117 protein-coding genes and 1 other RNA gene (2 of these 118 cut by a window edge) are annotated in these 111,138 nt (G+C 63.8%); 57 read left to right on the forward strand and 61 right to left on the reverse strand.

Annotation, left to right across the window (positions count from 1 at the left end):
- Nucleotides 1-235, reverse strand: partial view of a PAS domain-containing protein gene (locus EA462_RS17505; RefSeq protein WP_243641338.1) — the 5' portion only. Its footprint begins 203 nt before the window's first position; the window shows 235 of its 438 coding nt (coding positions 1-235); its start codon is at nt 233-235; its stop codon lies off the left edge, out of view.
- Between the two features lie 313 nt (nt 236-548).
- On the opposite strand from EA462_RS17505, the gene EA462_RS17135 reads away from it, so the two are divergent.
- Entirely contained in the window at nt 549-710 is a 162-nt protein-coding gene (locus EA462_RS17135) for a hypothetical protein (protein WP_165872002.1), read from the forward strand.
- 86 nt (nt 711-796) lie between these two features.
- Nucleotides 797-1,201 carry a peptide-methionine (R)-S-oxide reductase MsrB gene (gene msrB / locus EA462_RS01405; protein WP_124176786.1) on the forward strand — a complete coding sequence of 135 codons (405 nt, stop codon included), beginning with the start codon at nt 797-799 and terminating at the stop codon, nt 1,199-1,201.
- 35 nt (nt 1,202-1,236) lie between these two features.
- On the opposite strand, the gene pyrE is transcribed toward msrB, so the two are convergent.
- Nucleotides 1,237-1,764, reverse strand: a complete 528-nt coding sequence (pyrE, locus tag EA462_RS01410) for an orotate phosphoribosyltransferase (RefSeq protein WP_124176787.1) — start codon at nt 1,762-1,764, stop codon at nt 1,237-1,239.
- Between the two features lie 104 nt (nt 1,765-1,868).
- On the opposite strand from pyrE, the gene EA462_RS01415 reads away from it, so the two are divergent.
- Nucleotides 1,869-2,831, forward strand: a complete 963-nt coding sequence (locus EA462_RS01415; protein ID WP_124176788.1) for an alpha/beta hydrolase — start codon at nt 1,869-1,871, stop codon at nt 2,829-2,831.
- 48 nt (nt 2,832-2,879) lie between these two features.
- Here EA462_RS01415 and EA462_RS01420 read toward each other — a convergent pair whose 3' ends face one another.
- Both EA462_RS01420 and EA462_RS01425 read right to left on the reverse strand, forming a co-directional pair.
- A complete protein-coding gene (locus EA462_RS01420; RefSeq protein ID WP_124176789.1) occupies nt 2,880-4,244 on the reverse strand; it encodes a metallophosphoesterase in 1,365 nt (454 codons plus the stop codon).
- 339 nt (nt 4,245-4,583) lie between these two features.
- A complete protein-coding gene (locus tag EA462_RS01425) occupies nt 4,584-5,447 on the reverse strand; it encodes a sulfurtransferase (protein ID WP_124176790.1) in 864 nt (287 codons plus the stop codon).
- A gap of 281 nt (nt 5,448-5,728) precedes the next feature.
- Between EA462_RS01425 and EA462_RS01430 the strand changes: the two genes are divergently transcribed.
- Nucleotides 5,729-6,523, forward strand: coding sequence for a sulfurtransferase (locus tag EA462_RS01430; RefSeq protein WP_124176791.1), 795 nt, complete (start codon nt 5,729-5,731; stop codon nt 6,521-6,523).
- Nucleotides 6,524-6,689: 166 nt separating this feature from the next.
- On the opposite strand, the gene EA462_RS01435 is transcribed toward EA462_RS01430, so the two are convergent.
- Both EA462_RS01435 and EA462_RS01440 read right to left on the reverse strand, forming a co-directional pair.
- Nucleotides 6,690-6,911 carry a DUF7130 family rubredoxin-like protein gene (locus EA462_RS01435; RefSeq protein WP_124176792.1) on the reverse strand — a complete coding sequence of 74 codons (222 nt, stop codon included), beginning with the start codon at nt 6,909-6,911 and terminating at the stop codon, nt 6,690-6,692.
- Between the two features lie 80 nt (nt 6,912-6,991).
- Entirely contained in the window at nt 6,992-7,846 is an 855-nt protein-coding gene (locus EA462_RS01440; RefSeq protein WP_124176793.1) for a hypothetical protein, read from the reverse strand.
- A gap of 451 nt (nt 7,847-8,297) precedes the next feature.
- Between EA462_RS01440 and EA462_RS01445 the strand changes: the two genes are divergently transcribed.
- Nucleotides 8,298-9,299, forward strand: coding sequence for a TackOD1 domain-containing metal-binding protein (locus tag EA462_RS01445; protein ID WP_124176794.1), 1,002 nt, complete (start codon nt 8,298-8,300; stop codon nt 9,297-9,299).
- Nucleotides 9,300-9,466: 167 nt separating this feature from the next.
- On the opposite strand, the gene EA462_RS01450 is transcribed toward EA462_RS01445, so the two are convergent.
- Together EA462_RS01450 and EA462_RS01455 are read right to left on the reverse strand one after the other, a co-directional pair.
- Nucleotides 9,467-10,501 (reverse strand): SDR family oxidoreductase, encoded by a 1,035-nt coding sequence (locus tag EA462_RS01450; protein WP_124176795.1) that lies wholly within the window; start codon nt 10,499-10,501, stop codon nt 9,467-9,469.
- 481 nt (nt 10,502-10,982) lie between these two features.
- On the reverse strand, nt 10,983-12,458 hold the full coding sequence (locus EA462_RS01455) for a dihydrolipoyl dehydrogenase (RefSeq protein ID WP_124176796.1): 1,476 nt from the start codon (nt 12,456-12,458) through the stop codon (nt 10,983-10,985).
- Between the two features lie 357 nt (nt 12,459-12,815).
- Between EA462_RS01455 and EA462_RS01460 the strand changes: the two genes are divergently transcribed.
- Both EA462_RS01460 and EA462_RS01465 read left to right on the forward strand, forming a co-directional pair.
- Nucleotides 12,816-13,406 (forward strand): DUF7342 family protein, encoded by a 591-nt coding sequence (locus EA462_RS01460; protein WP_124176797.1) that lies wholly within the window; start codon nt 12,816-12,818, stop codon nt 13,404-13,406.
- A 3-nt stretch (nt 13,407-13,409) separates the two neighbouring features.
- The gene (locus tag EA462_RS01465; RefSeq protein ID WP_124176798.1) at nt 13,410-13,877 is read left to right on the forward strand and encodes a hypothetical protein; all 468 of its coding nucleotides are present in this window, start codon (nt 13,410-13,412) and stop codon (nt 13,875-13,877) included.
- Between the two features lie 82 nt (nt 13,878-13,959).
- Here the strand turns inward: EA462_RS01465 and EA462_RS01470 are convergent, their stop codons facing one another.
- Nucleotides 13,960-14,181 (reverse strand): type II toxin-antitoxin system HicB family antitoxin, encoded by a 222-nt coding sequence (locus EA462_RS01470; RefSeq protein WP_124176799.1) that lies wholly within the window; start codon nt 14,179-14,181, stop codon nt 13,960-13,962.
- 134 nt (nt 14,182-14,315) lie between these two features.
- On the opposite strand from EA462_RS01470, the gene EA462_RS01475 reads away from it, so the two are divergent.
- Nucleotides 14,316-15,701: a signal recognition particle protein Srp54 gene (locus tag EA462_RS01475; RefSeq protein WP_124176800.1), complete on the forward strand. Its 1,386-nt coding sequence runs from the start codon at nt 14,316-14,318 to the stop codon at nt 15,699-15,701.
- A 129-nt stretch (nt 15,702-15,830) separates the two neighbouring features.
- Nucleotides 15,831-16,796 carry a hypothetical protein gene (locus tag EA462_RS01480; RefSeq protein WP_124176801.1) on the forward strand — a complete coding sequence of 322 codons (966 nt, stop codon included), beginning with the start codon at nt 15,831-15,833 and terminating at the stop codon, nt 16,794-16,796.
- A 107-nt stretch (nt 16,797-16,903) separates the two neighbouring features.
- On the opposite strand, the gene truA is transcribed toward EA462_RS01480, so the two are convergent.
- Nucleotides 16,904-17,749 (reverse strand): tRNA pseudouridine(38-40) synthase TruA, encoded by an 846-nt coding sequence (gene truA / locus EA462_RS01485; RefSeq protein WP_124176802.1) that lies wholly within the window; start codon nt 17,747-17,749, stop codon nt 16,904-16,906.
- A 181-nt stretch (nt 17,750-17,930) separates the two neighbouring features.
- Here truA and EA462_RS01490 point away from each other — a divergent pair, with 181 nt between their 5' ends.
- The 4 genes from EA462_RS01490 (at nt 17,931) to EA462_RS01505 (ending at nt 21,900) form a co-directional block, all read left to right on the forward strand.
- Nucleotides 17,931-19,466 (forward strand): sulfatase, encoded by a 1,536-nt coding sequence (locus EA462_RS01490; RefSeq protein ID WP_124176803.1) that lies wholly within the window; start codon nt 17,931-17,933, stop codon nt 19,464-19,466.
- Nucleotides 19,467-19,572: 106 nt separating this feature from the next.
- Nucleotides 19,573-19,875, forward strand: a complete 303-nt coding sequence (locus tag EA462_RS01495) for an Hsp20/alpha crystallin family protein (protein WP_124176804.1) — start codon at nt 19,573-19,575, stop codon at nt 19,873-19,875.
- 83 nt (nt 19,876-19,958) lie between these two features.
- Complete coding sequence (locus tag EA462_RS01500) at nt 19,959-21,236, forward strand: WD40/YVTN/BNR-like repeat-containing protein (protein WP_124176805.1); 1,278 nt, start codon at nt 19,959-19,961, stop codon at nt 21,234-21,236.
- Nucleotides 21,237-21,414: 178 nt separating this feature from the next.
- Nucleotides 21,415-21,900 (forward strand): hypothetical protein, encoded by a 486-nt coding sequence (locus tag EA462_RS01505; RefSeq protein ID WP_124176806.1) that lies wholly within the window; start codon nt 21,415-21,417, stop codon nt 21,898-21,900.
- 74 nt (nt 21,901-21,974) lie between these two features.
- Here EA462_RS01505 and EA462_RS01510 read toward each other — a convergent pair whose 3' ends face one another.
- Nucleotides 21,975-22,361: a DCC1-like thiol-disulfide oxidoreductase family protein gene (locus EA462_RS01510; protein ID WP_124176807.1), complete on the reverse strand. Its 387-nt coding sequence runs from the start codon at nt 22,359-22,361 to the stop codon at nt 21,975-21,977.
- Between the two features lie 104 nt (nt 22,362-22,465).
- On the opposite strand from EA462_RS01510, the gene EA462_RS01515 reads away from it, so the two are divergent.
- Entirely contained in the window at nt 22,466-23,722 is a 1,257-nt protein-coding gene (locus tag EA462_RS01515) for a hypothetical protein (protein WP_124176808.1), read from the forward strand.
- Nucleotides 23,723-23,748: 26 nt separating this feature from the next.
- Here the strand turns inward: EA462_RS01515 and EA462_RS01520 are convergent, their stop codons facing one another.
- The 3 genes from EA462_RS01520 to gap all read right to left on the reverse strand — a co-directional run bounded on the left by EA462_RS01520 (nt 23,749) and on the right by gap (nt 27,127).
- A complete protein-coding gene (locus tag EA462_RS01520) occupies nt 23,749-24,705 on the reverse strand; it encodes an aminopeptidase (RefSeq protein WP_124176809.1) in 957 nt (318 codons plus the stop codon).
- Between the two features lie 60 nt (nt 24,706-24,765).
- The gene (locus EA462_RS01525; protein WP_124176810.1) at nt 24,766-25,974 is read right to left on the reverse strand and encodes a phosphoglycerate kinase; all 1,209 of its coding nucleotides are present in this window, start codon (nt 25,972-25,974) and stop codon (nt 24,766-24,768) included.
- 79 nt (nt 25,975-26,053) lie between these two features.
- On the reverse strand, nt 26,054-27,127 hold the full coding sequence (gene gap / locus EA462_RS01530) for a type I glyceraldehyde-3-phosphate dehydrogenase (protein WP_124176811.1): 1,074 nt from the start codon (nt 27,125-27,127) through the stop codon (nt 26,054-26,056).
- Between the two features lie 261 nt (nt 27,128-27,388).
- Between gap and EA462_RS01535 the strand changes: the two genes are divergently transcribed.
- On the forward strand, nt 27,389-28,456 hold the full coding sequence (locus EA462_RS01535) for a type II glyceraldehyde-3-phosphate dehydrogenase (protein WP_124176812.1): 1,068 nt from the start codon (nt 27,389-27,391) through the stop codon (nt 28,454-28,456).
- Nucleotides 28,457-28,539: 83 nt separating this feature from the next.
- On the forward strand, nt 28,540-28,941 hold the full coding sequence (locus EA462_RS01540; protein ID WP_124176813.1) for an Hsp20/alpha crystallin family protein: 402 nt from the start codon (nt 28,540-28,542) through the stop codon (nt 28,939-28,941).
- Here the strand turns inward: EA462_RS01540 and EA462_RS01545 are convergent.
- The 3 genes from EA462_RS01545 to EA462_RS01555 all read right to left on the reverse strand — a co-directional run bounded on the left by EA462_RS01545 (nt 28,928) and on the right by EA462_RS01555 (nt 30,943).
- Nucleotides 28,928-29,851 (reverse strand): ATP-grasp domain-containing protein, encoded by a 924-nt coding sequence (locus tag EA462_RS01545; RefSeq protein ID WP_124176814.1) that lies wholly within the window; start codon nt 29,849-29,851, stop codon nt 28,928-28,930. The genes EA462_RS01540 and EA462_RS01545 overlap by 14 nt on opposite strands.
- Before the next feature lie 91 nt (nt 29,852-29,942).
- Nucleotides 29,943-30,473 carry a 50S ribosomal protein L16 gene (locus EA462_RS01550; protein ID WP_124176815.1) on the reverse strand — a complete coding sequence of 177 codons (531 nt, stop codon included), beginning with the start codon at nt 30,471-30,473 and terminating at the stop codon, nt 29,943-29,945.
- A gap of 233 nt (nt 30,474-30,706) precedes the next feature.
- Entirely contained in the window at nt 30,707-30,943 is a 237-nt protein-coding gene (locus tag EA462_RS01555; RefSeq protein WP_124176816.1) for a MarR family transcriptional regulator, read from the reverse strand.
- A 250-nt stretch (nt 30,944-31,193) separates the two neighbouring features.
- Between EA462_RS01555 and EA462_RS01560 the strand changes: the two genes are divergently transcribed.
- From EA462_RS01560 to EA462_RS01575, 4 genes are all read left to right on the forward strand, one after another.
- Nucleotides 31,194-32,435, forward strand: coding sequence for a CBS domain-containing protein (locus EA462_RS01560; RefSeq protein WP_124176817.1), 1,242 nt, complete (start codon nt 31,194-31,196; stop codon nt 32,433-32,435).
- Between the two features lie 125 nt (nt 32,436-32,560).
- The gene (locus EA462_RS01565; RefSeq protein ID WP_124176818.1) at nt 32,561-33,610 is read left to right on the forward strand and encodes an ABC transporter ATP-binding protein; all 1,050 of its coding nucleotides are present in this window, start codon (nt 32,561-32,563) and stop codon (nt 33,608-33,610) included.
- Complete coding sequence (locus tag EA462_RS01570) at nt 33,610-34,407, forward strand: ABC transporter permease (protein ID WP_124176819.1); 798 nt, start codon at nt 33,610-33,612, stop codon at nt 34,405-34,407. The genes EA462_RS01565 and EA462_RS01570 overlap by 1 nt, the downstream gene beginning before the upstream one ends.
- Before the next feature lie 140 nt (nt 34,408-34,547).
- Complete coding sequence (locus EA462_RS01575) at nt 34,548-35,657, forward strand: sensor histidine kinase (protein WP_124176820.1); 1,110 nt, start codon at nt 34,548-34,550, stop codon at nt 35,655-35,657.
- Nucleotides 35,658-35,745: 88 nt separating this feature from the next.
- Here EA462_RS01575 and EA462_RS01580 read toward each other — a convergent pair whose 3' ends face one another.
- A complete protein-coding gene (locus EA462_RS01580; RefSeq protein WP_207891619.1) occupies nt 35,746-37,848 on the reverse strand; it encodes an ATP-binding protein in 2,103 nt (700 codons plus the stop codon).
- Nucleotides 37,849-38,052: 204 nt separating this feature from the next.
- On the opposite strand from EA462_RS01580, the gene EA462_RS01585 reads away from it, so the two are divergent.
- The 8 genes from EA462_RS01585 (at nt 38,053) to EA462_RS01620 (ending at nt 42,676) form a co-directional block, all read left to right on the forward strand.
- A complete protein-coding gene (locus tag EA462_RS01585; protein WP_124176821.1) occupies nt 38,053-38,799 on the forward strand; it encodes a carbonic anhydrase in 747 nt (248 codons plus the stop codon).
- A 69-nt stretch (nt 38,800-38,868) separates the two neighbouring features.
- Nucleotides 38,869-39,087, forward strand: a complete 219-nt coding sequence (locus EA462_RS01590; RefSeq protein WP_124176822.1) for a hypothetical protein — start codon at nt 38,869-38,871, stop codon at nt 39,085-39,087.
- 107 nt (nt 39,088-39,194) lie between these two features.
- Complete coding sequence (locus EA462_RS01595) at nt 39,195-39,389, forward strand: cold-shock protein (RefSeq protein ID WP_005554588.1); 195 nt, start codon at nt 39,195-39,197, stop codon at nt 39,387-39,389.
- A 141-nt stretch (nt 39,390-39,530) separates the two neighbouring features.
- Entirely contained in the window at nt 39,531-40,157 is a 627-nt protein-coding gene (locus EA462_RS01600) for an AAA family ATPase (protein ID WP_124176823.1), read from the forward strand.
- Nucleotides 40,154-40,567, forward strand: a complete 414-nt coding sequence (locus EA462_RS01605) for an RNA-binding domain-containing protein (protein ID WP_124176824.1) — start codon at nt 40,154-40,156, stop codon at nt 40,565-40,567. Before EA462_RS01600 ends, EA462_RS01605 begins: the two co-directional genes overlap by 4 nt.
- 126 nt (nt 40,568-40,693) lie before the next feature.
- Nucleotides 40,694-41,437: a DNA polymerase sliding clamp gene (locus tag EA462_RS01610; protein ID WP_124176825.1), complete on the forward strand. Its 744-nt coding sequence runs from the start codon at nt 40,694-40,696 to the stop codon at nt 41,435-41,437.
- Between the two features lie 111 nt (nt 41,438-41,548).
- Nucleotides 41,549-42,238, forward strand: coding sequence for a helix-turn-helix domain-containing protein (locus EA462_RS01615; RefSeq protein ID WP_124176826.1), 690 nt, complete (start codon nt 41,549-41,551; stop codon nt 42,236-42,238).
- 117 nt (nt 42,239-42,355) lie between these two features.
- Nucleotides 42,356-42,676: a HalOD1 output domain-containing protein gene (locus EA462_RS01620; protein ID WP_124176827.1), complete on the forward strand. Its 321-nt coding sequence runs from the start codon at nt 42,356-42,358 to the stop codon at nt 42,674-42,676.
- 61 nt (nt 42,677-42,737) lie between these two features.
- On the opposite strand, the gene EA462_RS01625 is transcribed toward EA462_RS01620, so the two are convergent.
- Nucleotides 42,738-43,676: an alpha/beta fold hydrolase gene (locus tag EA462_RS01625; protein ID WP_124176828.1), complete on the reverse strand. Its 939-nt coding sequence runs from the start codon at nt 43,674-43,676 to the stop codon at nt 42,738-42,740.
- 149 nt (nt 43,677-43,825) lie between these two features.
- Here EA462_RS01625 and hisS point away from each other — a divergent pair, with 149 nt between their 5' ends.
- From hisS to EA462_RS01640, 3 genes are all read left to right on the forward strand, one after another.
- Nucleotides 43,826-45,127, forward strand: coding sequence for a histidine--tRNA ligase (gene hisS, locus EA462_RS01630; protein ID WP_124176829.1), 1,302 nt, complete (start codon nt 43,826-43,828; stop codon nt 45,125-45,127).
- Nucleotides 45,128-45,200: 73 nt separating this feature from the next.
- The gene (locus EA462_RS01635) at nt 45,201-46,688 is read left to right on the forward strand and encodes a sulfatase-like hydrolase/transferase (RefSeq protein ID WP_124176830.1); all 1,488 of its coding nucleotides are present in this window, start codon (nt 45,201-45,203) and stop codon (nt 46,686-46,688) included.
- 110 nt (nt 46,689-46,798) lie between these two features.
- Nucleotides 46,799-47,221 carry a hypothetical protein gene (locus EA462_RS01640; RefSeq protein WP_124176831.1) on the forward strand — a complete coding sequence of 141 codons (423 nt, stop codon included), beginning with the start codon at nt 46,799-46,801 and terminating at the stop codon, nt 47,219-47,221.
- A gap of 73 nt (nt 47,222-47,294) precedes the next feature.
- Here the strand turns inward: EA462_RS01640 and upp are convergent, their stop codons facing one another.
- Nucleotides 47,295-47,969 (reverse strand): uracil phosphoribosyltransferase, encoded by a 675-nt coding sequence (gene upp, locus EA462_RS01645; protein WP_124176832.1) that lies wholly within the window; start codon nt 47,967-47,969, stop codon nt 47,295-47,297.
- A gap of 420 nt (nt 47,970-48,389) precedes the next feature.
- Between upp and EA462_RS01650 the strand changes: the two genes are divergently transcribed.
- On the forward strand, nt 48,390-48,809 hold the full coding sequence (locus EA462_RS01650; protein ID WP_124176833.1) for an HIT family protein: 420 nt from the start codon (nt 48,390-48,392) through the stop codon (nt 48,807-48,809).
- Nucleotides 48,806-49,033 (forward strand): hypothetical protein, encoded by a 228-nt coding sequence (locus EA462_RS01655; protein WP_124176834.1) that lies wholly within the window; start codon nt 48,806-48,808, stop codon nt 49,031-49,033. Before EA462_RS01650 ends, EA462_RS01655 begins: the two co-directional genes overlap by 4 nt.
- A 60-nt stretch (nt 49,034-49,093) precedes the next feature.
- On the opposite strand, the gene EA462_RS01660 is transcribed toward EA462_RS01655, so the two are convergent.
- The 3 genes from EA462_RS01660 to EA462_RS01670 form a co-directional block, all read right to left on the reverse strand.
- The gene (locus tag EA462_RS01660; protein WP_124176835.1) at nt 49,094-50,089 is read right to left on the reverse strand and encodes an A24 family peptidase; all 996 of its coding nucleotides are present in this window, start codon (nt 50,087-50,089) and stop codon (nt 49,094-49,096) included.
- A 372-nt stretch (nt 50,090-50,461) separates the two neighbouring features.
- Nucleotides 50,462-50,851 (reverse strand): ferredoxin Fer, encoded by a 390-nt coding sequence (gene fer / locus EA462_RS01665; protein WP_124176836.1) that lies wholly within the window; start codon nt 50,849-50,851, stop codon nt 50,462-50,464.
- A gap of 130 nt (nt 50,852-50,981) precedes the next feature.
- Nucleotides 50,982-52,157 (reverse strand): inorganic phosphate transporter, encoded by a 1,176-nt coding sequence (locus EA462_RS01670; RefSeq protein ID WP_124176837.1) that lies wholly within the window; start codon nt 52,155-52,157, stop codon nt 50,982-50,984.
- Between the two features lie 275 nt (nt 52,158-52,432).
- Here EA462_RS01670 and EA462_RS01675 point away from each other — a divergent pair, with 275 nt between their 5' ends.
- Nucleotides 52,433-53,188, forward strand: a complete 756-nt coding sequence (locus tag EA462_RS01675) for a hypothetical protein (RefSeq protein WP_243641339.1) — start codon at nt 52,433-52,435, stop codon at nt 53,186-53,188.
- Between the two features lie 36 nt (nt 53,189-53,224).
- On the opposite strand, the gene EA462_RS01680 is transcribed toward EA462_RS01675, so the two are convergent.
- Together EA462_RS01680 and EA462_RS01685 are read right to left on the reverse strand one after the other, a co-directional pair.
- Entirely contained in the window at nt 53,225-53,650 is a 426-nt protein-coding gene (locus EA462_RS01680; protein WP_124176838.1) for a universal stress protein, read from the reverse strand.
- 51 nt (nt 53,651-53,701) lie between these two features.
- On the reverse strand, nt 53,702-54,868 hold the full coding sequence (locus EA462_RS01685; RefSeq protein ID WP_124176839.1) for an inorganic phosphate transporter: 1,167 nt from the start codon (nt 54,866-54,868) through the stop codon (nt 53,702-53,704).
- A gap of 133 nt (nt 54,869-55,001) precedes the next feature.
- Between EA462_RS01685 and hisA the strand changes: the two genes are divergently transcribed.
- Nucleotides 55,002-55,733 (forward strand): 1-(5-phosphoribosyl)-5-[(5-phosphoribosylamino)methylideneamino]imidazole-4-carboxamide isomerase, encoded by a 732-nt coding sequence (gene hisA, locus EA462_RS01690; RefSeq protein ID WP_124176840.1) that lies wholly within the window; start codon nt 55,002-55,004, stop codon nt 55,731-55,733.
- Between the two features lie 169 nt (nt 55,734-55,902).
- Here the strand turns inward: hisA and EA462_RS01695 are convergent, their stop codons facing one another.
- On the reverse strand, nt 55,903-57,432 hold the full coding sequence (locus EA462_RS01695) for a TrkH family potassium uptake protein (protein WP_124176841.1): 1,530 nt from the start codon (nt 57,430-57,432) through the stop codon (nt 55,903-55,905).
- 82 nt (nt 57,433-57,514) lie between these two features.
- The gene (locus tag EA462_RS01700; protein ID WP_124176842.1) at nt 57,515-57,781 is read right to left on the reverse strand and encodes a hypothetical protein; all 267 of its coding nucleotides are present in this window, start codon (nt 57,779-57,781) and stop codon (nt 57,515-57,517) included.
- Nucleotides 57,782-58,121: 340 nt separating this feature from the next.
- On the opposite strand from EA462_RS01700, the gene hisB reads away from it, so the two are divergent.
- The gene (gene hisB / locus EA462_RS01705; protein WP_124176843.1) at nt 58,122-58,712 is read left to right on the forward strand and encodes an imidazoleglycerol-phosphate dehydratase HisB; all 591 of its coding nucleotides are present in this window, start codon (nt 58,122-58,124) and stop codon (nt 58,710-58,712) included.
- A 96-nt stretch (nt 58,713-58,808) separates the two neighbouring features.
- Here hisB and EA462_RS01710 read toward each other — a convergent pair whose 3' ends face one another.
- The 3 genes from EA462_RS01710 to EA462_RS01720 form a co-directional block, all read right to left on the reverse strand.
- Nucleotides 58,809-59,555, reverse strand: a complete 747-nt coding sequence (locus tag EA462_RS01710) for a hypothetical protein (protein ID WP_124176844.1) — start codon at nt 59,553-59,555, stop codon at nt 58,809-58,811.
- A 74-nt stretch (nt 59,556-59,629) separates the two neighbouring features.
- Nucleotides 59,630-61,933 (reverse strand): xanthine dehydrogenase family protein molybdopterin-binding subunit, encoded by a 2,304-nt coding sequence (locus tag EA462_RS01715; RefSeq protein WP_124176845.1) that lies wholly within the window; start codon nt 61,931-61,933, stop codon nt 59,630-59,632.
- A gap of 2 nt (nt 61,934-61,935) precedes the next feature.
- Nucleotides 61,936-62,484, reverse strand: coding sequence for a (2Fe-2S)-binding protein (locus EA462_RS01720; protein WP_124177177.1), 549 nt, complete (start codon nt 62,482-62,484; stop codon nt 61,936-61,938).
- A 198-nt stretch (nt 62,485-62,682) separates the two neighbouring features.
- On the opposite strand from EA462_RS01720, the gene EA462_RS01725 reads away from it, so the two are divergent.
- Nucleotides 62,683-63,186: an amino acid-binding protein gene (locus tag EA462_RS01725; RefSeq protein WP_124176846.1), complete on the forward strand. Its 504-nt coding sequence runs from the start codon at nt 62,683-62,685 to the stop codon at nt 63,184-63,186.
- 1 nt (nt 63,187) lies between these two features.
- On the opposite strand, the gene EA462_RS01730 is transcribed toward EA462_RS01725, so the two are convergent.
- Nucleotides 63,188-63,580: a DUF7522 family protein gene (locus EA462_RS01730; RefSeq protein WP_124176847.1), complete on the reverse strand. Its 393-nt coding sequence runs from the start codon at nt 63,578-63,580 to the stop codon at nt 63,188-63,190.
- Nucleotides 63,581-63,775: 195 nt separating this feature from the next.
- Between EA462_RS01730 and EA462_RS01735 the strand changes: the two genes are divergently transcribed.
- The 3 genes from EA462_RS01735 (at nt 63,776) to EA462_RS01740 (ending at nt 65,565) form a co-directional block, all read left to right on the forward strand.
- Nucleotides 63,776-64,384 carry an IMPACT family protein gene (locus EA462_RS01735; protein ID WP_124176848.1) on the forward strand — a complete coding sequence of 203 codons (609 nt, stop codon included), beginning with the start codon at nt 63,776-63,778 and terminating at the stop codon, nt 64,382-64,384.
- A 4-nt stretch (nt 64,385-64,388) separates the two neighbouring features.
- Nucleotides 64,389-64,517, forward strand: coding sequence for a hypothetical protein (locus tag EA462_RS17675; protein WP_279386999.1), 129 nt, complete (start codon nt 64,389-64,391; stop codon nt 64,515-64,517).
- A gap of 277 nt (nt 64,518-64,794) precedes the next feature.
- Nucleotides 64,795-65,565: a hypothetical protein gene (locus EA462_RS01740; RefSeq protein WP_124176849.1), complete on the forward strand. Its 771-nt coding sequence runs from the start codon at nt 64,795-64,797 to the stop codon at nt 65,563-65,565.
- A gap of 111 nt (nt 65,566-65,676) precedes the next feature.
- Here EA462_RS01740 and EA462_RS01745 read toward each other — a convergent pair whose 3' ends face one another.
- The 4 genes from EA462_RS01745 to EA462_RS01760 form a co-directional block, all read right to left on the reverse strand.
- Nucleotides 65,677-67,458, reverse strand: a complete 1,782-nt coding sequence (locus EA462_RS01745) for an excinuclease ABC subunit C (protein ID WP_124176850.1) — start codon at nt 67,456-67,458, stop codon at nt 65,677-65,679.
- A gap of 8 nt (nt 67,459-67,466) precedes the next feature.
- Nucleotides 67,467-68,114 carry a hypothetical protein gene (locus EA462_RS01750; RefSeq protein WP_124176851.1) on the reverse strand — a complete coding sequence of 216 codons (648 nt, stop codon included), beginning with the start codon at nt 68,112-68,114 and terminating at the stop codon, nt 67,467-67,469.
- Between the two features lie 106 nt (nt 68,115-68,220).
- Complete coding sequence (locus EA462_RS01755; RefSeq protein WP_124176852.1) at nt 68,221-69,471, reverse strand: ATP-binding protein; 1,251 nt, start codon at nt 69,469-69,471, stop codon at nt 68,221-68,223.
- The gene (locus EA462_RS01760; RefSeq protein ID WP_124176853.1) at nt 69,471-70,661 is read right to left on the reverse strand and encodes an FIST signal transduction protein; all 1,191 of its coding nucleotides are present in this window, start codon (nt 70,659-70,661) and stop codon (nt 69,471-69,473) included. Before EA462_RS01760 ends, EA462_RS01755 begins: the two co-directional genes overlap by 1 nt.
- A gap of 184 nt (nt 70,662-70,845) precedes the next feature.
- Between EA462_RS01760 and EA462_RS01765 the strand changes: the two genes are divergently transcribed.
- From EA462_RS01765 to EA462_RS01775, 3 genes are all read left to right on the forward strand, one after another.
- A complete protein-coding gene (locus EA462_RS01765) occupies nt 70,846-71,115 on the forward strand; it encodes a hypothetical protein (protein WP_124176854.1) in 270 nt (89 codons plus the stop codon).
- A gap of 89 nt (nt 71,116-71,204) precedes the next feature.
- A complete protein-coding gene (locus EA462_RS01770; protein ID WP_124176855.1) occupies nt 71,205-72,131 on the forward strand; it encodes an ABC transporter ATP-binding protein in 927 nt (308 codons plus the stop codon).
- The gene (locus EA462_RS01775) at nt 72,128-73,003 is read left to right on the forward strand and encodes an ABC transporter permease (RefSeq protein WP_124176856.1); all 876 of its coding nucleotides are present in this window, start codon (nt 72,128-72,130) and stop codon (nt 73,001-73,003) included. The genes EA462_RS01770 and EA462_RS01775 overlap by 4 nt, the downstream gene beginning before the upstream one ends.
- Here the strand turns inward: EA462_RS01775 and ligA are convergent.
- Nucleotides 73,000-75,117, reverse strand: a complete 2,118-nt coding sequence (gene ligA / locus EA462_RS01780) for an NAD-dependent DNA ligase LigA (RefSeq protein WP_124176857.1) — start codon at nt 75,115-75,117, stop codon at nt 73,000-73,002. The two genes, EA462_RS01775 and ligA, sit on opposite strands and share 4 nt — an antisense overlap.
- A 163-nt stretch (nt 75,118-75,280) precedes the next feature.
- Here ligA and EA462_RS01785 point away from each other — a divergent pair, with 163 nt between their 5' ends.
- The gene (locus tag EA462_RS01785) at nt 75,281-75,934 is read left to right on the forward strand and encodes an HVO_0476 family zinc finger protein (protein WP_124176858.1); all 654 of its coding nucleotides are present in this window, start codon (nt 75,281-75,283) and stop codon (nt 75,932-75,934) included.
- Between the two features lie 89 nt (nt 75,935-76,023).
- On the forward strand, nt 76,024-76,773 hold the full coding sequence (locus EA462_RS01790) for a protein-L-isoaspartate O-methyltransferase family protein (RefSeq protein ID WP_124176859.1): 750 nt from the start codon (nt 76,024-76,026) through the stop codon (nt 76,771-76,773).
- A 50-nt stretch (nt 76,774-76,823) separates the two neighbouring features.
- Here the strand turns inward: EA462_RS01790 and EA462_RS01795 are convergent, their stop codons facing one another.
- From EA462_RS01795 to EA462_RS01840, 11 genes are all read right to left on the reverse strand, one after another.
- Nucleotides 76,824-77,093, reverse strand: a complete 270-nt coding sequence (locus EA462_RS01795) for a DUF7322 domain-containing protein (protein WP_243641340.1) — start codon at nt 77,091-77,093, stop codon at nt 76,824-76,826.
- A gap of 104 nt (nt 77,094-77,197) precedes the next feature.
- Complete coding sequence (locus EA462_RS01800; RefSeq protein WP_124176860.1) at nt 77,198-77,734, reverse strand: hypothetical protein; 537 nt, start codon at nt 77,732-77,734, stop codon at nt 77,198-77,200.
- Nucleotides 77,735-77,858: 124 nt separating this feature from the next.
- Nucleotides 77,859-78,119 (reverse strand): hypothetical protein, encoded by a 261-nt coding sequence (locus EA462_RS17790; protein ID WP_124176861.1) that lies wholly within the window; start codon nt 78,117-78,119, stop codon nt 77,859-77,861.
- Nucleotides 78,119-78,547, reverse strand: a complete 429-nt coding sequence (locus EA462_RS17795; protein ID WP_124176862.1) for a hypothetical protein — start codon at nt 78,545-78,547, stop codon at nt 78,119-78,121. Before EA462_RS17795 ends, EA462_RS17790 begins: the two co-directional genes overlap by 1 nt.
- Before the next feature lie 135 nt (nt 78,548-78,682).
- Nucleotides 78,683-80,806 (reverse strand): bacterio-opsin activator domain-containing protein, encoded by a 2,124-nt coding sequence (locus EA462_RS01815; protein ID WP_124176863.1) that lies wholly within the window; start codon nt 80,804-80,806, stop codon nt 78,683-78,685.
- A 251-nt stretch (nt 80,807-81,057) separates the two neighbouring features.
- Nucleotides 81,058-82,212, reverse strand: coding sequence for a class I SAM-dependent methyltransferase (locus EA462_RS01820; protein WP_124176864.1), 1,155 nt, complete (start codon nt 82,210-82,212; stop codon nt 81,058-81,060).
- Nucleotides 82,205-83,350, reverse strand: coding sequence for a 60S ribosomal export protein NMD3 (locus EA462_RS01825; protein WP_124176865.1), 1,146 nt, complete (start codon nt 83,348-83,350; stop codon nt 82,205-82,207). Before EA462_RS01825 ends, EA462_RS01820 begins: the two co-directional genes overlap by 8 nt.
- A 450-nt stretch (nt 83,351-83,800) precedes the next feature.
- The gene (locus EA462_RS17140) at nt 83,801-83,965 is read right to left on the reverse strand and encodes a hypothetical protein (protein WP_165872003.1); all 165 of its coding nucleotides are present in this window, start codon (nt 83,963-83,965) and stop codon (nt 83,801-83,803) included.
- A gap of 209 nt (nt 83,966-84,174) precedes the next feature.
- Nucleotides 84,175-85,761, reverse strand: coding sequence for a phosphoglycerate dehydrogenase (serA, locus tag EA462_RS01830; RefSeq protein WP_124176866.1), 1,587 nt, complete (start codon nt 85,759-85,761; stop codon nt 84,175-84,177).
- 90 nt (nt 85,762-85,851) lie between these two features.
- Entirely contained in the window at nt 85,852-87,318 is a 1,467-nt protein-coding gene (locus EA462_RS01835) for a PAS domain-containing protein (RefSeq protein WP_124176867.1), read from the reverse strand.
- Between the two features lie 52 nt (nt 87,319-87,370).
- The gene (locus EA462_RS01840; protein ID WP_124176868.1) at nt 87,371-88,027 is read right to left on the reverse strand and encodes a cyclase family protein; all 657 of its coding nucleotides are present in this window, start codon (nt 88,025-88,027) and stop codon (nt 87,371-87,373) included.
- Nucleotides 88,028-88,245: 218 nt separating this feature from the next.
- Here EA462_RS01840 and serB point away from each other — a divergent pair, with 218 nt between their 5' ends.
- Nucleotides 88,246-88,881 (forward strand): phosphoserine phosphatase SerB, encoded by a 636-nt coding sequence (gene serB / locus EA462_RS01845; protein WP_124176869.1) that lies wholly within the window; start codon nt 88,246-88,248, stop codon nt 88,879-88,881.
- Nucleotides 88,882-88,980: 99 nt separating this feature from the next.
- On the forward strand, nt 88,981-89,424 hold the full coding sequence (locus EA462_RS01850; RefSeq protein ID WP_243641341.1) for a hypothetical protein: 444 nt from the start codon (nt 88,981-88,983) through the stop codon (nt 89,422-89,424).
- Nucleotides 89,425-89,562: 138 nt separating this feature from the next.
- Here the strand turns inward: EA462_RS01850 and metX are convergent, their stop codons facing one another.
- From metX to rnpB, 4 genes are all read right to left on the reverse strand, one after another.
- Nucleotides 89,563-90,771, reverse strand: coding sequence for a homoserine O-acetyltransferase MetX (metX, locus tag EA462_RS01855; RefSeq protein ID WP_124176870.1), 1,209 nt, complete (start codon nt 90,769-90,771; stop codon nt 89,563-89,565).
- Nucleotides 90,768-92,114: an O-acetylhomoserine aminocarboxypropyltransferase/cysteine synthase family protein gene (locus EA462_RS01860; RefSeq protein WP_124176871.1), complete on the reverse strand. Its 1,347-nt coding sequence runs from the start codon at nt 92,112-92,114 to the stop codon at nt 90,768-90,770. The genes metX and EA462_RS01860 overlap by 4 nt, the downstream gene beginning before the upstream one ends.
- Before the next feature lie 136 nt (nt 92,115-92,250).
- Nucleotides 92,251-92,541 carry a DUF5779 family protein gene (locus tag EA462_RS01865; RefSeq protein WP_124176872.1) on the reverse strand — a complete coding sequence of 97 codons (291 nt, stop codon included), beginning with the start codon at nt 92,539-92,541 and terminating at the stop codon, nt 92,251-92,253.
- Between the two features lie 84 nt (nt 92,542-92,625).
- Nucleotides 92,626-93,032, reverse strand: an RNA gene (gene rnpB, locus EA462_RS01870) — RNase P RNA component.
- A gap of 210 nt (nt 93,033-93,242) precedes the next feature.
- Here rnpB and EA462_RS01875 point away from each other — a divergent pair.
- Nucleotides 93,243-93,842 carry a TIGR00296 family protein gene (locus EA462_RS01875; RefSeq protein ID WP_124176873.1) on the forward strand — a complete coding sequence of 200 codons (600 nt, stop codon included), beginning with the start codon at nt 93,243-93,245 and terminating at the stop codon, nt 93,840-93,842.
- 329 nt (nt 93,843-94,171) lie between these two features.
- On the opposite strand, the gene EA462_RS01880 is transcribed toward EA462_RS01875, so the two are convergent.
- Together EA462_RS01880 and EA462_RS01885 are read right to left on the reverse strand one after the other, a co-directional pair.
- Nucleotides 94,172-95,323 carry a nicotinate phosphoribosyltransferase gene (locus EA462_RS01880; protein ID WP_124176874.1) on the reverse strand — a complete coding sequence of 384 codons (1,152 nt, stop codon included), beginning with the start codon at nt 95,321-95,323 and terminating at the stop codon, nt 94,172-94,174.
- A gap of 30 nt (nt 95,324-95,353) precedes the next feature.
- Nucleotides 95,354-97,147: an Hvo_1808 family surface protein gene (locus EA462_RS01885; protein ID WP_124176875.1), complete on the reverse strand. Its 1,794-nt coding sequence runs from the start codon at nt 97,145-97,147 to the stop codon at nt 95,354-95,356.
- Between the two features lie 217 nt (nt 97,148-97,364).
- Between EA462_RS01885 and EA462_RS01890 the strand changes: the two genes are divergently transcribed.
- Genes EA462_RS01890 through EA462_RS01895 form a run of 4 tightly spaced genes read left to right on the forward strand, consistent with a single transcriptional unit; the run spans nt 97,365 to nt 99,973 of the window.
- A complete protein-coding gene (locus EA462_RS01890; protein ID WP_124176876.1) occupies nt 97,365-97,943 on the forward strand; it encodes a cysteine hydrolase family protein in 579 nt (192 codons plus the stop codon).
- Nucleotides 97,944-97,986: 43 nt separating this feature from the next.
- Nucleotides 97,987-98,157 (forward strand): hypothetical protein, encoded by a 171-nt coding sequence (locus EA462_RS17145; RefSeq protein ID WP_165872004.1) that lies wholly within the window; start codon nt 97,987-97,989, stop codon nt 98,155-98,157.
- Complete coding sequence (locus EA462_RS17150; protein ID WP_165872005.1) at nt 98,154-98,315, forward strand: hypothetical protein; 162 nt, start codon at nt 98,154-98,156, stop codon at nt 98,313-98,315. The genes EA462_RS17145 and EA462_RS17150 overlap by 4 nt, the downstream gene beginning before the upstream one ends.
- A 35-nt stretch (nt 98,316-98,350) precedes the next feature.
- Nucleotides 98,351-99,973 carry an HTTM domain-containing protein gene (locus tag EA462_RS01895; protein WP_124176877.1) on the forward strand — a complete coding sequence of 541 codons (1,623 nt, stop codon included), beginning with the start codon at nt 98,351-98,353 and terminating at the stop codon, nt 99,971-99,973.
- A gap of 62 nt (nt 99,974-100,035) precedes the next feature.
- Here EA462_RS01895 and EA462_RS01900 read toward each other — a convergent pair whose 3' ends face one another.
- Nucleotides 100,036-100,833, reverse strand: coding sequence for a helix-turn-helix transcriptional regulator (locus tag EA462_RS01900; protein WP_124176878.1), 798 nt, complete (start codon nt 100,831-100,833; stop codon nt 100,036-100,038).
- Between the two features lie 221 nt (nt 100,834-101,054).
- Between EA462_RS01900 and EA462_RS01905 the strand changes: the two genes are divergently transcribed.
- Nucleotides 101,055-102,083, forward strand: a complete 1,029-nt coding sequence (locus tag EA462_RS01905; protein WP_124176879.1) for a DMT family transporter — start codon at nt 101,055-101,057, stop codon at nt 102,081-102,083.
- Here the strand turns inward: EA462_RS01905 and EA462_RS01910 are convergent.
- From EA462_RS01910 to EA462_RS01930, 5 genes are all read right to left on the reverse strand, one after another.
- Nucleotides 102,068-102,733: an HAD family hydrolase gene (locus tag EA462_RS01910; RefSeq protein WP_124177179.1), complete on the reverse strand. Its 666-nt coding sequence runs from the start codon at nt 102,731-102,733 to the stop codon at nt 102,068-102,070. The two genes, EA462_RS01905 and EA462_RS01910, sit on opposite strands and share 16 nt — an antisense overlap.
- Before the next feature lie 121 nt (nt 102,734-102,854).
- Entirely contained in the window at nt 102,855-103,238 is a 384-nt protein-coding gene (gene lwrS, locus EA462_RS01915) for an LWR-salt protein (protein WP_124176880.1), read from the reverse strand.
- 7 nt (nt 103,239-103,245) lie between these two features.
- On the reverse strand, nt 103,246-103,527 hold the full coding sequence (locus tag EA462_RS01920) for a 4a-hydroxytetrahydrobiopterin dehydratase (RefSeq protein WP_124176881.1): 282 nt from the start codon (nt 103,525-103,527) through the stop codon (nt 103,246-103,248).
- A gap of 76 nt (nt 103,528-103,603) precedes the next feature.
- Nucleotides 103,604-104,392, reverse strand: coding sequence for an HAD-IIA family hydrolase (locus EA462_RS01925; protein WP_124176882.1), 789 nt, complete (start codon nt 104,390-104,392; stop codon nt 103,604-103,606).
- Entirely contained in the window at nt 104,389-105,378 is a 990-nt protein-coding gene (locus EA462_RS01930) for a metallophosphoesterase family protein (protein ID WP_124176883.1), read from the reverse strand. Before EA462_RS01930 ends, EA462_RS01925 begins: the two co-directional genes overlap by 4 nt.
- Before the next feature lie 350 nt (nt 105,379-105,728).
- Between EA462_RS01930 and EA462_RS01935 the strand changes: the two genes are divergently transcribed.
- From EA462_RS01935 to EA462_RS01950, 4 genes are read left to right on the forward strand one after another with little or no spacing between them, the layout of a single operon-like run.
- The gene (locus EA462_RS01935; protein ID WP_124176884.1) at nt 105,729-106,784 is read left to right on the forward strand and encodes a substrate-binding domain-containing protein; all 1,056 of its coding nucleotides are present in this window, start codon (nt 105,729-105,731) and stop codon (nt 106,782-106,784) included.
- Between the two features lie 20 nt (nt 106,785-106,804).
- Nucleotides 106,805-107,677 (forward strand): ABC transporter permease, encoded by an 873-nt coding sequence (locus tag EA462_RS01940; protein WP_124176885.1) that lies wholly within the window; start codon nt 106,805-106,807, stop codon nt 107,675-107,677.
- Complete coding sequence (locus EA462_RS01945) at nt 107,670-108,503, forward strand: ABC transporter permease (RefSeq protein ID WP_124176886.1); 834 nt, start codon at nt 107,670-107,672, stop codon at nt 108,501-108,503. Before EA462_RS01940 ends, EA462_RS01945 begins: the two co-directional genes overlap by 8 nt.
- 2 nt (nt 108,504-108,505) lie before the next feature.
- Nucleotides 108,506-109,537, forward strand: coding sequence for an ABC transporter ATP-binding protein (locus EA462_RS01950; RefSeq protein ID WP_124176887.1), 1,032 nt, complete (start codon nt 108,506-108,508; stop codon nt 109,535-109,537).
- Nucleotides 109,538-109,756: 219 nt separating this feature from the next.
- On the opposite strand, the gene citZ is transcribed toward EA462_RS01950, so the two are convergent.
- Both citZ and EA462_RS01960 read right to left on the reverse strand, forming a co-directional pair.
- Nucleotides 109,757-110,905, reverse strand: a complete 1,149-nt coding sequence (citZ, locus tag EA462_RS01955; protein WP_124176888.1) for a citrate synthase — start codon at nt 110,903-110,905, stop codon at nt 109,757-109,759.
- A gap of 169 nt (nt 110,906-111,074) precedes the next feature.
- A protein-coding gene (locus EA462_RS01960) for a helix-turn-helix domain-containing protein (protein ID WP_124176889.1) crosses the window boundary here: on the reverse strand, nt 111,075-111,138 show its final stretch. It continues 578 nt past the right edge of the window; the window shows 64 of its 642 coding nt (coding positions 579-642); the start codon falls outside the window, past its right edge; the stop codon is at nt 111,075-111,077.

Below are 111,138 nucleotides of genomic sequence, written 5' to 3' on the forward strand. Positions count from 1 at the left end.
CAGCCATCACGCGCTCGCGATCCTCGGGATGAATGTAGTGGATAAGCGCGTCGCCGATCAGCGTCCGCTGTTCGTACCCGAAGACGCGTTCGATCGACGGGCTTTCGTACCGGATAGTAGCGTCTTCGTCGAGTACGGTGAGGAGGTTCGTCGAGTGTAACGGGAGTTGCTCGAGCGGAACCGTCGCTCCTGAATCCTCGGATACACGGTGTCCGTCATCCCCACTGCCAGTCACACCCACACATTAGCGGGAGCGTCTATGACTCCTTCGGCTAACGGTCTGGAATCGAAGCAGTATCGGTCCAGTACGAACTATCCGATCGAAACGAAACGCTCGCTCCCGGCTGAATTTCAACGCGTTCCCAACCCCATCTATTTTATGCTTATATCCGCCGAAATATTCGGCGCGGAGTGCCTTCTATCTATTTGTCATCTACCAAAGAAAAGGAGAAGCTCCGGCGGACTCGAGCCTTCGATCAGCCCGTGAGAACACGTCCAGTAGTCTGACTGTGCCAACCTATATGCGCCTATCTCGCATACGGTTAGTCATGCCCAGCGAGGTAGCGACAGCCGATCGATCGCGGTGTCGAAACTGCGGGTTCGAAGCACCGGGCGGCGGCGACGAGTGGATTCGAATCGAGGTTCCGAAACTGGGGCGGATGACTCAGTGTCCGAACTGTGAGAGTACGGACGTCATTACGAGCAGGTGACTCGTTTCGACGACTAGGATAGCTACCGCGGACGACCGTCGGTTCCGGCGGACAGACTCTTGGTTCGCTCGCCCGTAGACTCGAGCGTGTCGAACCCATCCGAAACGGAACTGCCCACGACCGACGAGGAATGGCGAACGCGACTCGACGACGAGGAGTATCGAATCCTTCGCGAATCCGGAACGGAACCGCCCTTCAGCGGCGAGTACGTCGACCACGAAGACGACGGCAGGTACACCTGCGCCGGCTGCGGTGCCGAACTGTTCGACTCCGAGACGAAATTCGAGTCAGGCTGTGGCTGGCCGAGTTTCTTCGACACCGACGACGACCGCATCGAGACGCGAACCGACACCAGCCACGGCATGCGTCGCACCGAAGTCCTCTGTGGGACCTGCGGCGGCCACCTCGGGCACGTCTTCGACGACGGCCCGGAGCCGACGGGCAAACGCTACTGCATCAACTCCGTCGCCCTCGAGTTCGACGACGAGTAACGCAGTAGATCCGAAGTTCTCGGTCGTCTCCCCGATCAACGATCCGCGTCGGCCAGTAACTCACTCGCCGTCACGAGCGACTCCATCTCGACGCCAGCGTCCTCGACGTTCTCGCGTCCGCCTTCCTCGCGGTCGACGACGACGAGCGCACGCTCGACGGTCGCACCCGCCTCGCGAAGCGCCTCGACCGCGTCGACCAGACTCGTTCCGGTCGTCACGATATCCTCGAGCACCACGACCTCGTCGCCGTCCTCGAGTCGTCCCTCGATCAGGTTGCCGGTCCCGTACTCTTTGCGTTGTTTTCGTGCGATGACGTAGGGAACCCCGGCCGCGACGCTCGTCGTCGCAGCCAGGGGGACGCCGCCGAGGGCGACGCCGCCGAGCGTTTCGTCGTCGACGCGCTGTGCGAAGGCGTCCGCGATCGCCTCGAGACAGCGCGCGTCGGTCTCGAAGAGGTATTTGTCGACGTAGTACTCGCTGGTGCCGCCGTGGGAGAGTTCGAACTCCCCGAACTTGACGGCCTCCGCCTCGCGGAGCGCGTCGATGAGTTCCTGGTTGGTCATCGCTCGTAGGGGCGTTCCGAACCGAAATAAGCGGTGTGGAACGCCGCCACCAGGGTTCGCCTCGAGTCCGGAGGTTTTTGTTCGGATGCGAAGAGAGCTAGGCGATGACTCAGTTGCGTGCCGACGAACCGCACCCGGACGCCCGCGCGGTTCTCGAGGCGTATCACTCGACCAGCGTCCCCCCGTTCGACGAGATTTCGCCCGCAGAGGCGCGAACGATGATGGACACGATGTACAGTTCCGAGGAGCCGTCGATCGAACTCGAGTCCGTCTCCGAGCGATCGATCGACGGGGCACGGGGCGAGGTTCCGGTTCGTATCTACGATTCCGGACAGAACACCGCAGGTTCCAGACCGATCATCCTCTACTTCCACGGCGGGGGCTGGGTGGTGGGAAGTCTCGACACCCACGACGAGACGTGTCGAAAGCTGGCCGCTGAATCGGGGTACCCCGTCGTAAGCGTCGGGTATCGCCTCGCACCCGAACACCCCTTCCCCGAGGGACTGACCGACTGCTATCGGGCACTCGAGTGGCTCGCCGGAGCCGCACCGGAACTCGGTGCGGATCCGGATCGGATCGTTCTGGCGGGCGACAGCGCCGGCGGTAATCTGGCGGCTGCGACCGCACTCCTCGCACGCGATCGCGACGGCCCATCGGTCGCCTACCAGCTGTTGCTCTATCCGGTTACGGGCGACGCCTCCGAGACCGACGCCTACGAGGAGAACGCGGATGGGTATCTGCTCACGGCAGACGAGATGGAGTGGTTTCTGAGCCACTACCTCGCTCGGGACGTAGACGAGGGTAACGTCTACGCGCTGCCACGGCGGGCCGCCGACCTCACCGGTCTTCCCCCAGCGACGGTCCTGACGGCCGGTTTCGATCCGCTCCGTGACGACGGTGTGGCGTACGCCGACCGTCTCCAGGACGCCGGCGTTCCGGTTACCCTACGAAACTACGACGATCTGATCCACGGCTTCGTCGGCATGCTCTCGGAGCCGATGGAGATCGAACGAGCCCACGACGCCGTCGACGACGTCGTCGATGACCTCCGGACGGCACTCGAGTAGCGCGATCGTGCCGCGTTCGTTCTCACAGCGTTCACACGCCGGCCGGGTTCACTGCGAGTTCGTCTGACTCTCCGGTGTCGTGACGCGCACTTTCGCGTTCTCGGGGGTCGAGTCATCCTCGATAACGTGACGATCTGGAAGTTCGGGTTCCGGCTCTCGACCGACCGTAAAGAAGCGCTCGGTCCGCGTGAGCTCCGTCGTCGCCGGACTCGGTTTCGTGATCTGTTCGAACTCGATCGCGACGCCTTCCGGCTCGTCAGCGATACGCACCGCGGCCAGTTGATATGACGGATAGAAGACCGGCGGTAGGATACCGATGATGCCGTCCCGGCGGTGGAGTCGCTTGAGCCACGTCCCGCTGTTGACCAACACGCCGCCGTCGACCGTCCGGATCGTCGGTCGGTGAGTGTGACCGTAACAGAAGATCGACGTCTCCGGCTGCTCGTCGAAGACCTCGCGAGCGGCCTCCTCGTACGGCGCTTCGGGGTCGACGGTGAGTTCGGTCTCGAAGACCCCGAAGCGGTCGATCGTCTTCCTGATATCGCGGCGGATGAAATACAGCGGAATGCCGACGAGCAACAACAGGCCGGCGACGCCGATATTGAGCGCGAGAGCGAACCATGCCGCCGTCCCGGCCCTGCCGAACTGACCGAGGAACGTCACGGCCTCGTCGATCGGTATCGACCAGACGCCCACCAGATCGAGCCCGACCACCACCGCGAGAATCGCGCTGATGTTGAACAGCAACAAAAACGGAAACAGCGAGTACCGCAAGAGCGGGTTCATCTCGCGATAGAAGTACTTCGAAAAGAGCCAGACCGGCATCCGTTCGGTCGGCGTCACCGCCTGAACGTCCTTTAACCAGTTGTACCGGCCGCGGTCGGAGAGATGTCCCGCACGGCTCGTAACGAGCGTGTTGTAGTAGTAGCCAAGCGGCGTCGAGTGGGGGTTTCCCCAGTCTTCGATTCGATTGTTGGAATCGCGCTGGTGTCCGTGCTCGAAGTGAATCGCTTGCCCCCCGACCGACCGGTTGATGGACTGCTCCGGGACGAGATCGACGTTGTACGCCCCGAACCGTTCGACGTACTCGTCGTACGCCGCGAGCTCGTGATCGTGGTTCCCCGGCAACAGCGTTATCTGTGTGTTCTCGCCGGTCGCCCGAAGTTGTTCGAACAGCTCAGGATACGTCTCCTCGAGCATCTCGAATTTCTCGATCCCGTCGACCGTCGTGAACTCCCAGAGCCCGAACGCGTCGCCGTTGATTATCAACTCGGCGTTCTCGTCCGTCGTCTCTAATCCCTCGAGAAAGGCGAGCAACTCGTCGAGAAAGTCGACTTCCTCGAGTTGTTCGTCGCCGCCGATGTGAAGGTCACTGATAACGTAGTAGACCCGATCATCGGTTTCTGTGGCCATCGCCCGCAACCTCTGGGTCCATCTAAAAAGGTGTTGTGATCAGACTCACGAGCGCTCTCGGTTTCCGGTCACGGCCTCGCGTTGCTCAACGGCTGCGCCTTTCTCGCGGCTACGCCGCTCGTATTCTCGAGGCTTCGTTCGCGTTGCTCACGGCTTCGCCGCTCGCATTTCTGCGGTTCTCACTCCCTGCGGTCGTTCCGAACCGCACTACGTTCACTCCGCCTCGCCTTTCTCCACGGGTCGGCTTCGCCTCCCCGTTTCGATACGAGGCTTCGTTTACTCAGCCTCGCCTTGCTCACGGCTGCGCCGTTCGCGTTCTCGAGGCGTCGCTCACTACGTTCACTCCGCCTCGCCTTTCTCCACCGGCGCATTAACCAGATTACCCCACTCGGTCCAGGAGCCGTCGTAGTTGACGGTGTCCTCGTAGCCGAGCAGTTCGTGGAGTGCGAACCAGGCGACCGACGACCGCTCACCGATGCGGCAGTAGGCGACGGTCGTCTCGTCGCCGGTGATCTCTTCGTCGGCGTACAGCTCCTCGAGTTCGTCGCGGTCCTTGAAAGTGCCGTCGTCGTTCGTGACTGCCGCCCACGAGATGTTCTTCGCACCGGGGATGTGGCCGCCGCGCTGGGCGGTCTCCTGCAGTCCCGGCGGGGCGAGGATCTCGCCGCTGAACTCCTCGGGCGAGCGGACGTCGACGAGCGGGACGCCACGGTCGATCGCGTTCTCGACGTCCTCGCGGTAGGCGCGGATGTTCTCGCGCGGGCCGGCGGCGTCGTACTCGACCGCAGGGAAGTCGGGGTCGTCGTCGGTCGTCGGATAGTCGTTCTCGAGCCAGTACTCGCGACCGCCGTCTAACAGGTAGACGTCCTCGTGGCCGTAGTACTTGAGCTGCCAGTACGTGTAGGCGGCGAACCAGTTCGAGTTGTCGCCGTAGAGGACGATCGTCGAGTCCTCGCTGATTCCGTGGCTGCCGAGTAGTTCCTCGAAGTCGGCCTTCTCGAGAACGTCGCGTCGCGTCTGGTCTTGCAGCTGTGTCTCCCAGTTGAACCCGATCGCGCCGGGAGCGTGGGCCTCCTCGTATGCTTCCGTGTCGACGTCGACCTCGACCAGCCGGAGGTCGGAGTCGTCGTCTCGGAAGTCCTCGAGTCGGTCTTCGACCCAGTCGGCGGTGACGAGTACGTCGTTGGCGTAGTCAGTTGCCATACTCGAGTACACGGGTGGAAGGGTCATAGAACCATCCTAACCGGACAATTCGGACACGGCTCTACCGTCACGGAGATGGTTGCCGCTACCTCGGACGCCCGATTCGAGGGAAAATTCGACCGCCGTCCACGTCCGCCGGTTTATACTCCCCCCGGACATCTGCGTTGTCAACGGATTCATAGATCGGCACCGAACGAGCAAATATTGCCACAAGCTCGGTACCACGGGGAGACGTGCCGGGAACCGTGCGTTATCACCGCCGGGATGCGTTCGGTCGGTCGATGGACGAATCCGTCGTCGTCTCACCCGACTGGCTGGCAACGCATCTCGAGGAGCCCCGGATACGCGTCGTCGACGTCAGAGACCCCTGGGAGTACGACGGCATCGGGCACGTTCCCGGGGCGGTCAGCATTCCGTTCGAGAGCTACCGCGACGAGAGCGATGTCGACCGCGGGACGCTGCCCGGCCCCGACGCGTTCGCGTCGCTGCTCTCGGAGGTCGGCGTCACCCCTGACGACACGATCGTCGCCTACGACGACACCCACGGTGTCTTCGCCGCCCGATTCGTACTCACGGCCCTCGAGTACGGCCACGACGACGTCCGCCTGCTCGACGGCGATTACAGCGCCTGGAACCGCGCTCACGAGACGACGACCGACGCCCCCGATCCCGGGTCCGCCGAGTACGGGGCCGATCCGCTTGCGCGCGAGGAGAGCCCGCTCGTTGGACTCGAGGCGGTCGAGGACGCCCTCGAGCGCGACGCCGTCTTCGTCGACACGCGCGAACGAGGGGAGTTCGAAGAGGCTCGCTTACCGGGAGCGGTGCGCTTCGACTGGCGTGAGGTGGTCGACGACGAGACGCGACGACTGAAACCCGAGGCCGAACTCGAGGAGCTACTGTCGGACCACGGAATCACCCGCGGGCGCGAGATCGTCCTCTATTGCAACACCGCTCGCCGGATCAGCCACACGTACGTCGTCCTCCGGGCGCTCGGCTACGAGGACGTCGCCTTCTACGAGGGGAGCCTGACGGAGTGGCTGGCGAACGACGGCGAGGTCGAAACTGGAGCCGTCTGATCCGACGCGAGGGGGATTCGTCGTTCGTCGTGTGCGTCGGATTCCGTCGGTCAGGGCGCGTTTCGGCTGTCGCTTCGCTCGAGGATCGCCGGGTTTCGATGGGTTCGGAACGGAGAACCGGGAAGCGACGCTCGGCCGCACCGGCACACAGTGACACCAGTCCGTATCAATCCTCTTCCCAGTAGTACAACTCCTCTCTCGGCGCAGCACACGACGGACAGGTCTCGGGCAGTCTCTCCTCGAGCCGTCCCATCTCGCCGCAGTTCCAGCACCGCCACATGCTGTACCCGCGACCGGCGGAATCGAGCGGCTCGCCGATGGGGATCTCGGTCTCCTCCTTGTTTCTGAGTTCACTGCGTCCTCGGCGGCGCTCGCGTTCGTAACGCATAGTGACCTACGTACGACTCGAGTCGTGTTAAATGGTAACGATGGACGTTCGGCGTGACTGATGCGGACTACTGTCGCTGCTCACGCCGGAGTATAGCGCACCCGCTCGTGGTCCTCGCCAACGACGACGACGAGCGTCGGCTCCGATCGGGTAACGTCGCAGTCGTCGCCGCGTTCGACGGCGAGCGCGAGTTCGTCCGCATCGACGTCGACGGTGAACTGGGCCGTGAGGTCGGCGCTGTATGCATCGTTCCCGCCGACGGCCTCCGGCTGCTGGTAGCTCCCTGGGTCGTACCCCACGTGTACGTGTTCGTCGGCGATTTCGTCCGTCCCGACGACGCAGCCGCGTACGCCGGGCATATCGAGTGGCCGAGTGAAGACGAACTCGTTCGTCGCGGTGACCGTCCCGAGGTGTCTTTCAACTCGAACCGTGTCGCCGCCGGAGGCGTCGTCCGGAACGGTCACGGTGACGCGCTCTTCGAGTTCCGCCCCGTACGAGATACCGCCGCCAGCGACGTCAGCACCGACGAAGACGAGGCTGACGGCGAGCAGCGCGACGACGATCAGGCCCGCGATCCGGAGAGGGACCGCCAACCGGTACTCGCGGACGCCGTAGCCGAGGCCGATGAACAGCGCCGCCGAGACGGCGAGCACCAGAAAGATACCCGTCTCCCAGAGTTGGTAGCGACTGACGACGTACCACAGGAAGACGGCGTAGGTGATCGCCGCGAGCGCGAACGCCACCGGGTCGAGGAGGTCGCGCTCGAGGGCGAGGCCGGCGACGAAGAAGGCGACGAACAGGACGAACAGCAAGGCAGCAGTTACCGTGATCGAGAGCCCGAACACCACGTCGCGGACGAAGTACAGTAGCGCGCCGAGCGCGAACGCGATGCCGAGCGCGTACAGTACTTTCCCGCCGTCGAGGTCGAGGTTCATGGAGGGACACCTAGTCGTATCAGCCGTCCGCAATGAATATTGCGCTGTAGGGGGCGGACAACACGTTCTCCCGGTTTCGCTCGAGCGATCGAGGCGAACCACTGTGGCGTGCGTTCGGTTCGCTCGAGCGCGGCGAGATGGGGTCGGCGTCGCCATCGTGGTCGCCAATATCCTCGAGAAGAAGGCCTCTCTAACAATACTTCGATAAGCAAAGTAGCTTTGGAAAGGAAAGTAACTTCGATAACCGGACCACGTGCTCGATAGTCGAGGGGCGAAGGCGGGACGTCTCCGATCCGACGACGGCCGGCTTGGCCGTTCTCACGCGGTCGCCGAGCGGCGTCGACCGTGAGCGAGCGGGTGGGTAGTTGGCGTAAACCGGATCATACTGAAGCCGTTCCGGGTGTTCCGAATCGACGAGCCTATCATGGTATCACCAGGCAAGCTCCGGGCAGTGAGCAGACTGCAGGACGGAACCCACGACGCGTTCGATCCTGTGATCGACGAGACCGGGGACGTTAGCTATCCTCCCGTCGAGCATCACCTCGACCAGCGGGACGGAAAGGCGATCGACTTCCTCCGGGCGATGGCCGACCGCGGGGTGCTGTCGTCCGAATTCGAGTACAAGGTGTACGTCTGTCCGGACTGTTCCGCGGAGGGAATGCAGTATACCACCGGGTGTCCACACTGCGAGTCGGTTCACGCGACGCGGGAGGCCGCGGTCGTTCATCCGGTATGCGGCGAAACGCTCGGTACCGATCCGCGTGCCGACGCGGATAACACGGTGGAGGGACAGGACGAAGAGCGAGCGGACGGACAGGAATCGCTGTACTGTCAGAACTGCGACGAGGAACTCCCCCCTGAAGATCTGAAACGCGACCACCAGTATCGGTGTCACGGATGTAATGCTGGGTTCGATTCCCCAACGCACCGACTCTGGTGTTGGGACTGTCGGCACACATGTCCTCCTACGGACGCCCGTGAGCAACCGCTCTATCGATACCGTCTGACCGCGACCGGAGATCGATGGGTCGTCGAGCAGGTGGACGGGCGTCGATCGCTCGCGGAGACCTTCGAGGCACGCGGATACGAGACGGCCGTCGATACGACCGTCCCGACGTCGTCGGGCGACGAACGGTCGGTTCACGTGTACGCGGAAGACGACCTCCTCGACGATCGAATCGTCGCCGGAGTCCACGATTCACCGACGCCTGCCGACGTGGAACACCTCGTCGAGGCGGCACGCGAAACCGACGCCCGACCGGTTATCCTCTCGACGGACGGGGCGGCGGACGAACGCGCGGCCGAACTGCTCGACGCGGAGAGCGTAACGGTCGTGCGTGCGACCGGCGGAGAACTCTCCAGAGTACACGGTATCAGCGAGCGGTCTCGGGGGGACAACCGAGTGCTCGAGTGGCTCGGCTCCTTCGTTCCGTCGTCCGCCTCGAGGCGGTGACCGGATCGAACGGTCTGCTGTCCGTTATGCCGGTGAGACCGGCTATCCCCGCCGGTCCGTCGGCACCGCGACGATGCTCCTGCTCGAGGACGACAGCGGGTAAGGTGGGGGCCGAACCCCGCGTGGAGCCGGCCGAGGGCGACGTGTTGCGGGAGGACGAGTCGTAGCTACGAGTCGGCGCTCTCGTTCCGCCTTCGAACGGCCCTGTACGCGAGTGCCGCCGAGACCGCGACCGCTCCGCCGACGACCGCCCCGGCGGGGATCGGCGAGCGCTGGACGATCCTGGTGTAGAGGCTCGTCTCAGCGACGTGGCCCTCGTAGTCGCCGCGCTCCTCGAGATCGCCGGCGGCGTCGTGGAGGCCGTGTTCGTCGCGCGGTCGCGGCGGATCGCCCGTCCGCTGTCGTCTCGAGAAGATCGTCTTCATGAGCGCGTCCATGAGCCGCGGCGCGTGCTGACCGAGGACGGTGAGCTGCTTTCCGCCGCCGCCGACGGTCACTTCCCGCCGGGGGTGTTCGGCGGCGTGCAGGATCGCCCTGGCTGCGGTTTCGGGCGCGTAGACGGGCGGCGGAAGCGTCGCCGCCTCGTCCATGTGATTTTTCGCGTGCGTCGGGTACGGTGTGTCGATCGCGCCGGGTTTGACGAGCGTCACCGAGACGGGCGCACCCTCGTCCTCGAGTTCCATCCGGAGCGCGTCGGTGAACGCCTTGACCGCGTGTTTCGACGCCGAGTAGCTCCCCTGGAGCATCATCGCGCGCTCCGAGACGACGCTGCCGACGTTGACGATCGTCCCGCCCCGCTCGCGCAGGTGGTCGGCCGCCTCGAGCGAGCCGTAAAGCAGCCCCCAGACGTTGGTGTCGAACTGGTCGCGCATCTCCTCGACCGGGACGTCCGCGAGTCTGCCGTAAATGGAGACCGCCGCGCCGTTGATCCACGTGTCGAAGCCGCCGTAGGACTGGCGAGCCGTCTCCGCGATCTCGCGGACGTCGTCTCTGTTTCGAACGTCGGCCACCACGTACTCCGCGTCGCCGCCGTCGTCCTCGATTTCCGCGGTCAGTTCCTCCAGTGCGTCCTCGCTACGGGCGGCGAGCACCAGCTTCGCGCCTCGATCCGCGGCCATGCGCGCGGTCGTCAACCCGATCCCCGACGACGCGCCGGTGACGACGATCACTTGCTCCTCGAGCGGTGTGTGTTCCGTTGTCATGAGCCGTTCTCCGTTCCGGTACCGCACCGACCGGACGCCCGACGCTCGGGGACGGACGATCTTTTCGCCGTCGCCTGTATGTGCGTGGCGGCGGTCGAAAGGCGGCGAACGGATCGAAGCCGATCGGAACGGTCTCTAGACGCCGGTCTCCGTCTCGAGGATCCCGTCGAGCCAGTCGAACGTTCGCTGGTGGAACACCGCTCGCCCCGCGCCCTCGCAGTGGCCGCCGGTCCCGTCGGCGTCTGCGAACTCGACGTACCGCGTGGTCGCCGGAATCGACGCCGCCAGATCGCGAGACTGGACCGCGAGCCGATCGGATTCGTTACCGGCGACGAGCGCGGCGAGCCGCGACCGACTCGGCCGTCCCGAACCACTCGTCGTACCAGCTGTCGTAGTCGCCGTCTTCGATCCGGTGTACGTCAGTACCGGCGCAACCGCGAACCGTCGGCGGCTGCTCGGTGAGTCGTTCCAGCAGACCGTCTCAGCCGCCGACGTCGCGCCAGTCCGGTGCCGTCGAGTACCGGTTCGAAGAAAGTTCGTCGAACGCCGCGTAGACGACCTCCGAGAGCGCCGGGTGGACGTGGACCGGTTTCGCGACGTCGTCGACGGTGCCGGACCCGCGCTCCATCGCGACCACGACCTCCTGGATCAGAATCGACGCCTGCGGGCCGACGACGTGACAGCCCAGGATCTCGCCGTTCGGCGAGGCGAGCACCTTCACGAAGCCGTCGACCTCGAGGACGACCCCGAGCGGCGCGACGTCGAACGGGACCGTCGTCGACTCGTACTCCCGGTCGGCGTTCTCGAGTTCGTCCTCCGTCTCCCCGACGCTGGCGACCTGCGGCGAGGTGAAGATCGCGCGGGGCATCGCCTCGTACTCGACCTCGTGGCCGGCGTCCTCGAGGACGTTCGCCGCGACGACGCGGGCCTCGTAATCCGCCGCGTGTTTGAACGGCTGCTCGCCCAGGACGTCCCCCAGCGCCCAGACGCCGTCACAGGCCGTCTCGAGGATCGAATCGGTCTCGACGTATCCCCGACCGTCGGTCTCCACGCCCGTCTCCTCGAGATCGAGCGTGTCCGTGTTTGGCCGACGGCCGGTCGCGAGCAGGAGGCGATCCGCCTCGAGGTCGACCGATTCGCCTCGGCCTTCTCCGTCTGGCGACTCGTCTTCGCCGTCGCCGTTTTCCCCCCGCTCGGCAGTCACGACGACTCCGCCGTCTTCCGCTTCGACCGCCGCCGCCTCGTGGCCCGCGTAGACGTCGCAGTAGCGCTCGAGTGACTCGGTGACGAATTCGCTGATCGCACCGTCCTCGCGCGGGACGAGGACGTCGCTGCGTCCGATCAGCGAGACGTCGGCACCTAACGCGCCGAAGAAGTAGCCCAGTTCGGCCCCGATGTAGCCCCCGCCGACGATCACGATCGAGTCCGGTCGCTCGTCCAGGAAGAGCGCGTCGTCGCTGGTCAGAAAATCGACGGCCCCGAGGCCGTCGATCGGCGGAATCAGCGGGCGACTTCCGACCGCGACGACGACGTGATCGCCCCGGATCGGGTCCGGGACGTCCCCATCGGTTTCGTCCCCGTTCGAATCGACCGCGAGCGTCCGTTCGTCGACGAACCGCCCCTCGCCGCGGTACAGCGCCACGCCGTCGGCTTCCTCGAGGCTCCGTTCCTGGCGGGCGGCCCTTTCGTACACCCAGTCGCGGATCGAAGACGTGATCTCGGCGTACGCGACTCCCTCCAGCGCGGCGTCGAGTCCGATCTCGGGGGCTCGCCGTAGCTCCTCGGCCACGTCCGCGCGGTGGATCAACGCTTTCGAGGGCACACAGCCCCGCGTGATGCAGGCCCCGCCGAGCGGACCGCGTTCGATCACGGCCGCCTCGAGGCCGCTGTCGGCCGCGGCGGTCGCGACCTGACTACCAGACCCGCCGCCGATCACGACGATATCGTACTCCGTCATGGATCACGTAACCACGGACGGCGTGGTAAAACGGCCGTGTGCTGTCGCCGGGCGCTCGAGTCGGTCCGACTCGAGGAGTGACACCGACCGAGTCACAACCGTACGGGTTGCCGTCCCGACCGTCCGGTGGGCTCGGAGACAGGTCGCAATCTCTGATACGATATACTGTCCGTCATTGCCTGCGCACCCACGACCCGGGCGGCGGGTGCAGCGGTGGACTCGCTGCACTCCTCCACCGAGATTCGTCTCACACGGTTCGACTCACCGCCGGTACATCGGTACAGCGATCCATACGAGCTGGAGGGAGTATAGATTCCACCCAGAGGTGTTATATTACTGCAGACCGAACGGGTGAGTATGGTTGACCCTCGGTCGCCCGATCCGTACGACGATATCAACGAGGCGGTTAGATCGGAATGGGAGGCGGAGACAACGCCGGCAGAACGGGTCAAGAACGTCATCCGTCACACGTACACCCCAGTGACTGCTGGAGCGGTTGCGGATGACGCACAAACGACTCCGAAGACCGCACGGAAGCATCTGGAAGCGCTGGCAGAAGACGGGTTCGTCACCACGACGCAGGGAAAACGCGGCGCAACGCTCTACCGGCGATCAAACGAGTCCCTGGTCACCGAACGCGCCAATAGACTCCTTTCTGAACGTTCGGTTGAAGAACTCACTACTCGCGTTGCGGAGTTGCAAGAGGAGATACAGGAGTATCGGGAGACACACGGCGTTGATTCGCCCGAGGAACTCGTTGTTCGTCTTGGGAACGAAGCACTCGACAATTCTGACTCTGATACCCGCGTGGATCGATCTGTGGTAACGGAGTGGCAGACAACTCGTCGGAATTTAGCCTTCGCTACTGCCGCCGTCTCAATTGGAAAGGCAACTGATTACATCGCTGAAAGCCGTTCAAACTCGACGCAAGCGGTCAATTCACACTAGTTAATGGCGAACAACGATGACGTTTCTCACCGGCTTCGAGGAGCAATTGACGGCGATGTCCTCTTCACGATTCGTGATGAGTTCCTCCGGCAGGCACCACTAGCGACGGCGACGGTTGACGATATGGTCAGTCCATCAGTACTGATGGTAGAGCTAACCGCCGGTCTACAGGACGAATCTACTGGTCGATTCGAAACTCAATGGACAATCGAAGGAGACTACAAATTTCACTACACAGAAGACGATCTCGATTTTCGGTGGGGTCATCACCCACACGGAGGCGACTACAACGTTCAAGGGGACGCGCATTTTCATCCGCCGCCGAACGCATCAAGCCATCCAAACGACATCGAACCATCGTGTTTCACCGTCCACCGCCCGAAGTTAGTCACCAGAGGGGTACTCAAGAACTGGCACGCAGCGTACCACGACGGTCCTGACGAACTCAACAGTCCCGAATACACCGGGTGACCGCTCGGCAATCTTGATGAGCAGTGAACCGTTCTCTCGAATAGTATCCCGGGCGGCGGGCGCACCGGTACAGCAATCCGTCTCAGAGCCAGTCGTCGCCCGTCTCGTCCGCGGTCGCTTCCCTGTACGACTCGACGGCCGCGGCAAGATTCTCGAGGGCCTTCTCCGGCGTCTGGCCCTGACTCGAGACCTCCGTCACTTCGTCGTCGGCGATGTGGAGGCCGTGATCGTTTTCGTACACCGTGACCTCGGCGTCCTCGAGGGCGGGGTAGTCGGCGGGATCGACGTCTGCGTCCGAACTCATAGGGGTTGGTTGTTCGGGTCGGCTGAAATACCCTCCGACGCCGACGACGAACCGGTCGGTCGCCCGGCTGGCACGAACGAGACCTGTCGGCAGTAGAAAAAACCTTTAACGCCGTCGTCCCGTAGATCGATCAAATGGTACTCGACGATCTCGGGAGTTCGCTGCGGGATACCCTCGACAAACTCCGCGGGAAGTCGCGACTCAGCGAGGAGGACGTCGAGGAGATCGTCAAGGAGATCCAGCGATCGCTGCTCTCCGCCGACGTCGACGTCTCGCTCGTGATGGAGTTGTCGGACAGCATCAAAGAGCGCGCGCTCGAAGAGGAGCCCCCCGCCGGCACTCCCGCGCGCGATTTCGTCCTCCGAATCGTCTACGAGGAACTGGTCGGTCTCATCGGAGAATCGACTGAGTTGCCCCTCGAAGAGCAGACCATCCTCTTGGCGGGGCTGCAGGGATCCGGTAAAACGACCTCCGCCGCCAAGATGGCCTGGTGGTTCTCGACGAAGGGGTTACGACCCGCGGTCATCCAGACCGACACCTTCCGGCCCGGCGCCTACGATCAGGCAAAGGAGATGGCGAGCCGCGCCGAGGTCGACTTCTACGGCAACCCGGACAACGACGATCCGGTCGATATCGCACGCGAGGGGCTCGAGGAGACGAGCGAGGCGGACGTCCACATCGTGGACACCGCGGGTCGCCACGCGTTAGAGGACGACCTGATCGACGAGATCGAAGAGATCGAAGCCGTCGCCGATCCGGACACCTCGTTGCTCGTCCTCGACGCGGCGATCGGCCAGGGTGCAAAGGATCAGGCGAAGCAGTTCGACGAGTCCGTCGGCATCGACGGCGTCGTCATCACGAAACTCGACGGGACCGCAAAGGGTGGCGGTGCGCTGACGGCGGTCGATCAGACCGATTCCTCGATCGCCTTCCTCGGGACCGGCGAAGAGGTCCAGGACGTCGAGCGCTTCGAGCCCGACGGCTTCATCTCGCGGCTGCTCGGGATGGGCGACCTCGGTCAACTCGCAGAGCGCGTCGAGCGCGCGATGGCCCAGACCGACATCGAGGAGGACGACTGGGACCCGGAGGACATGCTGAAGGGGAACTTCACCCTGAACGACATGCAAAAGCAGATGGAGGCGATGAACAACATGGGTCCGCTCGATCAGGTCATGGATATGATCCCCGGTTTCGGCGGCGGGATCAAAGATCAGTTGCCCGACGACGCGATGGACGTCACGCAGGATCGGATGCAGACGTTCAGCGTCGTTATGGATTCGATGACGGACGCCGAAAAGGAGTATCCCAAAGCCGTCGGTGCGAGCCAGGTCGAACGCATCGCCCGCGGCTCCGGAACGAGCGAGGACGACGTCCGCGAACTGCTCCAGCAGTACAAGATGATGGAAAAGACGATCAAGCAGTTCCAGGGAATGGGCTCCGACCAGGAGATGCAGCGGATGATGAAACAGATGCAACAGCAAGGCGGTGGCGGCGGAATGGGCGGCATGGGACCGTTCTGATCGGGTCGGTATCGATTCCGTCCCTGACCGGAAGCCGCGTTCTCCGTTCGACGACCGTCCTGGCAGGGTGATAGTCGTCGCTTCGCGACTGGATACGTTGAAGTCCCTCGAGTCGCATCCTCGAGTCGAATGAACCGACGACGGTATCTGGCCGGCTGGGCCGCCGCGCTGGCGGCGTTCGCGGGTTGTCTCGACGGCGACGGGAACGGGGAGGCGAACGTCGACGATCGAACCGGCGAACGGGCGCTCAGCCGAGGGATCGGCCAGTTGAACGACGCAGCGATCGCGTTGCAGATCGAAGACGAACTGGCGGAGCCCGAGTCCGTCGACTTCGATCCCGACACGCCGCGGACGCACCTCTCGACTGCGCGCGATCACCTCGAAACCGCCGAAGCTGAACTCGAGGACGAACGAGCCGGCGATATCGACGAGCTTCGGCGCTACGCGACGGTGCTCGAGGCGGCAATCGACGTGGCCGGGACGGTCACCGACGAGGCGCTCTTCGAGGAAATCGAGCGCATCGAAACGGCACTCGCGGACGGCGGCGACGAGCACGACCGCGAGACCACAACCGAACTCCTCGACGATCGAATCGAAGCGCTCGAGACGGCCGGCGACCGTCTCACCGACGCGAAGGCGGCGATCGAAGCCATCGACGAGGGCCGATACGAGTCCCTCGAAACCGTCGATCTCACCGACGTCGAGTCGGGCGTCTCGACGCTCGAGGCGGTCGTTATCAGCCAGTCGGCGCTCGCCTCGGGCTACGACGCGACGCTCGAGGGAGACGACGACCTGGATCGAGGACGAGCGTACGCCGACGACGGCTCACACGGCGATGCCGAAGCCGCATTTCTCGACGCGAAAGCGTCGTTCGAAACCGCGACGGAAACGTTCGAAGGCGGCTCGGACGACGCGCCCGACGGGCTCGAGGGCTACTTCGAGACGGCGCTGTGTCGGAGCAACCACCTGACGGACGCCGCGGCGAACTTCGCGAACGCGTCGGCCGCCGCGGACGACGGCGATGTCGTCGCCGCCGGTCAGTACCGGGACGACGCCGAGGACGCCCTCGACGCCGCGGCGTCCTGTGGGGAGTAAGTCGAGATCGTAGGTCGTCGTTCTGGAGACGAACGCCGATTGCCGGTCTCGAGACGAGCGATAACGAGCAGTCTCGAGACGAACGCCGATGTGCGTTCTCGAGACGGTCAGTGATGATCGCGCGGGGAAGAGTCACCGCCACGATCCTGTACACCGTCCGCGACCATCCGTGCGACTCGCGCTCTCGCTCGTCGTTCGACCGAGCGCGCATCGAACACCTCTCGGGCGGTTTCGGCCGCCGCTGGATCGACCTCGAAGGAGAGCCGAGGGTACTCGACGTCCGTCAGCACGAGCGGCTCCGGCGGGGCGGGCTGGATTCCCTCGTGGCCGGGGAGCGACTCCGGGGCGAACACGCGGTCGATCTTTTCCGGTGGGGACTCCCCGGAGCCGACCGCGCTCGCGAGCGAGACGAGCCGACGGACGAGTTCGCGGGCGAAGCCGGACGCGGTCACGGTCACGACGAGAAAGTCGCCGTCCCGCCTCGACTCGAGCGTCGGTGAGCGCTCGGTGTTCCGATCGTCGGGCGTCAGGTTGTGGACGTCGTGAGGTCCCGACAGAGCCTCGCAGGCGGCGGCGAACCGATCGTCGTCGACCGCCGGCGCGTGGAGGTGATACGTGTACTCCCGTCGGCTCGCGTGGTGGGTCGCGTGAAAGTCGTCGGGGGCGCAGGCAGACGCCCACGAGCGGATAGAACCGGGGAGTTCGCCGTTCAGCGCTCGCGGCGTGAGCCACTCGGGCGACTCGAGTCCGATCGTCTGGGCGAGCGCGGAGACGCCGGCGTCGGTCCGTCCGGCGGCCGCGTATCCGTCGGGTTTTCTCGCGTCGGATCCGAGGACGCCGAGCGATCGGAGCGCGTCGAAAATCGCGTTCTCGACGGTTGGGACGTCGGGCTGGCGCTGATAGCCCGCGTATTCGGTGCCGTCGTAGGCGATCCGGAACGCTCGCATCGACATTCTCGAGGGGGGCCACCGTGTTAGTCCCGTCGACTGCCGTCGTCGAAGCGGCGAGTCCGCCCCGTCATACGGTCTATTGTAACGATTTACCGGCGCGTTCGACGACGACGACCGACACCGTCAACTCCCTGCACTCTCCGGGCCGGCGGCCTTCCCTCCGTAAAGTGGAGTTGCCCTACCCATGGACTCATCCAGCGGACGTGATGTAGAGTCACACGAACCCGTCCGGAACGTCGTTCTGGTCGTTCTCGACACCGCCCGTGCCTCGAGCGTCGATTTGAGCGCCACGACGGACCGACCGCGAACGCGTTCCGGACCACCCGAGGAGTTGCCGACGCCGACGCTGAACCGTCTCGCAGCGGACGGAACGGCGTTTGAGCACGCCGTCGCGACCGCGCCGTGGACGCTACCGTCGCACGCGTCGATGTTTACGGGACTGTACCCATCCGAGCACGGGACTCACGGCGACCACACGTACCTCGATCCGACGCTTCGGACGCTCCCGGAAGCGTTCTCCGATGCCGGGTTTCGAACGATCGGCGTCTCGAACAACACCTGGATCACCGAGGAGTTCGGCTTCGACCAGGGGTTCGACGACCTCCGGAAGGGGTGGCAGTACCTCCAGTCGGAGGCCGATATGGGGGCCGTCGTCCGCGGCGAGGATATCCGCGAGAAACTCGAGGCGACCCGGAACCGACTGTTCGACGGCAACCCGGTCGTTAACGCGGCTAACATCCTCTACAGCGAGGTGTTCAAGCCGTCGGGCGACGACGGGGCGGATCGGTCGACGTCCTGGATCGCGAACTGGCTGGAGAGTCGAAGGGGAGATCGACCCTTCTTCCTGTTCTGTAACTTCATCGAGCCTCACGTCGAGTACGATCCCCCTCGAGCGTACGCCGAGCGGTTCCTTCCCGACGGTGCGAGCTACGAGGAGGCGACGGCGATCCGACAGGACCCCCGTGCGTTCGACTGCGAGGACTACGAGATTACGGAACGGGAGTTCGACATGCTCAGGGGGCTCTACCGTGCCGAGCTCGCCTACGTCGATCGACAGGTCGGTCGCCTCCGAAACGCACTCGAGGACGCTGGCGAGTGGGACGACACCCTGTTCGTCGTCTGTGGCGACCACGGCGAACACATCGGTGAACACGGGTTTTTCGGTCACCAGTACAACCTCTACGACACGCTGATCCATGTCCCGCTCGTCCTCCACGGCGGCCCGTTTACGGACGGCGGTCGCCGGGACGATCTCGTCCAGCTGCTCGACCTCCCGGCGACGCTGCTCGAGACGGTCGACGTCGACGATCCCCAGCTCCGCGAACAGTGGTCGAGTCGGTCGATGCATCCGGCGGCTCGAGACCCGCCACGGGAGGCCGTGTTTGCCGAGTACGTCGCCCCGCAGCCGTCGATCGATCGACTCGAGGCACGCTTTGGCGAGGTGCCGGACCGCGTCCGCGAGTTCGACCGCCGGCTCCGGGCCGTCCGCACAGCCGAGTACAAGTACGTTCGCGGCGACGACGGGTTCGAGCGCCTCCACGACGTGGTGGACGATCCGTTCGAGCGAACCGATCTCGCCGCGAACGAGCCCGAACGGGTGCGGTCACTCCGAGGACGACTGGAGAACCGATTCGAGCCGCTCGAGTCGGCCGGGTCAAACGAGGCGATCGACATGCGCGACGGGACCAAAGAACGGCTCGCGGATCTCGGGTATCTGTGAACCGACGCGGGCGGCTCGCGTTCAGCGCGTCCGGCGGCGGGTTCCGATTTCAAGCGGAAAGCTGTACACGGACACCGGTTTCCGTGTTCGATCGAAACCGCCGGCCGTGTCCCCCGCACCGTCCGCCTCGACGGACTCGTTTCCGACTCAGGCTCGCTACGACAGCGAGGACGACGAACTGATCTTCACGGTCGACGCCTTCCCGGCCGATATCGACGACGTCGCGGTCGCGGTCGGCTCGAGGCGACTCCGAATTCGGATCGGTCCCGGGAGCGAAACCGGCGGTGTTCGGTACGAGCGAATCGTCACGTCACCGCCACGCCGAACCTTCACCGACGAACGCGAGGCCGTTTACAACAACGGCGTCCTGACCGTCACGGTCGGGGCCGCCGGTGGACGAGACCGATAGCGCCGACGCGGTTTCGACGGACGCGCTCGCCTGCAGCACGCTTTTGCATACCGGTCCGATACGGACGCTATCGTTGCTCTGAGATGGCCGATCTCGACTCCACGATCGCTCGTCGCGATAGCCGACGTCAGGACGGATTCGTGCCGTTTTTTCGACGGTACACGAAAACCTGGGTCCACGCCGTCGCGACTGCCGGACTGACGGCGTTCGGAACGTTGACGTTCGTCCACCGCTGGTTCGTCGCCCTCGCGCTCGCCTCGTACGTCGTCCCGCCGGCGGTACTCTACGTCCAGCAATCCGGCGACGACGTCGGGAAGGTATCGGACGACACCGCCGAGACTGCCACGGCGGCAAACGAACGCGAGATAAGCGCCGACGAGTCCGAATCCGACACTCACGACACACGGGACGACGAAACCGACTCCCAGGACGACGAACCAAAGGAAACGGACGGCCCGTCCGTTCGCTGGCGGTCGGTCGATTTCGACGCGGACGCGACGCTGTTCGACGTCGTCATCACCGAACGCGACGTCGCGTACGCCGTCGGAGCGGGCGGGATCGTCGGTACCGATGGCGGGACGGAGTCGTGGTCCATCCTTCTCGAGGACGGCCCGAGCGCGAGTGCGAACGACCTGTGGGGCGCGGACGCGACCGACGACGGCGATGCGGTCTGGGTCGCCGGAAACAGCGGCGCAGTCGGTCGTCTCGACGTCGGTTCGGGTCGTCACACCGACTACACGGCACCGCGAGAGATCACGGATAACATACTCGGAGTCGCCGCCGGCGGCTCCGCCGGCGAGGAAACCGTCCTGCTCATAACCGGATCCGGTGCGGTTATCCGCGGCCGATATCGCGACGGCGGGCCCGAGTGGAACGAGCCGCTGAAACCCGGCGGTGGCTCGAGTCTGAGCGCGGTCGTCCTCGTGGACGGATCGACCGGCTATTGTTGTGACACCAACGACGGCGTCTTCGCGACCGACGACGGCGGGGAGTCGTTCACTCGGATCGGCCCCGCGGGGGCGGACGGGACGCTCGAGGGCGTCGCCGCTGATGACCGTCTCGAGCCGATGGTCTGTGCCGACGACGGCGTCGTCCGCCGCTTCGACGGTTCGACGTGGACTCCGGAACGCGTCGTCGATGGTTCGCTTTCCGGGATCGATCACCGGAACGGACGAACGGTCGCCTGTGACACGGACGGGGGGATCCACGAGCGGCGTTCCGATGAGCGCTCGAAACCGCCGTCCTGGGAGCACTTCGACACCGACGCGGCCGCGGTTCTGGCCGTCTCGATCGGTCCCGAGCGATCGGTCGCCGTCGGAGAGGGCGGAACCGTGCTCCGTCGAACCGACTCTCGAGCGTAGCACCACACGTGATCTGCGAACGTCGTCTGCGAAGGGACACGCGCGAAGACGCACGGTTCCCGGCGAACCGATGACCGACACGAACCTCCTCCGCGAGTAGCGGCGGGAACGTCTCGAGAGACGGACCGGTCCCTCGGTGGGCGTAACGACTTAGTTGCCGTGTTTCGATGTCGCAACTATGGTCTCCCGCAGAACGATGCTCGCGATTTCCGGTCTCGGAATCGTCGCGACGTCGGGCTGTCTCGGTGAGGACGGCGGCGATGGGGAAAGTGGGTCCGACGTGGCGGCCAGAAATCCCGAGGCACCGCTCGTGACGACGACGGACGACGGAAACGACGAACTCGTCCTCGCGACGTACGGTGACGTCGTCGAGGTCTCTACCGTCGACTACAACGATCAGCAGGGCCGTTACTACGTCCCGATCGGGTTGACCGAGGAGGCGACCGACTCCTTCGTCGACGACCTCGAGTCGATCGGAGCGTTCGACGCGCCGTCGGAACGGGAGCTTGCGATTCACGCAGCCGACGAGGTCGTCGATACGCCGGTGATCGGACGGTCACTCGCGGATGCGATGCAGGCGGGCGAGTGGGACGGCTCCCTCCAGATCGGTTCGGCGGACGAAGGGACGCTGCTTGATCTGCGCTCAGAGCTCGACATCGAGTAGATCGCCACGTAGCAGCAAATCGCCTCGCACCGCCTGTGAATCGCCGTCGCGATTGCCGAGTGCTCGAGCGGCCGTTACGTTTCGTCTCCCGTCCGTCTCGCCGGCGGCGTTTTCGAGAGAAACCGTCCGAGCAGGTCGCGGTTGTTGGCGCTCCACTCGTAACCCCGTTCGCGAAGCCGTTCGTAGTCCTCGAAGTTCCGAAGGAATTCGACGACGTCCGTGACCGGACCGGCGAGACCGGAGTGGACGAGCGCCGCTTCGATGGACGCGCCACACGAGTGGACCTCACCGTCCGCGAGGAAGTGCGAACAGGAGTCGTACTCGTCGGGCAACCGCTCGCGCAACCCGGGCGTGAGATCGCTGAATCCGACGATCCGGATCTCGCTTCGGTCGTCGAAGTACTCGGCCCACCAGGTACAGAAGCCGCAGTCGTCGTCGAAGACGAGCGTCGCATCGGCCATACCGAACACACGTGCTCGCGGTACAAACGCTTGACTCCGAGGGCTCGAGTGAGCGCCTCGTCGCCCGCCAGAACATTATTGATCGCGGTGGCCAATACGGGAGCATGACCAGTGCGGCCCGGTCGCTCTCGGAACCGGAGGTGCTGGCCCACGCCAAACGGCGGCTGTTTCCGCCGGATGGAACCGAGACGGATACCGAACAATCCTCGTACGTGGTCGCGGACACGCAGTTCGCCAAGGAAGAGTGGCTTCCCGGCAGCCCCGTCGATCCCGATATTCGGGCCCGCCTCGCGCCGTTCAACCACGTCAGGATCGGTGGAGGATATCCCGACCTCGTCGGCGTGGCACGTCTCGAGTCGGATCTGCTCGCCGTCGAACGCCTCGGTGAGGAACCTCCGTTGATCGCGATCGAAGCGAAGGGGTACGCAAGCGGCGGCGTCGACACCCGCCGCGGGATCGTCCAGGCCTACGACCGGCTTCACGAGGCGAACGCGGCCTACGTCGCCGCGCCAGCGGACGCCGTTTCCGGCACGGATCGAACGCTCGCTCGAGAGCTGAACGTCGGCGTTCTCGGGGTCGAGCCGACCGGTGAAGTCGAGGTTCTCGACGTTCCGCGGGTGGTCGGCAACCGTACCACGTCGGAGGCGGCGGCGCTTCGCTTCCAGGCCGGTTCCCAGGGAGTCGCGAACGCCTCGTTCGGGCTCAACCACCCGAAGAACTACCTCGGCTATCCGCTGGCTCACGACGCCGACGGCGACACGGCGACGCTACTCACTGAACACCGGGTCGTCAGCGCGGTCGACGACGCCAGACGCGGAGCCGCCTTTCTCGGATTGATCGAGGACGGTCCGTTCGTCGAACTCACGCCGCTCGGCCGAGAGGTCGTTCGCTTCGGGAACGCCCGCTGTGGCTCCGCCGAGGCGGCGCTCTCGCAGTTCTCGGAGTGGTATCAGTCGCGGAGACGGTTCGTCGATCTGGCTCCGGCGTGGGGTCAACTCGCCCGGCGCGTGCTCTTTTCGTATCCCGCGACGGAGTTGCTCGTCACGGAAATCCAGACCATGCACGACGACTGGCAACCCGAGCCCTCGCTCGTGGAGCTGGTCGAGCACGCACACGAGTTACATCCGACGTTCACCGTGGAGTTGTTCATCCGCAGCGACGAGACCGTTCGCCGCCGCGTCCTCACCGACGACGGCTCGCTTCGTCAGTCGGCGCTCGAGGACGGCTCGGTCTATCACTCGCCGACAGTCTTTCAGCTCAAAGCGATGCTGTACCACGCCGGAATCCTCACCGAGCGAGGACGCGAGCCGCATCGACTCGAGCCGACGGAAGACGTGTGGGCGCTCCGCCAGCCGGTTTGAGACGGCATCAATCGGTTTCAACTGAATCAGTCGGGACGATCGGCCGCGGGCAACTCGAGTTCCTCGCCGTCAACGAAGACGCGCGGATCGCGGATGATTCCGTCGAGATGCAGGGGGGCCTCCGTCTCGCCGCCGATACCGGCGTTGTCCCCGATCGCGATGTGGACCGTTCCGGCGGCCTTCTCATCGAGGAGGACCGAGCCGACGAGATCGGTGACGCCGACGTTCGTCCCGATGCCGAGTTCCGCGAGGTTGTAGGCCGCATCGTCGACGTCCGCCGCAGCGGCCTCGACCTGCTCGCGGATCTCGTCGTCCGAAATCTCGGTTACCAGACCATCCTCGACGACGAACTCGAGGGTTTCGTTCTCCAAGAGACCGTGGGGTCGCATCGTCCCGTCGACGACGTACCGCCCGTCCGCGGATTCGGGACTGACGAACACCTCGCCCGCCGGGAGGTTCGAGAACGAACCCGACTCGCTCACGTCGCCGGTGTCGTCGAACCACTCGCGGTTACCGATCTCGAACGTGATGTCGGTGCCGCGGTCCGTGGTAACCCGAACCTCGTCGGCTCCGGCGACGCACTCGAGCGTTCGCTCGCACTCCGCGAGGATCCGATCGTAGTCCGCATCGAGTCCGGTGACGAACACCGACTCGGTGATGCCGGGAAGCGTCGCGCCGCGGCTACCGCCGTCCGTCGCGTCAGAACGGGCGCGAGTGTGACTCAGGCTCTTCGTCGTGGGCGCGAGAAAGGCGTCCGAACCGGCGAGAGCGGCTGCGACCGGGGCGGGTGGTTCGCCGCCGTGTTGCTCTCCGGGCGGGTATTTGACGAGAGTCGCGTCGTCGGTGATCTCGCTCGCGACGGCGTACAACGCCTCTCCGATCGACTCGCGCTCGTCGTCCGTGACGACGACGCAGGATTCGTCGGTCTCGAGAGCCAGACACTGCTCGACGGCCGTCTCGGCGGCAGAACGCAGTTCGGACATACGTGTGCCTGCGTCCGTTCGAACGAAAGGTCTTGTCCTCGAAACCGGGAGCCGTCGCGATCACCGACGCTCGAGGACGTCGATGCCGACGAGCGAGTCGCCGGTCAGCGCGCGAACGTAGGCACCACCCGCGACCGAGACGTGCGAGAAGTCCTTCTCCTCGAGATCGTACATTCCGATCGCGCGGGAGGTGTCACCGCCACCGACGACGGAGAAGCAATCGGTTTCAGCGATGGCCGATAGCACCGACACGGTGCCATCGGCAAAGCGTTCGTCCTCGAAGACGCCGAGTGCGCCTTTGACGAAGACTGCGTCGGACTCGCGAACGAGATCGGCGTAGCGCCGTGCGGTCTCGGAACCGACGTCGAGATAGGAGGTCTCTTTCTCGATGTTCTCGACGGCAGCTTCGGTGCGCTCGCCCGCGTCGCTCTCGGCGGCGAGATCGCTCGCGAGCAGGAGTCGATCGCCGTACTCCGAGCGGACGCGCTCGATGGTCTCGCGATGGTCCGCCCACTGATGGTCGAAGAACTCGGTGCCGTCGACGTCGTAACCGACGTCGTGGCCGTCAGCACGCAAAAAGAGTTCACCGACGATACCGCCGAGACAGAACCGATCCACGGTGTCGTCGACCTGCTCGATGACCGGGATGAGGTCCTCGGCTTTCGTTCCGCCGAGTACCATGGTGACGGTGCCGTCGAACTCCCGGTCTCGAATCGCGGAGTTGGCGGTGTACTCCGTTTCCATCACGCGACCCGCGTGGGCGTCCATGACGAGCGGAAAGCCGACGAGTGAAGCGTGTGATCGGTGGGCCGCCGAATAGGCGTCGTTGACGTAGGCGTCGAACTCGGGCGCGAGCGTCCGGACGAGCTCCGTTTCGGCTTTGACCGCTGGCTCCTCTTCGGGCAGTTCCCCCTCGCACATTCGGCTGTTCTCGAGGAGGAGAACGTCGCCCGGTTCGAGGTCACGAATCGCCTCGAGGGCCTCCTCACCGAAGGTGTCGGAAACGAAGGCGACCTCGCGGTCGAGGTGCGCCGAGAGCACGTCGGCGTGGCTCTCGAGCGAGACGAACGTATCCCGCCCCGGCCGGCCCTGGTGGGCGAGCAGGGCGAGGGCGTGGCCGTCTTCGAGCAGCTCCGAGATCGTCTCCGCGTGGCGGGCGAACCGGCGGTTGTCCTGTGCGGTTCCGTCCTCGATGGGTGCGTTGACGTCGATGCGAACGAGCAGCCGCTGGGCCGGCTCGAGGTCGTCGATAGTGGTGAACGTGGGCATGCGTAACTGGTGTCGTCGAATGTGCTTAAAGCTGTGAACCGTCTCGGGAAATCCGGTCGATCGTTCTGTGAAAATCGAGTCAGGGTGCGACCGCTCCCTCGGCGTCGACGCTGTCGGCTTCGGCGGCGACGTAGGTAGCCAGATCGAGCATCCGATTGGAGAAGCCGAACTCGTTGTCGTACCAGGTGAGGACTTTGACGAGACCGTCCTCAAGGACCATCGAGGACTCGAGGTCGACGTAGGACGAAAACGGCAGGCCGACGATATCGCGGGAGACGATCTCGTCGTCGGTGTAGCCGAGCACGCCGGCGAGTTCGTCGTCGGCCGCTTCGCGGATGGCCTCGGCAAGTTCGTCTTCGGTCACGTCGGCCTCGAGGTCGACGGTGAGGTCCGTAATCGAGCCGTTGGGAACGGGAACGCGGATCGCCATCCCGTCGAGTTTACCCTCGAGCTGGGGGAGGACTTCGGTGGTGGCGATCGCAGCACCGGTCGACGTCGGGATGATGTTCTCCGCGGCGGCGCGACCGCGACGACGTTTGGCCAGTGGGCCGTCGACGAGGCTTTGCGTGCCGGTGTAGGCGTGAACCGTCGTGAGCAGCCCGGACTCGATGCCGAACTCGTCGTCCAGGACTTTGACGACCGGCGCGACGGAGTTCGTCGTACAGGACGCATTCGAGACGACGTCGGCACCGTCGTACTCGTCGTGATTGACACCGTAAACGATCGTCTGGACTTCCTTTTCCCCTTTCGGCGGAGCGGAGATGAGAACCTTGTCCGCACCGGCCTCGAGGTGCTGGGCGGCGTCATCGTGCGTCCGAAAGAGACCGGTTGCCTCGAACGCGACGTCGACCTCGAGGTCGTCCCAGGGCAACGCGGCCGGGTCGCGCTCGGAGAGTAACTGGATCTCTCGACCCTGGACGGAGAGGGCGTCGCCGTCGCGCGAAACGTCTTCGAGTCGGCCGTGGACCGAGTCGTACCGAAGGAGATACTCCATGTCGTCGTTGTCCATGACATCGTTGATCGCGACGACCTCGACGTCGTCGTAGGAGAGAGACGCACGCAAAACGTTCCGACCGATCCGTCCGAAGCCGTTGAGCCCGATTCGCAGTGGCTCGCTGGATCCGTTATCACCGCTGTATGAATGTTCACTCATATTTGAGTTGTATGATGTCCACCGTTAAAATGGTTGTCCCATTCGACCCGAGCGGTGATACGGTACTCCGTCGTCATCTAGGGCGTAAACGACTGCGGCCCTAGCCAGCTTATCACACATTCATTATATGTGTGATATCAGTCAGGTATCCATAATTGGCGCTCACATCATGCGTTTTTCTCTATATAACTCAATTTCGAGTTAACATCTGTAATATTTTTGCGAAACGGTTATGAGTATCGACGGTGGAGAGTGAATCGTATGTTACGGGTCGGAGTCAACGGATACGGAACCATCGGCAAACGAGTGGCCGATGCGATCCGTGCACAGCCAGATATGGTCGTCTGTGGCGTCGCAAAACGAAGCCCGGACTACGTCGCCGTGGGCGCGGCCGAAGAGAGCTATCCCGTCTACGCCGTCGACGGCGAGCGCACCGAGGAGTTTCGCTCGATCGGAATCGATCTCGCGGGAACCGTCGACGAACTCGTCGACGAAAGCGACGTGATGGTCGATGCGACCCCGTCCGGAGTCGGCGCGGACAACCGATCGCTCTACGAACGCCACGATACTCCTGCACTCTTTCAGGGCGGCGAAGACGCGACGGTTGCCGAAGTGAGTTTCAACGCCCGGGTGAACTACGAGGAGGCGACCGGCGCGGACTACGCGCGCGTCGTCTCCTGTAATACGACCGGCCTCTCCCGGTTCGTTGCCCCGATCGAAGAGAACTACGGCATCGAAAAGGCTCGAGCGACGCTGATCCGGCGCGGCGGCGACCCCGACCAGACGGGACGCGGTCCGATCAACGACGCGGTCCCCGACCCCGTCTCGATCCCCTCACACCACGGCCCCGACGTCCAGACGATCTTTCCGGACCTCGATATCGACACCATCGGGCTGAAAGTCCCGACCACGATGATGCACGTCCACGCGGTCAACGTGACGCTCGAGGAGGCCCCCGACGACGTCTCCGAGATCCGCGATCGACTCCGGGCCGAGGACCGACTCGTGTTGATTCCCGAGTACGCCGGCATCGACGGTGCCGGTACGCTCAAGGACTTCGCGCTCGACGCCGGACGTCCCCGTGGCGACATCTGGGAGAACTGCATCTGGGAGGAATCGCTCACGCTCGAGGGATCGGACCTCTATTGCATGCAGGCGATCCACCAGGAGTCCGACGTCGTTCCCGAAAACGTCGACGCGCTCCGCGCGCTCTCGGGACATCTCTCGGGTCCGGAGAGCAGATCGCTCACGAACGAGACGCTGGGAATCGGCCTCGGCCGCCTCGACGGACGAGAGGATCTGACGCTCGACAGACAGACCGCGGATTAGCCCGGTCGAGACGATCGGGATACAACTCGATTTCGACTCCGACTCGGGGAAAGTTTTTGCACCTCCCCTTCTTACCAACTCTCATGCGTCGAGATGACCGCGACGAACCCTTTGACGATCTCTTTCGCGAAATAGAGCGAATGATGAACGAAATGATGAACGGAGCCGATGCGAACGTCGACTTCAACTCCTCGAGTAACGTCGAGAGTGGCTTCGGAATGGACACGCACATCGATATCCACGAAACTGAGGGAGAGATTCGCGTCGTCGCTGATCTTCCCGGCGTCGCAAAAGAACACATCGACCTCGAGTGCGACGGCAAGACACTGACGATTTCGGCCGGAAGCGAGCATCACCAGTACGACGAACGCCTCTCGCTGCCCCAGCGAGTGAACGAGCATACCGCCTCAGCGACGTACAACAACGGCGTCCTCGAGGTCGTCTTCGAACCGGCCGAAAAATCCTCGGATATCAGTCTCGAGTAATCCGGGCGTCGCGGTCGCGGTCGTTTTCCGTCCGATCCGTCTCTGGGGCCATCGTCGACCGAATCGCAGCCGCCAGCCGGTCGTAAAACTCCGGTTCGTACTTCGTCTCCTCGTCGATCGTCGGCCGGGCGTTCGTCTCGTTGACGACGAGGCGACCGTCCGCCTCGAGCAGGTCGACGCCGAGTAACGGAATCTCGAGTTCGGCGGCGACCGCTTCCGCCAGTTCGCGATGAGAGGCGGGGAGGGAGACGCCGGTCGCCTCCGCGCCTCGATGGACGTTGTGTTTCCAGTGGCCGTCCGTGATGGCGTCGTCGGGAAGCCGACGTTCCACCGCGCCGACGTACTCGCCCTCGAGAACCATCACCCGGTAATCGGCGGCGTGTGGCAGGTACTCCTGGACGAGAAACGACCGGTCGCCGGTCGCGCGATAGTCGTGGACCAGCGAGAGGTAGTCACAGATCCCCAGAAACGAATCGAGGTCGTGAGCCTTCGCGACGCCCACGCCGCGAGTCGTCGAGTTCGGTTTGACGACGACCGGCGGTTCGAAGCGATCGAAGACGGTCGCCAACTCCCCTTCGTCGACGTCGTTCGAGACGTACACCGATTTCGGCACCGGGAGGTCGGCCCGCTCGAGTCGCGCCAGCACCTCGGCTTTGTTGCGCGAGGTCAACACCGCCTCGTGATCGTTGAGCCACGGAATCTCGAGGAGTGCATCGGCAACCCCGCCCTCCATGAGTCGCCCGGGATAGACGAAGCCCGCGTCGTACTCGTCGGGAGACCACGGCGGATCGGTCAGATCAACCACGCGCTCGCTCGTGGGCACGTGGTGAACTCGAACGCCGCACTCGGCCAGTGGCTCCCGCATCCGCCGGAACGTCTGCGTCGCGTTGGCGACCGCGAGATCGATCATGCTCGTGAATCGGTGATAGAGCGGTAAAAAGGTGCTCGAGACGACGGTCAACGGGGAAGACCTCGGTCCCGAACGACAGCGGAAAATCGCGTTACGCGATTAGTTCTTCTTCGCCCTTCTCGACGACGATTCGACACGGCGGCGTGATCTTGTTGTACGCACGACGGAACGCCTCCTTGGCGAATTCGGCGTCGTCGACGTCACACCAGATGGTAAAGATGCGGTCGCCCCGGTCGATTCGCGCCGCGGTACCGACGATTTTACCGAACGACTGGCGCATTCCGTCGGAAACACGGTCCGCTCCCGCACCGGTCGCCTGTTTGTTCTCCCGGATAACGTGGTGGGGGAACTTGCGAAGGATCATCTTGTAGTTGCCCTCGCCTGCGTTTTTCAGCATGTAGCGGTTGGCCGAAAGGCGCGAGGCCTCGAGGCTTCCGTGGCGGATCTGGACCTCCTCTTCGGTGACGAGGCTGATCTGGACCGGATAATCGTCTGCGTCGGCGGTGATGTCGCCCATCTTGTGCTGTGCGATCTTCGAACCAGGGATGCCGGTGATATACTCCCGGCGCGTATAGGCCGGTTTCGTGATCTCCCGGTACATCGAGGCGGGTTTATCGGACATGGTTGTGATTACTTAGGAAAACGGAAGCCTACCGAGCGGATAAAGCCTTCGAACCGCGAATTCGCTCGAGGGGGACAACGATCGCCGATAAACCGTTACGGCAATCCGTACAAACCGGTGCAGCCGCTACGATATCGGAATACGGAGTCCTCATACGGATTACTGTAAATCATTGCCGGCGCACCCGCGACCCGGGCGGCGGGTGCGCCGGTAAATCGTTACAGTAATCCGTATCACTCGACCGCGGGAATCGTCACGTACTCGTCGCCGCGTTTCTCGACGAGTGCGTCGCTCGAGAGCGTATCGAGAACGCTCAGGATCGACATTTTGTTCATCGCAAGCGTCCGGTTCAGATCGGTCAGCGTAGCGCCGCTTGTCGCGTCGAGGTAGAGATACACGAGCTTTCCCTGGGGGGAGTCGAGCTCGGTCGGGATTACGGTGGATCGGTCGGTCGTGAGTTGCTGTTCCATCGTCCTACCGAGAGCGTCAACGACGTTCGATATAAGAGTATGGTGTATTGAGTAAATATCATCTAATGAGCTAGTGTGTGATTATATGTATTGGTGTGTGTTTACGTGAGACCGGCTCGGCCGGCCGGCGAACGAACCGGAGACTGCGCGTCACGGGCCCGCTCGAGTTCGCCTCCTGCGGAGCGGGGCGACGGCGAAAAGTCGCGGAATCGGCGGCGCGTTTAATAGCGCTCCACCGATAGCATCGTGCATGATTCGGAGTTTCAGGATCGGGTCGCTGTTCGGGATACCGATCAAGCTCGATCTCACGTTCTTGCTCGTACTTCCACTGTTTGCGTACCTCATCGGGTTACAGCTCGGCCCCGTTATCGAGATCCTCAACGCGAGTATGGGCGCGGGCATCGACGCCGATTCGCTTACAGCCGAGTGGTGGCTGCCGTACGCCGTCGGACTCGTTGCGGCGATCGGGCTGTTCGTCGGCGTCGTCCTCCACGAGCTCGGCCACTCGCTGACCGCACAGCGATACGGCTTTCCCATCGACTCGATCACGCTCTGGCTGTTCGGCGGCGTCGCCGCGCTTTCGGAGATGCCCGAGGACTGGCGACAGGAGTTTACGATCGCCATCGCCGGCCCGATCGTCTCGATACTGGTCGGGGTCGTGTCCTACGCGCTCTTTCTCGTTACCCCAGTGGGCTTCGACGGTGCCAGATTCGTCCTCGCGTACCTGGCGATCCTGAACGTTGCACTCGCCGGATTCAACATGCTCCCGGCGTTTCCGATGGACGGGGGACGCGTCCTTCGGGCGTTTCTCGCGCGCTCGAAGCCGTACGCCAAAGCCACCCAGCAGGCCGCAGGCGTCGGCAAGTTCCTGGCGATTCTCATGGGACTGTTCGGATTGCTTGTCTCGTTCAACATCATCCTCATCGGCGTCGCGTTCTTCGTGTATATCGCCGCCTCGAGCGAGGCCCAGCAGGTGACGATGAAAGCGGCTTTTCAGGACGTCACGGTCTCGAATATCATGACGCCAGTGAGCGACCTTCACACGGTCGAGCCCGACACCACGATCGCAGACCTGCTCCAGCGGATGTTCAGTGAACGTCACACTGGCTATCCGGTCGTCGAGACGAGCGCCACCGACGAGGAGCGATTGATCGGCCTCGTAACGCTGTCCGACGCTCGAACGATCGATCCGGTCGAGCGGGATGCCTACACCGTCGAGGACGTCATGACGACGGACCTGAAGACGATTTCGCCGGAGTCAGATGCGATGACGGCGATCGAACGCATGCGCGAGAACAACATCGGCCGTCTGCTGGTGGTCGAGGGACCGAACCATCGTTCGACGGAGTACGCCTCCGACCCGGGACAACACGGTAGGGGTGACGGCGATCTCGTCGGGCTTATCTCCCGAACGGATCTGATGACTGCCTTCGATATCGTTCAAAAGAGCGGTGCGGTAACGCCGGCAGCACACCCACGAACCGCGGACTGAGCCCCGGGTTCTTCGCTACGCTTTCGATCGCGTTTTCGGCGGATCGGGGCCGACACACCCGACGAGGCCGGCTCGAGGTTCCGCGATCAACATTCTTAACCGCGGTGGAGGCCGATGATTTGGCGATGCCACCGGCCATCGAGACCGTCGATCTCGTCAAGAACTACGGCGAGTTACGGGCTATCCGTGAGCTGTCGTTGACCGTCGAAGAGGGGGAGTTTTTCGGGTTGCTCGGTCCCAACGGTGCGGGGAAAACGACGTTCATCAACACGCTGGTCGGCCTCGTTCGAAAAAGCGGCGGTGAGGCTCGCGTCTTCGGTCACGATGTCGAGGACGACTATCAGCACGCCAGAAACGCGATCGGACTCGCCCCCCAGGAGTTCAACGTCGACCGCTTTTTTCCCATCAGAGAGGTGGTGATGCACAAAGCGGGTTATCACGGCGTTCCCGAGGAGGAAGCCGCAGAACGCGCCGAGGACGTGTTGAAGCGGGTCGGAATCTACGACAAGCGACACGAACGCTTCGACTGGCTCTCCGGCGGCATGAAGCGTCGGCTCTTGCTCGCGCGAGCGCTCGTCACCGACCCCGATCTGCTCATCCTCGACGAACCGACCGCCGGGGTCGACGTTCAGCTCCGGCACGACCTCTGGGAACTCGTCACCGAACTCAACGAAGAGGGGACGACGGTCCTTCTGACGACCCACTACATCGAGGAGGCGGAACGGCTCTGCGATCGCGTCGCGATCATGAACGAAGGCCGAAAGGTGACCGTCGCAACGCCGGACGACCTGAAGACCCGCGGAACCGACACGATCTCGGTTCGCCTCGAGTCCCCGCCGACGCGAACACCCGAGGTCGGATCGTACTCCCACGGGACGACGATGTCCGGCGATCGGATCGACGTTCGCGTCGACGACGGCGGCGCAACCGCCCCGAAGCTGCTCAACGATCTCGAAGCGGCCGGCCACGAAATCGTCGATCTCGAGATCGCTCGAACCTCGCTCGAGGATATTTTCGTCGATCTGACGGAACGCGAGGACCGCTCCGTAACCCGGTCGGACGCGGAGACCGGGAAGAAAGCGGCGTCCGAAACCGGTGAGGGGACCGATGAAAGCGGAGAGACGGACGGGCGATCGCGCACTCAGGAGACGGAAGAGCGAGAGGGGATCGCCTGATGCTGTCCGTTGGGTTCCGGACGCTCTTTCGACGTGAACTCCTGCGATTCATCCGCCGGCCCAAGAACACGTTCATGCCGCCGGCGATCACGAACGTGCTTTACTTCGCAGTCTTCGGGGTTATCCTCGGCGGTCGAATCGACGAACCGGTCGCGGGGATCGGCTACATTCTCTTTTTGATTCCGGGACTGATCGTCCTCGGAACGATCTCGAACGCCTTCGAGAACGCCTCGTTTTCGATCTTCCACGGTCGGTGGAACGAGTACATTCACGAAACGCTGACGTCGCCGCTTTCGTACGCCGAGATGGTTACGGCGTACGTCGCCGCCAGCGCCGTTCGCGGCCTGATCGTCGGCCTCATTATCGCCCTGATCGGCCGGCTTTTCGTCCCGATCAGCGTAGAGAACGGGCTCTTTCTCGTCGCGACGATGGTCGTCGTCGCCGCGCTGTTTGCGGGACTCGGGATTATCGGCGGCCTGGTCGCTCGAGACTTCGACGATCTCACCGTGATGAACCAGTTCATCCTTCGCCCGCTGGTCTTCTTCGGGGCGGTCTTTTACTCGCTGACGATGCTCGAGCCCGCCTGGCAGTACGTTTCGCTGTTGAATCCGATGGTGTACATGGTCGACAGCGTCCGGTACGGACTGCTCGGATACTCGGATATGCTCGAGATCGCGCCGGCCGCGTACGCCGATATCGCACCCTTGCTCTCGCTTTCCGTCCTCGCCCTGTTGACGGCCGTCGTGTTGACGCTCGACGTCTACCTGTTCAAGATCGGCTACGGGCTGACGGATTGAGTCGGTTCAGTTGTAGTACGTCAGCTCTACGGGGATATGAATCGACATCTATCGAACGAACGCTTCCAAATTGCTCGAAAGGAAATATTAATACGCCGATCGCCACCACGTTTAACGGAAATGAAGCACTGGTGATTCACGTGGATAACGATCCCCGCGAACGAGACGGCGGGCTCGAATCGACCCTTCCATCGAACCGCGATCCGGATCGATTCCGACACCTGATCGAACACATTCAGGACGCCGTCGTCGAGTTCGAACTCGTCGACGGTGAGCCGATCGTGGGCGGCGTCAATCCGGCATTCGTCGACGTGTTCGGCTACGAGGCGGCCGAACTGATCGGCTCATCACTCAACCGGTACATCGTTCCGAAGTGGCTCGAGGACGAGGCGACGACGCTCGACGATCGAACGACGGCCGGAAAAGTGAACTATCGCCACGTTCGCCGAGAAACCGCCGACGGCCTTCGCGAGTTCCTCTACCGCGGCGTTCCTGTCGACACGAACGATGGAACGGATCGCGGATTCGCCGTCTACACCGATCTGACGGAGGATCGCCGCAATAGGAGCCGAATAGACGTTCTCAACCGGGTGCTTCGGCACAATCTCCGTAACAAGGTCACTCTCGTCGCCGGTAGCCTCGAGGAACTACTCGACGAGCACGACTCGTCGTCGGTCGACTCGACCGATCAGCAATTGTACGAAAACGCCTGCGAAGGTATCGAGGAGCTTCGGACGCTGTCTCGAGAGGCGGGCGAGCTCTATCGAATCGTCGAAATGCCGGCGCTCTCCGATTCTTGCGTCGACTGCGTCCCACTGGCGCGGACGGTTGCGGATCGATTCGAATCGAGCCATCCGGCAGCGTCGATTGCACTCGATCTCCCGGAAACTCTTCCCGTCGGGGCGACCGAGCGACTCGAGGTTGCGATTACGAGCCTGGTGCAAAACGCTATCGAGCATAATCCGGCGGACGAACCGCAGGTCTGGATCGACGGAGGGATGGATGGTACCGAGTGGTGTTACCTCGCTGTCGACGATGACGGTCCGGGTATTCCACCGGTCGAACGGGACGTGATCACCGGCGACGCCGAGATTACCGAGACAACCCACGGAAGCGGCCTCGGGCTCTGGCTCGTCAAATGGAGCGTCGAGACGTTCGGCGGCGAACTCTCGTTCGTTCGAAGTCGCGCCGGAGGGAGTCGCGTCCAGTTGCGACTCCGACACTGTCGCGACGACGACCGGAGCCACTGACTCCGGACGGCCGATGTCGATGACGCTGGATCGCCGAAATTCCCGCACGTTCGCTCGAGTATGGGATGGGAAAACGATTCACAGCTCGCTACGCGGCCGGCAGCGTCAACGAAACGGTCGTGCCTTCTCCCGGTTCGGATTCGACCCAGATCTCGCCGTCGTGGCGTTCGACGATCCGCTCACAGAGCGCGAGTCCGATCCCGGTCCCGGTGTGGTCCTCGGCGGCGTGTAATCGCTCGAAGACCTCGAAGATTCGATCCTGGTCGTCTTCGTCGATCCCGACGCCCTCGTCGCTGACGGACAGTATCCACTCCGCACCGTTTCGCTCCGCGGAGACGTGGACTCGAGGCGTCTCGTCGCCGCTGTACTCGATCGCGTTGGAGACGAGGTTCTGGAACACCTGGTGTAACTGTCGCGGGTCCCCCTCGACGCGCGGCAGCGACTCCGTCGTGATCTCCGCGTCGTGGTCCTCGATTTTCAGCCGAAGATCTTCCCGCACGTCATCGAGGAGCTGTTCGGTATCGACCGGTTCGAGCGATCCGCCCTGCGTTTCGACTCGGGAGTACTCGAGCAATCCATCGATCATCGACCGCATTCGGTCGGCACCGTCGACGGCGAACGCGAGAAACTCTTCGCCGTCCTCGTCGAGCTCGTCGCCGTAACGCCGCTCGATCAGTCGCAGGTAACTCGAGACCATCCGCAGGGGTTCCTGCAAATCGTGTGACGCCGCGTAGGCGAACTGTTCGAGGCGTTCGTTCGACTCCGTGAGATCGGAGACCAGGCGCTCGAGTTCGTCCTGATATCGCTTTCGTTCGATCGCCTCCGCAAGGATGTTGGCGATGCTCTGGACGAAGTTTACGTCCTCGTCAGCGAACGTCCGGCTGGCGGTGTCGTGAGTTCCCAGGATACCCCACGGCTCGTCGGCCGGGCCGATGATCGTGCTAATTCCGCTGTGGACGCCGTGATCGATCAGCAGGTCGGGGCCACTGAACCGCGATTCCGACTCGAGGTCTTCGACTACAACGGGGTGGTCCGTCGCGAGCGTGTAGGCGGCCTGCGAATCGGATTCGTCGGCGGAAACCGTCGCCTCTCCGACGATACCGTCCCTCCATCCGACGCCCTGTCGGACCAGGAGTTCCCCGTTCTCGTCGTCTAGGTCCAGTACCTTGCAGTACTCACACTCGAGGACGTCAGCCACCTGCCGGCTCGCTTCGGCCATGAGTTCGTCGAGATCGTCGGTTTCGAGGGCGAGCTGGCCGAGAGTGGCCACGACCCGTTGTTGACGGGTCCGTTGCTCGAGTTCGCGTTCGCGCATCGTGCGCGCGGAGATGTCGCGACCGACGCCTGCGAGCACCGGTTCACCGCGGGGATTCTCGAGCGTCGACGCGGAGAACTCGTAGGGGATTCGCTCGCCGTTTTTGGGGACCAGGGCCGCTTTCACCTGAACGGTCCCGGCGGCGAACCCCTCCGCGATGGCGTTCGCAATTCGCTCGTGATCCTCCGCCGCGAAGAAGTCGATCGCGTTCATCGAGGCGATCTCCGCGTCCGAATAGCCCGTGACGTCGCCGACGCTCTCGTTCCACCGCTGGAGCGCCCCGGTCTCATCGATGACGTAAAAGACGTCGTGGATCGCGTCCAGAACGTGGTCGGTGTACCGCCTGGAGCGATCGAGACGCTCGTTCGAGCGCTCGAGTCGCGTATTTAGTTCTTCGAGTCTATCGACCGTCTCTCGAAGCTCCGTCTGGGCTCGCTCGAGTTCCCGGTTGCGGTGTTCGAGTTCGCGTGTCCGCGTTTCAGCGCGTCCGTTGTAGATACCTGCCCCGAGGCCGGCGACGCTCGCCAGCCCCGTCAGGATCGAGATCGTCGCCGGATCGTCGACGATCTCACCGGGCTGAAGGCTGTAGAGAACGAGTAGACCGATCATAAGACCGAGGCCGCCGAGACACCACGCTGCGACGGACGAGAGAAAATCGGCGTCGATATCCAATGCGGGCAGGCGGTATCCGTAGTAACAGAGGACGATCCCGGGGCCGGCAATGAGCGTCGTGATGACGAGGACGTTCGCGATCGGTGTTCCCCCCGAAAGTTGTACGCCGGCGAGGGCTGTCGCGGAGACGAGATACAGCGCACCCAGACCGATGATAACGCGTCTGCCCCCCACGACAGCGATCAGGCGGTTCCGGAGAGTCACTATTGCTAGTCCGGGAACCGCCGATATGAGGCTTTTGCAACGGTATCTCGAGGTCGAGTTCGCAATTGATCGAAGAGTTTTATCGCCAGCGATTCTCGTATCCCGATTTTCTCGTTCGAGCCGACGATCCGTAGCCGTCAGCCACTCGTGTCGGGAACCGATAGAAAAGTAACTGTTTTGAGCGTCGTCCGTGGCCGTGGTAGTATGGACGCTGACGGCGATTCCAGCAGTACGTGCGATCACGATCGTACCGGTAACCACGACGACGTCCTCTCCGAGCTTCTCTCGGGGAACCAACGCCACGTCGAGGACCTCTCGAACGACTACTTCTCGTCGGTCCGGACCGGCCAACACCCCGAGGCCGTCTCGGTTTGCTGTTCGGATTCGCGCGTGCCACAGGAACGAATGTGGGGCGTCGAGGATCCAGGAACGGTGTTCACGCCGAGCAACATCGGCAATCAGGTGTGGGACGACGACGGGGACGATCGGATCGTCGACGGTGGATTATTGTATCCGATCCACCACGCGGAGACCGAGGTCGCGACCGTCGTTGGCCACACCGGCTGTGGTGCGGTCACGGCCGCCTACCGCGTCGCAACCGGCGGCTCGAAGCCGGGTCCACGGGGCGTCGACAAGTGGGTCGACATGCTCGTCCCGGTCGTCGAAGACGGCCTCGAGAGCGACCTCATCGACGCGAGCGAGGACGAGGAGACGGTAATCAATCAACTCGTCGAATACAACGTCGACCGCCAGGCGACGTTCCTCCGGGAGTCGCCCGACGTTCCGGACGACGTGGACGTCTACGGCTTCGTCTATGACTTTCAGGGTATCTACGGCGACGACGACGGTCGCGCCTACCTCGTCAATCTAAACGGCGAGACGACGCCGGACGCGATCGCCGCGCGTCTCCCGGAGGAGTACGAGGCGGTAACGCGGAGCCTTCTCTACTGATCCGGCCGACTCGAGTTCGTCCCACCCGGTACCGTTTTATCGTCGTCGTCGGAACGTGCAGTAGCTACGATGCGAGAGATTCTCAACTCCGACACCGGCTTCTATTACGCGATCGGCGCGTTTACCATCGCTGTCTTCGTCGTGGCAGTAATCGCACTCTCGGTCGTCGCGCCGAGCGGCATCGGGACTCGCGAACTGATCGGGCTCGTCGGCGGGTTCGTTCTCTTCATGTTGGTCTATTTCGTCTCGGTGACGGTCCACCGGCTCGAGGAACGAGAAAACGTCTGATCGCGAGTCTCCCCCAATATTCGGGTTTTCCGGCGTTTCCAGGACTGTCACGGCCACCGGGGAGAGTCGCAGTGCTTATACGTATGGGGGGACTTTGTTCAGAAGCAATGGCGAAAGGAACCGTTGATTTCTTCAACGACACTGGCGGCTACGGATTCATCGAAACTGAGGACGCGGACGACGACGTGTTCTTCCACATGGAAGACATCGGCGGCCCGGACCTGGAAGAAGGACAGGAACTCGAGTTCGACATCGAGCAGGCCCCCAAGGGCCCGCGCGCGACGAACGTCGAGCGCCTGTAAGGCGAATTTCGTAAGGTATCGGCACTTAATTACAGTATTTTGCATCGGCGAGCGGCGCCACTCTCGTTATCGACCGAAACCGGATCGAACGTGCCGACCAGAACACAGCCCTTATGCTCGTCTCGCCGGTAGCTTGGATCGATGCACGTCATCGGAACGGTGGGACTGCCCGGAAGCGGTAAGGGCGAGGCCGCCGCCGTCGCGCGTGAGGAAGGAATCCCCGTAGTGACGATGGGCGACGTCGTTCGCCAGGAGACGACGGACCGGGGGCTCGATCCTACGAAAGACCACGGCACTGTCGCACAGGCCCTTCGTGAGGAGAACGGTCCGACGGCGATCGCAGAACGATCGCTCCCGATGATTCAGGATCGACTCGAGGAGCACGAGACGGTGCTGGTCGACGGCCTCCGCTCGGGCGTCGAAGTCGACGTCTTCGAGGAGCGATTCGGGGACGAATTCACCCTGATCAGTATCGAAGCACCGTTCGATGTTCGTGCCGACCGGATCGACGATCGTGGTCGGGACGCAAGCGAGGACGACGGGGGCGAGGGGCTCTCGGAACGGGACGCGCGCGAACGTGACTTCGGAATGGACGACGCGATGGCACGCGCCGACGTCGTCGTCGAGAACACCGACTCACTCGAGTCGTTTCACGACAGGATCCGATCGACCATCCGGAACGGGTCCGACGGACTCGAAACGACGACTCCCGAGAGTGTTTCGGGCTCACGGGACCAGGCCGAATCCGGCGCGGAGGGCCATCGATGACCGATATCTATCGCGTCGACGTCGAGATCACTGCGCCGGTCTACGATACCGAGGTGACGAGTCGCGTTGCGGATGCGGTAGTCAACGTCTTTCCCAACGCCGATCTCGAGGAGGGCTTCGGTGAGATCAGCGCACAGACCCACTCGATGGATCACTTCTCCGACCTGCTCCACCGTCAAGAGATCCTCGATACGGCCCGCGGCGAGTTCTTCGCTAACCGAGATGGGGACACGTTCTCGTTCGCGCTGAAAAAACAGGCCGCCTTCGAGGACAGAGTCAACTTCTCGGTCGGCACACCGGACGAACTCGGTGAGATCAGCGTCCGCGTCCGGGTCGAGGAGCCGACGCTCGAGGCCTACGTCGATCACATCGCGCCGCCGACGGAGGACGGCCGGCCGATCGAGGACTGATCCGAATCGGGACGACGCCGTTCTCTCGAACGGTGACCGACGAGCGCTTGACGACGCCTTCCCGTTCGTCTCGCGCTCGCGCGTAAAGGGTGGCTTTTTATGGCGACCGTCCGTATCCCGACGCATATGTTCAAGGCCATCGTGAGCGCGGAAACGCTCACCAGCGCGCTCGATTCGGTGAGCGTGCTGGTCGACGAGTGCAAGATCCACCTCGAGGAAGGCGGATTGGAGATTCGGGCCGTCGATCCCGCCAACGTGGGGATGGTCGATCTCTCGCTCGACGCGGCTTCGTTCGAATCGTACGAGGCTGACGGCGGGCTCATCGGCGTCGATCTCTCACGTCTCGAAGACATCGCCGGAATGGCCGAGTCGGGCCAGCTGATCCAGCTCGAACTCGACGAGGAGACCCGAAAGCTCCACATCCAGATCGACGGGCTGGAGTATACGCTCGCGCTGATCGATCCCGATTCGATCCGTCAGGAGCCGGATATTCCGGACCTCGATCTCTCCGCCGAAGTCGTCCTCGAAGGAAAGGACGTCAACCGCTCGGTCACCGCCGCCGATATGGTTTCAGACCACATCGCACTCGGCGTCGAGGAGCCAGAGGAGTACTTCTACGTCGACGCGGAGGGCGACACCGACGACGTCCACCTCGAGTTGACCCACGACGACCTGATCGACCTGCAGGTCGGTCCCGCACACTCGCTGTTTTCGCTCGATTACCTCAAAGACATGAACAAGGCGATCCCCTCGAATACCGAGGTCACGCTCGCACTGGGCGAGGAGTTCCCGGTCAAGATCTACTTCGGATTCGCTGAAGGCAACGGCCAGGTCACCTACATGCTCGCACCGCGCATTCAGAGCGACTGAACGCCGTCTCGAATTTTTTCGGGCGGGCGATCGAGGAGTTACCGTCGCGTCTTCTCACCGGGGGTGGCGATCCCCGCCATTTATGAGGAGTATCGTGGTTATCGAGCACGAATGGCGACACTGATCGACTTCGTCGTCTCGGCCGAGGAGTTTCCGTTCGGTGAGCTGTTCACCGCGCTGCCCGACGTGTCAGTCGAACTCGATCGGGTCGTCCCGACGAACGGGGCCCTGTTTCCGTACGTATGGATCAGCGGCGGCGATCACGCCGATATCGAGGCCGCACTCGAGCCGTCGGGGGCCACGTTCGTTCCGCAAACGGTGACGCTCGTCGACGAACTCGAGGATCGAGGCTCGCTCTATCGGGTTACCTGGGACCCTGAACCGACCGGCCTCATCGAGATCATCTCCGATTCGGGGGCGACCATGGTGTCCGCCGTCGGAGCGCGCGGTCAGTGGACGTTCACGCTCCGATTCGACGAGCACGCCGAGATCGGCGCGTTTCAGAACCGCTGTCGAACCACCGACATCCACCTCTCGCTCTCGAGATTGCAGCCTCTCGGGTACGCCGCTCGAGATCGAGAGCTCACCCCGGCACAGCTCGAGGCGCTCGAACTCGCGTATCGATGCGGATACTTCGACGATTCGCGTCGGGTCACGCTCGACGACCTCGCGAGCGAGGTCGGTATCTCGCGCCAATCCGTCGCTGGTCGACTGCGACGCGGTCACCGAAACCTGCTCGCCGGCCTGTTCTCCTCGAGTGAGCGAACCGTCGGCGGAGTAACGTCGTCAGCGGAAGAGTGATCGATCGTCGAGGGTGCTCGGTAATGTTCGACCCGATGACAGCCGAACCAGTACCGACACTTAAAAATAGTACATAGTAAGGATCGCTCATATCAGCCGGTCCGCAGTAGTACGCGTATGCCCTCCGGTGACGAACCCGCAGACGCCACAGAATCGCGACAGCCGGCCGACGTAACGACGTTCGATCCATCAGCTGGACAGCAACCGAGCCTGGCGGTTCCCGTGGCGGTCGCATCGTTCACCGAGGAGGACCCGCTCGAGCTCACGCCGCTGTACGAGGTCGTCGAACCGGACGCGCTCGATTCGCTGTTCGAACACGCCGCTCGAACCGACGGAAACGGCGTCCATCAGCTGTGGTTCAGGTACGAAGGGGTCGACGTCGGCGTCCGAAGCGATGGACAGATCGAGATCGACGCACCGACAGCCGATCCGTCGTAAACCACCCGACACTGTCCAACTCCGCTCTCTCCTACCCCAATCGTTCCCCACTCACACCTACTCACTCGCCGCCGACGCGACCCGCTCGGAAGTCCGGCGTTTCCCCGCCAGGCTCGGAACTGTCCTCGAGAAACGTACCGAGCAGTTCGTTCACCCGATCGGCGGACTCGATGAAACAACAGTGTGAGCCGCCCTCGACGAGTTCGAGCCGGGCGTTCGGAATCGCTTCCTCGAGCAGCCGCGCGTTCCCGGACGGAACGATGCGGTCGTCGGTTCCGTGGATGACGAGCGTCGGCGCGCGGATCCGGTCGAGTCGATCGCGACCGTCGAAGGTGTCGATCGCGGCGATCTGCGCCTCCAGAGCCGGAGCGCCCGCGTCCTGCTCGCGTCGCCACTCGACGATTCGGTCCATCAGGTGCGGGTTTCGGTTGGTAAAGCGCTCGGAGAACGCGGGTCGCATCCGGTGACGGAGCCCCTCTCGTTCGTTGGCGCCCGATGGTCGCTCGAGCAGCGTCGAACGCGTTTCCTCGCTCATCGCGACCGCGTCGGTCCCGCCGTGACTCGTCCCACACAGCGTGAGCGTCTTCGCTCGCGAGTACTCGATCGCGTGTTGCTGGACGATCATTCCGCCCAGCCCCGCGCCGACGAGGTGGGCGCGTCGAACTCCCGCATCCTCGAGGACGGCCTCGAGGTCCGCGGCCAGCCCCGCGACCGAGTAGCTCGCGACGCCGGAGAGCAACGGCGTGCGGAGTCGGCGGGGAAGTCGGGGAACGATCGGCGGCAAGCCGGCGCCCGAGCGTCCCGTTCCGCGGGTGTCCGGAGCGATGACATCCCCGGAGACGGCCTCGCGCTGCCAGCGCCACATCCACCGCCCGTATCCGAGGTCCTGGACGAAGACGATCGGCTCCTCGACGTCGATGGAGCCGGACCGACTCTCATCGGAGGCGTCCTCGTCGTACTCGTAGAAGATCGACGCGTCGTCGCAGATCGCCCGTGGCATACCCGAAACGACGTGTCGGATCCTCTTGAAATCGATCCTCTCGGTCGAACCGGCCGCCTCGAGTCACGAGTTGGTTCGAGTCGAACGCTCCGTTCGACGGCCGCCGACGAACGAAAGGATAGAAGTTCGCCGTTCCCGAATCCACGTGCATGTACGACCGAATCAAGGGCTTCCGCGACGTCTACCCGGCCGAGATGGCCGCCTGGCGGGAGACCATCGACACGCTCGAAGACACCGCCCGACAGTACGGCTTTCGCGAGATTTCGACGCCGGCACTCGAGCGCGCGGAGCTGTGGACCGACAAGAGCGGCGACGACATCGTCGACGAACTGTACGCCTTCGAAGACCAGGGCGGTCGCCACGTGACGTTGACGCCCGAGCTAACGCCGACGGTCGCACGGATGGTCGTCGCCAAACAACAGGAGCTCTCGAAGCCGATCAAGTGGTTCTCGACGCGACCGTTCTGGCGCTACGAACAGGTCCAGCAGGGCCGCCAGCGCGAGTTCTACCAGACCAACGTCGACATCTTCGGCTCGTCTGAACCCGAAGCGGACGCCGAGATCCTCGCGTGGGCCGCAGACGCACTGACCGGACTCGACCTCACCGAGGACCACTTCGAGTTTCGCATCTCCCACCGCGACATTCTCGGCGGCGTCCTCGAGAGCTACGAGACGGACGTCGACGTCGACGACGCGATCCGGGCGGTCGACAAGTCCGATAAGCTCTCGACGGCCGAGTACCACGACCTGCTGATCGGTGCCGGCCTCTCGGCCGACCAGGCAGCCGAGTTCGCAGATCTCGTCGCGACTGGCGACCTCGAGGCGGTCCGGTCGTTCGCTGGAACCGAGCGCGTACGCGACGCCGTCGACAACCTCCAGGCCGTGCTCGGAGCGGTCGAGGATTTCGGTGCCCGCGAGCACTGTACGATTTCGCTCGAGACCGCACGCGGACTGGACTACTACACCGGCGTCGTCTTCGAGTGTTTCGACTCCGCGGGCGAGGTCTCGCGATCGATCTTCGGCGGCGGGCGCTACGACGACATGATCGAGAGTTTCGGCGGCCAGCCGACGCCGGCGGTCGGCGTCGCCCCCGGCCACGCGACGCTTCCCCTGTTGTTGCAGCGCGCCGGCGTCTGGCCCGACGAGCGGATCTCGACGGACTACTACGTCCTCCAGATCGGAGACACTCGAGCGGACGCGGCCCGAATCGTTCGAGAACTCCGCGAGCGTGGCCACGTCGTCGAGACCGACATCGCCGGACGTTCGTTCGGAGCACAGCTCAACTACGCCGACTCGATCAACGCCGAGACAGTCGTGATCGTCGGGGAACAGGACCTCGAGAACGACGAAGTGACGGTCAAGGACATGGCCTCTGGCGACCAGACGCAGGTCCCCGTCTCTTCGTTCCCGGGTGATCGGACGCGGCCGACGATCGCGGATTTCGATCGATAGTCACTCCGCCAGGTTCGGCGTCGATTCGTACTGCCGGGCCCAGCATTAATTACGACGGCGGTGTACGACGGCTATGTCAGACGCCGACGCTCGACCGAACGTCCTCTTCGTCCTCACCGACCAGGAGCGATACGACTGCAGCGCCCCGGACGGTCCGCCGGTCGAGACGGAGACGATGGATCGGCTCTCGAGCCAGGGAAAGCGGTTTTCGCAGGCGTTCACGCCGATCAGCATCTGTTCGAGCGCTCGCGCGTCGTTGCTGACCGGACGGTTTCCACACGGCCACGGCATGCTGAACAACTGCCACGAGGCGGATGCGATCCGGACGGACCTGCCGCCCGATATTCCGACGTTTTCCGAAGCTCTCGAGGCGAACGGCTACGACTGTACCTACACCGGTAAATGGCACGTCGGGCGCAACCGGACCCCCGAGAACTACGGCTTCTCGTATCTAGGCGGGAGCGACACGCATCACGACGACATCGACGAGGCGTTCCGGGAGTACCGCCGTCAGCGCGGCTCGCCGCTGGACGAGGTCGATCTCACGGAGCGGATCTATACCGGGGCGGATCCGTACGACGACGAAAGCGGCACGTTCGTCTCCGCGAAGACGCCGACCGACGTCGAGGAGACTCGAGCCTGGTTTCTGGCCGAGCGGACGATCGACGCGATCGATCGCCACTCGAGCGGGGCCGACGGTTCCGGCCCGTTCTTTCACCGGGCCGACTTCTACGGGCCGCACCATCCGTACGTCGTCCCCGAGCCCTACGCCTCCATGTACGACCCGGCCGAAATCGAGCCCCCCGAGAGCTACGCGGAAACGTTCGACGGCAAACCCCGGGTTCACGAGAACTACCTCGCCTACCGCGGCGTCACCGATTTCGAGTGGGAGACCTGGGCCGACGCGCTGGCGAAATACTGGGGTTTCGTCACCCTGATCGACGACCAACTCGAGCGGATCCTCGACGCGCTCGAATCGAGCGGATTGGCCGAGGAAACCGTCGTGGTCCACAGCTCCGACCACGGCGACTTCGTCGGCGGCCACCGCCAGTTCAACAAGGGACCGCTGATGTACGACGATACCTATCGCATCCCGCTTCAGATCCGCTGGCCCGGCGTCGTCGATCCCGGCTCGACGTGCTCGCGTCCCGTTCACCTCCACGATCTGGCGGCGACGTTTCTCGAGATCGCGGACGTGGCGGTTCCGGAGACGTTCGACGCCCGAAGCCTCGTCTCGCTTCTCGAGAACCACTCCGAGGAACGCCCGGTGTGGCCCGATTCGGTATTCGCCCAGTATCACGGCGACGAGTTCGGCCTCTACAGTCAGCGAATGGTTCGAACGACCCGATACAAGTACGTCTACAACGGCCCCGACGTGGACGAGCTATACGATCTCGAGGCCGACCCCGGAGAGCTTCAGAACCTGATCGACCATCCCGACTACGAGGCGGTGCGCCACGGGATGCGAGAACGGCTGATCGAGTGGATGGACGACACGAACGACCCGAATCGCGGGTGGGTTCCCGACGTGCTCAGGGGAGCGTCCCAAGACGTCGGCTGAGACGAACCGCTGTAACGCGGTACAATCTCGACGCGGAAGCGTACGTTTACAGGTCTCAAGCGGGTATCTGTGACCATGAGTGACGATGTCGAGAAACGGAGGGGGTCACGGTGACCGGAGACGAGGACGACGCGTCGAGTCCGTCCGAACGCCGAGACGCCGCAGCGGAGTACGAGACGATGGCCGACGCGCTGGAGGATCTCGTCGTCGAACTCCGCGACGAGCCGATCGCGGAGTCGCGGCTCGAGGGGCTGTTCGACGAGGCGACCACGAGCGATCCGCGAATCTGGAACACCGTGACGGCGTTCATCGATATCGAAGACGGCGAGGCGGTCGTCACCGACGAGTCCAAGCTCGCGGAGGGAAGCTGGGCACCGGAGATCGTCGACGGCTGCGATGCGATGGTCACGGTCGACGTCCAGCGCGGACTGATGCCCGACGAGTTCACCTACGTCGTCGGCAAGGAACTGAGCGAACGGATCGATACGTTTCGAGAACGGGCGACAGAGGCGCGCCGACAGACGGAGAAGTGATCGATACGCTCGAGGCGTCCCGACCGTCTCCTCGAGAGACGTCGCGGACCCCGCTGTGGATGGATCGTCCCGATCAGGTCGTCCGGAACGCCCGGTCGCCGGCGTCGCCAAGACCGGGAACGATGAATCCGTTGTCGTCGAGTCGATCGTCGATCGAGACGGTCAACAGATCGATGTCGGGGAACGACTCGTCGACGCGCAACAGTCCGTCCGGTGCGGAGACCGCGGAGAGGACGAAGAGGTTTTCGGGATCGGCCGAGCCGTCGATGTGATCCAGCACCGTACACATGGTACTTCCCGTCGCGAGCATCGGATCCGCGACGATCACCGTATCCTCTTCGTGAATCTCCGGGAGTTTCACGTAGTCGACCGTGATCGGGAACGAGCCGTCCTCTCCCCGTCCCGCTTCTTCGTCGCGACTGGCGCTGATCACGCCCTGTCGGGCGCGCGGGAACGCCTTCAGCAGCCCCTCGACGAACGGCGTCGCGGCTCGAAGCACGTTGATAATGACGACGTCATCGAGGCCCCGGACGCGTTCGCCCATCGTCGTCTCGAGTGGCGTCTCGAGTTCGACGTACTCGGTCTCCATGCGGCCGTCGATGATCTCGTAGCCACAGATCCGTCCGAGCTTGACGAGGCCCTTGCGGAAGCTGACCTGCTCGGTTTCGACGTCGCGAATGCGCGAGAGGGTGTCTTTCGCCAGTGCGTGCGTGATGAGATACGCGTTCTCCCGGTTTTCGATCGGCATACCAGTAACGCCTTTCGCCGGGTAGTTCACAGTATCGATCGTTCGCGACCGGTCGGTCGGCGGCCGCACGGGTGACAGTGTGGGCCGCCCGTGCGGTGGTGGGTCGATGGTGGGATGCCCGCCGACGCGAGGTCCACCCGTGCTCGCCAGCACGAGTCGCCCGTTAGGGCACGCCGATCGAGAACGTCGATCTACCTTGAACCCGGGGATACTGTCCGTTATTTCTCGATAATTAATTCGAATTAACCCGAGTATCCCCTCGATTGAGACGAGTGAGACGAACCGCCGTCAGTCAGTTTCGGTACGCCACCACAACGGTGGTAGATACGCCGGAAACCCGGGACAGCAATCCGGACGGCTTCCGACTCGGGTTCCCGGACGCGGGTAACCTTATTACGATGACCCGAGACGTTCTCACGTATGAGTACGATCTTCAGCCGGATCGTCGACGGCGAAATTCCCGCTCGAGTCGTGTACGAAGACGAGACGACGGTCGCGTTTCTCGACGCGAACCCGATGTCTCCCGGACACACGCTCGTTATTCCCAAATCCGAGTTCGAGCGACTGAACGACGTCCCGGACGACGTCGCGTCGGACCTCTACGCCAGCATCCACCGACTGGTCCCCGTCGTCGAGGACGCAGTCGACGCCGACGCCTCCACCGTGGCGTTCAACAACGGCGAAGCGGCGGGTCAGGAGGTCCCACACGTTCACTGTCACATCATTCCACGCTTCGACGGCGACGGCGGCGGTCCCATCCACATGGTCGCGGGCGAACAACCCGAACTCACCGACGACGAACTCGACGGAATCGCCGACGATATTTCGTCCGGCGTATGATCGCCGGGCTCACCGACCGATTTCGAAGCCACCCCGTCGCGACGACGCTCGAACTCGGGAGCGTCATCACCTGCGTCTTCCTGTTCATCGGGACGTTCGTGCTCCTGGCGAGCGGACTCCCGCGGGGAGTGGGAACGCCGTGGCTCGTGATCGTCACCGTCGGTGCGGCGTTCGTGGTGTTCTGGACGGCGCTCGTGCCGCTGTACGAGCGAGCGGCCGAATGACACCGATCGTCGAGTTCGAAACCCGCGAGGCGAACGGACGGGTCACGATCACCGCGTCCCTCAAAAGAACGTTCCGAGCAACAGATCTCCGTAAACGAGTGCGATCACCAGTCCGACGAAGACCGGGACGAGAAACGGCGTTCCCGGCGAGATCCAGACCGTCTCCTCGGTCGCGAGCACCTCGAGTCCGTCGCGGAGTTCGTCGGGCGTCGTTCCGTAGGCGGTACCCTCGATATCAGCGAGGAAAGCGTCGGCACCCCAGGGGTCCGTCCCGACCGACTCGTCTGTCAGTTCCGGCATTTCGACGTCTCCGCCATCGCCAAGCGGCGGTCCGCTCGCGGTGACGGCACCGTCGGTCGGCGGGTTGGGCTCGTCGGGAAGGGTCGTCGGGTCGCGATAGCGCCCGGGCTGGTCCCGAATTTCGGTGAGCGAGAGCCCCCGCCATCGGAGGTACATTCTGAGGGCATCGAGGTCCAGTCCGCGACGCGTCAGTCCGGCGGGCGTCTCGAGGAGACTGCCGTGGGTTTGCGGAACGCGATTCCAGGCGGTGGGCCAGCCGATGAACATAACGGGGGCGATCCGTCCGGCCGCGGCGTTTCGGATCGCGAGCGCGACGGGGATGGTGACACCGACGAGGACGGCGTTCGTGAGGATCGTAAACGAGAACGCACCGATCGGCGTGATCGAAAGCGGCAGCGTCCACGAGCCGACGGCGTACTGTGGAAACGTCGGGAAGAACAGCGCGATCACCAACAGCGCCTTGGCGTCCGCGCCGCCGAAACCGCCGAACCACCAGAACAGGTAGGCGATGGGGACGACGAATCCCAGGCTGATCGCCGCGGGAACGAGAAACGCGAGCCAGCGACCGCCCCCTGCGTTCCAGGCGAGCACCCCGTCCCAGACGAGAAGGACGGCTCCGAGCAGCGAAAACGGAATCCAAACGCTACTCGAGACCCGCCTGGTCTTGACGTCGCGGATCGCGACCCAGGCGAAAACGGGGACGGCAACGAGCCGAAGGAGATCGGGAACCGTCGCGAACGTACCGGAAAGCGTCACATCCGCCACTCTCGAGCGCGGCGGTGTTATACTTTCGGACGACGGCGTTCGGCGCTGGCATCTACGACACCCGTGACGCGTAACGGTTTCGTTCGGCGTTTCTTACCGCAAGTGCGGCCCTGGCGAAGTTCAGGGTTCGCTGCGTCGTCCGCCGCGCCTGGAACGTCCCAACATCGATCCCGGCGTCAGAAAGCACCCATCTTCCGTCGTTGTCGGGCCCCCGCTCTCGCCGGTCAAAACTGCTCTGGGCGCAGGTGAGCGAATTATCGCAGATAGTCACCAGAGGCGGTCTCAACCACAAAATTGGGCGTTTCGGGAGCATCAAATCTCCCGATCGGGAAGTTTGTTAAACGGTCGCTTTTACGCTATCAATCAGATGACGCGGTTCTGGAGGTAGTCGAGGTGCTTTGCGTTGTACACGATCTTGACCTCGTCGGTTTCGGCCGAGCCGATACAGGTCAGGACGACGTTTTTCTCTTCGACTTCCTCGTCGGAGAGGATCTGCTGCATGTCCATGTCGATCTCGCCCTCGATGATGATCGCTGCACAGTTCGCACACGCGCCAGCACGGCACGAGAAGGGCCAGTCGTAGCCCTGTGCCTCTGCGGCCTCGAGGATGTACTCGCCTTCGTTGACCTCGAGCGTGCCGTAGTCTTCGTTGTCGAGGCCCGCGTCTGCGGCCTCCTCGAAGACGCCGTCGTCGTAAATGTCCCAGCCGTTGTCGTCCACTACTTCGTAGTTGAGGTATTCTACCGTGGGCATCACCCGTCGATTCACGTCCCGCACTGGTATAGCTTGCTGTTCTGTCTTCAATCGTTTATAAAGGGAAACTCCTCGAGTACTGTGTACTACGCCAGCACGTCTCAAAACGCACGATCCGCTCGGTTCAGAATCAGAAGATTGGAACGAACCTGAACGTGAAGAAGGCACCGACGGTGGAGATAATCGGGACGACGTTTTGCATGAGGATCACGCGAGCGGTCGTCGAGGGATCGAAGAGGTCGGACGCCTTCGGAATGTCTGTCGGGTCTTCGGTCCCGATTTCGGGAGGTTCCTCGCCTTCCTCTTCGGCGGTAAGTGCACCGACGGAGACGCGTGTTTCCTCGCCGCGGGCGGCGTCCGGGATCGTGGTCGTCCTCGTTGCTCGGCCCCAGCCGAGCCCGATGATGCTCATGGTCGCGATGACGACGAAACTCGCCGGGATACCGATGAACGAGAGTCCGATGACGAGCGTCGAACTGATGACCGCGACGACGATCGCTGCCGTCAACGGAAGGTTCGTGATGTCGTTACCGAGCGTGTCGAGCGTTCGTCGAGCGATGGTGAAACAACCGACTGCGACGGCGATCGAGCCGAGCAGTATGAGCGGCATCATTTCGATTTCGCCGGTGCCGTAGATCGGGGCGATCGCGTTCGCGATGTTGCTCGTTCCCGAGGAAAAGCCCATCAGACAGCCGATCCCGACGACGATGAGTGCGCCGGTGATTTCGCGGCGGTTCGCGTCGTCACCGAACCGGAGCCGTGGGATCGCCCCCGATCGGTCGACGGTGATCATCTTACGGTCGCCATCGCTGGCCTCGATCGCGATCCAGGCGTTGATGCGTGGATAGAAGTACCGACCGACGATGCCAGCCACCCAGAAGCCGATAATCGGGGCGACGATCCACCAGATGACGATCTCGCCCAGAACGGCGAGGTTGAGTTGCCCGGTCGCGAGACCGAGTGCGGCGATCGCTCCGACCGCCGTCATCGACGTCGACGCGGGGACGCCGGCGTAGTTGCCGACGAACAGCGCGCTGCCGATGAAAAAGAGAACGGCGACGTTCGCTCGAAGCGTGAAAATATCGGTCGTGTGGACGAGTTCGTCCCCGAGCGTCGTGACGACGTTCGGGCCGATCGTGACCGCACCGAGGAAGAAAAACACCGACATCAGGGCCGCGGCCATCAGCTTGGTGATTACGTTGGCACCGACGGCAGGACCGAACGCAGGACCCGTCGTCGCGCCACCGATGTTGTAGCCGACGAAGACTGCGACGATGAGTCCGACGATCAGCAGTACTTCTGTCACATCAGGTGTTCACACTGTCCGTCCCTAAAAACACGCCTATTCGGGATGGGTTCGTTTCGACGCGTCTCGGCCCGATCGGAGGCCGCCGGGAGGAGTCAATCCTAAAGAACTTCAATCGAGCGGACCGTAGAAGACAGTAACGTGTATTTCGACTCGAAACTCGATGCGAAAGACGATCGGAGGGGAACTGGATCGTCGTTCCTGTGCCACGGCAGTGAGTACAGCTACCGACACGGTTTCGGAGCGCGGCTCGGACGTTCCGATGGTGATCGGTCATGCTGAACCCCGTTCGGGTCGACGCGGCCGTCGACCTCGCGTACGGCGCATTGATCGGCCTCTCGATCCTTCTGATTCTGCTGGTCGGTACGAACGTCGGGATCGCCTTCGGCGTGGGCGTGTTCGCATCGTACGTGGTCCACGTCGTCTGGAAGATGGCGCGGTTCGATCCCGACTGGATGACCACGGCCGTCCAGGAGTCGGTCGAAGAGAGCGTCGGAGAAACGGTCGAGAAAACGGTCGGAGAAACGGTCGAGGAAAGTGTCGGTGAGACGGTCGAGGCGAAGGTTAGCGAGACGGTCGAGGAAAGCGTCGGAGAGACGGTCGAGGAGAGCGTGGGCGAGACGGTCGAGGCGAAGGTTAGCGAGACGGTCGAGAAAACGGTCGGAGAAACGGTCGAGGAAAGTGTCGGTGAGACGGTCGAGGCGAAAGTCAGCGAGACGGTCGAGGAGAGCGTGGGCGAGACGGTCGAAGAGAGCGTTGGCGAGACGGTCGAAGAGACGGTCGAGAAAACGGTCGGAGAAACCGTCGAAGAAGCCGTCGAACGGACCGTTGGTCGACAACTCGAGGAGATGCAAGCGGAGGTCCAGGCCGTCGAGGACCGGGTCGATCGTCGTCCTCGCGAGGACGAAGTCGAGCAGTTGATCGATAGCTCCATCGACGAGGGATCGGACCGCGACGACGAGGAAGCGGCTCGAGACGACGAGGAAGCGGCTCGAGACGACGCCGAACGGTCAGATCACAACGACGAGTGATCGGAGCGGGGAGGGGAGGGGACGGACCGGAATCGATCACCGAACGACGACGACCGGAACCGGTGACCGACGGACGATTTTCTCCGCGACGTTGCCGACGAACAGGCGATCGGATATCGATCCGCCATGAGCGCCGACCACGATCGTCTCGTAGTCGTCGGCGTGGGTGAGGATCGCACGAACGGGATGGCCCAGTTCGACGACGGTCTCTACGTCCGCGTCGCCGTCGGCGTTCGCGACGAGTTCGCGTGCACGGTCGAACGTCGACTGTGCGTGATCCTGTACTGTCTCCTCGAGATCGTCCGCAAGCGCCAGTCCCGTCGCCTCACCCCACAGCGGCGACGGTTCGCCCACGACGTGCAAGACGGTTATCTCGGCGTCCGGATACGCCTCGAGCGCGTAGGTGAGGGCCTGCTCGCTCATGGCGGAGCCGTCCATCGGAACGAGGGCGCGCGAGATCATACGCGTTCTACGCGAGGGGAGCGAATAAACGCCCGGGTCGGATTCTGAAAGTCATCCCACGAAGGGGAAGATGCTGAAGAAGCCGTAGGCGAGTAGCGTCGACATCGACGGGCCGATGATCCACATCGAGACGTACTTGATGACGGCCCGCGGGTTGAAGAGATCCCCCGCATCCAGCGCCGATTCGGATTCCTCCGCGCCGATTTCGGTGACCGGGGCCTCGGGTTCGGCCGTCAGCGCCCCCATGGCGATCTCCGCGTCCGAACTCCCGCGAATCGCCTCGCGAGCCGTGATGGGACGGGTCGCACGTCCCCAGCCGAGGCCGACGATCGTCATCACCGAGGACATCACGAGACTGATCGGAATGCCCATCCACGAGAGGGTGGTCGTGATCGTCGAGGCGGTTATCATGACGATCAGCGCCGCCAGAAGGGGAATGTCGCTCAGTTCGCTGCCGACGGACTCCATCGTTCGGCGCGCGATCGTAAACCCACCGAGTCCGATGGCGATCGTCGCGACGATGATCGCGGTGTTCGGCTCGAGCGCGTCGCTGCTGACCAGCGGCGCGACGGCGTTCGGGACGTTGCTCGCGCCGGCGCTGAATGCCATATAGCAGCCGATGACGAAGACGACGATCGTTCCCGCGAGTTCCTGCGTGGTGGTGTTCGGTCCGAATCCGATCGGCAGCCTCGAGCCGGCCGGGGAAAAGACGAGGAGCGGCCCCTCGGTGGACGTGATCTCGAAGCGTCGGTTGAGCTCCGGATAGACGTACCGCCCGATCGTCGCACCGACCCAGAAGCCGATGATCGGGGTGACGACCCACCACGAGACGATCCAGCCGATCGTCTCGAAGTTGAGCGTATCCGTCGCGAGGCCGAGTCCCGCGATCGCCCCGACGGTGGTCATCGACGTCGGAACGGGAACGCCGAAGACGTTCGCCACGAGTATGCCCATCCCGATAAAAAACAGGACGGCGACGCCGGCCGCCAGCGAGATTTCGATGTGGATGATGCCCTCGCTCAGCGTCTCCATGACGTTTCGTCCGACGGTCCAACCGCCGAGAAAGACGAAAAACGTCATGAGTCCGGCCGCGGTCGTCTTCCGCAAGAGCCCAGCACCGACGGCGGGCCCCCACGCGATCCCCGTCGAAGATCCGCCGATGTTGAACCCCACGAAAACGGAGGCCACAACTCCGACCAGAAGAAGGGTTTCCACCATCGGCCGACGATACGACTGTCCGCCTGAAATAGGTATTGGGCCCTACGGATACGTTATCTCGATTATCTCAGGTCCACCACTCGAGGCCGGCGAAGTCGGTGGCTTTAGGCGCACGCTCGACCAGCGTTCGGCCATGACTGCATTTCCGGAGTTCGAGGTGATACCTGCGGTCGACGTACAGGACGGCGAAGTGGTTCAGCTCGTCCAGGGCGAACGCGGCACGGAGCGGACGTACGGCGACCCGGTCGAGGCCGCCCAGCGCTGGATCGATGCCGGTGCCGAGACCCTTCACCTTGTCGATCTGGACGGTGCATTCGACGGCGAGCGGGGGAACGCCGAGGCGATCGATTCGGTCCTCGAGGCCGTCGACGTGCCGACCCAACTGGGCGGTGGGATTCGAACCGTCGAGGACGCCACGGGGCTGCTCGAGCGCGGGCTCGACCGCGTCATCCTCGGAACCGCGGCGGTCGAAACACCCGAGATCGTCGACGAGATCAGCGCGGAGCACCCCGACAGCGTCGTCGTCAGCCTCGACGCGAAAGACGGCGAGGTCGTCGTCGAGGGGTGGACCGAAGGGGCGGGTATCTCGCCCGTCGAGGCGGCCGAACGGTACGAAGAACTCGGTGCCGGCGCGATCCTCTTTACGAACGTCGACGTCGAAGGCAAACTCGAGGGCGTCGCGACCGAGCCCGTTCGGATGCTGGTCGAAGCAACCGACGTTCCGGTGATCGCGAGCGGCGGCGTGGCGACCCTCGAGGACGTTCGGGCGCTCTCCGATGCCGGCGCGGCCGCGGTCGTCGTCGGGAGTGCGCTGTACGAGGGGAGGGTTTCGCTCGCGGAGGCACAGGCCGTAGTCGACGAATAGTTCGCGAGTGTTCGATCGGTGTCGCTCATCCCTCGCACGTCGTCACGTCGCGGCTCACCGTCGTTCACCGCGACCCAGCGTGCGCCAGCGAGAGGAGTACCAGAACGCGAGCGTCAGGGATGAACACAAGATCAGGAGGAACAGCCCCCGAGAAGCCTTTCACACGCGATTACGACTTCCAGAACGCGGGTAACAGGAGTACGAGGACGGGAACGATCTCGATCCGGCCGATCCACATCATGACGATCATGATAGCTCGAGAGCTGGCCGGAAAGCCGGCGTAGTTGTCCATCGGACCGGCCATTCCGAACGCGGGGCCGATGTTCAGGAAGATCGAGGCGGCGGCTCCGAGCGCTTCGAACTCGCTGACGAACTCGCCCGCTCGAGCGGCGTCGACGACGAGGAAGATCGTGAGCGCAAAGAAGATGACGAGGGCGAGCATGACGTAGCCGAAGATGTCGTTGATCGTTTCTTCGTCGACGACGCCACCGCTGACGCGCACTGGACGAACCGCGTTGGGATGGATCGCGGTAAAGAGGTTCCGACGGAACGCCTTGAAGACGACCAGCCAGCGAAGCGACTTGATCGAACAGGTCGTACTCCCGGCCATCCCGCCGAGGAACATACACAGGAACAGCGCGTGTTTCGCGCCGGGCGTCCAGAGATCGAAGTTCGTCGAGGCGTAGCCGGTCGTCGTCACCAGCGAGACGACGTTGAACAACCCGTGGCGAACCGTCGCCTCGAGTCCCATGTCGATTTCGGGATCGAACGCGAGAATGGAAACGACGACCACGCCGAAGAAGACGAGCGTTCCGAGATAGAATCGAAGCTCTTCGGATTCGAACGGTCGGGTGAACTCGCCCCGTGAGAGATAGTACAGAAGCACGAAGTTGGTCGAGCCGATGATCATGAACGGCATAATCGACCACTGAACGATCGGTGAAAAGGCGCCGATGCTTTCTGCCTCGGGCGAAAAGCCGGCCGTCGCGACGCTCGTCAACGCGTGGGAGACGGCGTTGAACAGCGTCATGTTCGGCGCGAGTCCGAGGAGGTAGAGCGCATAGAAGACCGCGACGGCGAGGACGGTGATGCCGACGTAGATCTGCCAGATCAGCCGCGCCGTCTCGGAGATGTGCGGCCGGAGTTTGCGGACGTTTCTGGTTTGAGTTTCGGTCTCCATCAACTGAGCACCACCGACCATGAGATGCGAGAGCAATCCGATGGCAACGATCAAGATCCCCAGTCCGCCGAGCCACTGGATGAGCTGTCGCCAGAGCAAGGTGGCACGCGACTGGTTCTCGAAATCCCAGGCGTTCATCACCGTTGCCCCCGTCGTCGTGAGGCCGCTCATGCTCTCGAAGAACGCGTTGACGGGACCGTTGACGACTCCCGAAAACGACGAGTTTCCGTCCGCGCCCAGCCCGACGAGAACGAACGGAATCGCACCGACGATTGCGACGGCGAACCAGGTGAGTGCGACCATCAGGAGCGATTCGCGCTGACCGAGGTCGGGATCGTCGCTCAGACGCTCGAGGGCGAGTCCGGAAACGATCGTGACGGCCATCGCGATGAGGAACGGAAGCGGATCGGTGCCGTCGAGGACGGCGAGCAGTGCAGGTGCTGCGAGCGGGACGGACAACCACTTGAGTACGGTCCCGGTAAGGCTGCAACTCGAGCGCCAGTCGACGCGAACTCTCATCGGTTGATTGCTTCTGTGAGCGGAACAGAGATAATCGGTTCGGAGACGACCGCACCCTCACCGCGGGTTCGTGGACCCGAACTCACTCTCGGTTGTAGCCGTGGCCGACGTACAGCGCGAGAACGTTGAGAACCAGCAGCGTGAAGAACGCGAGGGTCACGCGAGGGTCACCGAGTCCCCGCGAGAGGAGGGGGACGTGGACGAACGGGAGCGCGATGGCGACCCAGAACGAGAGGAACTGTGCTGGCCCTTTGAGCGAGCGACGGAGGGGACGTCCCTCGCCCTGTGGGTCCGCGTCGGGGCTGGACGGACCGATAGATTCGTTGGGGAGTGGAGAGTGGTTTGACATCGAGTCGAGCGACCTCTTCGTACAACCGACATTCGTTGCGGATAGCATATAACGAGACGAATATTGGCTCAGTTTCACCCTATTTCAGCCCGGTAGCCACCACCAACCGATGTTTTGAGACCCTTCTAGAACGGAGGAGACGTTTTATCGGCGGATCTACTTCCGCCTGGTGATACTACAGTCTCACGCGTGCTGTGATCTACGGTCAACGCGCCGTCGAACGAACACAGCCGGCGGACCGGTGGCTCCGAGTCTCATCGGCCGCGGTCTCGAGCGGCGGACGGATTCGACGGCGGCGGCGAGCGCAATTTCCTTGTACTGGGGGAGAGATCGATCCGATATGTCTGAGCGAACGGCGACAGTGACGCGGGAGACGGCCGAGACGTCGATCGAGTGTGCGGTGGCGATCGACGGTGACGGTAGAGCCACGGTCGAGACCGGCATCGGTTTTTTCGATCACATGCTGACGGCGTTCGCCAAACACGGGCTGTTCGACCTCGAGATCGACTGCGACGGCGACCTCGAGATCGACGATCACCACACGGTCGAGGACGTCGCGATCGTCCTCGGGACGGCGATCGACGAGGCGCTCGAGGATCGGTCGAGGATCGTCCGGTACGCCGACCGACGGGTCCCGCTGGACGAGGCCGTCGCAGGGGCCGTCGTCGACGTCAGCGGTCGTCCACGATACTACTTCGAGGGGACGTTCTCCCAGGACGAAATCGGCGGGTTTACGAGCGATATGGCGAGACACTTCGGGGAGTCGCTCGCGATGAACGCCGGCCTGACGCTCCACCTCGAGGTCGACGGCGAGAACGCCCACCACGAGGTCGAGGCGTTGTTCAAAGCGCTCGCGCGCGCCCTCGACGACGCGACCCGAGTCGACGACCGCCGAGAGGGAACGCCGAGTACGAAAGGAACGCTCGAGTGACCGCCGGTCGTCGTATCGCTCGCGATCGAGACGTTCGACGACCGGCTCAAAATTGTGGTGCGAATAGTCCGAGTTCCGCTAGTAGGCCGAGTTCCGCTACGATCGATAGAGCGTTCCGCCGCGCTCGCTGAACTCGTCGCGTTCGAGTGCGTGATCGACGATCGCTTCGGCCTCGCGAGTCTCGAGGTCGTACGCGCCGGCGGCCAGTTCTTCGACGGCCGTTCGCTCCATCGGGAACTCGCGGTTTCGCAACAGACGGATGGTTTTGGCGTACGTCTGCGGCGCTCGTAGCCGACCGTCGTCGCCGCTCGAGTCGGCATCCACCGCAGTCTCGGATTCGGTCCGTGCTGAGGAGTCGGACCCCGTCGCGCGTTCGTCTCGAGTGGACGGTTCTGGCGCGGGGTCGCTGTCTGAGCCGGCGTCGTCTGACTCACCGGAACCGGCCTCCTCGGACTCGGGGGTCATGATCCCGGTTTGTTCCGCCTCGCCCGCTCCCGGGTCGTCCGCCCCTTCGCGTTTGCCGGCCGGTTCGTCTTCGGCGGCCGCGCCAGCCTCGCGTTCGAACGTAATTCCGGTCCTCGAGTCCCCGGTGGAAGCGGGCTCAGAGCCAGCAGTGGACGCCCCGGCGTCTTCGTTGGCTGTCGATCCAGCGGCCGTTTCGTCGTCGTCCACCCCGAGGCGAGCGAGCAACGGCTCGAGGACGGTCTCGAGGCGTCCCTTGCAGTCTCGACAGAGGACGACCCGTCGCCGCTCGTCTTCGGCGGGTTCGAGCTCGGCGGGGACGGCTTCGAAGGTCCCCGCCGCGTCGCCGTCACAGAAATCACAGCTTCGAAGTCCGCGCATGACCGGTGGTTGTTTCCGATCCCCTAAAAACGTCAGTCAGACGTGGTCGTTCCTCGAGTTCGCCGCGAATTCGATCAGTCGAGTGCGTCCTGGATGCGATCGGGAGTGATCGGGATTTCGCGGACTCGAGCGCCGACAGCGTCGTACACCGCGTTTCCGATCGCGGCGGCGGTCGGGCCCTGGGAGGCCTCGCCGGTTCCGAGGTACGGTTCGCCCGGCCGATCGATCAGCTCGACGTGAACGTCGGGAACGTCGGGGAACGTCAGGATCGGATACGATCCCCAGTCGGTGTCGGTGACGCCCTGTGCGTCGAAATCGACGTCCTCGAGCAACGTCCAGCTGGCCGACTGGATGATTCCGCCGCGGATCTGCTGTCGAACGCCGATCGGGTTGACGATCTCTCCGGAGTCGTCGGCGGCGACGGCCCGGTCGACGGTCACCTCGCCCGAGTCGGAGTCGACGGTTACCTCGACGACGACGGCGGCGTACGCCGAGAGGTTCTTGTACTGGGCGAAGCCGATCCCGATCCCCTGATCGTCGTTCAGGTCCGGATCGGCCCACCCCGCTTCTTCGGCCGCCGTCTCGATGACGTCCCTGGCTCGCTCGTCCGCCATGTGCTCGAGACGGAACTCGACCGGGTCCGTTTCGGCGGCGTGTGCGAGTTCGTCGACGAACGACTCGAGCGCGAAGACGTTCGCGTAGCCGCCGAGGGCGCGAAGCGCCGAGACGCGAACGTCCGGCTCCGGAAGGAAGTGGTGCGTGATCTGCGTGTTCTCGAGTTCGTAGAGCGGGATCGAGTTTCGAGTGCCGCCGCCGGTCGGAAGCGGAATGGGTGAGTTCTCGCGTGTCTCGATCGCATCCTCTCGGTACATGCCCGCCAGCAGCGGCTGTCCCGGCGGTCTCGTCGAGTGGGGATAGCTCCAGACGTCGTACTCCCAGCCGACGATCGTACCGTCGTCGGAGAGCCCAGCGCGGGGTTCCATCAGCATCGCGGAGCCGAGTGGTTCCCACTGGTTTTCGTCCTCGCGCATCCACTGGACGCGGACGGGCTGTCCCTCGACGGCGTAAGTGAGCATCGCGGCGTCACCGGCGACGTCGTCGGCTCCGTTGTGGCCGTAACAGCCCGATCCCTCCAGATGGGTGCAGTTGACCTCGTCGATCTGTTTGGCCTCTACGAGCTCCTCGAGCGCTTCCTGGAGCGGGTAGACGCCCTGGCTGTGGGTCCAGACGTTGAGAACCCGTTCCTGGTCGTCCGCAACGATCTCGGCTACGGCGCAGGAGGGACCGATCGAGGCGTGCATCTGGTACGGCCGTCGGTACTCGGCCTCGAGTGTCTCGGCCGCATCCGAGAGGGCCGCCTCCGTGTCGCCGTCCTCTTCGACGACGGTGTCGTCCTGCGTGTCCTCGCGGAGATGATCGTAGAGGTCGTCGCGGCCGGGCAGGCTGTCTTCGACGTTCCACTCGGCGCCGTCTCGAAGCTCTTCCATCGCCTGAATCGCTTGCCACTCCGTCTGCGCGACGACGCCGAGGAAGTCTCCGTCGCGGACGATTTCGATGACGCCGTCCATCTCGGCCACCTCCTCTTCGTCGACGGACTCGAGTTCCGCGACGTAGCCGGGCGGTCGAACGACACGTCCGTGGAGTAGCTCTTCGGAACCGACGTCTTCCCGATCCTCGCCCTCGTCCTCGCCCTGGATGTCGGCACCGCCGCGAGCGTCCGATGGACGGCGCAGATCCTGGACGTAGCTGGGGTCGCCAAATATTTTGCCCGGAATGTCGACGCGCGCTCGCTCACTCCCGACGATGGCCTTCTCGTCGGGCGGTTTCGTCTCGACATCCGCCGAAACGTCCGTCGCGAACGACTCGTCCTCGACGACGTCCCAGTAGGTGATCTCGTTTCCGCCGCCGTCGGTGATCGTTCCGTCCTCGACGGAGAGCTCGCCCGGCTCTCCCCCGAGTTCCTCCGCTGCCGACTCGAGCAAGATCCGTCGAGCCTGTGCCGCGGCGTACGTGATGGCCGTCCCGCTGTCTTCCATCGACTGGCTGCCCGCGGTGTATCCCTCGTCGGGCGTCGTCTCGGTCGCCGCGGTGACGAGATCGATTCGACCGAATTCGACCTCGAGTTCGTCGGCCGCGATCTGGGCAAGTGCGGTTTTGATCCCCTGGCCGAGTTCGACCTTTCCGGTGTACACCGTCACGGTGGCGTCGTCCTCGATTGCGATCCAGGCGTTCAGCTCCGGCGTGTCCTCGAGACTGCCGGGAAGCTCCTCCTGTGCGCTCGCGACGGCCGTGGTCGAGGGCGAGGTGAGGCTGAACGCCACGACGAGCGCGCTGCCCTGGAGAAATCGCCGCCTCGAGAGTGCTGTGTTCTCGGACATGATCAGTTCATCTCCTCGGCCGCGCGGTTGACGGCGGTTCTGATCTCGTCGTGGGTCCCGCACCGACAGAGGTTGTCCGCGAGAGCGTCGTCGATCTCCTCGTCGGACGGATCGGGGTTTTCCTCGAGGAGGGCGGCCGCCTCGACGATCATTCCGTGTATGCAGTAGCCACACTGGGCCGCCTGCGCCTCGATGAACGCCTCCTGTACCGGATGGGGATCGTCGCTCGTGCCGAGCCCTCGCGTCGTCGTCACCTCGCTTTCCGCGACGTCCTCGACGGGCGTCGTACACGAGATTACCGTTTCGCCGTCCACCAGCACTTCACAGGAGCCACACTGGGCGACGCCACAGCCGAACTTCGGTCCGTTCAGGCCGGCGTCGTTTCGAAGGACGTAGAGAAGCGGCTTCTCCGGATCGCCGGAAAACGACACCGCGTTCCCGTTTATGCTGAAGTCGATCCCCTCTTGGTTTTCGGTTTCCTGTACGCTCACACCGTCGGTCAGCGAACGGGACGCTCCCGGACTCGCCGCGTTGTACTCGTGTTCGCTCATGTCTGTCGTCCCACCCGAGCCGCGTCGGATCACGTCGGCCTCGAATGGCACGAGGAAGCCACCACGATCAGTCCTTTATCACTTTTTTAGCCGCGAGAGGACAGTCATCGCGATTTTGATGACTCGCTCACAGCTGCGCCGGTGACCGGCGAGAAAATAGAACGAAATGCTATTGGGATCAATCACGAAACACGAACCGTGTTCGACGAGATCATGGAGAAGTTCGAGGGGTCTCCGAGCCAACAGGCCGTTATTCGGCTGTTGCTCGAGCGCGGCTTCTCCGTCAACGACGACGGACGGGTGGTATCGGGCGGGATCGAGATACCGAACACGGGAATCGCCCGCGAGATCGACGTCGACCGACGGGTGGTCGACTCGACGACGGACGTAATCCTTGCCGATCCCGAACTCCGCCGCATCTTTCAGAACATCTCGCAGGTGCCGAGTCTGATGGATCTCGCACCCGTGTTGGATCTCACCGTGCTGTCGATCGCGGTTGCCGATCCCGAGCGCGAGGGCATCGTCGCCGGCGTCACCGGGACGCTTGCCGACAACGACATCTCGATCCGCCAGGCGATCAGCGAGGATCCCGAGTTCACCGACGAGCCGAAGCTCTACCTCATTACGGATCATAACCTTCCGGGCGACGTCATCACCCAGATCCGAGATCTGGAGTACGTCCGAAAGATCGAGATTCAGTAGCTCACTCGTCCGACGAGCCGTCGACCTCGAGGAGCGACCTGAGAACGCTCGTGAGTTCCTCGAACCGCTCCATCGAGAGCGAATCCGCCGTCACCCAGACGCCGTGATCGCCCCGGATGATCCGCGTCAGGTAGCCGTTTTCGAACATGCGAATCGTCGCGCCGTACTCGCCCAGTTGCGTGTTTCGGTACGCCGACTGCGAGCGAAAGCCCAGGCGCTCGTGATCAGCGAAGCCGATCAGATCCGCGGTCTGCTCGAGATCCGAGCGGAGGTACAGTTGATCGACGGTTTCGTCGGTAAAGTAGGTGATACTCCGCAGTTCGTCCCCGACGGCGGTTCGGCAGGCGCTGATCAGTTCGTCCGCAAACGCATCCTCGATCGATTCGCGACCCATGTCACTGGTTAGCATTTGTAGGCACAATAGTATACTGGATCGATACTATCTGCCCCGTTTGGGCGGAACGACGTCGGCTCCGGGGCCGGGGGACCGACGCGCTCTTTTTCGAGGCGACGGTACGGCCGGTATGGTCGAAGACGGGGGGCTCACCGACGAGAACGGCGTGATCGAATCCGGCCGCGGTGGCGGGCCGTGAGCCGAAGTTATCGGACGCTCGAGGAACCAGCAACGGCCGAGTTCGTCGTCCGTGGCTCCGAGTTCTTCGGCCACGCCCGGCCCGTCGATTCCGTCGATGCCGCCGAGGAGTTCGTCGAAACCGTCGCGACGGAGTACGCCGACGCGACCCACAACGTCCCCGCGTATCGCGTTCGAGCCGATGCCGACGGCGACCTCCTTCGGGAGTACTCGAGCGACGACGGCGAGCCCTCCGGTTCGGCCGGAAAACCGGCACTGAACGTCCTCACACGGCAGGATCTAGAGAACTGTGCGGTCGTCGTCACCCGCTACTACGGCGGCACAAACCTGGGCGTCGGCGGCCTCGTGAGGGCGTATTCCCGAGCGGTGAAAGACGCGGTCGAGGCGGCAGGAATCGTCGAGCGCCGTCCCCACGAAACCGTCTCAGTCACCGTCGCCTACGACGACTCGGGAACGGTCCGATCCGTCCTGGAAAGCGAGGGCTACGAGTTCGACGGGGAGTATCAAGCCGACGTCTCCTTTACCGTTCGCGTCCCCATCGCGGAGAGCGCATCTCTACGGGACCGGATTCGAAGCGCGACCAGCGGTCGGGCCGACCTCGCGTGATCGGTTGCACGCGGATGGCCCCCACTCGAAGGCCGGATCGATCGTCTCGAGCCCGGAGATCGGATCGATCGTCTCGAGCCCGGAGATCGGATCGACCGTCTCGAGCATCTGGGCCTCGAGGACGTGCGGATGATACGCGTGAAGTTGGCCGTAGAGGGTTTATTAGCCTATACTTTGAAAGTCGAAGTAATAACTGTTGAACGCTCGATGGTCGGGGTCCTCGGTCCGGCGATCGGCTCGAGCGAATCCACTCTGTGGTCCCCGACGGAAGCGTCCTCGAGCCGAAAAGTTCGCTACTGTCCGCGAAGTGGCCGTACACGGTATAGCGGTCCGTACGAGCACTGACGGGAGCGACAGCTGGGTATTCTGTTCTGACAAGAGCTATAAGATTGGTGTTATGATATCGATTTATGCCCGTCCCCGAAATCAGCGCGCCCCTCCCGCGCGATATCCTCCTCGGTGTGCTCGCACTCAGCCTCCTCACCGCACCACTGTGGGCCGGTGCAGTGGGCGTTGGTGACCCGGCGTACACGTACGATCGAGCGGAAGTGACGACGACTGACGCCGGAATCGAGTACGCGGATCCGGAAGAGGCCCCTCATAGAACGCCGATTAGCGATTCGATCGAGTGTGCCGGATGGGGCGGTGATATCCGCGCCTGTACCTTCGAGGAACACCTCCTCGAGGAAGGGGCGATTCCAACGGGAATTCACGCGACCAACCCGAACAGTACCTCGGTACCGTCCGTCGTTCAGGCCGACTATTACCGGTACGTCCAGATCGAGAACACGGTCTACGAGCCATCGTACTCCCCCAACACCTCGGCACAGCGCGAGGACGGGATGTATCGAGTCGATATGACGCTCGAACCCGTTGCTCCCGAAGACGCGCTTTACTGGGTGTCGCTCGGCGGTGACAGGGCCCCATCCGTCGTTGCCGAAACTGCACGGGAGGGGACGACAACCACCACAGCGGAGGTCGACGTCCCCGAGACTCCGATCAGACTCGAGGACGAGACGTACTATCGCGTCTATCAGGAGAGAGAGGTCGACGAGCCCTCGACGGCGGAGAGCGGACTTCGGTTCCTCCTCACGTACGTCGCTCCGTTCGGTAGCCTGTTCATCGCTGTTCGCCTCTCTCGACGGTTCCACGTCTCCGACACCGGTAGGCAGAACCGGTGAGGGATGGCCGCTGTTGACAGTTGACGAAAGGTCCGACGAAACAGCCCCCGAGTAGCGTGCGCTCATTGCCCGATCTCTCGAGCCGTGGCGAAATCGCGCTCCCGACGGCTGCTACAGCCTCGAATGGATCGTCTCGGCCGTCTTCTCTCCGATCCCGGAGACGCTCTGGAGATCCTCGAGACTCGCCTCGCGGACGTTCTCGACGCTTCCGAACCGGCCGAGCAGCCGCTTTCGCGTCTCGGGTCCGATTCCCGGCACGTCGTCGAGAACCGTCTTCACCTCGTCGCGGATCGTCCGGTGGTACTGGACAGCAAAGCGGTGGGCCTCGTCGCGCACGCGCTGAAGGAGGTGCAGGTGGGGTGCGTCCGACGGCCAGGAGAACTCGCGATCGGGCGTGGTCACGCGCTCTTCGGCCTTGGCCAGCGCGATCGCGGGGACGTCCCAGCCGACGTCCGCAAGCGCCGACCGCGCGGCCTCGAGTTGACCCTCGCCGCCGTCGATCACCAGCAGGTCGGGATCGGGCCGGTCGTCGCGGCCCTCGACGGCGCGGCGAGCGCGCCACTCGAGGAGTTCGCGCATGTTGTCGTAGTCGTCGTTCTGCTCGAGAAGCTTCTTGCGCCGGTAGTCGGCCGTCTCGGCGCTGCCGTCGACGAACGTCACGTTGGCCCCGACCGCGGCTTTTCCCTGGGCGTGGCTCACGTCGAAGCCTTCGATTCGGTTGGCAGCGCCGATCTCAAGTGCGTCCGCGAGCATGCCACACTCGTCGTGCCCGCCGACGTTTCGCCGGGCGTTCTTCAGCGCGAGGTCGACGAGCTTTGCCTCCCGACCCGCGCCCGGAACGCGAACGGAAACGCCCTCGGCCTCGAGCCAGGCCGTCACCTCGTCGTCGCCGTGGCGTTCGGGCAACAAGAGAGCGTCGGGGAGTTCGCGCTCTGCGTAGTACTGTACGAGGAAGGCCGCGAGAACCGCGGGAACGCCGCCGCGCTCGCCGCCTGCACCTGCGACGCCTCCGACCGGTCCGTCCGCACCGTCGACGCCCGGCGTCTCGAGCGTGTGTCGATCCCGATCGACCAGTTTTCCGTCCTCCGCGCGCAGGCGGGCGACCGTCGCGGACTCGCCTTCGATCGCCGCCCCGAGAACGTCGACGGTTCGCTCGTCACCGACCGACTGGACCGCTTCGCCGCCCTCGCCGTGGAAGGCCTCGACGGCCTCGAGTCGATCTCGAAGGTTCGCCGCGCGCTCGAAGTTCTGCTGGGACGCTGCGGTCTCCATCGACCGACGCAGTGGATCGGCCAGCGCTCCCGTCTCGCCCTCGAGAAAGCGCTCGACGGCGGTGACGTCCTCGCGGTAGCTCTCCCGGTCGATCTCGCCCGTACAGGGGGCACTACAGAGTCCCATCTCGTAGTCGAGACAGGGGCGATCCCGGTTTTCGTACTTGTGGTCCGAACAGCCCCGAACGCCGTATCCCTCCCGCAGGGCCTTCACGACCGTTTCGACCTGTCTCACGCTGGTGTAGGGTCCGAAGACCGTCGCGGACTCGGCCGGATCGCGGGTCAGTTCGATGCGCGGCGCGTCGTGGTCGGTGAGCTGAACCATCGGGTACGACTTGTCGTCTCTGAGTCGGACGTTGTAGCGAGGCTGGTGGCGCTTGATCAGGTTCGCCTCGAGCAACAGCGCCTGCGTTTCGGTGTCGGTGATGGCGATCTCGAGCCCGTCCGCCCGGTCGACCATCCGACCGATCCGGGCGCTCCGCGGGTCGGCGTACGATCGAACCCGACTCCGAAGATCGACGGCTTTCCCGACGTAAAGGGTCGTCTCACCCTCCTGGAACTGATAGACGCCCGGCTCTCGCGGAAGCGACTGCGCGTGCTCGCGAACCCCGTCAGCGTTCATCGACGGCCCTAGGGAGTCGGAGGCTTTGAGCCTGACCCATCGGCGTCGTCGCGTGTGATCTCCTCGAGGGAGGAATCAGGTCGGATCGCGTCCTCGAGTTCGAGCGCGACCGCTCCGACGTCGTCGATTTCGTCCGCGGCGAACGCGATGTCGTCGTCGCCGCGAACCTCGAGTACGAGTCGACGCGCTCGTGACCGCGCGTAGAGGAGACCACCGCCCGCGGCGACCGCGATCGCGAGGAGGCCGCTCGCGAGAATCGCGAGGTCGATCATCCGAAACAGGATTTCGACGGTCTCGATCGCGTTTCCGACGACGGCCCCGCCGGAGTCCGTCCGGGCGTCCGGCTGCTCGAGATCGGCACTCGGGACGAGGGCTGCGAAACTGACGAGCAGGTGCAGGCCGAGCAGAGAGACGCCGACGATCGCGCCACCGCCGGCTCGAAGCAGGTGGCGGGTCGCGCCGTCGGTTCGGATAGTCGCGCTCGCGACGTTCGGTCGATCGACGTGGCGGTAGGCCGAACCGACCTCGTCTGGTTCGAACGCGAGAACGCGGTGCGTCGTGACGAACACCGTCGCTCGACCGCACTCGACCCGCCGCTCGACGCGTTCGCCGTCGTACAGGAGCTGATCGACGCGGTCGGTCCAGGATCTCGACATCGGAAGTTCCCTCGGAGTCGGCTTCGGTACGAAGAATCGGTCGCCGGGGATAAGTACGTCAGGGCCCGCCCGAATCACGAAGCCGGTACGACTGTTTCGCCAAAAATCACGAAACTCGAACGACCGATACCCCGTGAATCACGAACCGGGCTCCGCCGACCCGGCCGTCGACGAGGTCGATCGTCCAGCCGTGTGCGTCAGCGATCGCGTCGACGATCGCGAGGCCGAACCCCGTCCCCTCCTGTGACGTCGTGTATCCGTGTCCGAAGACCTCCTCGCGTTCGTCCGCCGAAACGCCGGGTCCGTCGTCTTCGACGAACAACACGCCCTCGTCCCAGCCGACGCGAACCGTCACCGTCGGCTCACCGGTCACGGGATCGTCGGCGCGTCCGTGTTCGATCGCGTTGCGAAACAGGTTCTCGAACAGCTGACAGAGCCGGTCGCCGTCCGCTTCGATCGTAACGTCGCCCGAGAACTCCTCGACGAGTCGGGCATCCGCCGTCTCGACGTAGTGCCAGGATTTCGAGACGACGTTCGTCAGCCTCACCGGACCCGGATCGTCGACGATCCGTCCCTGGCTGGCGAGCGCCAGCAGATCGTCGATGAGCGACTCCATCCGATCCTGTGCGCTGATAACTTCCTCGAGGTGCTCGGCTGCGTCCGAATCCGATAGAGAAGAGCGAGCGAGTTCGGCGTTTCCCTGTGCGACGGTCAGCGGGTTTCGAAGGTCGTGGCTTACGACGCTGACGAAGCGCTCGAGTTGTTCGTTCTGGCGCGTGAGCCGTCGTTCGCGTCGCTTGCGATCCGTGATGTCCGTATACACCCCGTAACCTTCGATCTCGCCGTCGAAACCCGAAACGATGACCGGCTGAAAGATGAACGTTCGCCGTTCGCGCTCGGCCGTCAACCGATCGACCTCTACCCCGCCGTCGGTATCGGACCGAAACCAGACGTCGACCGGTTCCGAATCCGCATCCTCGGGGGCGATCAGCTCCGGGAGCGATCTGCCGATCACCTCGGTCCCGTAACCGAACGTCGCCTCGAACGCCGGGTTGAGACCGGTGACGGTCGGTACCGAGCCGTCGAACGACACCGTCACCACCGGATCGGGTATCTCCTCGACGAGCGTATCGAACCGCCGGTGGGCTTTCTCACGAGCCTGAATCTCGGTCGCAACGATCTCGAGATAGCCGTCGGTCCTGTGGCCGATCGTCTCGCAGATATCCGCGACTTCGTGACTCGAGTACGACTCCGCGGGGGATATGTCGAGCTCGGCGAGCGTCTGCTGGATCAGCGATCGCGCCTTTTCGATACCGACGGTCTGACCGAACGTCGAAACGAGTTCGTCGTGGTCCATTACTCCGGGAGGAGGAGGGCAACGGTCGTCGTGTTGTGATAGCCGCTGAACTGGCCGGGACCCATACAGATCTCGCCGTAGGTTTCGAAGCCGACGAACGGCACCGAGAGCTCGCGTGCCATCTCCTCGACGGCGGTTTCGAACTCGTCTCCGAGGACGATGCCACGACAGGCACAGTCATAGATGAATCCGCCAGCCATCGTCACGTCGCCGGCATCCTGAAGCGCACGACGGACCGTCTCGCCCGCCGATTCGATCTGGGCATCGGGCCGGCCGTGCATCACCCGCAACACCGTTCCGTCGGGAATGTCGACGGCGAAGTGCATGGCTCCGTTTTCGTCCTCGATCCAGGGCCAGCGCATCTTGTACTGGCTTCCCTGGTCGATGCCGAACTCGAACTCACAGAGGATCTCCTGAAGGAGCGTCTCGCTTGCGTCGAGATCGTCGATCCGAACGTCGAACTCCTCGGAGACGGTCTCGCGAACGGCGTCCTTCCAGACCTCGAAGGCGGGGTCACCATCCAGTTCGTGGACGATCGGCCCGTCGGCACGCGTCACCTCGACCGGCTCCGACAGCGGCTCGTGGCCGTGTTCGACCGCGACGACCGGGCGCTGCTGTGCGCCGATCAGTCCCATCACGACCCCGTCTTCGACGACCTCGTCGTCGTGGAAGACGTACGTCGCCTCGAGCTGGTGGTCGTCGGCGGCGGAGCCTCCGGCGATCGATACTTCGGGCCCGAGTTTCTGCTGGCTGATCAGTGCGAGTTTCTCCCCGACGCCGCTGAGCCCGTCGTGGAGGGTGATCGCCGCCGCGTACGGATGGTCGTTGACCTGCTCCGGCAGGTTCCCGATCGCCTCGCGGACGGCTCGAGAGACGTTTTCGCGGAGGCCGGTCCCGAGACCGGTGTAAAACGAGAGCGTATCGCTCGTCACGAGTCCGACGGCGACACCGCTTCCGACGGCATCCTGGGTGAACGAGCCGTTGGCCGAACAGCCGATCAGGTTCGCATCGGATCCGATGACGTCACGGATTCCCCCGAGAACCCGCTCGAAATCGTGTTCGACCGGACAGAAGACCTGGCAGAAGTCCACCCGTTCCCCCGGAAGTTGTGCCACGGCTTCTGTCGCCGCTCGTTTACCCGGATTTCCTTCCGAGTCAGTTACCAGTGCTGTACTAACGGATGTGGACATGCAAGAAAGTGCGTGACCACCCTAATTGAATGTTTGGTTGGTCAACACCGTATCTCGTGAACCGACACCACGCCGAGGGTATACCGCAGATCGCGTCCCGGTCGGCGACCGGCGACGGTGGTGACTCGAGACGCCATCGCCGAAACGCGGTACATTCTCGGGGATCGACCGACAAGGGCCGAGTATGGATGACTCGAGCGAGCGATGCTGGCTCGTCGAACGCGAGTTCGGTGATCGAAACGTCGTGACCATCGTCTACGCGACTCCCGACGGGACGCGATATCACCAGCGGGAGCGCTCTGAGGCTGCGTTACGGACCGGATCACCGGTTACCGCCGCCGTCGACGTCGCCGAGGACGATCTCGAGGAGGTCCGGGACGAGCGGACGCGAGAGCGCTACGTCACGGAGGTCGAACGGACCGCACAGCGATACGGACCGGACGAGAAGATTTAGCCGATTTCGGTTTCTTCCCGCCCCGGTCAGCAGTATATTATCGGCCTCGAGTGGCAAACCTTATCGGGAAACGGCGTCTGCACACAGGCATGCCCGCTATGACAGTCGACAGTCTGACCAAGTCCTACGGTCGGACGCTCGCGCTCTCCGAACTCTCCTTCGAGGTGAAAGAGGGGGAAGTGTTCGGGTTTCTCGGCCCGAACGGTGCCGGAAAGTCGACGACGATCAACGTCATCCTGGATTTTATCCGACCGACGGCCGGCCGAGTGTCGGTGCTCGGAATGGACGCCCAGAAACGCAGTCGTGAGATCCGGGCTCGAACCGGCGTTCTCCCCGAAGGCGTCGAAACGTACGACCGCCTCACCGCCAGAGAGCACCTCGAGTTCGCGATCGACTCGAAAGGGGTCGACGAGGATCCCGAAACCCACCTGGAACGGGTCGGCCTGCACGACGCGATCGACAAGAAAGCCGGCGGCTACTCGAAGGGGATGTCCCAGCGACTCATGCTCGCGATGGCACTCGTCGGTGAACCCGAACTGTTGATTCTGGACGAACCCTCGACGGGACTCGACCCGAACGGCGCACGCGAGATGCGCCGAATCGTCCGCGAGGAGAACGAACGCGGCGCGACCGTCTTCTTCTCGAGTCACATCATGGAACAGGTCGAAGCGGTCTGTGACCGCGTCGGTATCCTCCGCGAGGGCGAGATGGTGGCCGTCGACTCCGTCGAGGGGCTTCGCGACTCCGTCAGCGGCGGCGAGAGCCTCCGAGTGACGGTCGATCGGATCGACGACGACGCGGTTCAGGCGGTCCGGTCGCTGCCCGACGTCTCGAGTGCGTCCGTCGACGGCGACGCGCCGCCGACGATCGTCGTTCAGGTCGACGGCTCGAAGACGGCGGTCCTGTCCGAACTCGAAGATCGCGGGATCGACGTACAGGACTTCTCGACGACCGAGGCGTCGCTCGACGACGTCTTCCGGTCGTACACCACGGACCGGGAGGTGGAAGCGCGATGAGTTCGGTCGACGTAGAAAGCGTCCGGGCAATCGCGACCAAGGATTTCCGAGATTCGATCCGATCGTGGGTGTTCTGGGGACTGAGCGTCTTCTTTTTCACGCTGCTCGTCACCGTCACCGGATTTCTCGCGTACTTCGGTGAAGACATCGCAGCACAGGGTGCAACGACGGCGGCGCTCGTGGGCTACGTCAGCGAAATCACCCGGCTCGTGATTCCCCTGATCGCCCTGATACTGGGGTGGAAAGCCATCGCGGGCGAACGCGAGTCGGGGAGCATCAAGGTCTTGCTTTCGCTCCCGCACTCACGGACTGACGTCATCCTCGGAAAACTGATCGGTCGGTCGACGGTTCTGTCCGTCTCGTTGCTCATCGGCTTTACACTCGCTGGCGCGATCGTCGCTGCGATGCTCGGAAGCTTCGACGTGACGGACTACGCCGGCCTGCTCGCGGTATCGATCCTCTACGGCATCGCCTACACCTCCATCGCCATCGCCGTCTCGTCGCTGACGCGGTCGACGACGATCGCCGGGGCCGCCGTTTTCGCCGTATTCGTCCTGTTCTACATCGTCTGGGACGCCGTCGTCGGCGCCGTATCCCTCCTGATGGCTCTCGACTACCTCCCACAGGGGGAGAACACGGCCCAGGCCGTCCTCTTCTACCAGAGTCTCGATCCCGGAACGGCCTACACGTCCGTTCTCTCGCTGGTCACCTCCGTCGCCGAGATGGACGGCCAGACCGTCGCCATGCTCGAGACGATGTTCGACGCCGTTCCGTTCTACCTGACGGACTGGTTCGCACTCGTAGTGTTGCTGTTCTGGATCGTCGTTCCGACGGCGGTCGCCGTCTATCGGTTCGATCGGGTCGATCTCTAGCGGGAGTCGTCCGACGCCGTCTCGGGATCCACTCCCGCCTCGGAAAGCAGCCGTCGAAACTCCCCTTCCTCTAAAATCGGGACGTCGTCGTCCTCGGCGTCGTCGCGTTTGGTCTGACCCGGGTTCGTCCCGACCACGAGATAATCCGTGTTCCCGGAGACGCTTCCGGTCGCGTTCGCGCCGTGGGATTCGACCAGTTCCCGTGCTTCGCTCCGGGTGCCGGCCTCGAGCGAACCGGTGAAGACGAACGTCAGACCGTCGAGTTCGTCGCCGCCGTCGTCCGCTTCGAGCGCCTGCGGGGAGACGTATGCGAGTACGTCCTCGACCGCCGCCGCGTTGGCCTCGCTGGCGAAGAACTCGTGGATCGTCTCGGCGACGGTCTCGCCTACCTCGTCGACGTCCTCGAGTCGGTCCGGTGCGGACTCGGCGGCCTCCCTGAACGCGGCGAACGTTCCGAACTCGCGTGCGAGTTCGCGCGCCGTCGTCGGCCCGACGTGGGGGATACCGAGCGCCGAGAGGAAGTCAGAAAGGGGCGGCTCGCGGCTCGCCTCGATCTCACCGAGCAGGTTCTCGGCGCTCGTCTCGCCCCAGCCGGAGAGCGCGGTCAGTTCCTCGAGTTCGAGTTCGTAGAGGTCAGCGATCGACTCGAGGAGGCCGGCGTCGACGAGCTGGCGGACGCTCGTTTCGCCCAATCCCTCGAGATCGAGACCGGCGTCGCCCGCGTAGTACTCGATGGAGCGCCGGAGCTGTGCGTCACAGGCCAGGCCCCCGGTACAGAACGCCATCGGCCCGTCTCGTTCGATCGCGCTTTCACAGACGGGACAGTTCTCTGGGAGTTCGTAGTGACCATCGCTCGCCTTCTCGACGACCGCTTCGACGTAGGGGATGACGTCTCCCGCACGCTGGACGCGGACGGTGTCACCGACGTTGACGTTCGTCTCCGCGATCTCCTCGGGGTTGTGCAGGCTGGCTCGCGAGACGGTGACGCCGCCGACGTCGACCGGCTCGAGCAGTGCAACGGGCGTCACCCGCCCGGTTCGGCCGATCTGGACCGCGACGTCGACGATCGGCGTGACCTCCGCGCGGGCCGGGAACTTGTAGGCGAACGCCCAGCGGTCGTGGCGCGCCGTTCGACCCAGCTCCTCGCGGGCGTCGCGGTCGTCGACTTTGATCACGACACCGTCGACCTCGAAGGGGAGCTCGTCGCGTTCTGCGAGCACGTCGTCGCGGTAGTCGATGGCGGCGGCGACGTCGTCGACGACGGCGACGTGGTCGGTGACCCGCAAACCGTACTCCCGTAACCGCTCGAGTTCCTCGCGGTGGGTCTCTTCCAGGTGACTCGCCGCGAGTACGTCGAAGTAAAACACCTCGAGCGGCCGGTCGGCGACGATCGAGGGATCGAGCTGACGGATGGTGCCGGCGGTCGCGTTTCGCGGGTTCGCGAAGGGCTCTTCGCCGCGTTCGATCCGCGCGCGGTTGTGGTCCTGAAAGGCGTCCCTGGGCATGTAGACCTCGCCGCGGACGGCGAGGAAATCGGGATGCTCGCCGTGGAGTTTCTGTGGAACCGAGCCGATGGTCCGCGCGTTCCGGGTCACGTCGTCACCCTCGCGCCCGTCGCCGCGAGTGACGGCCCGCTCGAGTCGGCCGTCCTCGTAGACGAACGCCATCGAGACGCCGTCGAACTTGGGTTCACAGACGTAGTCGACGTCGCCAGCGTGCCCGCTTTCGCGCAGCTCCCGGCGGACGCGCTCGTCGAACTCGCGGACGTCCACGGCCTCGCCGCTCTGGTCGATCGAGAGCATCGGGGCGACGTGTTCGACCGTCTCGAACGCCTCGAGCGGCTCGCCGCCGACGCGTCTGGTCGGGCTCTCGGGGTGGCTGAGATCGAACGCGTCCTCGAGCTCGATCAACCGCTCGAAGAGTGCGTCGTAGCGCCGATCAGCGATGACCGGATCGTTCTCGACGTAGTACCGACGATCGTGCTCGCGGATCGCCTCGCGGAGTAATACGACCCGTCGCGTCGCATCGGCGTCGGAAAGCTCTTCGACCGGCTCGAACGCTGTCGGGGGATCGCGAAGGTACGGGTTCTCGTCGGGCTCATCGGCGGCTGGCATTGCTGTCGGTTCGTGATCGAACGCGCCGATCCTAAAGGCCGCCGACTCGAGCGTGCCCGGAGAGGAAATTCACACCGGCCGGAACCGTCTCGAGGTCACACCAGCCGAAACCGTCTCGACCCGGTTCAATCGCCTTTTACGCACGTAGCCGTTATCGGACTCCATGAGTGAAATACCGGATCGGGTTCCGACCGCCTGTCCGTCGTGTTCGCCGGACCTCGAGACGGTCCACGAGGTGTTGACGACCGGCGGTGGAACCATCACCGTCCGCTGTAGCGAGTGTGCACACGTCCACAAAGTGCAGCCGGAGCGCGAGCGGGAGGTGACCCTCGACGTCGTCGTCTCTCAGGAGGGAGAATCGTTCGCGGCCAACGTCACCACGCCGGAAGACGAGACCGTCTCGGTTGGCGACGAGTTCATCCTCGAGACCGACGAGGTGCTCTCGACGGTCCGGGTCACCAGCGTCGAACTCGACCAGCAGCGGCGCAGGGACGAAGCCGCCGCGACGGACATCGAGACGGTCTGGACGCGCGAGGTCGACAACGTCGCGGTCAACGTCACCGTTCACCCGAAAGACGGCTCGCGAGACGATAGCCGGGGGATAACGGTTCACGTCCCCGGCGATTACGAGTTCGAAGTCGGCGCGATCGAGAGCTTCGGAGACGACGAGTTCGAAATCGACGCCGTCGTCGTTCGCGACGCCACCACGGGCTATCACCGCGACCGGTACGAAGAGCGCGGAGACATGGTCCTCGCAAAGGACGTAAAGCGAGTCTACGCCTACGACCAGACCTCGAGTGCCTGGTCTGCCTGGTAACGGCTCGCCGGTTTTTCCGTCGGATCGTCGGCGTCGACGCCGGGCCGAGCAAGCGAGCTATTCATACCATCGGAGGAGGTAGCCCGACTATGGACGCAGCGGTACTGCGAGAGGACATGGTCGACGGCCTCGAGTCCCCGCCGCGGGAGGTGTTGACCGACGAGACCGTCGCCATCGCGATGCGCGACGTGCCCCGTCACGTGTTCGTGGGCGACGAGCGAACGGCCTACGCCGACCGCGAGCACGAAATCCTCGGAACGCGCGTCCTCGCGCCCAAAACCACCGCCAGGTTGCTCCAGGCGCTGTCGATCGAGGAGGGCGAGAGTTCGGTGCTGATCGTCGGCGTCGGCGTCGGCTACACCGCGGCGATCGCCGCCGAACTCGCGGGTTCGCGAAACGTCCACGCCGTCGACATCGCCCGGCCGCTCGTCTTCGAAGCCAGGGCGAACCTCCACGAGGCCGGCTACGACGAGGTTCTCGTCGACCGTCGCGACGGGGCCGACGGACTGCCCGAGTACGCACCGTTCGATCGGATCCTGCTCGAGGCTGCCGCCGTCGAACCGCCACGGGCGCTGCTCGAGCAACTGTCGGACGACGGCCGCCTGGTGTTTCCGCGAGGGACACACCGCCAGCGCCTCGAGGCGGTTTCTCCGGACGGAGGCCGTGAGCGGTTCGGCTCGGTTTCGTTCGATCCGTTGCTCGTCGAGGGCGAACAGCCGGGTGCCGTCGAACGAAACCGGACGGCCCGTGAGGACCGCGAACACGCCCGTCGCCACGCACGGTCGAGACGCGGCTGGGAACAGGAGTGGGTCCAGTGGGAGGAAACGATCGATTCGTAGGGGAGTGTTCACCCGCCGGGCGGGCACAGTGGTCCGTCGCCAGGACGCGATCACGCGTCGGATTTCGACCGGTACCGTCGGTACACCGCGACCGTCAGGACCAGCCCGAGAGCGCCGACGACGACGACCGCACTCCCGACGACCCACCGTCCTCGGAACCCGATCAGCATCAGCCCGAGGCTGGTCGCGAACAGTCCGATGTGTGCGAACAGGACGGCGAACATGAACGCCAACAGAGTTTCGGAATCGATCTTCCGAACCGGGTCCTGGAGGTCCCCCGTCGGCTCGTCTTCGTCCAGCAGCGGGTCCAGGTCCAACACGCTAGTCGCTCGGTGAGCAACGCACAAGAGTGACTCGCCGCCCACACCGGTGAAAAACGCAGAACCGCCCGTGTCGCCGTTTCCCGATTCTGTCCGCCTCTCGATCACTCGGCAGTGTTGGCGGTGATCGTGATCGTACCGTCCATCTCGATGTCCTCGGACGGTGGCAGGTCTTCACCGAGCGTGTCGACCACCAGGCCGAGGCCGACGACGTTATCTCCGACGTCCAGATCGTCCTCGAGGATGTTCTCGTCGTCGGGATCAACCTCGAGCGTGCCGTGACTTCCCTCGTTCTGGTCCAGACTGAAGCTCAGGCTGGTGATATCCTGACTCCCGTTGTTCGTAAACTGGACGAGGTCGCTGAAGGTCACCCTCGCGTTTCGATTGATTCGGTTCAGACTGATCTGGATCTCTCCGTCCGTCTGGGAGACATCGAGTGTCTCCCCCTCACCGAAGTTATCATTACCCTCACGATCCGGATTCGGAACCATCGTCAGCGTCGCATCCGAGTCGTCACTGAACTCGACCGATACCTCTCGGTCCGCCTCGACCGTATCGAACGCACCGGTCGCAGCGATCGCACCGGTTCCAGCGGCGAGCGTCCCCAGACCGAGAATCGCATTTCGTCGCGTGAGCCTCATCAACTCTGGATAGCGACCGGTCACCCATAGTATTACGCTCCCAGAAACCCCTCAGGCACTGCCTGGGCGGTCTCAGGCGGTGAGATCTCGGCGGCAGGCACAGCGAGATTTCGGGAATCAAACATCACGCACCGTCGGAGGAAAGCGCATCGAATTCGTAGCTGACACCGGTGAGCGATTCGCTTTTCGTCCACAGCCGTTCGGCACCCGCTTCGTCTCGAGAGTCATCGCTCGAGGTCTGGCGCGTCGGCGTACCGCGCATGTTCAAGGGGCCGCCGGGGCCGTAGTACGTACCGCCGTCGGCTCGAGGCGCACTCGCGGCGTACAGCATCGGGAGGACACCTCGAGCGGCCGACTGGGCAAAGATCGAGTTCGCGAGTTTCATCATCGCGTACCGGACCCGCGATCCCGATTCGCTGGGGCCACGATACTGCAGATCGGTGTCGGCATATCCGGGGTGACAGGCGAGGCTTTCGTCTCCGTGAGGCCCGAATCCTCGAGCCATCGCTCGAGTTCGTACGCAAAGAGGAGGGTTTCCAGCTTGCGTTGACCGTAGGCGCTCCACTTCCCGTAGGACTCCTCGCGGTGTAGATCGTCGAAGGCGATGGTTCCGATCCGGTGTGCCTCGCTGGACTGCGTGACGATACGCGTTTCCCCGTCGGTCGTGACGAGGAGTTCCAGCAGGTGAAACGGACTGCTGTCGGTCAGTTCCGACGCGCCCCACGGTGGCGGGTACGCCGGTGATACTGGCTGGTCAGTGACGGCAATCCGCAAGTGACGCTGTAGCGAGGGCAGAGAGGACTCTCGAGGCAATGTAGCTCTCGGAAAGTGGGGGGTGGGGGATTGGGGGTGGCGACAGTCTGATACAGATCGCCATCTCTTGGTAAGGCAGGACGGTGGTTAATTATAGCTTCTATCTGTTTAGAGGGTCGGGAACGCCTATTCTAATTATTTAGAATTGGTGTCGAACACCAGCGTCGCGAGCTTTCGCTCGGCCGCACGGAGATGGTAGTGGTAGGTGGGAGCCGACACGTCGAGTGCTGCCGCGATGTCCTCGCCCGTACTTTCGCGAGGCCACTCGAAAAACCCGCTGTAGTGGGCTGCCTGTAGCGCTTCGAACTGTTTGTCGGTGAGTCTGTCCTCGAGCCGGGAGTCGAGGCGTTTCGTCGAACGAGTGTTGGTCGTCTCACGCCGTGCGAGCAGTTCCGTCTCCGGGTGTTCGTCCCTGATAGATTCGATTACTGCCCGTGCTTCGACGTGCTGTGGAAGCTCGAGAACGATGGTCGCGACGCCGTTTTCGGCCGTGGCCGCTCGCAAACGCACTTCGTACGCCCGGAGAACGCTCAGCAACGGCGTCGACGCGAGCGTTACTTCGTACAGCGTTTCGTCGTCGCCCTCGGAGACGACGGAAACCGTCTCGATGGACGCCTGACTCTCCTCGAGTCCAGTCAACTCCGCGGTCGGTGGAACGCTGACGAACGCGACGATATCGCCACCCTGATCGATGATTCCCTCGAGCGTTATCGGACCCTCGGCCAGCGTCGAGAGACGGTTGAACAGGACCCTGGCGTCGCGCATCTCGAGTTCGAGTTCGAGTCGGCTCTCGGTGAGTATCGCCCGGGTTCGCTCGACGCTTCGGATCGCGTGTCCGATCGTCTCACCGAGTTCGGCAAACACCTCGCGTTCGCTCTCGCTGATCGAATCGACGCCGCTGACGTGAACGAGCAGGACGCCGTACCGGCGTTCACCGTCGACGAGAGGAACTGAAAGCACCGTTTGATAGCCGTATGTGAGCGCCTCCGTCCGTCGTCGATCCCAGCCGTCGGCCTCGAGGACGTCGGAGAGTACGACGATCTCCTCTCGTCGGAGCGTCTCGCGTACCAGCTCGGCTTCGGGTGCCAGCTCCCCGTCTGCGCGAACGTGATCGATGTACGTCGCGTCGATTCCGGCCCACTCGGTCGGCTCGGGCGGATCGTCCTCGCTCGCGGTGATCCAGGCGAATCGGTATCGCTCGGTGTCCGCGAGCCGCTCACAGACCGTCCGCTCGATCTCCGTCCGCGTCGAGGCCTGGGCGACGCCGTGGTTGATCTCGCGGATCACCTCGTTGATGTGGTTGAGTCTCGTCAGCTCCTCGTTCTGTCGAGCGAGCGTCCGGTCGTGCTCGCGGAGCAGCTCCTCCCGCTCTGCACGATCCAGGGCCGCTTCGGCGTTCGCCGCGAGGATGTGAAACAGCTCCGTCATCGTCTCGTCGAAACCGTCGACGTCCTCCGTTCCCGCGAGTAATACGCCGTGTGCTTCGAGCGGAACGATCAGCTCGCTCCGGCTCAGCGCCTCGGCCGCCAGTGCGTCCTCGCCCATCGACGTCTCGTTCGTGTCGTCGAAATAGGCACTGTCTCCCTCCGAGAAGACGTCCCAGACGTGGCCGTCCCCTCGACCGAACGTCGTCGTCGGGTCGAGGAACTGCCGTGTAGACTCGGTCGACGCGGCGTGTTTGAGGACGCCATCGGTCGGATCGAACGAGTACGCGGCCGCGATGGCGACGTCGAGGATATCGGCAGCGGTGTCGACCGTCTCTCGATAGATCTCGTCTTTCGTTTCGGCTCGCATCAGGTTCCTGGTCGTCTCGTGGACGGTCGCGAGCGTCCGTTCGTAGCGCCGTTTACTCGCCTGTAACTCCGCCTCGGTGCGATACTGGCGAACGGCGTTCGTCACCTGATTTGCCAGCAGCGTATACTGTTCGTTGCCCGTCTCCTTCTGGAGATACTGGGTCACGCCCGCCGCGATCGCCTCGCTTGCGACCTCCTCCGAACCCCTGCCCGTAAAGAGGATAAACGGAAGGTCGGCGTCGACCGTTCGAACGCGCTCGAGCAACTCGATCCCGCTCATCTCGGGCATCTCGTAATCGCTGACGATGCAGTCGATCTCTCGCCCCTCGAGTATCTCGAGCGCTCGTGTGGCACTGGTCGTCGGCTCCGCGACGATCTCCTTGCGCTGGCGCTCGAGCATTTCGCCGGCGAGTTTCGCGAAGCCGGGTTCGTTGTCGACGACGAGAACGGCGATCGAGTTCTTCATTGTATTCTATTTCGCACTCGTCATCGATGAAATATTCGATGAGCGGTTATATGCGTGTCGGATCAGTGTAATGAATTCGGCTAAAACGCCGCGAGCGCGCCCCAGGCGATCATCGACGTCATCATGAGGAGCGCAAAGACGAGCGCGATAACCTGATTCCGGTTCATACCCAGCGTGACACACTCCGGAAGCATGAATGTCACGACCGGAGCGCATCCGGCACACGTCGGTTTCGACCGAGTCCAGCCCCCTCACTCGAACCGGGCGTCGACGACGACGTGAGCGACGCCGGCACTGTGACTTTTGACCCGCCGCCTATCGAGCACCGTCAGCTCACGTTCGGCTGTGTCAGCCGCGCTCTCGAGGCGCTCGAGCGGCCGATCCCAGAGACGGGGTTCCGGCGTCGCCTCGTGATAGTGGACGAGGCCGCCTGGGACCAGCGCCTCGAGCGCAGCCGGGAGAAACTCGGCGGCCTCGTCGGATCGCGTTCCGCCTCCCCGTCCACACTCGTCCTCTGGGGGGGCCGCCTCCGTCGAGCGCCCGTAATAGCCCATCACGACCCGATCGGCCTCGACGTCGGCTGCGATCTCCCGACAGTCGGACATGTAGGCGTCGACGCGCTCGCTGACGTCGTTCAACATCGCGTTCTCGACGAGATAGCGAAACGCGGTCGGATTGATCTCGGTCGCAGTGACGTCCGCGCCGGCCCGGACGAGCGGCAGGGTGAAGTAACCGATGCCGGCGAACATGTCGAACACCCGCTCTCCCGGCTCGCAGACGTCCCCCATCCGAGCGCGTTCGGCCTGGTTTCCGGGCGAAAACATCACCGCCGCAGGATCGAGTCCGTACCGCGTCCCGTGTTCCGTGTGGACCGTCTCAGTGTCCGGATCGCCGGCGAGCAGTCGCGTCCTCGGTTCACGATGGGTCCCCGCCACACCATCGTTTGCGATCCCCTCGTCGGCCAGGACGCTGTCGGCCTCGCCGTGAACCTCGAGTAACGCATCGGCCAGCTCGAGTTCGTCGGGACAGTCCGCTGGAACCGAGACCATCACGACCGAGCCGATGACGGCCCACGAACTCGGGACCGTCGCGAGGTCGTCGGTACTCCACCCGCGCGCTCCGAGAACGTCCTCGACGTCGGTGAGTCGCACCTCGGGGTCGAGCTGACGAACCACCTCGAGTACCGGCGTCTCCGATGGCGGCTCCGTCACCGGCAGCGCGATCGTTCCCGACTCGGTCTCGCGAACGCGCCTCGAGTCGTCGTAGACGCCTTCGGCGCGCAGCGATTCGATGGCCGTCTCCGTGCGAGGTTTCTCCACGACTGCGGCCAGCGCCGTCTCGCCGTCGGTCCGCCCGACGACGTCGCGGACGGACGGTGACTCGCTCGGGAAATCGTCGTCAGACATCGTCGTCGGGAAGGATGTGCAGACCGGCGCGGCTTTTCAACACGGGAACCGTCTCCGAGCCGGGATCGAAGTAGTCCGGTCGGGAGACGGTCGTGGCGCGGTAGGTCTCGGGATCGAGAATCTGCACCGCGTTTTCGTCTTCGACCGTGACGACCGTCGTCTCGTCGGCGTCGTCGCGGGTGCCGAGCGCTCGCGCGTCCGGGGACGTTCCCTCCTCGTAACTCGCCTCGTAACGCTCGCCGGTCGTCACCCGAACGCCTTTCAGGTTGCCGCGTGCGCTGCGAACCAGGACCGGGCCACCGTCGTCGTTCTCGAGGTCGATGACGTCCCCCGACGTGTACGGTGGCAGGCGAACCGCGAAGGTGACGCGATACACTTCGTTGCCGTCTTCGTCCTCGGTGACGAGGGTTTCTGCGTCGGTGACCGTTCCGCCGAACTCTTCGACGGTCTTGTTCGCGATCTTTTTACCGATCTTGTTGGTCGAGACCTTGATATTCAGCCCGTCGTCGACCTCACTGATTTCGGTCACGAAAGCGTTTCGATCGCCGGTTGCTACCATGTCAGCGACGATTTCGTGGGCGATCTCTTTGGCGCGGTCGGTCTCTTCGGACGCGGGGGTTCTACCCTCGGCACGGATCTGGACGATACTCGCGTAGTAGTCCCCGGCGATCCGGCCACAGCGGGTACAGGTCTGTCGGGCGATCCTGACGAGCACGGTGGCTTCCTCGTCGACGGGCGTCCCTCGGACGACGCCGGTGAAATAACAGTGCATTCGGATCGTGTTCTCGTCGACTTGCTCGGGTTCGACCTGCCAGGCGACGTCCGCGACGTCGACGTGAACGGCGAGTGCGTCGCTCACCTCGTCGATCGCGACGTCGGTGTAGTCCTCCGCACCGACGTCGACCCATCGCCTCCCCCGGTGGACCGCGCCACACCGGGCACAGACCCGGACGTCGATCCGATCCGGCGCGTCGACGAAGTCGAAGTCATCGAAGTAACACGAATCACAGAGTTCGACCTCGGACCCCGGCCGAAGGGGGTCCGACGCGACGTCGTCGCCTTCGGCGGTCGCCTCATCCGCTGACCGCTCCGCCACGGGGTCCCCACACCGAGGACAGAACGCGCGCGACTCACTCATTGATTCCCGTTCGAGTCTGAGGGAGTTAAGCGACGTGTTCTCTCATACGGACTATTGTAAGCCATTGCCGGTGGGACCGCGACCCGTCTGCGGTCCCAGCGGTAAATCGTTACAGCAATCCGTATCAGACGGTGAGAACTCCAGCCGAAACGGGAGGCTCGATGGATCGAACTCCCGTCGTTCGAGGCCCGGTTTCGAGCCCGATCGATCCCGTTCGAGCCGGAATCTTCGATCCAGAACCAGTGTCAGACGTTCGTCAGACACTGTGTATCGATCCGTGTCAGCCGCTCGTCAGACGGGGGCTCGTTCCACCGTGTCAGACGATACCCTGTCATGTGGTTTCCATGCGAAACGAAGGGGTTGGAAATTCGGGTCGGGTTAGTCTAGAAACACCAATAATTACGGCAGCCAAGCACGTCTGAGCGAACTGGTACGTTTATACCGACCGTCTCACCCGTCTCTGACGGGTCGAAACGAAGGGGTCGGACAGGGACACGCGTTGTGCCCGCTCACCGACCGAACCGATCCGTCCGGGTGGACCCAGACGACGGTCGGCTTTCCACAGCGCTCGCAGACGCCGATGGTTCGCCGTTTCTCCGGTGACGTCGTGGCCATAACACGAACCGAATTCGACAACAACAATAATCGTTTCCATCCTCGGTCGGAAAGCCACAACACGGCTGACAGTCGGTGCTGGCGAACAGTCGTATCACCGAGGATGTTGCGACTCGAGGGTGTTAGACGCTCGAGACGCGCCGTACTCGAAAAGAGGACGGTCGACCGTTCAGTTACGGAACGAAATACTCAGTTACGGAATCGAATACTCAGTTCTGGCCGTTGAGCGTGATGTAGTTGACGCCGATGATTCGCTCGTCTTCGTTGAGTTCGTCCTTGGCCGCCTCGGGAACCTGTCCGTCGACGTTGTACACCGTCAGCGCCTCGCCGCCGATGGTTTCGCGGGCGTTGAACATGCCAGCGATGTTGACGCCGTGTTTGCCCATGACGGTTCCGATGAGGCCGATGACGCCCGGTTCGTCCGTGTTTCGCGTCACGACCATCTTGCCGTGCGGAATGGCGTCGACGCGGTAGCCGTCGACGCGGACGATCCGAGGATCGTCGCCCGCAAAGAGGGTGCCGTCGACCGAGACCTCCTCGCCCTCGTTTCCGACGGTGACCGAGATCAGGCTCTGGAAGTCCTCGGCCCGGTGGCTCTTCGATTCGGTGACGTCGACGCCGCGGTCCTCTGCGATCTGTGGGGCGTTGACGGCGTTGACCTGCCACTCGAGCGGTTCGAAGACCCCCTTCAGCGCGCTCGCGGTGACGAACTCGACGTCCTCGTCCGTAATATCGCCCTCGTAGGCGACCTCGATGCGCTCGATGCGTCCGTCGAGCAACTGGGCGGCGACCTTGCCGGCGGTGTCAGCGATCTCGATGTACGGCTCGAGACGCGGGAACGCGCTCTCGTCGATCGATGGGGCGTTGAGCGCGTTCGCGACGGGTTCGCCGGCGAGTGCGGCATCGACCTGTTCCGCCGTCGAGGTCGCGACGTTTTGCTGTGCCGCTTCGGTCGACGCGCCGAGGTGGGGGGTAACGATGACCCCGTCCTGATCGAGCAACGGCGAGTCCTCGGACAGCGGCTCCTCCGCGAAGACGTCGAGCGCCGCTCCCGCGACCGTTCCGTCCTCGACCTTCGCGGCGAGTGCGTCCTCCTGGACGATCCCACCGCGGCCGACGTTGACGAGGCGGCCGCCCTCGAGCAACTCGAGTTCGTCCTCACCGATCATTCCCTCCGTTTCGGGAGTCAGGGGCGTGTGGATCGTCAGGAAATCGGCAGCGTCGAGACAGTCCTCGAACTCGACGAGTTCAGCACCGATCCGGTCGGCGCGTTCCTCGGAAATGTAGGGATCGAACGCGACGATGTCCATCCCGAGGGAGTCGAGTTTCTTTGCGACCTCCTGGCCGACGCGGCCGAGGCCGACGACGCCGAGGGTTTTGTTGTCGAGTTCAGCGCCGAGATAGTCGCTTTTTGCCCACTCGCCCGCTTTCAGTCGCGCGTGAGCCTGGGGGATCGAACGCGCGGTCGCGAACGTCATCGCGACGGTGTGTTCGGCCGCCGCGCGGACGTTTCCTTCGGGTGCGTTCGCGACGATCACGCCGTGGTCGGTCGCGGCGTCGATATCGATGTTGTCGACGCCGATACCCGCGCGTCCGACGATAACGAGTTCCTCGGCGGCTTCGAGCACCGCCTCGGTAACCTCGGTTCCGGAGCGAACGATCAGTCCGTTCGCGTCCGATACCGCCTCGAGGAGATCCTCGCCCTCGAGTTCGTAGCCCGTTTCGACGTCGTGGCCGGCGTCTCTGAGTACGTCCAGACCCGCGTCCGCGATCGGATCCGTGACCAGCACCTTCATGCGCGAGGAACTCGTGCGGAACGGGTAAACCCTTCCGTTGTGTCCGAAGGAGGCAAGAATTACCGTTCCGAACGGATAAATCAAACGCGTTCACGCATCGGTTGGCGGCCTGGGAAGGTGAATCGTGACGCGACTTCCATCGCCGTCGGAGCGCGGTTCGTACTCGAGAAAGCCGCCGTAGTCGTCGAGGATCAATTCGACCAGCCACAGGCCGAGACCGCTTCCGTGGTTCATCTGTGTCACCGGCTCTTCGTTGAAGATTCCCGTCCGTTCCGTTTCCGGAATACCGGGACCGTTGTCGGCAACGACGACGCCGATCGTCTCGTCGAACTCGGCTACCGAGATTTCGACGAGCGGATCGTCGTTGCGTGCGTGTACGATCGCGTTCTCGAGGATTTCGCTCAGAACGGTGTGCAGGCGACGGTCGGCGGCGACGGTCGACTCGAGGCGTCCGGTAACGGAAACCGTTCCAGACGGATACCGGTCACGGAGATCCGAAACCACCTCGACGAGAACGTCGTCGAGCGCGATCGAACGCTGTATTCGGTCCCGGCTCAGCGTTGCGTCCGCGAGTTGTTTGGCGGTCTCGTTCATCCCGATTAGCTCGCGGGCTGCCGCGACGATCTCGGCCGCGTAGGCGGCGTGTTTTTGGTGTTCGAGTTCGGACTCGAGCGTCTCCGCGAAGCCGCTGATGACGTTGAGATCGTTGCGAAGGTTGTGCCGGAGGAGGCGGTGGAGGAGCTGCAAGTGCTGTTCGCGTAGCTTGAGGTCAGTGATATCACGTCCTTCGAGGACCAGCAACTGAACGTCGTCCTGACTGTCGGTCATCGGTCGGATCGAGAAGTCGATGATCGCCGTTCGATCGACGCCGCGGATCCGGACCTCCCGTCTGAAGAACTCGCCGTCTCGAGCGCGTTCGACTCCCTCTTTGGCGATCGCTCGTGCCTGCTCGTTCGACTGGAACCAGAAGGTTTCCCAGATCGGTTTGCCGACGATGTCGTCGCGGTCGATCCCGGCGAACTCGATCGCGGTTTCGTTGGCTTCGATCAGCGTTCCGTCCGGTTCGAGAAGGCCGGTGAACTGGAAGGTGTTGTTAAAGACGGCCTCGAACCGGCGCTCGCGGTGTTTCCGCTCGGAGATGTCACGAAAGAGGCCGGTGAACACGCGCCGTCCGCTGAGGCGATGCTCCCGGAGGCTCACCAACACGGGAACCTCGTGTCCGTCCCTGTGCAAGGCCGGGAGTTCGATCCCGCCCCAGTCGATATGCTTCTCGCCGGTTCGGATGTACTTCTCGAGTCCGGCCGCGTGTGCGGGACGAAGTCGCTCCGGGATGATCGTCATCTTCGAGCGGCCGACCAGTTCCTCGGGCGCGTAGCCGAGGATCTCCTCGATCGCCGGGTTCGCAAACAGGATCGTACTCCCCTCGTCGATCGTGAGCAGTCCCTCCGAGGTGTTTGCGACGAGCTGTCGGAAGAAATCCGGCTCGTCGAACGGCGGACGTGGCAATCCGAGGGAATCGATCTCACCGGGGTCGTCCGACCTGTTCCCTCGAGTCATTGTCCGTCAGTTCAAGAAATTGGTCAGGCCTGAAATACCTGTGGGGTGCGCGTCATTCGACCGCGGCGACAGCTCGAATCGGAGAGCCGTCCGCGTTTTGTACCGCAAGCGGGAACGCATAGAGCCTGAATCGATCGGGAAGCCCAGCGAGAGACGTCAGATTCTCGATGATCGGCAACTCGGCACCCAACAACGCGCGGTGGGCGGGAAAGCCGTCGGGTTCGTCGTCCGCGGCGTTCGCCGTCGGCGTCGGATCGGGGTTGAGCGTATCGAGTGCAACGCCACAGCCCAGTTCGCGGAGGGCAACGGCCGTCTCGGGTGCGAGGTAGGGGTGCTCGAGGTAGCGATCCGTGTTCCAGTGCTCGTCGAAGCCGGTTCGGACGACCAGGAGGTCCGGAGACTCATCGTCGTCGGCGAGCGCCGGAACCACCGCGTCGGGTTCGATCCGCTCGCGGCGCGAACACGGAGCGATGTCGACGAAGCGGGCGTCGAAGACGTACTCTCCGATGGGGCGGTCGTCGAGGTCGGTCCCGTCCGGTTCGGTGTGGCTCGGCGCGTCGATGTGGGTTCCCGTGTGACTGCCACAGCAGATCTCCTGGACGGCCACGCCGTCCTCCGAAACCGTCGCCGCGGGTGAGACGCTCACCTCGGGATCACCCGGATATATTTGAATTCCCGTTCGGATCGGGTGGGTCAGATCGCGGTACACGTGAGTACTCGTTCGAACGGGGGACCAAAGCGGTATCGCAACGGCCGCTCGAGCGCCGTCTCGTCGAGAAGCCGAACTCGGAGAGTGTGGCGATACGGTTCCCCCAGTATCGTGTGAATGGGCGTCCACTGCTGGTCCCGGTCGAGTCGCACTGATCCGCCTCGTCGGCTAGATCGAAACCTGAACTGGTTTATTCGGGGCCCCACAATCGGGGATCGATGACAGTCGTCGCTTTCGATTTCGACGGAACGCTATCGGACTCCGAGATGACCGTGTTGCTCGGCAAGCGCTGTGGCGTCGCGGACGAGATGACCGAGATCACGGAACGCGCGATGAACGACGAGATCGGCTACGCCGAGAGTCTACGCGAGCGTGCCGCACTGCTCGAGGGGCTTCCGGCCGAGGACGCAGACGCCGCGTTCGACGAGGTCGTCCTCCGTCCCGGTGCCGGAAACCTGATCGCGGAACTCAACGAGGCGGGCGTGACGACCGCGATTCTGACGGGGGGCTTCGAACGCGGCGTCGCGGCCGCACTCGAGCGCGAGGACGTGTCGGTCGATCACATCGTCTCGAACCGTCTCCCGATCCGTAACGACGAGTTAACCGGCGAGGTCGAGGGCTCGCTCGTCGAGGGGACCAAAGACGACGCCCTCGAGACGCTCGCCGCCGACGTCGGCGTCGATCTCGCGGAGACGGTCGCGATCGGTGACGGCGCGAACGATCTTCCGATGCTCGAGGTGGCGGGTCTCTCGATCGGATTCGATCCGAAACCCGCGGTCGAACCACACTGTGAAGTCGTCGTTACCTCGATGGCCGAAGCTCGTCGAACGCTGGTCGACGAGGGCGTTCTGTAGGTACCCAGCCGTGACTCTCGTCGTGGCGTGAGTTTCCGGTGAAACAGCTGATTTCCGGACCGAGAAGGTTATTTACTCGAGGTCGAGTAAGATGCTTTGATGATGTGGCAAGATCTCGTATTCATGATTGGTAGCGGCCTCTCGATCGTCTTTCTCGCGCCGACGTTGCGCGATGCGACCGCCCGCGTCCCGCTGGGAACGAGTTTACCCTCGATGGGGATCGGGTTCGTCTACGCCGTAACCTTCGCGACGCTCGGTATGACGTTCTCCGCGGCCGGGTCGCTCGCCGCGGGGACGATGTGGTCGATGATCGCGCTGGTCCGGTCACCGACGTCTCGAGGACTGCTCGCCTCGAGCGATCTCTCCCTGTTCGCGGACGACGTCCGCCGATGGATCGATCGCCGCCGTTCGGATCGCGTTCTCGGAGAACAGTATATTACCCGCGGTGATTCACGTATTACCCTCGAGAACACCCACGTTACCCGCGACGGTCCGCGTGTCGGCCTCGAGAACACCCACGACCCCGTTCCCGGCGAGCAGTAATCGTCGATATCCACACGCCCGAGTCGACCGCTCCGGGCCGTTCGTCTCGCCGGGTCGCTCGAGGCGACCCGTCTCTCAGCGATCGACGCGCGGTCGTCCGGCGTTCGAACTCGCTCGAAGAACACCGCTCGGAGACCGTCACTCGGAGAACAGGCTCGTGTGGACCGGCGCGAACGCCTCCGGCTCGTCGATTTCCTCGTCCTCGGTGTCGGTGATCGAGCGCCCCTCGAGGCCAACGGCGAGCAGGTCCGAAAGCGGCGGCCCGACTTTCTCGGGTTCGACGAGGAAGGCGTCGTGGCCGTGGTCCGATTCGACGATGTGGTGGGCCACGGAGACGTCGGTCTCCCGGCAGGCGTCGGCCAGCGCTTCGGATTGCTCGACGGTGAAGTGCCAGTCGCCGGTGAACGAGAGCACGAGGAGTTCGCCCTCGAACGCCGCGATCGCGTCCGCGTCGGACTCGTAGCCCGCGGCCAGATCGAAGTCGTCCATCGCGCGCGTCATGTAGAGGTAGCTGTTCGCGTCGAACCGATCGGTGAACTTCTCGGCCTGGTAATCCAGGTAGGACTCGACCTCCCGGTACGGGAAGAAGGCGGCCGCGGGATCCGGCGGCTTCTCGCGAACCGTCTCCCGGCCCGCCGACCGGCGGCCGAACTTCCGGGCCATCGAGGCCTTCGAGAGGTACATGATGTGACCGATCTGGCGCGCTCGGGCCAGTCCGTCGACGGGTTCGGGACCGCCGTAGTAGTGACCGCCGTTCCAGTCCGGATCGGTCGTGATCGCGCGTCTGGCGACGGTGTCCAGTGCGAGACACTGGGGATCGAGTCGGGCGGCAGCGGCGATCGACGCCGCGTATTCGACGTCATCGGGGTATCGCCGCAGCCAGTCGAGAACGTTCATTCCGCCGACGCTACCGCCGACGACGGCGTGGAGGCGGCCAACGCCGATTTCGTCCAGGAGCGCTCGCTGGGCCCGCGTCCAGTCACCGACGGTCACCGGCGGAAAGTCGGTGCCGTAGGGGTCGCCGGTTTCGGGGTTCGTGCTCGCGGGTCCGGTCGAACCGTAACACGATCCCGGAACGTTCGCGCACACGACGAAGTACTCGGTTGTGTCGATGGCCTTTCCGGGACCGACGACGTCGCCCCACCACGCGCGGGCCTGACCCGCGGTGTCGTCGCCCGCATCGGGTCGGCGGGCGACGTGTGAACTACCCGTCAGCGCGTGACAGATCAACACCGCGTTCGTCCCGTCGAACTCGCCGTAGCTCTCGTAGGCGATCTCGAGCGATGGAACCGACTCGCCGGAGAGAAACTGGAACGCGCCGATGGTGACGGTGTCTCTCGTCGTCATGGTCGTGGCTGTTCTCCGGTGGTCGTCCGCGTTGCGATTTCGATCGCTCGGTCGATATCCGCGAGAATATCCTCGGGGTCTTCGATCCCGACGGACATCCTGACGAGATCGGGCGTGACGCCGGCTTCTTCCTGTTCGTCGGGCGAAAGCTGGCCGTGTGTCGTGCTCGCGGGGTGGATGACGAGCGTTTTCGCGTCACCGATGTTCGCGAGGAACTGCGCGAGTTCGACGTTCTCACAGAAGCGCTTGCCGCCCTCGTAGCCGTTCTCGAGGCCGAACGCGATCATGCCGCCGTACTCTTCGAGGTAGCGCGAGGCGTTGTCGTGGGTCGGGTGATCGGCCAGTCCGGGATAGGTCACCCAGGAGACGGCGTCGTGATCGTCGAGGAACGCTGCGACGATGGCGGCGTTCTCGCAGTGTTTGTCGACGCGCAGGGGTAGCGACTCGAGTCCCTGCAGTGTTTGCCAGGCGTCGAAGGGCGACTGCTGATTGCCCAGGCTCCGCAGGGAGCGAAAGCGCGCGGTCTCCGCAAACGGTGCCTCGGGAAAGTCACGCGAGAAGTCGACGTCGTGGTAGGCGTGGTTCTGTCCGGCGATCTCGTCGTAACCGTGGTCGCCCCACGGGAACGATCCGCCGTCGACGAGGACGCCGCCCACGGTCGTCCCGGAGCCGTGGAGCCACTTGGTGGTCGACTCCCAGACCACGTCCGCGCCGTGTTCGAGGGGGCGACAGAGAGCGGGCGTCGCGAAGGTGTTGTCGACGACGAGGGGGACGCCGTGATCGTGAGCGATCGCCGCGACGCGTTCGAAATCCGGCGTGACGAGCGAGGGATTGCCGACGGTCTCGACGTGAACGAACGCGGTATCCTCGTCGATCGCTGCCTCGTAGGCGTCGTACTCGAGCGTCGGGACGAATCGCGGTTCGATGTCCCGACGAGTCGCCGTCTTCGAGAAGTACGCGGTCGTCCCGCCGTAGGTGTCGGTCGAACAGACGACGTTGTCGCCCGCCTGCGCGAGGATCAACACGGCCGAATCGAGGGCGGCCATGCCGCTTCCCGTCGCCACCGCTCCGGCACCGCCCTCGAGGGAGGCGAGGCGGTCTTCGAGCGTGGTAACCGTCGGGTTGCTGATCCGCGAGTAGATGTAGCCGTCGTCCTCGAGTGCGTAGCGGGCGGCGGCGGTATCGGCATCCTCGAAGACGTAGGAGGTCGTCTGGTAGATCGGCGGTGCCATCGCACCGGTGTTCGGATCGGCGCGCTGGCCGGCGTGTACGCTTCGTGTCCCGAGTCCCCGCTCGAGACAGTCCGAGTCGCCGTCGGACTCGTCGCTCGCGTCGTCGCTCATGTTTAGTATGCATACTCCTCCACGTTCATATGCGTCTCAGTAACGGCAAAAACCGCTACGTGTGCGTATGATTTACAACCTTACCAGTTTCTGATCGATATTGCTTGTTCTTGCCCGTTTCGGGCGGTCGAATCGACTACAGTCGATCCGTGTTCACGTCGACGCCCGGCGGGGTCACGAGCAGAAATCCGCGGAAGTGAACGAGGTTTCCCCCGGATTCCCTGACGTCGCGGGCGAAGCCGGCGGCCAGTTCGTTGACGTCTCCCTCGACGCAGAGAACGAGGGCGTTTCCGCTCGAAATCGCCTCGAGCCAGGACTCCGGCGGCGTGGTCCCATCGAGGATGCCGAGAACGATGCTGCCCTCGAGGTCGAGCTCTTCGTCGATGTGCTCCTCGACCGTCCGAAGATCGAGATCGAAATCGCTCATGGTGGCTGCCTCGAAGCGCGACGGGAAAAACGTTCCTCTGGTCGTCGGAAAAAAGTCATCGCTCGGCGGATAGAAACTGGGTGAGAGGAGTAAGCCCCCTTCTGTTCGTCCCGGCATTCGGCTGAGCGTCCGCGCCGTCCGCGGGGATGCCGCGGGACGTTCGGGCTACCACGGCACGGACTTGCACCGGTGAGGATTCGCCGTTCCATCGATCCTCGGCCGTCTCCCCACGGTCGGGGACGTCGAGCGTCCCCCGTGGAATCGAACCACGGTCGTCGACCGCGCGGATGGCGACTCTCGCACCAGCGGCGCGTCGAGTCGCACCCTCTGCGGGTTATCTCCCCTTCCTCGCGGTCGGGTTCGCGCGCATCATCGGTCGGGCCGAGACGTGTCGTTTCTGTTCCAGAGCCAGCGGTCTCGCGCTCCGGGCTTGCGCCCGGTCACCCGCCCGAACGGGTGGGGGGACTTTCCTCGCGTCCGCCGAACGACTCGCGGAGCCGTCCGACGAAGCGTGCGGTCCACCTCGAAGGGTGAACCACACCGTGTGACCGTCCCGTCGCCGGTCGGGTCACCGCGGCAGCCAGGCTCTCTCTCCCGGTTAGGGTAGGGTCTTCTGCCGAATAAGTCCCTCGGTCGTCGACTGGTTCGACCGTCGAATCGAATGGAAGCGTTTTAGGACGACTACTTCCATGTACAGGTGTATGTCCCAGCGACAGGGCGTCGACCTTTCTTACGAGGACGGTGCGCGCGCCGTCAAACTCGCGCGTGAGTCCGTCGAATCCTACGTACAACACGGACAGCGAGAACAACCGGGGAGCATGCGCGAAGCGTTCTACGAGCGGACCGGGGCGTTCGTCCGCCTCGAGTCCACGCGCGGCCGGGGCAGCCTGCGAGGCTGTGCCGGTGGCTACCGGTCGGGTGATCAACTCGGACACGTCATCGTCGACGCGGCCATCGAAGCCGCGAGCGAAGACTCCTGTGGCTCCGAAGTGAGCCCGTCCGAGCTATCGAATCTCACGGTCTCCGTCTGCGCCGTAAAGAACGTCGTGCTGACCGACGATCCGCTGGCCGACCTCGAACTCGGCACGCACGGCATCGCCATCGACGGAGGCGAGGGCGGCTGGCTCTATCCGACGGTGCCGGTCGAACACGGCTGGAGCGAACGCGAGTACCTCGATCGGACCTGTCGGAAGGCCAAACTCGCGCCGAGCGCCTGGCAGGACGACGACGTCGTCGTCACGCTCTTCGAAGGGCAGGTCTTCCGCGAGCGCGACGCCGGCGGGAGTATCGAAGAACTCTGATGCGGGCTGCTGTCGGTTAGTTCGACGCAAGCGCGGAACGGATGCGGTTCATCTGTTCGCAGGAACAGCGCGCTGTCTGTGGTGCGATCAAACGTCTGAGACGGCGGGCGTGCGGTCGTCGACGTCGCTTCTCGCTCGAGAGCGCGGGCTTTCGCTCGGTCCACCCTGAGATGGTCCTACAACGGCGTCCACGCTGAGATGGTCCTACAACGATTGTAACTCGTCCGCGTGGCCGCTCGGAGGCACGTCGGTGCTCCTCGGCGTGTCGGATCGGTCCTGACTGACGGACGGATCGCGGTCCCGCCGGCAATGACTCACAACAGTCCGTATCAGCCGTCGAAGCCGACCACATCGGCGTCGGAGAGACACCGCTCTCGGGCCGCCTCGAGATCGAACTCCCGGACGACCTCGCCGTCGCGGACCAGCGCCTCGAGTAACGGCCTGCCCTCGTCCGGTCCCGGTTCGCTCGCGAGGGCGACGTGGTGGCCGCCGTCGCCCGTCCGGTAGACGTCTTTGACGCCGGAGAGCTTCCCGCGCTTCGAGATCGGCTCGCCTTCGATCTCGACGATGTCGAGGCTGAAGTCGACCGAGTCGGCACCGGTGATGTGGCTGCCGACGCCGAAGCCATCGGCAACGTCGCGGAGCGACCGGACGGCGTCGGGGTCGAGTCCGCCGCTGCAGAAGATCTCGACGTCGTCGTAACCGCGTGCGTCGAGCTCCCATCGAACCTCGCGTGCGATGTGTCGGAAGTCGCCGCGACGGGAACCGGTGGTGTCGAGGCGGACGCCGTCCAGTCGGTCGCCCAGAGTTTCGGCTGCCAGCAGGCTCTCGCTGACTTCGTCCCAGAAGGTGTCCGCGAGCGCGATCCGGGGGACGTCCGCGGGAACGGCCTCGTCGAACGCTTCCCAGGCGTCGGCCTGATTTCCCTCGCCGAAACAGAACAGGAGCGCGTGAGGCATCGTCCCGCCGGCCGCTCGTCCCAGGATCTTACCGGCGGCGACGTGTGAAAAGCCGTCGAGTCCGGCCACCAGCGCGGCTCGTTCGACCGTCGACGCGATCGACGGGTGGACGTGGCGCGCGCCGAACGAGAAGATCGAGCAATCGGGTGCCGCCAGCCGCGCTTCGAGTGCGGCCGTCGCGAAGCCACTCGGCTGGGAGAGAAACCCGAGCAGCGAGGTCTCGAGTTCAGCGAACTCGAGGTACGAACCCTCGATTCGTAAAACTGGGCCGCCGTCGAACAGCTGGCCGTCCGAAAGTGCGTCGACGTCGACGGATCGACCCTCGAAGAGCGTGGCGACGTCGTGGACCCCGGTGAACACCTCGAACGATCCGGTCGGGAACTGGTCCGCGGTCACCTCGGCAACGACGGTCGGGTTCCGTCCGGCGTACTCGAGGGTTTCGCGGGTGCGCTCGAAGTAGGCGTCCGTTGCAGTCCCCTCGAGGATCGCCTCGGACGGAACGATTCCGAACGGGTTTGACATACCGTCGATTTCCCGCGCCGGACAAAAAAGCTACCCGTCTCCGGGTTCCTTCGGGCCTCGTTCGGCCGCTTCGGTCGCGACGAGTTCGGACTCGACGCTCGATTCTCCAGCGCTCGAGCGACGACGTCTGAGCACGACGATCGCGACTCCGGTCCCCGCGACGACCGTTGCGACGACGAGGACGGAATCGCCGCCCGCTCCGGTCCCGCCGATCGCGTCGACCTCGTCACCGGCTTCGTCTTCGGTCGGATCGCCGGTTCCCGTCGCGTCGGCCTCGTCGTCCTCGAGTTCGAACGAGTCGGTGTCGTCGGGGTCGATATCGGCGTGGATCTCGTCGATCGCGGCCGCCGACGGCGCGCGAACGATCGTTACCGACTGGCCGTCGTGATCGACGGCGTACGCGCCGGGGTAGTCGGATTCGATCTCGACGGTGTTCGCCCGATCGTCGACGGGTTCTGCGTCGTAGCCCTCGAGGAGCGATAGATAGCCATCGAGGAACTCCCGGGCGTCCTCGTCGGTCCGCCACTCGGTCCGCCAGACGTAGCCCGTCTCCTCGACGGCGTCGGCCGATCCGTCGGCGTCATCGGCCTGCTGTTCGCCACCGTCGTCGCTCCGTTCATCAGGTCCGTCGTCGGTTCTGACGTACGTGACGAGTTGGTCGCCGGCCCAGCCGTCGGTGTAGGGCTGGTCGTACTCGTATCCGAGATCGGCGGTGACGACCGCGTCGTACTCGAGCACGGTCGGTCGGTCGGCATCGAACGCGCCGGCGGCGAACATCGAGACCATTCCCACCTCGCCGACGGTCTCGGTCGCGACTTCCCCGTCGACTTCGTGTGGCGTCCAGTCGTCGCTCGAGCGATCCGGAACGCCGACGTCGATCCGCTCGCCGTCGTCGCCGGGTCGGATCACCTCGGCGCTGCTCGTCGGCGGATCGTCGTAGGCGGCGTCGACGGCCGCCCAGCCGCCGTCCTGCTCTCTGAGGTATTCGACGTAGTCGGGGCCGTCGTTGTAGGGCTGGTAGACGATCAGGTACAGCCCCCAGTTGAGGTCCGCGGCCGACGACGTCGCGCTCTCGGGACGGACGCACGTCCACTCCTCGCCGCATCGACGCTCGTACTCGGTTTCGACCCAGACGGCGTCGCCCTCGACGAGGCCGTTCGTGGCGGCGGACCGGTCGATCGTGTCGCGATCGAAACTCGAGAGGTCGAACTGCTGGTCCTGGAGGGCGTGGAGCAACTCGTGACCGAGGATTATCTCGTCGGTTTCGGGCGCGTCGGGGGTGTCGGAGACGACGACGATCTCCTCGTTTCCGGGATCGTAGTAACCGTCGACGGCACCGCCGTAGAGCGAGTCGAACTCGTCTTCGGCGTCAGTCGCTCGATCGACGACGAACAGCGCCTCGAAGTTGACGTTCTGTTGGAGTCGTTCCCCCTCGGAGACGTTCCGGAACAGATCGTCGCTCTCGTTTCGGTACTCCTCGCGCGAGACGATCTCGACCGAGACCTCGTTTTCGAACGTCAGTCCCCTGATCTCCTCGACGCGTGCCATGGATCGATAGACCACGGCCTCGAGTTCGTCGGGCGAAAGTGCTGCGTCGTCGCGCTCGTCGACGGGAAGGTCGTCGTCGTGCCAGTAGCCTTCGACGTAGCCGACGGTCTCGGTCGTATCGGGGCCGACCGTCCGATCGTCACTCGAGCCGTCGGCCGACGGGTCGGACTCTCCGAACGCGCCGCCCAACGGGCCTCCGCTGGCGAGGACCACGAGGAGAGCGATCGCCGCGACGGCGACGAAAGCAACGCCGATCTGCGTTCGCGTCGGCCTCATCGAAGATAGATAGGCGCTCGTACGGAACCGACGGCAAAAAGGACGACGGTCGGACCGGCCTCCGGAACCGAGTGCCGCCGCGCGTCCCCGTCGATCGAGACGTCCCGATCGATCTACGCGTTTCCGTCGATCCGTACGGTCCGGTGGATCGACGCCGTTCCGTCGGTCCACTCGCCCCGGCGAGAACGTTTTGACGATCGCGTTCGAACGATCGATCATGAACCTCGAGCCAGCACGAACGGCGGTCGTGGTCGTCGACATGCAAAACGGGTTCTGTCACCCGGACGGCGCGCTGTACGCACCGGGCAGCGAGGCGGTCATCGGGCCGATCGCGTCCCTGCTCGAGCGCGCTCACGACGCCGGCGTCACCGTCCTCTACACGCGAGACGTCCACCCGCCCGAGCAGTTCGAGGACGCCCACTACTACGACGAGTTCGAACAGTGGGGCGAACACGTCCTCGAGGGGTCGTGGGAGGCCGAAATCGTCGAGGAACTGCCCGCCGAATCGGCCGATCACGTCGTCGAGAAACACACGTACGACGCCTTCTACGAGACCGAACTCGAGGGGTGGCTGAACGCCCGCGGAATCAACGACCTCGTGATCTGTGGCACGCTCGCGAACGTCTGCGTGCTCCACACCGGCGGCAGTGCCGGTCTACGCGATTTCCGGCCGATCATGCTCGAGGACTGTATCGGCGCGATCGAGGACGACCACCGCGAGTACTCGCTCGAACACGCCGACTGGCTGTTCGGTGAGGTGGCCGAAAGCGACGATCTCGAGTTCGAGGCCGACTGAGCGGTGGAACCGACGTCGGCGCTGGAATCGGAGGAGGAACCCGATGGACGGAGCGATCCAGACTGAGAGGCTTTTTACCGGCGCATTCGAAGGAGACGGTATGGACGGGTTCGACGGACGGAGAGATGGAGACGGATCGGTGGCGCGCGCCGAGGACGGTCTCGAGAGCGAGAGCGACGGCCTCGAGGGACGATACGGCGGTGAGAGCGAGTGAACCGACGACGACTTCGATCGATGTACGTGTTCGGCATTGCGCTCAACGGGGCGGCGCTGGTGGTCGCCGCGAGCTCCGGTGCGACACTGTACGCCGTCACGTTCGCGCTCGTGATGGTTTATCTGGGGATCCGCTACTGGATGGTCGCTCGAGAGTGACAAAACATATACCCTCGCCGTGAGGGGTGGCTATAATGCAGTCCGTCGGACGAGCGTCTGCGTCGACGGTCCTCTCTGCCGTCTCCGAACGGCTTCGAGCATCCGTTCGAATCGACGCGCGGACCCTGGCGCTCTTTCGGATCGTCGTTGCGCTTCTCATCCTCGCCGATCTCCGTCTCCGGGCGCGAAACTTCGGGACGTTCTACACGGACGACGGGCTCGTTCCGATCTCGATGGCGCGTGAGGCCGCGCCGATCGACGTGGTGTCGATCTACACCCTCTCTGGCGACCCGACCGTGACCGCCGGACTGTTCGTTCTACACGGGCTGATCGCGCTCCAGTTGCTCGTGGGGTATCGAACCCGGCTCGCGACCGCCCTCTCGTTCGCCTTCGTCGTCTCGCTCGACCTTCGCAACCCGCTCGTCTTGAGCTACGCCGACGTCCTGTTCGCGTGGCTGTTGCTGTGGGCGATCTTCGTTCCGCTCGGAGAGCGGTGGTCGATCGACGCCGTTCACGCCGACCGACCGCCGCGGGAGTCGGTCGCGTCCCTCGGCACCGCACTGATACTCCTCCAGATGGTCACGATGTACGTCGTCAACGGCGTCCACAAGTCCACCTCCGACCTCTGGCGAAGCGGCGAGGCGGCTCCGCTGGTACTCGGCCTCGACGAACTGACGTTCCTGCTCGGAGATACCGCACGCTCGGTTCCGACGCTCTTGCAGTACGGGGGCGTGGCGTGGTTCGTCATGCTGCTGTTCGCGTGGCTGCTCGTCCTCGTCCGCGGCCGGGTTCGGACGGCCCTGGTCTGTGCGTTCGCCTCGGTTCACCTCTCGTTCGCCGTGACGGTCCGAATCGGGGCGTTCGCCTACGTCGCGCTCGCTGGCGTTCTCCTGTTCTTGCAGACCGATTTCTGGGACGACCTGGCGACGCTTCGACGCCGACTCGAGCGACGGTCGATCCAGCCTGGGGCTCCCGTCGACCGACTTCCCGCCGTCGGCTGCGGTTTCGGGTCCGTTCGGCGGCGGTTGATCGCACTCGCGGAGGGGGTCCCACGTGCGACGCTCGGCCTCGAGACCCCCGGCTGGCTTCCTCGAGATCCGTCGAGGACAGTGCTGACTGCGGGCGTTCTCGTCTTCGCCGCGCTCGCAGCCGTCTCCCTGCTCTCGGCCGGCGGCCTCGTCGCTTCGGACGCCGGCGGCGTCCAGGAGGCCGAAGCGGCGACGGCGGCGTTCGTCTCCCACCAGACCGAGTGGTCGATCTTCGCTCCGAACCCGCGGACGACCGACCGGTACTACGTCTTCCCCGCGAAGACGGCGGACGGTACGCTTCTCGACCGGTATAACGATCGTGAACTCAGCTACGAGCGGCCGACGGACGAGTTACAGACACAGTACGGGACCTATCGGGAACGGTTCTACATGACGAGCGTCGCCAACGGCGATCCGCCAGCGGCTCCGAAACGCCTCGCCGAGTCGCTCTGTGCGGCCGGCAGCGCCGACGGCGACGAACTCACCCACGTCAACATGTACCGCGTCGAAGAGGAGGTCACCCTCGAGACGATCGATTCGCCGTCGGAGCGAGACCGATCGGCCGTCGTGCTCTTTCGTCACGGCTGCGGTGACCACGAGCCGACGGAGTTCGACCCGCCCGAATTCTGATCGGTGCGAGAGTCACGCTACGGAATCGGGGTGCGAAAGTCACTGTGGGGGTTCGACGACCGTCACCCGGAGCCGACCATCTCGACGTCGAGGGGGGTCGCTCGCTCCCAGTAGGCTTCGAACGTGTTCTCGGCCCACGAGCGGATGACCTCGTCGGAGACGTCGACCGACGCACGCAGGATGCCGTCGTCATCGCGCAACAGCAGGGTGACGACGTCGTCGACGATCATCACCGCGAGCGGGATCTCTTCGTCGGTGATCCTGACGCTCGCGTGTTCGGTCTCGAGCAACCCTTCGAGGCGTCGGCGCAGCCCCGAATCGTGGGTCAGCGCTTCGATCGCGCTCCGGGAGAAGACGCCGTTGAACCGCTGGTCGCCCTCGAGGGTCCGCTCGCGAACGACCGTCAGCGTCTGTTCGTTGAACGCGTGCGAGGCCGTCCAGACCTCGTCGGCGTCCTCGAGCAGCCCAAGGAGTCGCTGGAGCGGCGCGTTCGGCCGCGTCTGCGTGGGCACGGTGATCGTCGCGTCCGAGAGCCGTCGGAGATCGAACGAGAGCGACTCCGTCGGCAGGTAGTCGACGATCTCCCGGAGCGTCCGTTCGGTCTCGATGATCTCCTGTAAGTCCGTAAATCCGGTCGCGACCAGTCGACCGGTCGCCGTCGCCGCGTACTCGCTCCCGTCCCGTCGGACCCAGGAGCGGTCGTCGAAATCGGCGAGGATCCGACCGAGCGTCGCCTGGGAGGCACCGGTCGCCTCCGCGAGTTCCCGCCGAGTGCACCGGTCGTCCGAGAGCAGCCTGAGCACGTCGACGCGGTTGGCCGAGAGGGCGAGAAACTCGATCTCCTCGAGCGACGAGTCCATACCGTTCGTCGTGTCCGTTCCGATAAACGATTTTCGCCCCGTGCCGGGATTTCACGCCGTGTTGAAAACCGATACCCGTCCAGGACTTTCTTGCCTCGAAAATATTTCTGAACGGAACTATACGATCGTCGCTCCTTCGATGATGTATGATCCGAGTGTCGAACGATTCGACGGACCCCATCGGCTCGGAACGGTCCCTCCGACGGGAGGTGACCAGCTAGATGGATCGTCGAACGGCCGTCTTTTTCGCGCTCTCGAGTCTGTTGCTCGGCGGCACGTTCGTCGCCGCGAAGGCCGGCCTCGAGTACTTCCCGCCGCTGCTGTTCGTTGCACTCCGGTTCGACGTCGCGGCGGTCGTCATGGTCGTCTACGTGGTTGCCACCTCGACGCGCGCGGAGTTGCTTCCCCGGAGTGCGGGCGACGTCGGCAGCGTTCTGGCGACCGGCGTGCTCGTGATCGGCCTGTCGAACGCGTTCCTCTTCGTCGGCCAGCAGTACGCGACCAGCGCGGTGGCGTCGATCGTCTTCAGTCTCAACCCCGTCTTGACTCCGATGTTCGCGGCCGTTCTCCTCTCCAACGAACGCCTCTCGGCTCGAGGCGCGATCGGAATCGCACTGGGGCTCGTCGGCGTCTCGCTGGTGGTCAGTCCCGATCCCGCGACGTTACTCGGCGGAGACGCGATCGGCCGGACGATCCTGTTCGTCGGTGCGGTCAGCGGGGCTCTCGGTGCCGTTTTGATCCGCCGGATCGAGACCGGTCTCTCGAGTACGGTTCGGATCGCGTGGGGACTGCCGCTCGCGGCGATCCTCTCACACGGCCTGTCGTGGTCGGCCGGCGAATCCGCGGCGTCGATCGCCTGGACGACGGAGGCGCTGTTGGCGCTCGCTTACGTCAGTCTCTTCGCCGGCGTACTCGCCTACGTGGCGTACTTTTCGCTCATCGACTCGGCGGGTGCGACCCGGGCGAACCTGGTCTTTTACGTCGTGCCGGTCGTCTCGACCGTCGGCGGCTGGGCGCTCCTCGACGAGAGCGTTCCGCCGCTTGCGATCGTCGGGTTCCTGACGATCTTCGCGGGCTTTGCCGTCCTCGGAAGCGAATCGATCGACGTTCCCGGAGCCGTACGAACGTCGTCGAACCGTCTCTCGAAGGCGATGTCGAACGGCGTCTCGAGTCGAATTCGGGCCGAGGTCTCGAGTCCGGACGATCCCGTCTCGTCGAGCGAGGAGACGCGGGGCTACCGGTCAGACTGAGCCGCGGTCGGCGGAGTGGGAAGCGAAAGGTCGTCGAACGAGCGAACGCGGTAATCCCCCAGAACGCACTGGCCGCGACGCTCGTGTCCGACGCGCTCGACGTGAATCGCATCGAGACCCGCGTTCCAGGCGGCACCGACGTCGTTCGCGCCGTCGCCCGCCAGCACGCCGCGGTGGCCGTTGCCCGCGACCTCGAGGTCGTTCATGACGCGTTCGACCGGACCGGGATCGGGCTTCCAACCCGTCTCCTCGGTACAACAGAGGCGAACGTCGAACCAGTCGCGAATATCGAGGTGGTCCAGAACGGGCTCACAGAGGAACTCCTGGCAGTGTGTCACCAGACCGACCGGCACCTCCAGGTCGGCGACGAACGCGGCGTCGTCGTGGAGGTAGGTCCGTTCGGCCCGCACGAGCGGCTCTTCTTCGTCGTGAAACGCGGCCCAGAACGTGGCCGGGTCGATCTCCCACTCCTCGAGTTGGCGGTCGCGAGAGCCGGTCAGGCCGTTCCAGAGGATGTCGGCCTCCTGATCCGTGAACTCCCGACCCAGCCGGGAACCGACGCGGTCGAACACGTCCCTGGTGTACGACCACTCGACGTCGACGAGCGTTCCGTCGAGGTCAAGCAGCCAGAAGTCGTACTCGGAGACCATTGAGGACACTCGAGTAGGGTTTTCTCGAGTAAATGCCTGTCGGTCAGCGGGATCGAACGCCGGATTCGCTCGATCCGATTCGATGTCGTCGGTCGGTGGATTCGCGCGAGGAAATCCGGTGTCAGTCATCGTCGAGTATCCTGATGCTGGAGCCGAAATACTTCGAGAGCACTTCGGGGACGTTCTCGGCGTTGAACGCCTCGAGATCGTCAGCGATCGCCGCTTCGAGGGCGTCGACGTACGCCTCGTCGGCCCGGAGTTCGCGAAACGAGACGGAGACGACGGGGGCCTCGAGCCACTCGCCGGCGAGTCGGCGGGCGTAGGGCTGATCGTTCACCTCGCCGCGCCAGAGCGAGTCGCGGAAGAACCGCCAGCCGTCGGTGCCCGGTTCGGGGGCGCGTCGAAAGAGGACGACCGTGGACTCCGCGCTACTGGGCTCGAGCGAAACCGACTCGTCGGCGGGCTCGAGTCGGACCTTTACCCGAAAGACGTACTGGCCCTCCATCGGATCGCTACGCGCTTCGTTCGGATTCGATCAGCGAGGCCATCTCGGTGTCGTCGTCGGTGATTCCGCCTTCTTCGTGGGAGGTGAGTCGGATCTCGACTTCCTTGTAGCCGATAACGATCTCGGGATGGTGAAACTGCGACTCCGCGATCTCTCCGACCATCTGTGCGAAGTTGACGCCGCGAAGGTAGTCGTCAAATTCGTACGTTCGAACGATTTCGTCGCCGTCGCGGTCCCAGTCGTCCGGAAGCTGTTCGTCGATTTCGTCCTCCGACAGGAGCGATCCCATGTTTTCACCAACGGAATCCGTGGGGATAATGGTTCGGCCTCGACTGTCAAAGTCGAGCGGAGAGCTGTCCGTCCGCTCAGAGCACCGATTCGAGATCGGAGAGCGACTCCAGGACGACGTCCGGCTGGATGGTCGAGCCGTCCAGGTCGCGACGGTCGGTAACGCCCGAAAGCACGAGCGCCGTCTGCATTCCCGACTGGACGCCCATTCGAACGTCCGTCTCGAGGCGATCTCCGATCATGAGACACTGGCTAGCGTCGACGCCCAACCGATCCGCGGCGGCCTCGACCGTGATCGAGGACGGTTTGCCGAGCACGCGATCGAGGTCGCGTCCCGTCGCCGCCTCGAGTGCGGCCACGTTCGTTCCGGCGTCCGGTATCTCGCCGCCCTCGACCGGGCAGGTCGTATCCGGGTTCGTCGCGAGGATCGTCGTCTCCTCGTCGATCGAATCGAGCGCCGTCGACAGCGTCTCGTAGTCGAGCGACCGGTCCATCGAGACGAGAACCACGTCGACGGCCGCCGAATCGTCCGTAAGCGAGAGCCCCGCCGCCTCGAGTTCGCCCTCGAGGTGGGACTCGCCGATCACGTAGATCTCGTCGCGCGGGTGCTCCCGGAGGAGGTATTCGACCGAGATAACGGTCGAGTTCAGGATGTCGGCCGGCTCCGCCGGCAACCCCATCCCCGTGAGTTTGTCGGCGTAGGCCGCCCGGCTCTTCAGGGAGTTGTTCGAGAGAAAGAGCACCGGAACGCCGCGGTCCCGAAGCGCGCGGATCCCCCGGTCAGCGCCGGGGATAAGCGACTCGCCGCGGTAAACCGTCCCGTCCAGATCGACGAGCGCCCCGCCGATCGGATCGAGACCGCTCATCGGCTCACCTCGGACGCCGCGGGGTCGTCCTCGGCCCACTCGTCGAGAAGAGGGAGCCGATCGAGGCGCGAACACGCCATCTCGAGTACCCCCTGACCGAGCGCTTCGCCGGTGCGTGCGTGCCAGTAGGCTTCGGTGAGCCCCTCGCGGTCGGAGCACGGAACGAGCTGGATGGTCGTTCCGCGTTCGTCGATCTCGAGCAGGCTGTACGCCCGGGGGAACGAGCAGACGGCCGGCGAAATCACCTCACGGAGTCCGTCGCGAACGGAGGCGGCTGGCAGGTGGTGGTGTGCGGAGACGACGAGCGGAACGTCGTGGTCGGTCAGGACGTCGACGAGCGCCTCTGACCGGTCGAGCGTGAACCACTCCCAGGGCTCGGCCGCCGGCGTCTCGGGGACCGAACGGAGGGTGTGATGACAGACGACGAGCGGGTTCTCGAGCGCCGGGAGTCGCTCTCGAAGCGCCTCGAGCTGGTCGTCGGAGACGTCACCGCTCCACTCCGTGAGCCGATCGTCGGGCGTCGACGCGCTGTTCAGACCAACCAGGTCGACGCCGCCGAACCGGGCGACGACCGGAAACGAACCGTCGGCGTACGACGAGGCGAACCACGATGCCGTGGGCAGTTCGGATCGGTCGTCGCCGTCCCAGGAGCGAACGTCGTGATTCCCGGGAATCGCGATCCACGGGGCCTCGAGATCCTCGACCAGTTCCTCGAACCGGCGAAACTCCCGTTCCGCACCGCTCGCGGTCAGATCACCGGCGAAAACGACGCCGTCGACGTCTCGCGCGTTGACGTCTTCGATCGCGGTCTCGAGCCCTCGTTCGGTTCGGTGGAGGAGTTTCCAGGTTCCGTCCGCGTCAGAAGAGAGGTGGAGGTCCGCAACGATCGCGATACGCGTTCGACGAGAGGTGAGAGGATTACGGAGACGGGCGAGAAACGGACCGATATCCGGGTCTCGGTTGCCGATAGCAGTACCAGGTTCCATTATTTATCCCTGGTTACCAGGGTTTGCGTAACTAACTATGAATCTTTTTGTCGGATCTCCGTGAGAATTACTGTCACTAAAACGGACAATAGTACTATTGAATGATGGATAGCAGACAGTACTGGAGATCTCCAGCGAGAAGATAACTGTCGAACTCGCTCACGATTATAACATATACTTGCCTGAAACTCGAGAAATAATACTAAATATCGAACTATTAGGCATATTTCCTGAGGAAGTGAGTTTATCCACTTATCAAATTATTGATTATATTGTGGTTGTATTCCCTCCACAAAAGTCAGTTACTTAGGAAAAATTTTAAATGATCTTTGTTCATCTGTTTGACCGAGATGGGACCAACGAACACACGACGCTCGTTTATGAAAGGTGCTGGGGGGGCTACAGTAGGAATTACCGCCGGGTTAGCAGGATGTCTGTTCGGCGGCGATGACGAGGATCTCGTCATCCAGTACAACGCCGTCGACGGGTGGGCGAACTACAGTACGGTTCGCGATACGTTCACCGATGAGACGGGTATCGACTTCCCCGAAGATACGAAAAACAGCGGCCAGACGCTCAACGCGCTGACCAACGAGGCGGACAACCCGCAGGCGGACGTCGCCTATATGGGTATTTCGGACGCCATCGTGGCCGAACAGGAGGGGTTGACCGAACCCTATCAACCGGAACACTGGGATCAGATTCCCGACGACCTCAAACACGAGGACGGAGAATGGTTCTGTAATCACTACGGAACCGTCGGATGGGCGGTCAACACGGAAGAAATCGAGGATCCGCCGGAAACGTGGGAGGACCTCCTCGACGAGCGCTTCGAAGATACGATCGCGCTGTACAATCCGGAGTCCGCCTACAACGGCTTCATCAACTACGTCAACGCCAACCTCGCGATGGGTGGGTCGCTGACCGACTTCGAACCGGGAATCGACTTCTTCCAGGAGCTACAAGACCGAGGAAACATCGCGGCGATGCCCGACCAGGGCGTGACGACGAGTTTCTTCCAGGGCGAAGTTCCGATGCTGATGGCGTACGATTTCAACGCCTACGAGGCGAAGTACCTGAGCGATATGGACGAAGACAGCGTCGAAGTCATCGTTCCCGACGACAGCGCGCTCGTCATCCCGTACACGCTGAACGTCGTCAACGACGCGCCGCGTCGCGAAAACGCAGAAGCGCTGTGTGACTTCCAGCTCAGCGAACAGGGCCAACAGCTGTTTGCCGAATCGTTCGTCACGCCGGCGCGCGACGACGTCAGCATTCCCGACGACGTCGCAGAGATGATGCTTCCGGATGACGAGTACGGTGGATCCGAAGCGATCGACTACGAGGAACTCGTCGAACATCAGGGTGACATCCGAAGCGAGTTCTCCGAGGAAATCGCCTCGTAAACGACGCTAATCGCATCTCCATGATAGAACGGGTTATTACGATACCGGAGCAGGTGACGGTTCGCGGAAAGCGGGTAGACGATCTTCTCCCCTGGATTCTGAGCGTTCCGTTCGCCTTGCTGTTCGTATTGTTTCTGGGCATTCCGCTGTACCGACTGTTCGAGCTGAGCTTTCAGTCCGAAACGTTCCTCGGCCACTACGTGAACATCTTCGCCGTCGGGCGGTACCGGAACGCGCTGTTCATGAGCTTCGCGATTTCGATCCTCGTGACCGCCGTTTCGATCGTCCTCGGACTGTTCATGGCGTACTTCCTGGCCAGGCGGGAGTTTACGGGCAAGCGACTCGTCGTCGCCATCATTTCGTTCCCGATTAGCTTCCCGGGCGTCCTGGTCGCGTGGGCGATGATCGTCGTCCTCGGTCGAACCGGCGTCCTGCCGCAGTTCCTCGCGTTCCTCTCGGGCGAGAGCGCCTCGACGTTCGCGATCGTCTTTAGCTTCTGGGGTCTGGTCGCCGGCTACACGTACTTTACGTTGCCTCGAGTGACCATGTCGATGGTGTCGTCGATCGAAAAAGTCGATCAGAACATCGAGGAAGCCGCACGGAGCCTCGGCGCGTCGCGTCTCCAGACGTTTCGGCACGTCACGCTTCCGGTGATCGCACCGGCGATCGCCTCCGCAGTCACGCTCGCGTTCAGCGTCTGTATGGCGGCATTCGGGACCGCACTGCTCATCGCAAGCGGTGTCGTGGACATTCTCCCACTGATGATCTTCAACGTCATCATGGGTCAGCAGGATTACGCGGCCGGCGCGGCGATGGCGGTCGTCCTGACGATCATCACGGTCAGCGTGATCTACGGCTACCGACGAAAGTTCGGAGGGAGCGTCTATGCCTGAATCGGGACTCGGCTCGCGACTTCCCGACCTCGACTACGGGCTGTTCGCGTTCTACCTCGTCTGCGTAGCGGTGCTGACGTTCATCTTACTCCCGGTGTTCGTCGTGTTCTTCTACTCGTTTTTCGGCTCTGCCGTCGGCGGTCTCAGCAGGCCGACGCTCGAGTTCTACGAGGGTGCGATCTCGAACAACCTGGATGCGATCATACTGAGCATTCAGATCGCCGTTATCACGGTGATCGTGGACATCATCGTCGGTGTCCCGGCGGCGTACACGCTCGTTCGCTACGAGTTCCCGTTCAAGCGCCTGCTCACCGAGTTGACGATCCTTCCGATGGCGATCCCCGGGATCGTCATCGGCGTCGCGATCGTCCGGAGTTGGGGTGCACCACGGTTCGGGATCGATATCGGCGGAACCGTCGAGATCATCATCATCGGGCACATCCTGTTTACGATTCCGTTCGTTATTCAGGTGACCATGGCGACGCTCGAGTCGATCGATTACCGGCGCCTCGAAGAGAGCGCGCGAAGTCTCGGTGCCGGCTGGCTGCGGACGTTCGTCTACGTGATTATCCCGAACATCTACAGCGGAATCATCGCGGGATCGATCATGGCGTTTGCACTCTCGCTCGGCGAGTTCAACATCAGCTTCTTCGTCTACACGCCACAGAACACGACGCTGCCGATCGCCCTCTTCGGCGGGTTCCGAACGGCGACAGTCGGTGAAGCGAGCGCGCTCGCATCGATATTCATCCTGCTGATCGTCGGACTCTTGCTCATCGTCCAGCTGATCAGCGACGAGGGAGTCAAACTCGGAGGGAACGTATAACGATGACTGAAGTTACACTCGATAACATTACGAAACGGTTCGGATCGGAAACGGCAATCGAAGACGTCTCTCTGACGGTACGGGACGGCGAAGTGCTCTCGATCGTCGGTCCCTCGGGCTGTGGGAAATCGACGACGCTCCGGACGGTCGCCGGTTTCGAGACGCCGACCGAAGGTCGGATCATGTTCGACGAAACGGACGTCACGGACGTCCGAGCGGAGAACCGAAACGTCGGACTCGTCTTCCAGGATTACGCCCTATTCATGAACATGTCCGTGATGGAAAACGCCACGTTCGGACCGCGCATGAAGGGCGTCCCGAAAGAAGAGCGCGAGGCGAAAGCGATGGAGCTGCTGGAGCTGGTCGGCATCGAAGAGCTCGCGGACAGAGATCCCGCGAGTCTCTCCGGCGGTCAACAACAGCGCGTCGCCCTGGTACGTGCGCTCGCCGTCGAACCGGAGATACTGCTCCTAGACGAGCCGATGACCGGTCTCGACGCGAAGCTGAAAAAGCGACTCCGCCGCGAAATCGGACAGCTACTGACCGACATCGGCGTCACGACGCTGTACGTCACGCACGACCAGACCCAGGCGATGGCGATGGCCGACCGCGTCGCGGTGTTGAACGACGGCCGTATCGAGCAGATCGGAACGCCGGAAACCGTCTACGAGCAGCCGGCGAATCCCTTCGTCGCGAACTTTATCGGAACGTCGAACCTGCTGCCGGCGACCGCAAACGGCGAGGCGGTCGACCTCGGCTTTGCGACGGTGGAAGTCGACGAGTTGCCCACCACCGACGGCGACGTCACGGTCGTCACGCGGCCGGACGACTTCACGCTGAACGGCGGGCCGATCCAGGCCGACGTCCTCGATACGTTCTACATCGGCGGAACCGTCCAGATGATCGTCGAACTCCCGGACGGGAACCAGATCTCGCTGAACGTCAACCCGAAGCAATCCGACGTCACGGGCGTCGGTCCGGGCGACCAGGTCGGACTCTCGCTCGACGCATCGAACGTCCACGTCGTCTCCTGACGGAGACCCCACCTCGCTGACGCGGACTGTTTTCCCTCCCGAATCGGTTCTGGACGTCGCGTCGGATCTCCGCGACTGGCGTACAGCTCCGCGTGTTTCCACTCGAGCGCTCGGGACGAGCGATGGCCCTCACGGACGTGCGTACGAACGAAAAATTCGGTGACGGGAACGTCGACGGTCGTCGATCGCTACACCGACGGCCGGTCGGATCGTCGTTCGTTATCGCTCCTCGAGCGGAACGAACTCCGAATCCTCAGGGCCGGTGTATCGGGCGCGGGGTCGGATGAGCCGGTTGTCCTCCTGGTACTCGAGGACGTGTGCGATCCAGCCGCCGGCGCGGCTCATCGCGAAGATCGGGGTGTACATATCGATCGGAATGCCGAGCTGGTAGTAGACCGAGCCGGAGTAGAAATCGACGTTCGGGGCGATGCCCTTCTCGACGAGGCCCTTCTCCTCGGCGAGGTACTGCTCGATCGTCGTGGTGTAGTCGTACCACTTGTCCTCGCCGTTTGCGGCGAGTTCTTCGCTACGCTCTTGGAGGATCTTCGCGCGCGGGTCCTTGACGTTGTAGACGCGGTGGCCGAACCCGGGGATGCGCCGACCCTGCTCGGTCGCCTGCTCGACCCACTCGCGGTGGTCGAGGTCGCTCTCGTCGATCTCGATCAGGACCTCCATGACGTCCTGGTTTGCGCCGCCGTGGAGCGGCCCCGAGAGTGCGCTGATGCCGCCGGTGACGGCGCTGTAGATGTCCGCCATCGTCGAACCGATCACCATCGAGGTGAACGTCGAGGCGTTCAGCCCGTGATCCGCATGAAGGATCAGCGCCTGATCGAACGTCTCCGCCGCGATGTCGTCCGGCTGCTCGCCGGTCAGCATGTAGAGGAAGTTCGCGGCAAGACCGAGGTCGGGCCGCGGCTCGATCGGACTCTCGCCCAGTCGATAGCGTTCGAACGCGGCGAGCGCGGTCGGGATTTTCGCCGTGATGCGTCGCCCCTTGCGAAGCGTCGCCTCCAGGTCATCGGGGTCAGCGTCGGCTTCGGGTTCGGAAGCCGAGAACATCGACACCGCGGTCCGAAGGGCGGCCATCGGCCGATCGCCGGCGTCGGCCAGCCGTTCCATCGTCGCGAGAACGTCGTCGCTGACGTCGCGCTCGTCGGCCAGCGCGTCCGTAAATCGATCGAGTTCGTCCTTGTTCGGGAGGTGTCCGTTCCACAGGAGATAGAGCACTTCCTCGTAGCTCGCGCCGCGAGCGAGGTCCTCGATCGGATACCCCCGATAGATCAGTCGGCCCGCATCACCGTCGATCGAGCTGAGTTCGGACTCTGCAACGAGAACACCCTCAAGCCCTTTTTCGAGGTCGTCAACCATACTCGCAGTTTCGCATCCCGATGGAAAAGTATTGTCGTTTGGTCGTCCTCACGGCCGAACGCGTCCGTTGTCCCCATTTACTCGACAGTACGGAGTAACCGACACGGTCGATCGGGAGTTCCTACTGGACGGCTGTCCAGTTAATCCGGCAAAGTGGAACGATAATTCGTTACTCGTCAAGAACGGCGGCCATCAGCTTCGTCTGGGCGGCGGCGAGGTGCTCGGAGAACGTC

The organism is Natrarchaeobius halalkaliphilus (assembly GCF_003841485.1).
GTDB classification, from domain to species: domain Archaea; phylum Halobacteriota; class Halobacteria; order Halobacteriales; family Natrialbaceae; genus Natrarchaeobius; species Natrarchaeobius halalkaliphilus.

Excerpts from the sequence above, each read along its gene's own strand:
- EA462_RS17135 (WP_165872002.1), top strand. The coding sequence starts at position 549 with ATGCCCAGCGAGGTAGCGACAGCCGATCGATCGCGGTGTCGAAACTGC.
- pyrE (WP_124176787.1), bottom strand. The coding sequence starts at position 1,764 with ATGACCAACCAGGAACTCATCGACGCGCTCCGCGAGGCGGAGGCCGTC.
- EA462_RS01415 (WP_124176788.1), top strand. The coding sequence starts at position 1,869 with ATGACTCAGTTGCGTGCCGACGAACCGCACCCGGACGCCCGCGCGGTT.
- EA462_RS01420 (WP_124176789.1), bottom strand. The coding sequence starts at position 4,244 with ATGGCCACAGAAACCGATGATCGGGTCTACTACGTTATCAGTGACCTT.
- EA462_RS01425 (WP_124176790.1), bottom strand. The coding sequence starts at position 5,447 with ATGGCAACTGACTACGCCAACGACGTACTCGTCACCGCCGACTGGGTC.
- EA462_RS01430 (WP_124176791.1), top strand. The coding sequence starts at position 5,729 with ATGGACGAATCCGTCGTCGTCTCACCCGACTGGCTGGCAACGCATCTC.
- EA462_RS01435 (WP_124176792.1), bottom strand. The coding sequence starts at position 6,911 with ATGCGTTACGAACGCGAGCGCCGCCGAGGACGCAGTGAACTCAGAAAC.
- EA462_RS01440 (WP_124176793.1), bottom strand. The coding sequence starts at position 7,846 with ATGAACCTCGACCTCGACGGCGGGAAAGTACTGTACGCGCTCGGCATC.
- EA462_RS01450 (WP_124176795.1), bottom strand. The coding sequence starts at position 10,501 with ATGACAACGGAACACACACCGCTCGAGGAGCAAGTGATCGTCGTCACC.
- EA462_RS01455 (WP_124176796.1), bottom strand. The coding sequence starts at position 12,458 with ATGACGGAGTACGATATCGTCGTGATCGGCGGCGGGTCTGGTAGTCAG.
- EA462_RS01460 (WP_124176797.1), top strand. The coding sequence starts at position 12,816 with ATGGTTGACCCTCGGTCGCCCGATCCGTACGACGATATCAACGAGGCG.
- EA462_RS01465 (WP_124176798.1), top strand. The coding sequence starts at position 13,410 with ATGGCGAACAACGATGACGTTTCTCACCGGCTTCGAGGAGCAATTGAC.
- EA462_RS01470 (WP_124176799.1), bottom strand. The coding sequence starts at position 14,181 with ATGAGTTCGGACGCAGACGTCGATCCCGCCGACTACCCCGCCCTCGAG.
- EA462_RS01475 (WP_124176800.1), top strand. The coding sequence starts at position 14,316 with ATGGTACTCGACGATCTCGGGAGTTCGCTGCGGGATACCCTCGACAAA.
- EA462_RS01480 (WP_124176801.1), top strand. The coding sequence starts at position 15,831 with ATGAACCGACGACGGTATCTGGCCGGCTGGGCCGCCGCGCTGGCGGCG.
- truA (WP_124176802.1), bottom strand. The coding sequence starts at position 17,749 with ATGTCGATGCGAGCGTTCCGGATCGCCTACGACGGCACCGAATACGCG.
- EA462_RS01490 (WP_124176803.1), top strand. The coding sequence starts at position 17,931 with ATGGACTCATCCAGCGGACGTGATGTAGAGTCACACGAACCCGTCCGG.
- EA462_RS01500 (WP_124176805.1), top strand. The coding sequence starts at position 19,959 with ATGGCCGATCTCGACTCCACGATCGCTCGTCGCGATAGCCGACGTCAG.
- EA462_RS01505 (WP_124176806.1), top strand. The coding sequence starts at position 21,415 with ATGGTCTCCCGCAGAACGATGCTCGCGATTTCCGGTCTCGGAATCGTC.
- EA462_RS01510 (WP_124176807.1), bottom strand. The coding sequence starts at position 22,361 with ATGGCCGATGCGACGCTCGTCTTCGACGACGACTGCGGCTTCTGTACC.
- EA462_RS01515 (WP_124176808.1), top strand. The coding sequence starts at position 22,466 with ATGACCAGTGCGGCCCGGTCGCTCTCGGAACCGGAGGTGCTGGCCCAC.
- EA462_RS01520 (WP_124176809.1), bottom strand. The coding sequence starts at position 24,705 with ATGTCCGAACTGCGTTCTGCCGCCGAGACGGCCGTCGAGCAGTGTCTG.
- EA462_RS01525 (WP_124176810.1), bottom strand. The coding sequence starts at position 25,974 with ATGCCCACGTTCACCACTATCGACGACCTCGAGCCGGCCCAGCGGCTG.
- gap (WP_124176811.1), bottom strand. The coding sequence starts at position 27,127 with ATGAGTGAACATTCATACAGCGGTGATAACGGATCCAGCGAGCCACTG.
- EA462_RS01535 (WP_124176812.1), top strand. The coding sequence starts at position 27,389 with ATGTTACGGGTCGGAGTCAACGGATACGGAACCATCGGCAAACGAGTG.
- EA462_RS01540 (WP_124176813.1), top strand. The coding sequence starts at position 28,540 with ATGCGTCGAGATGACCGCGACGAACCCTTTGACGATCTCTTTCGCGAA.
- EA462_RS01545 (WP_124176814.1), bottom strand. The coding sequence starts at position 29,851 with ATGATCGATCTCGCGGTCGCCAACGCGACGCAGACGTTCCGGCGGATG.
- EA462_RS01550 (WP_124176815.1), bottom strand. The coding sequence starts at position 30,473 with ATGTCCGATAAACCCGCCTCGATGTACCGGGAGATCACGAAACCGGCC.
- EA462_RS01555 (WP_124176816.1), bottom strand. The coding sequence starts at position 30,943 with ATGGAACAGCAACTCACGACCGACCGATCCACCGTAATCCCGACCGAG.
- EA462_RS01560 (WP_124176817.1), top strand. The coding sequence starts at position 31,194 with ATGATTCGGAGTTTCAGGATCGGGTCGCTGTTCGGGATACCGATCAAG.
- EA462_RS01565 (WP_124176818.1), top strand. The coding sequence starts at position 32,561 with ATGCCACCGGCCATCGAGACCGTCGATCTCGTCAAGAACTACGGCGAG.
- EA462_RS01570 (WP_124176819.1), top strand. The coding sequence starts at position 33,610 with ATGCTGTCCGTTGGGTTCCGGACGCTCTTTCGACGTGAACTCCTGCGA.
- EA462_RS01585 (WP_124176821.1), top strand. The coding sequence starts at position 38,053 with ATGGACGCTGACGGCGATTCCAGCAGTACGTGCGATCACGATCGTACC.
- EA462_RS01590 (WP_124176822.1), top strand. The coding sequence starts at position 38,869 with ATGCGAGAGATTCTCAACTCCGACACCGGCTTCTATTACGCGATCGGC.
- EA462_RS01595 (WP_005554588.1), top strand. The coding sequence starts at position 39,195 with ATGGCGAAAGGAACCGTTGATTTCTTCAACGACACTGGCGGCTACGGA.
- EA462_RS01600 (WP_124176823.1), top strand. The coding sequence starts at position 39,531 with ATGCACGTCATCGGAACGGTGGGACTGCCCGGAAGCGGTAAGGGCGAG.
- EA462_RS01605 (WP_124176824.1), top strand. The coding sequence starts at position 40,154 with ATGACCGATATCTATCGCGTCGACGTCGAGATCACTGCGCCGGTCTAC.
- EA462_RS01610 (WP_124176825.1), top strand. The coding sequence starts at position 40,694 with ATGTTCAAGGCCATCGTGAGCGCGGAAACGCTCACCAGCGCGCTCGAT.
- EA462_RS01615 (WP_124176826.1), top strand. The coding sequence starts at position 41,549 with ATGGCGACACTGATCGACTTCGTCGTCTCGGCCGAGGAGTTTCCGTTC.
- EA462_RS01620 (WP_124176827.1), top strand. The coding sequence starts at position 42,356 with ATGCCCTCCGGTGACGAACCCGCAGACGCCACAGAATCGCGACAGCCG.
- EA462_RS01625 (WP_124176828.1), bottom strand. The coding sequence starts at position 43,676 with ATGCCACGGGCGATCTGCGACGACGCGTCGATCTTCTACGAGTACGAC.
- hisS (WP_124176829.1), top strand. The coding sequence starts at position 43,826 with ATGTACGACCGAATCAAGGGCTTCCGCGACGTCTACCCGGCCGAGATG.
- EA462_RS01635 (WP_124176830.1), top strand. The coding sequence starts at position 45,201 with ATGTCAGACGCCGACGCTCGACCGAACGTCCTCTTCGTCCTCACCGAC.
- upp (WP_124176832.1), bottom strand. The coding sequence starts at position 47,969 with ATGCCGATCGAAAACCGGGAGAACGCGTATCTCATCACGCACGCACTG.
- EA462_RS01650 (WP_124176833.1), top strand. The coding sequence starts at position 48,390 with ATGAGTACGATCTTCAGCCGGATCGTCGACGGCGAAATTCCCGCTCGA.
- EA462_RS01655 (WP_124176834.1), top strand. The coding sequence starts at position 48,806 with ATGATCGCCGGGCTCACCGACCGATTTCGAAGCCACCCCGTCGCGACG.
- fer (WP_124176836.1), bottom strand. The coding sequence starts at position 50,851 with ATGCCCACGGTAGAATACCTCAACTACGAAGTAGTGGACGACAACGGC.
- EA462_RS01675 (WP_243641339.1), top strand. The coding sequence starts at position 52,433 with ATGCTGAACCCCGTTCGGGTCGACGCGGCCGTCGACCTCGCGTACGGC.
- EA462_RS01680 (WP_124176838.1), bottom strand. The coding sequence starts at position 53,650 with ATGATCTCGCGCGCCCTCGTTCCGATGGACGGCTCCGCCATGAGCGAG.
- EA462_RS01685 (WP_124176839.1), bottom strand. The coding sequence starts at position 54,868 with ATGGTGGAAACCCTTCTTCTGGTCGGAGTTGTGGCCTCCGTTTTCGTG.
- hisA (WP_124176840.1), top strand. The coding sequence starts at position 55,002 with ATGACTGCATTTCCGGAGTTCGAGGTGATACCTGCGGTCGACGTACAG.
- EA462_RS01695 (WP_124176841.1), bottom strand. The coding sequence starts at position 57,432 with ATGAGAGTTCGCGTCGACTGGCGCTCGAGTTGCAGCCTTACCGGGACC.
- EA462_RS01700 (WP_124176842.1), bottom strand. The coding sequence starts at position 57,781 with ATGTCAAACCACTCTCCACTCCCCAACGAATCTATCGGTCCGTCCAGC.
- hisB (WP_124176843.1), top strand. The coding sequence starts at position 58,122 with ATGTCTGAGCGAACGGCGACAGTGACGCGGGAGACGGCCGAGACGTCG.
- EA462_RS01710 (WP_124176844.1), bottom strand. The coding sequence starts at position 59,555 with ATGCGCGGACTTCGAAGCTGTGATTTCTGTGACGGCGACGCGGCGGGG.
- EA462_RS01715 (WP_124176845.1), bottom strand. The coding sequence starts at position 61,933 with ATGTCCGAGAACACAGCACTCTCGAGGCGGCGATTTCTCCAGGGCAGC.
- EA462_RS01720 (WP_124177177.1), bottom strand. The coding sequence starts at position 62,484 with ATGAGCGAACACGAGTACAACGCGGCGAGTCCGGGAGCGTCCCGTTCG.
- EA462_RS01730 (WP_124176847.1), bottom strand. The coding sequence starts at position 63,580 with ATGGGTCGCGAATCGATCGAGGATGCGTTTGCGGACGAACTGATCAGC.
- EA462_RS01740 (WP_124176849.1), top strand. The coding sequence starts at position 64,795 with ATGCCCGTCCCCGAAATCAGCGCGCCCCTCCCGCGCGATATCCTCCTC.
- EA462_RS01745 (WP_124176850.1), bottom strand. The coding sequence starts at position 67,458 with ATGAACGCTGACGGGGTTCGCGAGCACGCGCAGTCGCTTCCGCGAGAG.
- EA462_RS01750 (WP_124176851.1), bottom strand. The coding sequence starts at position 68,114 with ATGTCGAGATCCTGGACCGACCGCGTCGATCAGCTCCTGTACGACGGC.
- EA462_RS01755 (WP_124176852.1), bottom strand. The coding sequence starts at position 69,471 with ATGGACCACGACGAACTCGTTTCGACGTTCGGTCAGACCGTCGGTATC.
- EA462_RS01760 (WP_124176853.1), bottom strand. The coding sequence starts at position 70,661 with ATGTCCACATCCGTTAGTACAGCACTGGTAACTGACTCGGAAGGAAAT.
- EA462_RS01765 (WP_124176854.1), top strand. The coding sequence starts at position 70,846 with ATGGATGACTCGAGCGAGCGATGCTGGCTCGTCGAACGCGAGTTCGGT.
- EA462_RS01770 (WP_124176855.1), top strand. The coding sequence starts at position 71,205 with ATGCCCGCTATGACAGTCGACAGTCTGACCAAGTCCTACGGTCGGACG.
- EA462_RS01775 (WP_124176856.1), top strand. The coding sequence starts at position 72,128 with ATGAGTTCGGTCGACGTAGAAAGCGTCCGGGCAATCGCGACCAAGGAT.
- ligA (WP_124176857.1), bottom strand. The coding sequence starts at position 75,117 with ATGCCAGCCGCCGATGAGCCCGACGAGAACCCGTACCTTCGCGATCCC.
- EA462_RS01785 (WP_124176858.1), top strand. The coding sequence starts at position 75,281 with ATGAGTGAAATACCGGATCGGGTTCCGACCGCCTGTCCGTCGTGTTCG.
- EA462_RS01790 (WP_124176859.1), top strand. The coding sequence starts at position 76,024 with ATGGACGCAGCGGTACTGCGAGAGGACATGGTCGACGGCCTCGAGTCC.
- EA462_RS01800 (WP_124176860.1), bottom strand. The coding sequence starts at position 77,734 with ATGAGGCTCACGCGACGAAATGCGATTCTCGGTCTGGGGACGCTCGCC.
- EA462_RS17790 (WP_124176861.1), bottom strand. The coding sequence starts at position 78,119 with ATGAAACTCGCGAACTCGATCTTTGCCCAGTCGGCCGCTCGAGGTGTC.
- EA462_RS01815 (WP_124176863.1), bottom strand. The coding sequence starts at position 80,806 with ATGAAGAACTCGATCGCCGTTCTCGTCGTCGACAACGAACCCGGCTTC.
- EA462_RS01820 (WP_124176864.1), bottom strand. The coding sequence starts at position 82,212 with ATGTCTGACGACGATTTCCCGAGCGAGTCACCGTCCGTCCGCGACGTC.
- EA462_RS01825 (WP_124176865.1), bottom strand. The coding sequence starts at position 83,350 with ATGAGTGAGTCGCGCGCGTTCTGTCCTCGGTGTGGGGACCCCGTGGCG.
- EA462_RS17140 (WP_165872003.1), bottom strand. The coding sequence starts at position 83,965 with ATGGCCACGACGTCACCGGAGAAACGGCGAACCATCGGCGTCTGCGAG.
- serA (WP_124176866.1), bottom strand. The coding sequence starts at position 85,761 with ATGAAGGTGCTGGTCACGGATCCGATCGCGGACGCGGGTCTGGACGTA.
- EA462_RS01835 (WP_124176867.1), bottom strand. The coding sequence starts at position 87,318 with ATGACTCGAGGGAACAGGTCGGACGACCCCGGTGAGATCGATTCCCTC.
- serB (WP_124176869.1), top strand. The coding sequence starts at position 88,246 with ATGACAGTCGTCGCTTTCGATTTCGACGGAACGCTATCGGACTCCGAG.
- EA462_RS01850 (WP_243641341.1), top strand. The coding sequence starts at position 88,981 with ATGATGTGGCAAGATCTCGTATTCATGATTGGTAGCGGCCTCTCGATC.
- metX (WP_124176870.1), bottom strand. The coding sequence starts at position 90,771 with ATGACGACGAGAGACACCGTCACCATCGGCGCGTTCCAGTTTCTCTCC.
- EA462_RS01860 (WP_124176871.1), bottom strand. The coding sequence starts at position 92,114 with ATGAGCGACGACGCGAGCGACGAGTCCGACGGCGACTCGGACTGTCTC.
- EA462_RS01865 (WP_124176872.1), bottom strand. The coding sequence starts at position 92,541 with ATGAGCGATTTCGATCTCGATCTTCGGACGGTCGAGGAGCACATCGAC.
- EA462_RS01875 (WP_124176873.1), top strand. The coding sequence starts at position 93,243 with ATGTCCCAGCGACAGGGCGTCGACCTTTCTTACGAGGACGGTGCGCGC.
- EA462_RS01880 (WP_124176874.1), bottom strand. The coding sequence starts at position 95,323 with ATGTCAAACCCGTTCGGAATCGTTCCGTCCGAGGCGATCCTCGAGGGG.
- EA462_RS01885 (WP_124176875.1), bottom strand. The coding sequence starts at position 97,147 with ATGAGGCCGACGCGAACGCAGATCGGCGTTGCTTTCGTCGCCGTCGCG.
- EA462_RS01890 (WP_124176876.1), top strand. The coding sequence starts at position 97,365 with ATGAACCTCGAGCCAGCACGAACGGCGGTCGTGGTCGTCGACATGCAA.
- EA462_RS17145 (WP_165872004.1), top strand. The coding sequence starts at position 97,987 with ATGGACGGAGCGATCCAGACTGAGAGGCTTTTTACCGGCGCATTCGAA.
- EA462_RS01895 (WP_124176877.1), top strand. The coding sequence starts at position 98,351 with ATGCAGTCCGTCGGACGAGCGTCTGCGTCGACGGTCCTCTCTGCCGTC.
- EA462_RS01900 (WP_124176878.1), bottom strand. The coding sequence starts at position 100,833 with ATGGACTCGTCGCTCGAGGAGATCGAGTTTCTCGCCCTCTCGGCCAAC.
- EA462_RS01905 (WP_124176879.1), top strand. The coding sequence starts at position 101,055 with ATGGATCGTCGAACGGCCGTCTTTTTCGCGCTCTCGAGTCTGTTGCTC.
- EA462_RS01910 (WP_124177179.1), bottom strand. The coding sequence starts at position 102,733 with ATGGTCTCCGAGTACGACTTCTGGCTGCTTGACCTCGACGGAACGCTC.
- lwrS (WP_124176880.1), bottom strand. The coding sequence starts at position 103,238 with ATGGAGGGCCAGTACGTCTTTCGGGTAAAGGTCCGACTCGAGCCCGCC.
- EA462_RS01920 (WP_124176881.1), bottom strand. The coding sequence starts at position 103,527 with ATGGGATCGCTCCTGTCGGAGGACGAAATCGACGAACAGCTTCCGGAC.
- EA462_RS01925 (WP_124176882.1), bottom strand. The coding sequence starts at position 104,392 with ATGAGCGGTCTCGATCCGATCGGCGGGGCGCTCGTCGATCTGGACGGG.
- EA462_RS01930 (WP_124176883.1), bottom strand. The coding sequence starts at position 105,378 with ATGGAACCTGGTACTGCTATCGGCAACCGAGACCCGGATATCGGTCCG.
- EA462_RS01935 (WP_124176884.1), top strand. The coding sequence starts at position 105,729 with ATGGGACCAACGAACACACGACGCTCGTTTATGAAAGGTGCTGGGGGG.
- EA462_RS01940 (WP_124176885.1), top strand. The coding sequence starts at position 106,805 with ATGATAGAACGGGTTATTACGATACCGGAGCAGGTGACGGTTCGCGGA.
- EA462_RS01945 (WP_124176886.1), top strand. The coding sequence starts at position 107,670 with ATGCCTGAATCGGGACTCGGCTCGCGACTTCCCGACCTCGACTACGGG.
- EA462_RS01950 (WP_124176887.1), top strand. The coding sequence starts at position 108,506 with ATGACTGAAGTTACACTCGATAACATTACGAAACGGTTCGGATCGGAA.
- citZ (WP_124176888.1), bottom strand. The coding sequence starts at position 110,905 with ATGGTTGACGACCTCGAAAAAGGGCTTGAGGGTGTTCTCGTTGCAGAG.